Origin of the sequence: Streptomyces sp. NPDC050610, from assembly GCF_040654875.1 — a bacterium.
Taxonomy (GTDB): domain Bacteria; phylum Actinomycetota; class Actinomycetes; order Streptomycetales; family Streptomycetaceae; genus Streptomyces.
Window position 1 is genome coordinate 1 of the sequence record NZ_JBFAIV010000033.1, and the last position, 96820, is coordinate 96820.

Here is a 96820-nt window from a genome sequence, read left to right on the forward strand (position 1 = left end):
GGTACGGGAAGCCGGACGCGAGCGAGGAGGAGTTGTGGCGGGCGCTGGAGACGGCGCAGGCCCGCGACTTCGTGGAGCGGATGGAGGAGGGGCTGAACGCGCCGATCGCGCAGGGCGGCTCCAACGTCTCCGGCGGGCAGCGTCAGCGTTTGGCGATCGCGCGGGCGCTGGTGCGCCGTCCGGAGATCTATCTTTTCGACGATTCGTTCTCGGCGCTGGACTACGCGACGGACGCCCGGCTGCGGGCGGCTCTGGCGCGGGATACGGAGCGGGCGACGGTGGTGATCGTCGCGCAGCGGGTGTCCACGATCCGTGACGCCGACCGCATCGTCGTCCTCGACGAAGGCCGCGTCGTAGGGACCGGCACGCACACCGAACTGATGGCCGGCAACGACACCTACCGGGAGATCGTGCTCTCCCAGCTCACCGAGCAGGAGGCAGCGTGAGTACCCCGGAGAAGCGGGAGAAACCGGAGAGCCCGCAGGGACCGGAGAACCCGGAGAACCCGGAGAACCCGGAGAACCCGGAGAACCCGGAGAGCCCGCAGGAGCCGGAGACGACGGACCAGGAAGGCGAGCCCCGCCGGGGGCCGGGCCCCGCGGCGGGTCCGGCGCGCTTCATGGGCGGGCAGCCCACGGAGCGGTCCATGGACTTCCGCGGTTCCAGCCGCCGGCTGCTGGCCTCCCTGCGGCCCGAGCGCGCGATCATCTCGGTCGCCCTGCTGCTCGGCCTCGTGAGCGTCGCGCTGTCCGTACTGGGCCCGAAGATCCTCGGCAAGGCCACCGACCTGATCTTCGCGGGCGTGATCGGCCGGCAGATGCCGGACGGCACGACCAAGGCCGAGGCGGTCGAGCGGGTCCGGCAGCAGGGCAACGGCACCGTCGCCTCCATGCTGAACTCGATGGACTTCACGCCCGGCCGCGGCATCGACTTCGACGCCGTCGGGCAGGTGCTGCTGTGGGTGCTGCTGATCTACGTCGGCGCGGCCGTCTTCGGCTTCATCCAGGCCCGGATAGCCACCACCGTCGTCCAGCGGGCCGTCTTCCGGATGCGCGAGGACGTCGAGCGGAAGCTCTCCAAGCTGCCGCTGAGCTACTTCGACAAGCAGGCGCGCGGCGAGGTCCTCTCCCGCGCCACGAACGACATCGACAACATCCAGACGACCCTCCAACAGACGCTCAGCCAGATCGCCGCCTCGCTGCTGACCATCGTCGGCGTGCTCGCCATGATGTTCTGGATCTCGCCGCTGCTCGCCCTGGTCGCGCTGGTCACCGTGCCGGTCTCGATCGTCGTCGCGACGCGGATCGGCAAGCGCGCGCAGCCGCAGTTCGTCGCGCAGTGGAAGTCGACGGGCAAGCTCAACGCCCATATCGAGGAGATGTACACCGGCCACTCGCTGGTGAAGGTCTTCGGCCGGCAGAGGGAGTCCGCGCAGACGTTCCGCGAGGAGAACGAGGCGCTGTACGCGGCCAGCTTCAAGGCGCAGTTCATCTCGGGGATCATCCAGCCCGCGATGATGTTCATCGGCAACCTCAACTACGTGCTGGTGGCCGTCGTCGGCGGGCTGCGGGTGGCGAGCGGCTCGCTGTCGATCGGCGACGTCCAGGCGTTCGTGCAGTACTCGCGCCAGTTCAGCCAGCCGCTGACGCAGGTCGCCTCGATGGCCAACCTGGTGCAGTCCGGCGTCGCCTCCGCCGAGCGGGTCTTCGAACTGCTCGACGCCGAGGAGCAGACCCCGGACGCCGCCGAGCCGCTGCGCCCGGAGCACGTACGCGGGCAGGTCGCCTTCGAGGACGTCTCCTTCCGGTACGAGAAGGACCGGCCGCTCATCGACGGCCTGTCGCTGACGGTCCGGCCCGGCCAGACCGTGGCCATCGTCGGGCCGACGGGCGCCGGCAAGACGACCATGGTCAACCTGCTGATGCGGTTCTACGAGGTGAACGGCGGCCGCATCACGCTGGACGGCGTCGACATCGCCCGCATGTCCCGCGAGGAGCTGCGTTCCAACATCGGCATGGTGCTCCAGGACACCTGGCTGTTCGGCGGCACCATCGCGGAGAACATCGCGTACGGGGCCGAGTCCGCCTCGATGGACAAGATCGTGGAGGCGGCCAAGGCCACGCACGTCGACCGGTTCGTACGGACGCTGCCGGACGGCTACGACACGGTGATCGACGAGGAGGGCTCGAACGTCAGCGTCGGCGAGAAGCAGCTCATCACCATCGCGCGGGCGTTCCTGGCCGAACCGGCGATCCTCGTCCTCGACGAGGCCACCAGCTCGGTCGACACCCGCACCGAGGTGCTGATCCAGCACGCCATGGCGCAGCTGCGCTCGGGCCGTACGAGCTTCGTGATCGCGCACCGGCTCTCCACCATCCGCGACGCGGACCTCATCCTCGTCATGGAGTCCGGCAACATCGTGGAACAGGGCACCCACGACTCGCTGCTGGCGGCGGACGGCGCGTACGCCCGTCTTTACACCGCCCAGTTCGCGGAGCCGGTCGTCGAGGTCGAGGCGGGCTGAGGGCAGCTCTGCCGTAGGGCTGCTGTACAGCCGCTGTAGGGCTGTTGTACAGCCGCTGTACGGCTGTTGTGCGGCCCGAAGAAGTGGCGGCACGTCCGTGCGCGGAAGCATTGTGACGGTTTGCTTTCACGTATTGCGGATCTGGTCTGAACCTATTGACGCACGCTCGCCATGATCGGTAGATTCTCCAGCGTCACAACGCGACGGCGGACAGAAACCCGCAAAGCGTGGCTCGATCGCATCCAAAGAATTCAGCACACTCGGATCACGGGGGTTTCAGTGTCGCAGATTCCAAGCACGATCTTGAAAAGAGCCATTTCCGCCGTGCGCGTCTGTAGCGACTGACGCCGCACTGCCGCACTGCCGCAGAGCGCTCGCGCCTCCCCGCGCCGGCCTGCGTGAACTTCCCGCCGAACCGTCGGAGCCAGGCGTGCCAGGCTTCCGGTAGGCATCTCCGCCATCCCCGGGCGATTCGCCCGCGGGGCGTAAAACGGTGTGCTCGCACTTTCCCGTCAGCGTCGACGTCCGGAAAGTGCTTCTGTCACGGACAGCTGTCGAAGCGATGTCCGAACCGCTGTCCGAACCGCTGTCATCCATTTGTCGTCCGGTAATTCCCGGGCGTCTTCGCGTGGTGCATTCGGCCTGCCCCCGCGCTATTCGTCGCGCTCTTTTGCGTGCCATTTTCCGCATGTCATCGGTAAATCCCTGAACGTTACATCGGCTCCATCGGGTTCACGTTAAACGAAAGGGTCCTCATGACAGTGAACGCTGATCTCACGCTGGCCCAGAAGTTCGATATGGATGGGTTTGTCGGTACCGGCCGACTGCTCTCCGCATCGGAGGTAGACACCTACCGGGAGATCTACGACCGCTTCCTGGCCGGTGAGATCGAGAGCGGCGACAAGCGCTCCGACCTCGGGTCCCACGTGCCGCGCCGGGACGGGGTGGCGGAGAACATCACCCAGATCATGTGGCCGTGCGCCCTCTACAAGCCGCTGCTGGACATGCCCCTGCACGACCGGGCCCTGGCCGCCGCCAAGGCGCTGATCGGCGAAGACGCCGTCCTCGACTTCGACATGCTGATCCACAAGGCCCCGCGCACCCACGTGCCGACGCCCTGGCACCAGGACGCGGCCTACTGGATCGACCTGCCCGACAAGCGGGCCGTGTCCATCTGGGTGGCGCTGGACGACGCCGTCCTCGACAACGGCTGCATGTGGTACGTCCAGGGCTCCCACCAGCAGCCGCTGCGCCCGCACTACCCGACCGGCGACGGCAAGAACATCCAGTGCGACAGCTCCGAGGACGAGCCCGGCGCGACCGCCGTGCCGGTCGCGGCGGGCGAGGGCATCGCCCACTCGGGCACCACGCTGCACTACTCCCGCGGCAACGCCACGGACGCCGTCCGCCGCGCCTACATCCTCAACTTCCGCCCCGCCGAGATGCTCCGGCTCGAACGGGAGCGCGGCTACGACGTGGGCCTCACGGACAACGTGCGGCTGGTCCGCAATCCGAGCGCGGGCGAGCAAGACGGCGGTGGCCGGCGGTGAATCACCCCGATCCCCACCTGGCCGGCATCATCGTGGTGAACGAGAGATATTTCCCCGACGACGAGCAGGTTCCGGCTCACGTCGGCGCGACGTCCTTCGCCCGCTCCGTACTGCGCTGCCTGCAACGGGCCGGCCTCTCCGCCGGGGCCATCCTCTACAAGCGGGACGAGGAACTGGACGAGCCCTGGGTGCACTTGGAACGCCGGTCCGGCGTCCTGTGCGCGATCCTCCGGTTCAATTTCGACATGCGCGACAGCGCGGTGGGCGACGCCATCGCCGGGGCCGCCAACCGCCTGCTGGCCGAACAGGACATCGACGGCCCGTCGATGCTCTACTACCAGACGGACGCGCTACTGGGCTTCCACCCAGAGGAATTCGCGTGCTGCGTCACCCACCACGGGCCGTTCGTCTACGACTTCATCGGAACATTCCCCGCCGTCGCCACCGGCTGGGCGTTCGGCGACGCCGACAAGGCGCTGCATCTGCTGAAGTACCAGGAACTGGGCCTCGACAAGGTGCGGTCCAGCGACCGGATGTTCGTACTCCAGCACTCGCATCTGCAACGCCGCCACCTGGTCAGCCGGGGCGTCGACGAGCGGCGCATCCTCGCGGTGCGCCCGCCCATCCCGCTGCTGGACGCGACCGAGCACCTGGCGGACGAGGCGCTGCGGGACTTCGTCGACGACGCCGAGCTGCTCGTGTTCACCGCCGTCGCGCGACTGGACTACTTCAAGAACATCGAACTCCTCGTCGACGCCGGGGTACGGGCGCGCGACCGCGGCATCCCGGTGCGCATCCTCGTCATCGGCGACGACCGCGACGACGACACCGCGCGGGAGCTGCTGCGGGCCCGGGTGCCGGCCGGGCACCGCGCGGACTTCCTGGCCGCCGGAAGGCTCTCCAAGCCCCAACTCCACGCCCTGTTCCGCCGGGTGAAGGAGAACGGCGTGTTCGTCTGCCCCTCGCGGTACGAAACCCTGGGCATCACCCCGCTGGAGGCCGCGCTCTCCGGCGTCTGCACCCTCATGACCGATTCGGACACGGTCGAGGCGCGCAGGTTCTTCCCCGCGGCCCACCGGTTCGCGCCCAGCAGGGACGGCCTGGCCGATGCGATCGAGCGGATGCACACCAGCCACCTGGGGATCGAGCAGCTGGGCAAGGAGCTCCAGGTCGGCATCTCGGCCGAGGTGTCGGAGGAGAACTTCGAGCGGGACGCGCTCAGGGCGTGGGGCCACTTCTCGCGCGCGGCGCGGCGGCTCGCCGTCCGGCCCGTGGCGGACCAGGCGTCCTGAGAGCCGCCGCGGAACCGGAACGTCCGGTCCGGCGCGGCGGCCCCTGCGGGCGGCGGCCGGTCAGCTCGGCTCGAACCAGTCGGTCATGGCCCGGTACTCCGCGGCCGGCCCGTCGTCCGGCGCGGTCCAGATGGCCGTGGCGTGCCGCTCCTCCCAGTCCAGGTGCCGGGCGTTCACGGCGTCGACGAAGTCCGCGGCCAGCCGGGCCGCTTCGTAGAGGTCCTGGTCGGTGCTCTGCCCGCTGGCGCCGACGATCTGACCGCGCACCTCCGCCGAGTGCCCGTACCGGAAACCGCCGGCGCCGAGCAGATGGGGATTCACATGGACGGCCTCGCCGTTGTTGCGGCCCAGCCGCCGGTGGGCGCCGGCCTTGGCCGCCGCGTTCGGCAGGAAGGAGCGGCCCTGGTCGCCGATGGTGATCACCCCGAGGACCGCCTCCTCATTGGGCGTCCAGGGGCCCGCGGTGGCGTCCATCAGGACGAAGCCCATCGCGGCCCGGGGGTAGGCGCCGCGCGGCGCGTGCTCGTCGTCGGCGGTGTGCTGGCGGCCGATGCTCGCGGCCCGGAGCAGCCCCACTTCCAGCAGTACGGCGTCGAGCCCGGCCTCGTCGAGCGCGTAGCTGTACGGGTTCCGGCGGTGTGCCGCCTGGACCTTCAGCCCTTCGGACGAGACGGCTGAGGCACCGGTCATACCAACCTCCAAGACGGAATGCGGAGTTGAGGACGGACTGATGCGATCACGGGCGGCCGACGACCGCCTATGACCGAGATCACTTATCCCGCGCACCCGCCGCCCACGCGTCTCCGGGACGCGACGCCGCCGCGCACCGAACTCCAGCAACGAGAAGCAACGAGAAGCACCGAACTCCAGGAACAAGAAAGGGAATCGACATGACACGCATGACACAGGGCATTCCGGCGAAGGTCGCCGAGCGGCTCGCCGACCACGCCGCGCTCTCCGTCGACCAGGGCGCCCGTGACATCAGCGCCACGTCCTGGGAGCTGAGCGAGCCCTACGTAGCCGAGGCCGTCAAGCGCCTGGAGCGGCTCGCGGCGGACGACGCGCGGACGACCGCGGCGTACGCGCGGCTGTGCGGCGAGCCGATGAGCCCGGCCGTGCACGCCGAGCTGACCGCCGCGCTCACCGCGCTGCTCGCGCCCCGCCCCGAGGACACCGCCGAGCTCGGCGCCTGGCTGGACGAGACCGAGCAGCGGACCGACATGGGGTACCACGTCGGCGCCGCCTACACGCCGGACGCCGCGCCCGCGCCGCTGGCCAAGGTCCGCGAGTGGGGGGACGCCCGCACCGGCGGCCGGCCGGCCCCCGGCGGGCACGAGCTGCTGGTGGTGGTGCCGTTCCGGGACGGCGACGCGGGCCGCCGGACGCGCAACCTGCTCTCGTGCCTGCTGGCCCTCGGCGATCAGACGCTGGACGCCGACCGGTACGCGGTGACCGTGGTCGAGGCCGACGACCGGCCGCGCTGGCGGGACGTGATCGCCCCGCACGCCAACCACTACGTGCACGCCCCCAACGGCGGGCTCTTCAACAAGTCCTGGACGATGAACGTCGGCGTGACCAACACCCCCGGCGATCCCCGCTACGTCTGCATGCTCGACGCGGACGTCCTGCTCGACCGGGACTTCCTGGAGCGCAACCTGGAGCGCATCGCGACCGGCGAGCACGCCGCCCACCTGCCGTACCACCGGGGCGGTCTGCTCGCCCTCGACGACCACTCCAGCGACCGGGCGCTCCTGCGCCGCCTCGGCGAGGGCCACGCGTCGCCCGACCCGCGGGAGCTGCGCGGCCAGCTGCTGCTGGCGGCCCCGGGCGCCAGCGTCTGGGCGGACGCCGGGCTCTACCACCGCATCGGCGGCTTCGACGAGCGGTTCGCCGGGTGGGGCGGCGAGGACGACGACTTCGTGGAGCGGCTGAGCCGGCACGGCGACTTCGTCCGCTTCGACGACACGGTGATGCACCTGAACCACCCGCGGCCCGTGATGCGCGTCGAGGGCCGTGCCTTCAACGCCCATGTGGAGATGGGGACTTGGGACGGCTCGGAGGGCTACGGGCTGATCGACGCCTACGCCGCTGTCTGACGGCGCCCCGCCGGCCTGCACACCCCAGGGGTCTCTTCGGGCCTCGCCAGCTGATCTGTTTGGAGTGCGAACAATGCGCATCATGTCGACCGGACACGCGGGACTGTTGGTGGAGACGGAAGCGGGCAGCGTCCTGTGCGACCCCTGGTTCAACCCCGCCTACTACGGGTCCTGGTTCCCCTTCCCCGACAACTCGGGGCTGGACCCGTCCGTACTCGGCCGGGCCGATTACCTCTACGTGTCCCATCTGCACCGGGACCATTTCGACCCGGAGTGGCTGCGCCGCCATATGTCGAAGCGGGCGACGGTGCTGCTGCCCGACTACCCCGTGCCCGACCTGCGCGACGCGCTGGAGGACCTCGGCTTCAGATCCTTCGTCCAGACCCGGGACAACGAGGTCACGGAGGTGGACGGCGCGCTGCGCGTCCTGATCAGCACGGTCACCAGCCCGGCGGACGGGGAGATCGGGGACTCCTCCATCGCGCTGGACGACGGCACGGTGCGGATCTTCAACCAGAACGACGCGCGGCCCGTGGAGAACGGGCCGATCGAGGCGTTCGGCCCGCTCGCCGGGCACTTCCTCCAGTACTCCGGCGCGATCTGGTTCCCGATGGTCTACGAGTTCCCGGAACGGATGAAATCCACGCTGGGCAGGCGCAAACGCAGAAACGGAATGGAGCGCGCGCTCCGCTACATCAACCACTACGACGCCGCGCACGTCTTCCCGTTCGCCGGCCCGCCGTGCTTCCTGGACGACGACCTGTTCCACATGAACGACTTCGAGAACACCGACGACAACACCTTCCCCGACCAGATGGCGTTCCTGGAATTCCTGTCGGAGCAGGGACAGCGCAACGGACACCTCTTCTTGCCCGGGACCGTCGTCGAGCTGGGGCGCGACGGCGCGTGCGCCATCGAGCAGCTGCCGCAGGACGTCATCGACGACATCTACCTGGACCGCAAGGGCTATCTGGAGCGCTACCAGGAACGGTCGCGGCCCCAGCTCACCGCGGAGCGGGCCTCCTGGCCCGGGGACACCAGCGACCTGTTCGCCCAGCTCACCGACTGGGTGGAGCCGCTGCTGAGCCGCGCGGACCACATCTGCACCGGGGTCAACGGCCGGGTGCTCTTCGAGATCCTCCCCGACGGCGACGGCGACGGCGACGGCGACGGCGACGGCGGCCCGGAGGCGGATTCTGAGGAGCGTTCGGATTCGGAATCGGAGCACATCGTCTTCGACTTCCTGGACCGGCGGGTGAAGCGCTGGGCGGGGGAGGAGTGCCGCTATACGTTCCGCATTCCCCGCCCCCTCGCCGAGGACCTGGTGCGCCGCCGGGAACAGGACTGGGTGAACCACCTGTTCCTCTCCTGCCGCTTCGCCGCGAACCGCAAAGGCACGTACAACGAATACATCTTCAGCTTCCTCCAGGCGATGTCCCCGCAGCGGCTGGAATACATGGAGCGGTACTACGCGGAACGGGACGGCATGGGAAGTCTGGCCCGCGCCGGGGAGTACGTGGTCCAGCGGCAGTGCCCGCACCTCGGCGCAGACCTGGAGCGCTTCGGCGTCGTCAAGGACGGCGTCCTCACCTGCCAACTGCACGGCTGGGAATTCGACTTGGCCACCGGAACCTGCCTGACCAGCGATGACCGCAAGCTCTTCAGTGAGTACGATCCTGCTCGGGCCGGGGGCGACCTGCCCTCGATACCCGTACTCGACCAGCCCGCGGCCGACGACAGGAGCAACGTGTGATCTCCCGGGAACGGCTGGCGATATCCGGGCTGTTCGCCGTCCACGGTGCGGTGACGGGCAGTCTGGCGTCCCGCATACCGGCGCTCGCCAAGGAGCTGGACGTCTCGCCGGGCCCGCTGGGCCTGGCCCTGCTGATGCAGGCGGTGGGCGGACTGCTGACGATGCCCTTCGCGGGGCGGCTGGTGTACCGGCTCGGCGGCCGGCGCGGCGCGCGGCTGCTGGTCATGCTCTGGTGCGCCGCGCTGGCGCTGCCCGCGCTCGCCCCCGGGCTCGCCGCGCTGAGCGTGGCCTTCCTGCTCTTCGGGATGGCCGCGGGCGTCTCCGATGTGGCGATCAACGCGCAGGGTGCGCGGGTCGAGGGGCGGCTGCGCAAGTCGATCATGTCCAGTCTGCACGGGCTGTGGAGCCTGGGCAGCTTCCTCGGCGCGGGCATCGGCGCGCTGATGGCCGGCGTCCAGGTGGACTACCGGACGCACCTGCTGGTCATCGCCGCAGTCCTGGCGGTGCTCGCGCCGGTGCTGGGCGGCGGACTGCCGGCCGACACCACCGCGGAGGGCGCGGCCAAGGCGCCCGCGCCGCCGAGGTTCTCGCTGCCCACGGGCGTGGTGCTGCTGCTGGGGCTGCTGGCCTTCTGCTCCGCCTTCGCCGAGGGCTCGGCGGTCAACTGGTCGGCCATCTACCTGGACAAGGTCACCGGCGCGGGCGACGCGGTCGCCGCCGCCGCGTACACGATGTTCGCCTGCACCATGTCGGCGATGCGGCTGAGCGGGGACCTGATCGTGGGCAGGTTCGGCCCGGTCCGCACGGTCCGGGTCGGCGGCACCGTCTCCGCGTGCGGCGGAGCGCTGATCGTCTTCGCCGACAGCCCTCTGATGGCCTATCCGGGCTTCGCGATGCTGGGCCTGGGGATCGCCGTGGTCGTGCCGCTCGCGTTCTCGGCGGCCAGCAGGACCGGGCAGAACCCCGGGCAGGCCATCGCGGGCGTGGCCACGGTGTCGTACGGGTCGAGCCTGGCGGCGCCCGCGATCGTCGGCGGCATCGCCGACGCCGTGAACCTCCGGGCCGCCTTCGCGCTCATCACCGTGCTCGTCGCGTGCATCGCCGTGGGCGCGGGGCTGATGCGCACCGCGGCGGTGGACTGGTCGGCGGAGCCCGACCTGGGCCTGGACCTGGACGTACAGGCCGGGGAGAAGGCGTGAGCGGCGCCCCGGCGGCATTGGACGGGCCGTGGCGGTCCGCGGGCTGAGGCTGCGCCCGAGGGCCGTGGCGGTTCGCGGACTGATAGGTCTCCCGAGGGCCGTGGCCAGGGGCGTGACCTGCCCGCCCCTCACGCGTGCTCGGTGATCCACCCCGCGATGCGGCCCAGCAGCTCGGTGCTCGCCGCGTTCTCCGCGTGGCCGAAGCCCGGTTCGATCCACAGGTCCGTGCTGGCCGGGTCCGCCGCCGCGGCCAGCATGCGGGGGTGGTCCAGCGGGAAGTACGGGTCCAGGTCGCCGTGGACGATCAGCAGCGGCGTCGGCGCGATCATCGGGGCCGCGGCCACGGGGGAGAGCGGCACGGGGTTCCAGTCCTCGGAGTGGATACGGGTGCGCAGCCCGTACCGTGACACGAGCCGGCCCGCGGGCCGCGTCACCACCCAGTGCAGCCGCCGCATCGGCGCGGTGCCGCGGTAGAACCAGCGGGCCGGGGCGCTCACCGCGACCGCCATGTCGGTCCGCGCATCCGTGCGCCCCTCGCGCTCCGGTTCGTACAGGGCGGCGTGCCGCAGGACCACCGATCCGCCCATCGAGAAGCCGACGGTCGCCACGCGCCGGTACCCGAGCGCCCGCGCCCAGCGGACCGCTGCCGCCAGGTCCAGCACTTCCCGGTCGCCGACCGTGGACCGGCCGCCCGAACCGCCGTGGCCCCGGAACGAGAACGTGACCACGGACGCGACCTGTGTGAACGCGGACGCGGCGCGCCGCAGCGCGGGTCGTTCCAGCGCGCCCGTGAAGCCGTGCGCGATCACCACGGCCAGTTCCTTCGCCGGGCCCGCTCCGGGCTCGTACGCGGCCTCTAGCCGGACTCCGTCGGTTGTCAACAGCGCGACGTGCCGAACACTCGAAGTGATCGATGGAACACAAGACTGTGCAAAATCGCTCGGGGCCTCCGAAGTCATGTGGGCTATTCTGCTGGGCAGGAGGATCCGGGCAACGTAGCCCCCGGGTCCTTTTGTGCTTTCGACCATGCGAAGCGTGGATGAACGCACGGGACCGCACCACCGTAAAGAGCAGTGCCGCATACTCCCCCGGCCGAGGCCGGCAGGTACCCCCTCGCAGGGACCTAGGAGGAACCGACGTAATGGGCAAACGACGCGTGCAGGACCGTCCGGAGACCAGGGCAGGTGGCAGCCGGTGAGCTCGCTACTGCTCCTGACCAACGCACTTCAGCCGTCGACGGAGGTGCTTCCCGCGCTGGGCCTGCTGCTGCACAGCGTCCGGGTCGCCCCCGCCGAGGGACCGGCCCTCGTGGACACCCCCGGCGCCGACGCCATACTGATCGACGGCCGCCGCGACCTCCCGCATGTGCGCAGCCTCTGTCAGCTGCTGCGCTCCACCGGGCCGGGCTGTCCGCTGATCCTCGTGGTGACCGAGGGCGGGCTCGCCGCCGTCACCGCCGACTGGGGCGTCGACGACGTCCTCCTCGACACCGCGGGGCCGGCCGAGGTCGAGGCCCGGCTGCGGCTCGCGACGGGCCGCCGGCAGATCACCGGTGACGACAGCCCGATGGAGATCCGCAACGGCGACCTGTCGGTCGACGAGGCGACGTACAGCGCGAAGCTCAAGGGCCGGGTCCTGGACCTGACCTTCAAGGAGTTCGAGCTGATCAAGTACCTCGCACAGCACCCCGGCCGGGTCTTCACCCGCGCCCAGCTGCTCCAGGAGGTGTGGGGCTACGACTACTTCGGCGGCACCCGCACCGTCGACGTGCACGTACGGCGGCTGCGGGCCAAGCTCGGCCCCGAGCACGAGTCCCTGATCGGGACCGTGCGCAACGTCGGCTACCGCTTCGTCGTGCCGGAGAAGGTCGAGCGGGCCGCCGCCGAGGAGGCCGCGAAGGCCAAGGCCGACGCCCGGGCGCGCACGGACGCGGAGCAGCGGGCCGAGCGCCCCGAGCCGGTGAGCCAGGCCAAGCGGTGAGTCAGGCCGACCGGTGAACCGGGCCGACCGGTGAACCGGGCCAAGCGGTGAACCGCTCGGCGGCCGGGCGCCGACGGCCGTGCGGGGCACGGCCGGACGGGGCCGCGGGGGCGGGCCCGCACCCCGGCCGCCGGGCGGCGGGCCCGTCCGTTTAGCCGCGTAGACTGCCGCGCGTGGCCAAGGTGACGCGGGACGATGTGGCGCGGCTGGCGGGGACTTCGACCGCGGTCGTCAGCTATGTCATCAACAACGGACCAAGGCCGGTCGCCCCGGCCACTCGGGAGCGGGTACTCGCGGCGATCAAGGAGCTCGGCTACCGGCCGGACCGGGTCGCGCAGGCGATGGCCTCCCGGCGCACGGACCTCATAGGGCTGATCGTGCCGGACGCCCGCCAGCCGTTCTTCGCGGAGATGGCGCACGCCGTCGAGCAGGCCGCGGCCGAGCGCGGGAAGATGGTGCTCGTCGGCAACTCCGACTACCTCGACGAGCGCGAAGTGCACTACCTGCGCGCGTTCCTGGGGATGCGGGTGTCCGGTCTGATCCTCATCAGCCAGGGCCCGAGCGAGCACGCCGCGGCGGAGATCGACGCCTGGGAGGCGCGGGTGGTGCTGATGCACCGCCGCCCGGACGCCATCGACGACGTGGCCGTCGTCACCGACGACGTCGGCGGGGCGCAGCTCGCCACCCGGCACCTGCTGGAGCACGGCCACCCGTACGTGGCGTGCCTCGGCGGCACCGAGAAGACCCCGACGATCGGCGACCCGGTCACCGACCACGTCGAGGGGTGGCGGCGGGCCATGCGCGAGGCCGGCCTCCCGCTGGAGGGCCGGCTCTTCCAGGCCCCGTACAACCGCTACGACGCCTACATCGTGGCGCTGGAGCTGCTCGCCGGCCCGGACCGGCCGCCCGCCATCGTGTGCGCGACCGACGACCAGGCCATCGGCGTGCTGCGGGCCGCCCGCGAGCTGCGCATCGACGTGCCGGGGGAGCTGGCCGTGGCGGGGTTCGACGATGTGAAGGAGGCCGCGCTGACGGACCCGCCGCTGACGACGGTCTCCTCGGACCGTACGGCCATGGCGCGGGCCGCCGTGGACCTGGTGCTGGACGAGGGGCTGCGGGTGGCCGGGTCGCGGCGGGAGCGGCTCAAGCAGTTCCCGTCGGCGCTGGTGGTGCGCCGCTCCTGCGGGTGCGCGGCCTGAGCGGAGCCCGCGCCGCTGGTTCCCGATCCTTATTTCGGGCATACCTACTTCTGCCGGGCTTCTCAGCAAGCCCTCAGAGAGTTCTCATTATCCGAGAGCAAAGTCTTACTCATGACCGAAAGCCACCGCCCCAGCGGTTCCCAGGACCCCTATCAGCAGCAGCCTTCCGGTTACCCCGACCCGCCGGCGCACGCGCCGGACCAGCCTGAGCAGGCCCCACAGCCTCCGTACCCCGGGGCCTCCCCGCAGTACGGGCAGCACGGGCAGCCGATCACCACGGCGACCGGTGTGACCGTGTGGCCCGCCGGAGGCAGCGGCGGCAGCGGTGAAGGCGGCGGCCCTGGTGGTTCCGGCGGCGCCGGGTTCTACGGCGACGGCTCTCCGGTCGCGGGCGCCGCGCCGGCCCCCGTCCGGCACGGCGCCCGCAAGAAGACCGTCGGTCTGCTCACCGCCGTGGCCCTGGCCGCGGCGGTGATCGGCGGCGGCACGGCCGCGCTGGTCAGCGGGGCCACGAACAACTCCGCGAACTCCAGCGCCTCCATGCCCGTGTCGAACGCGGCCACCAAGAGCAGCGGCGTCTCCGCCGTCGCCAAGGCCGTCTCCCCGAGCATCGTGGAGGTCCAGGCCACCACCTCCTCCGGGCAGTCCACCGGCTCCGGCGTGGTGATCACGGCGAGCGGCGAGATCGTCACCAACAACCACGTCGTCTCCGGCGCGGACACCGTGAAGGTCAAGACCAGCGACGGCGTCACCCGGACGGCCGACGTCGTCGGCACCGATCCCGACAAGGACCTCGCGCTCCTCAAGACGCGGGACACCAAGAACCTCAAGCCCGCCTCGCTCGGCGACTCCAGCAAGGTGCAGGTCGGTGACGACGTCGTCGCCATCGGCTCGCCGGAGGGGCTGACCGGCACGGTGACCAGCGGCATCGTCTCCGCCCTCAACCGCGACGTGACCGTCGCCAAGGAACCGGGCAAGGGCCAGGAGCAGGGGCAGGGACCGGGGCAGCAGGGTCCCGGCGGTGGCGGTGGCGGCGGGGGCGGCGGTGGCGGTGGCGAGCGGCCGTGGCCGTTCGAGTTCGGCGGTGAGCAGTACAACGGCGACACCGGCTCCTCGAAGACGACCTACAAGGCCATACAGACCGACGCCTCGCTCAACCCCGGCAACTCCGGCGGCGCGCTCATCAACATGAACGGCCAGATCATCGGCATCAACTCGGCCATGTACCCCACCGGTTCGTCCGGCAGCGAATCCGGCTCCGCCGGCCTCGGCTTCTCGATCCCCATCAACACCGTCAAGGCGGACCTCGCCAAGCTGCGCAGCGGCGGCAGCAGCTGACACCGGCATCGCGGACCACGTGCGACGCTTGCGAACGTCCAGTGAGCCCGCCCTCGTCCCACCGTGAGGTAACCCGATGACCCCCGCCGAACACGGCGACCAGCCCGCCCGCATCCTGATCGTCGACGACGAGCCGGCCGTCCGCGAAGCGCTCCGGCGCAGCCTCGCCTTCGAGGGATACGGCACCGAGCTGGCCGTGGACGGCCTCGACGCCGTCGAGAAGGTCGCCGGCTACGACCCCGAGCTGATCGTCCTCGACGTCCTCATGCCCCGCATGGACGGGCTGACCGCCGCCCGGCGGCTGCGCGCCAACAAGGTCACCGTGCCGATCCTGATGCTGACCGCCCGCGACACCGTCGGCGACCGCGTCACCGGCCTCGACGCCGGCGCCGACGACTACCTGGTCAAACCCTTCGAACTGGACGAACTGCTGGCCCGCATCCGCGCCCTGCTGCGCCGCAGCTCGTACGCCGCCGCGGCCGACGCCGGACACGGCGAGGAGGACGTGCTCGCCTTCGGCGACCTGCGCATGAACCCGGCCACCCGCGAAGTGGTCCGCGGCTCCCGGCACGTGGAGCTGACCCGCACGGAGTTCACGCTGCTGGAGATGTTCCTCGCCCACCCCCGCCAGGTCCTCACCCGCGAGCAGATCCTCAAGGCCGTCTGGGGCTTCGACTTCGAACCGTCCTCCAACTCCCTCGACGTCTACGTGATGTACCTGCGCCGCAAGACGGAGGCCGGCGGCGAGCCGCGGCTCGTGCACACCGTGCGCGGCGTGGGGTACGTGCTCCGGTCCGACGGCGGCGCCGAATGAGCTCACCGGTGGCGCGCCGGTTCAACCGGCTGCCATTGCGCTCGCGGCTGGCCATCCTGACGGCGGCGGCGGTGGCGGTGGCGGTGGCGGCGTCGGCGTTCGCGTGCTGGTTTTTGACCCGCAGCCAGCTGCGCGATGAGCTGGACAGCTCGCTGCAGAACACCACCGTCGAGGGCGGCTATATCCAGGACACCGTGATCAACTGTCGCTCCGGACAGTCCACGAGCAATGACAAAGCGCCCCCGACGGTGGCCCCTATGCAGGTGGTCCAGCCCGACGGAACCCGCTGCGTCGGGCGGTGGTCCCAGCCCGTGAAGGTGGAGACGGCGGACACCGCGGTCGCGCAGGGGCTGGAGCGGAGCGCCCTGCACGACGGCACCACCGACAAGGGCGAGCCCGTCCGGGTGCTGACGCGGAACTTCGCCGTCGGCGACGCCCGGGTCACCGTCTCCATCGCCCGGCCGCTCAGCGAGATCGACGGGGCGCTCAGCCGACTGGTCCTGCTCCTCGTCGCCGTCGCCGGGGTCGGCGTCGTCGGCGCGGCGACCGCCGGGCTGTGGGTCGCGCGCTCCGGGCTGCGCCCCGTGGACCAGCTGACCGGCGCCGTCGAGCACATCGCCCGCACCGAGGACCTGGCCGTACGCATCCCCGTCGAGGGCGAGGACGAGATCGCCCGGCTCTCCCGCTCCTTCAACTCCATGACCGCCGCCCTCGCCTCCTCGCGCGACCGGCAGCAGCAGCTGATCGCCGACGCGGGGCACGAACTGCGCACCCCGCTCACCTCGCTGCGCACCAACATCGACCTGCTCGCCCGCAGCGAGGACACCGGCCGGGCGATCCCGCCCGAGGACCGCAAGGAGCTGCTGGCCAGCGTGAAGGCGCAGATGACGGAGTTGGCCGAGCTGATCGGCGACCTCCAGGAGCTGTCCCGCCCGGAGGCCGCGCCGGGCAGCGGGCCGATGCAGATCGTCGCGTTGCACGAGAGCGCGGAACGCGCGGTGCGGCGGGCCCGGCTGCGCGGCACCGGGCTGACGATCAACGCGGAGCTGGAGCCCTGGTTCGTACGGGCCGAACCGACCGCGCTGGAGCGGGCGCTGGTGAACCTGCTGGACAACGCGGTGAAGTTCAGCCCGGCGGGCGGCGTCGTGGACGTCGCGCTGCACAAGGGCGAGCTGACCGTACGGGACCGGGGACCGGGCATCCCGGCCGACGACCTGCCGCATGTCTTCGAGCGGTTCTGGCGCTCGCCGTCCGCCCGCAGCCTGCCCGGCAGCGGGCTGGGCCTGTCGATCGTGGCCCGTACCGTCCAGCAGGCGGGCGGCGAGGTGGCGCTGCGCGGGGCGGAGGGCGGCGGGACGGTGGCGGCGCTGCGCATTCCGGGGGCGCCCACGGAGCCGCCCGCCCTGTAGCGGGCGGGGTCTCGCGCGGCTACTTCTTCGTGTCGCCGAACGGCAGGTCCGAGCCCACCAGGTCGGCCCGGATGCCGTCCTGTTCGACCTTGACGTTCCGCAGGTGCAGGTCCTTCGCCTCCTTGGGGAGCTTGAAGGCGAGGGACAGCCGGTCCGAGAGCTCGGGCGGCTTGAGGCTCATCACCCCGGAGATCAGCTTCGGGTCGATGCCGACCTTCTCCAGCAGCCAGGGGTGGTCCACGACCACGTCCACCAGGTTGACCTTCATCAGCTTGTCGACGAAGCGCGGCGCCCCGGTCAGCTTGTGCAGCCGGTCCTGGTCGTGCAGCGCGGCCTTGACCGTGCCGCGCGGCACGCCGAGCCGGTCGACGACGGCGGGCACCGACAGCATCGCCTTCGCGCGCGCTGCGTCCCGGCTGATCCGGTCGGCCAGTTCCCGGTGCAGGCGGAGGCCCTCGTGCTTGCCGGGCCGGTACGTGGCCACGCCGGGCAGGTCGAGGAGCATGCCGTCGACGTCGGTGGAGACGCCGCGGTCGCCCTGGCGCCGGATGTGCGCCCGGGCCTCGACGCGCAGTTCCTGTCCGGCGACGTCCAGCTTGCCGTCGGCGCGGATGGAGTTGTCCCCGTGGTCGCTGAATTTCACCTGGGACGCGCCGAGTTCGCGGTTCATGTCCTCGAAGGTCAGGAGGACGTCGCCGTCCATGTTCCCGATGACCGCGCCGCGTATGGACGTCGGCAGGTCGCCGGTGATCCGTACGTCCTTGGCGGCCGCCCGTACCTTCGCGAGCGAGACGCGGTCGGCGGCGACGTCCGGGATCGTGACGTCCACTTCTTCGAGGCGCTTGTCGAAGACCTGGGTGAGGAACGGGAAGCCCTTGATGTCCACCTCGGGCGCGGTCGCCAGGTGCAGCTGCTGCTGGAGCTTGTGCTGGGCCTGCTTCTCCGCGTACATGGCCGCGCAGCGGTCGGCGAGCAGGGCGAAGGCGATGCAGAAGACGGCGGTGAACAGCAGCTTCACGGTGATCGGGATGGCGGCGAACCGCCTCCGGCCGCGGCCGCCGCGCCGGTGCACGGGCGGCGACCAGTCGTCGTCGGGGTCTTCGTCGTTCTCGTACCGCAGGCCGAGGCGGAGCGGGTCGTCCTCGGGCCCGGCGAGTGTGCCGAGTTCGTCGTACGGGTTGGGGTACGGGCGGGGGGACGGCTCGTCGTGCGGGTGGTGCGGGGAGTGCTCGACGGGGCCGTTGGGAGGGTTGGGTATGCGTGTGGGGGAGCGCATCGGGCCATCCCAACACGCCAAGTCCCCCCGAACGCAAGTCCTACCGGGGGTACGTGCCGAATGTGACGGGTCTGTCGGTCGCTATGACACGTCTTCGGCCGCGGGCTGCCGGCGGCTCGCCACGCAGTCCTGCCGCGGCGTTCAGGCCCCCAGGATCTCCGCTTCCTTCTCCGGGGACAGGCCGACTGGAGGGAGGTCCCGGCGCTGCGGGGCTGCGCCTGACAGGGACTGGAGCCAGGTCCAGGTATCCGTCACCGTCTCCGAAACCGGGCGGCACCGCAGCCCGGCCGCGACGGCCTTGGCGCAGCCTCCGGCGTGGATCGTCTCGTGGAGTTCGCCCGGCGGCAGCCAGACCGGGAGCTCGGTCCACGGTTCGACGCCCGCCGCGAGGATCGTCTCCGGGTCGGTCCAGCGGAGCTCGGCCCCGCCGCCGGTGACGCGCGCGCAAGCGTCGAGGAGAGCGCCCATCGTGGCGTGGCCCGGCGGGCTCACCAGGTTGTACGGGCCGCCGAGCCCCCGCTCCACGGCGTCCAGGGTCCAGGCGGCGAGGTCGCGGGGGTCGATGAACTGCACGCCGGAGTCGTGCGGGCCGGGGGCCAGGACGGGGCCGCCGCGCGCCATCCGGTTCAGCCACCACGGCAGCCGGCCGACGTTCTCCCAGGGGCCGAGGATCAGCCCGGCCCGTACCAGCAGGGCCCGGTCGCCGAAGGCCGCGAGGGCGGCCAGCTCGCCGCCGCGCTTGGCCTCCGGGTACTCGACGTCGCCGTCGTCGGGCGAGCCGCCCACCAGCGCGCCGCTCTCGTCGAGCCCCGGCGCGCAGGGGTGCCGGTAGACGGACCGGCTGGAGATGTAGGCGTAGTGCGCGGCCCGGCCGGCCAGCAGCCGGGCCGCGTCCCGTACGGCGGAGGGGGCGCCCGCCCAGGTGTCGACGACGGCGTCCCACTCGCCTTCGGCGAGCCCGGCCAGGCCGCCCTCGGCGGTGCGGTCGCCGAGCACGGCGGTGGCACCCGGCGGCGGGGCGTGGCGGCCGCGGTGGAACACGGTCACCTGCCACCCCCGCTTCAGCGCCTCCTCGGTGACGGCCCGGCCCACGAATTCCGTTCCACCCAGTATCAGCAGCCTCATGAGGGGGACTCTGCCCGACGGCGACCTGGTACGGAAGTGGCCCACGCTCTCAGCGGAATCGTGGTTGAAGCCGGGTCACTTGATGATTGTGATGCGGTCCGCGGGCGGCGGGGCCAGCGGCGTCGACGGGGTGGAGTGCGCCTTGAGGTAGGCCACGAAGAGGTCGAGGTCGGACGCGCCGACGAGCTTGTTCCTGCCCTCCTTGAAGGCGGGGAAGCCGTCGCCGCCGCCGGTGAGGAACTCGTTCATCGCCACCCGGTAGGTCTTCGCCGGATCGATCGCCGCGCCGTTCAGCTTGATGGAGCCGGCGACGACGCGGTCCGCGCCCGACTTGGTGAGGTCGAGGGTGTAGGCGAGCCCCTTGGACACCTGCAGAATGCGGGGCTGCGCCGCGTTGGCACCGCTGACCTGCTGCTGAAGGGCGGCGACGACCTGGGCGCCGGTGAGGTCCAGGGTGGTCATCATGTTGGTGAAGGGCTGGACCGTGAACGCCTCGCCGTAGGTGACGACGCCGTCGCCCTCGCCGCCCGACGCCTTGTGGGCGAGGTCGGAGCGGATGCCGCCGGGGTTCATGAAGGCGATCTGCGCGCCGCCCTTGCCGTCCGGGGCGAGCCCTTCGAGCTGGGCGTCGGCGATGACGTCGCCGAGCGGCTTCTCGTACGCGGCCGAGCCCCGCCCGTCGATGTCGGCGGAGATGTAGCCGACAGGCTTGTCCGCGACGGGCGCGGCCAGCTTGTTCCAGCGGTCCAGCAGCGCGGTCAGGTCCGGGGCCTTCGGCTGGGTGCGGTCCACGACGTGGTTGACGGCCTTCGGGCCGCGGACGCTCGTACGGACGATGTCGCCGCCGCGCCGGTCGTAGGTGAGCGTCGTGTCCGTGTACAGGCGGCCGAAGGAGGCGGCGGAGGTCACGGTGCGCGGGGTGCCGGAGGGGTCCGGGATGGTGCAGGCGTACGCCTGGTGGGTGTGGCCGGTGACGAGCGCGTCGACGCGCGGGGTGACGTGTTTGGCGATGTCGACGATGGGCCCGGAGATGCCGTCGCCGGGTCCTGGGCTGTCGCAGTCGTAGTTGTAGGAGGAGGAGGCCGGCAGGCCGCCCTCGTGGATGAGGGCGACGATCGACTTCACGCCCTGGCGGTTCAGCTCCTTGGCGTACTTGTTGATCGTCTCGACCTCGTCGTGGAACGTGAGGCCCTTGACGCCCTCCGCCGTGACGACGTCCGGCGTGCCCTCCAGCGTGACGCCGATGAAGCCGATCTTCACGCCCTTGTGCTTCCAGACGGTGTACGGCTTGAGGACGGGGCGGCCGGTCTTCTCGTCGGTGACATTGGCGGCGAGATAGGGGAAGTCGGCGCCCTTGAAGGTCTTGCCCTTCTCGAAGCAGCCGTCCTTGGGGTGGCAGCCGCCGCGCTGCATGCGCGTCAACTCGGCCCGGCCCTCGTCGAATTCGTGGTTGCCGACGGAGGTCACGTCGAGGCCGAGCCGGTTCATCGCCTCGACGGTCGGCTCGTCGTGGAAGAGCCCCGACAGCAGCGGGCTCGCCCCGATCATGTCGCCCGCGGCGGCGGTCACGGAGTAGGGGTGCCCCTTGCGGGCCGTGCGCAGGGAGTTCGCGAGGTACTCCACGCCGCCCGCGGGCACCGCCTTCGTGCTCCCGTCGGGCTGCCGCTCGGTGACCGTGCCGGAGCCGCCCTGCGGGGGTTCGAGGTTGCCGTGCAGGTCGTTGAAGGAGAGCAGCTGCACGTCGACGGTGTGCTGGGGGCGGTGGCGCGCGGCGGGCGCACTGTCGGCGCCGGCCGGGGCGGCGGCGGAGAGCACCCCGGCGGTGGCGGTGAGCGCGGCGGCGACGGCCGCCAGTCTTCGTATGGGGCGCTTGCGGTGCGGTGCGGCGGCCATGGGTCCCCTTCGTGGGCGGCGCGGCGAGTGCGTCGGGTGGGCGGCAGCTTACGGTCCGCGTGCGTAGCCCGACAGGAGGAACGGGTTACGGGGCGGTTGCCGCGCGTCGACGGGGGAGGGGGCGGGCGGCGGCGCCGCCGTAGGCTCGTTCCATGAGCGACATGGTGAACGAGACAGCCGGCGAGCGCCGGATCGAGGTGCTGGAGGAGCTCGCGCCGCAGACCGCGCAGGCCGTGCTCGACCTGGTGGAGGAGGCGGCCCGGTCGGACGGCCAGTCCGCCGTCTCCGAGCAGGGGCGGCTGCATCTGCGCGGCCGCCGGGCCGGGGTGCGGCACCTGCTGCTGTGGGCCGGGGGCGGGGAGCTCGTCGGGTACGGGCAGTTGGAGGACGCGGACCCGGTGGAGGCCCCGGCGGCCGAGCTGGTGGTGCGCCCCGGGCGGCGGGGGCGCGGCCACGGCCGGGCCCTGGGGACGGCCCTGCTGCGGGAGTCCGGCAAGCGGCTGCGGGTGTGGGCGCACGGCGGCCATCCGGCGGCCCGGCACCTCGCGCAGGTGCTGGGGCTCTCCCTCTTCCGCGAGCTGCGGCAGCTGCGGCGGCCGCTGAAGGACCTGGAGCTGGGCGAGCCGGTGCTGCCGGCCGGGGTGTCCGTACGGACCTTCCGGCCCGGCGAGGACGACGCGGCGTGGCTGGCGGTGAACGCGGCGGCCTTCGCGCACCACCCCGAGCAGGGCTCGCTGACGCAGCGGGACCTGGACGACCGCAAGGCGGCGGCCTGGTTCGATCCGAAGGGGTTCTTCCTCGCGGAGCGGGACGGGCAGATCGTCGGCTTCCACTGGACGAAGGTGCACGCGGCCGAGGGGCTCGGCGAGGTGTACGTGCTCGGGGTGCGGCCGGGCGCGCAGGGCGGCGGGCTCGGCAAGGCGCTGACCGCGGTCGGGCTGCGGCATCTGGCGGGCGAGGGGCTGCCGACGGCGATGCTCTACGTCGACGCGGACAACGGGCCCGCGGTCGCGGTCTATGAGGGGATCGGGTTCGTGACGCACGAGACGGACCTGATGTACCGGACGGAGACCTGAGCGGCCTTCATGCCTCCGGCCGGCCCCCGTCCGTTTGACACCGGACAGTGCCGCACATCACCCTTTCACTAGGCAAATAGTGGAAGGGTGATGTGCGTGGTCGAATTCCGCATCGACCGGCGAAGCGGCGTCTCCACCTATCTGCAGATCGTCCAGCAGACCAAACAGGCGCTCCGGCTGGGTCTGCTCGCCCCCGGCGACAAGCTGCCCACCGCCAAAGAGGTCGTCGCGGCCACCGCCATCAACCCCAACACCGTCCTCAAGGCGTACCGGGAGCTGGACCGCGAGGGACTGGTGGAGGCGCGCCCCGGGCTCGGGACCTTCGTGCGCCGCTCCCTCGCCCGGCCGGGCGCCGCCGCCGACTCGCCGCTCCGCGCCGAACTGGCCGACTGGATGGACCGGGCCCGCACCGCCGGGCTCGACCGGGAGGACGCGGCCGCGCTGGTCCTGTCCGTACTGGACGCGGAATTCGGCGACGGCGGCCCGTCGCCCGCACCGAACGCTGTGACCGAGGGAACCGGATGACCGACCTGACCTACCAGCCGGACCGGACCGCCGTGGAAGCGGTCGGACTGGGCTACAAGCACTGGCGCGGCCGGGCCCTGCGCGACTGCTCCTTCCGGCTCCCCTCCGGCCGCGTCTGCGGACTCGTCGGCCCCAACGGCGCGGGCAAGTCCACGCTGCTGGCGCTGGCCGCGGGGCTGCGCCGGCCGACCGAGGGCCGGATCGAACTCCTCGGCCACGAGCCCGCCGACCCCGCCCTGCGGCCCCGCATCGGCTACCTGGCCCAGGACAAGCCGCTGTACCCGTACCTCACCGTCCGCGAGACGCTGCGGCTGGGCCGCGAGCTGAACCCGGACCGCTGGGACCAGGCCACGGCCGAAAGCATCCTGGGCGAGGGGCACGTGCCGTTCGGCCGGCGGGTGGCCGCCCTCTCCGGCGGCCAGCGGACCCGCGTCGCCCTCGCTCTCGTCTTCGCCAAGCGCCCCGAGATCCTGCTGCTGGACGAGCCGCTGAGCGACCTCGACCCGCTCGTCCAGCACGAGATGACGGCCGCCCTGATGTCCGCGGCCGCGGAGCACGCCATCACCGTCGTGATGTCCTCGCACGTCCTCGCCTCCCTCGACGGGGTCTGCGACTACCTGCTGCTGATAGCCGGCGGCCGGGTGCGGCTCGCGGGCGAGGTGGAGGACCTGCTCGCCGCGCACTCGCTGGTCGTCGGCCGCAAGGAGGGGGGCGCCCGGCAGCCGGAGCTGGCGCCGCACACCGTCATCGAGTCGCGCACCACGGGCCGTCAGCTCACCGCGCTCGTCCGGTCCGAGGGCCCGGTGACCGGTCCCTGGGAGGCCGCCGAACCGTCCCTGGAGGAACTGCTCCTCGGCTACCTGCGCTCGCCCGACGCCCCCTGCCTGTTCACCCCCAGCGCCGAGCCGCGCACCCGGAAGGCGGCGGCATGACGACGACCGCGACGACCGACGGCGCGCCGCGCACCGCCCCGGACCCGCACCGTTCGCCGGTGCACGGGGTCACCTGGCTGGTCCTGCGCCAGCACCGGCTCACCCTGTGGATCTCGGCGGTCGTCTTCCTCGCGCTCGTCATCGAACTCGTGTGGCTGCGCACCGCCATGACGGATTACATCCGTACGACCATGCGGCACTGCGCCGACGCCGGCGCGCACACCGACTGCGCCACCGAGGCCATGGGGGTCGAGACGGACTACGGCGAACTGCTGAACGCGACCGGGCTGTTCATCGGGCTCCTGCCGCTGCTGTTCGGCCTGTTCGTGGCCGGGCCGGTGATCGCCCGCGAGCTGGAGAGCGGCACGTACCAGCTGGCCTGGACGCAGTCCGTCACCCCGATGCGCTGGTTCGCGGCCAAGCTCGCGCTGCCGGCCGTCGTCGCGGTGTCCGGTCTCACGGCGCTGAGCGCGCTGCACACCTGGGCCTGGTGGCCGGTCCAGGACCTGCTCCCCGGCCAGAGCTGGTACCAGGGCTTCGACAAGCTCGGCGCCGCGCCCGTCGCGTACGCCCTGCTCGGCGTCGCGGTCGGCGCGGCAGCCGGGCTGCTGATCAAGCGCACGCTCGTCTCGATGGCCGTGACGCTGGTCGTCTTCGAGGTGCTGACCTGGGCGTTCGCGGCGCTGCGGCCGTATCTGGCGGGGTCCCGCACGAAGGTCGGCAAGGACTTCCCGACCCTGAACAGCATGGACTGGGGGTGGCGGCAGGGGTACGTCACCGCGAGCGGCGGCCACCTGCCCGAGGAGACGTGCCCGAGCCGCTCGGCCGTACAGCAGCAGTGCCTCACCGATCACCACGTGGTCGGCGGGTTCGGCGATTACCACCCCGCCTCGCAGTTTTGGACACTCCAATGGACGCAGGCGGCGCTGGTCGTCGTGGTCGCCGCGGCGCTCGCGTGGTTCGCGGTGCGCTGGATGCGGCGCGGCCACCGCTGAGGGCCGCATCCCCGCGGCGTCTGTCGCGACGTCCCGCGCGGCGCCGTCGATGCCGCGGGGTAGCGTCCCGATTTCCTAAGCGCCATGTGCGCGTTACCGGCGATTCAATTGCGGTTGCGAGCATCGCTGAATGCAGCCCGCTGTGCCCGATCCCCCCGACCGCAGGCTCCGCGCCGCCCACGAGCCGCTTTCCGACGCGCCCGTGGTACCGCTCGCGCGGAACAATGGCCACATGCTGCATTCTCCTGAGGAGCGTCCGCCGGGCCCCCGGAAGACCGCACGGGCCCAGCCGCCGGCCGACCCGCCGCCGCAGCCCTCGGTCGGCTCCATAGCGGCACACCGCCCGCACGCCGTGGGCGCGCCCGCCGTCCGGGAGCTCGAACCCGACCTGGACGCGGACCCCGACGCGTACGAGGGATACGACGGGTACGAGGAGAGCACAGCCCGGCAGGCGGACGGGGGCGAGGACGGGGACGAGGAGGGCGGGAAACTGCCGCAGGGCCGGTTCCTGGACCGGGAGCGCAGTTGGCTCGCGTTCAACGAACGGGTGCTGGAACTCGCCGAGGACCCGGCGACGCCGCTCCTCGAACGGGCGAACTTCCTGGCCATCTTCGCCAGCAACCTCGACGAGTTCTTCATGGTGCGGGTCGCCGGCCTCAAGCGGCGCATCGCGACCGGCGTGGCGACCCGCTCGGCGTCCGGGCTCCAGCCCCGCGAGGTGCTGGACCTGATCTGGACCCGGTCCCGGGAGCTCATGGCCCGGCACGCGGCCTGCTACCAGCAGGACGTCGCGCCCGAACTGGCCGAGCGGGGCATCGATCTGATCCGCTGGCCCGAGCTGACGGAGAAGGAGCAGAGCCGCCTCTTCACGCTCTTCCGGCAGCAGATCTTCCCCGTGCTCACCCCGCTGGCCGTGGACCCCGCGCACCCCTTCCCGTACATCTCGGGGCTCTCGCTCAACCTCGCGGTCGTCGTGCGGAACCCGGTCAGCGGACATGACCACTTCGCACGTGTGAAGGTCCCGCCGCTGCTGCACCGCTTCCTGGAGGCGTCGCCGCAGCGGTACGTGCCCCTTGAGGACGTCATCGCGGCCCACCTCGAAGACCTCTTCCCCGGCATGGAGGTGCTCGCGCACCACATGTTCCGGGTCACCCGCAACGAGGACCTGGAGGTCGAGGAGGACGACGCCGAGAACCTCCTCCAGGCGCTGGAGAAGGAGCTGATGCGGCGCCGCTTCGGGCCGCCGGTGCGCCTGGAGGTCGAGGAGTCCATCGACCCGTACGTGCTCGACCTGCTGGTCCGCGAACTCAAGGTCTCCGACGCCGAGGTCTACCCGCTGCCCGGCCCGCTGGACCTGACCGGGCTGTTCGGGATCGCGACGCTGGACCGGCCGGAGCTCAAGTACCCGAAGTTCGTGGCGGGCACCCACCGGGACCTCGCCGAGGTGGAGTCCGCCTCCGCGCCCGACATCTTCGCCGCGCTGCGAGAGCGCGACGTGCTGCTGCACCACCCGTACGACTCGTTCTCCACCTCGGTCCAGGCGTTCCTGGAGCAGGCGGCGGCCGACCCGGCCGTACTGGCCATCAAGCAGACCCTGTACCGGACCTCCGGCGACTCGCCGATCGTGGACGCGCTGATCGACGCCGCCGAGTCGGGCAAGCAGGTCCTGGTCCTGGTGGAGATCAAGGCGCGCTTCGACGAGCAGGCCAACATCAAGTGGGCGCGGAAGCTGGAGGAGGCGGGCTGCCACGTCGTCTACGGGCTGGTGGGGCTCAAGACGCACTGCAAGCTCTCCCTCGTGGTCCGCCAGGAAGGCGACACGCTGCGCCGCTACTCCCATGTGGGGACCGGCAATTACCACCCGAAGACGGCGCGGCTCTACGAGGACCTCGGGCTGCTGACCGCCGACGCGCAGGTGGGCGCGGACCTCTCCGACCTCTTCAACCGGCTGTCCGGATACTCCCGGCGGGAGAGTTACCGGCGGCTGCTGGTCGCCCCCAGGTCGCTGCGCGACGGCCTGCTCACGCGGATCGCCAAGGAGGTCGCGGGCCACCGCGCCGGGCGGCCCGCGTACATCCGCATCAAGGTCAACTCGATGGTGGACGAGGCCGTCATCGACGCGCTGTACCGGGCCGCCCGGGCGGGCGTGCCGGTCGACGTGTGGGTGCGCGGCATCTGCGCGCTGCGGCCGGGCGTGGCCGGGCTGAGCGAGAACATCCGGGTGCGCAGCGTGCTCGGCCGCTTCCTCGAACACTCACGGGTGTTCGCCTTCGAGAACGGCGGCGAGCCCGAAGTCTGGCTCGGCAGCGCCGACATGATGCACCGCAACCTCGACCGGCGCATCGAGACGCTGGTACGGGTCACCGACCCCGCCCACCGCGCCGCGCTGCACCGGCTGCTGGAGTCGGGCCTGTCCGACTCCACCGCCTCCTGGCACCTCGGCGCGGACGGCGGCTGGACGCGGCACGCCACGGACGGGGACGGCCGGCCGCTGCGGAACGTGCAGGAGATGCTCATAGACGCCCGGAGGCGCCGGCGTGGCTCATCAGCGACCCCATGACCTGCGGACTTCGACAGCTCCGGCCGCTCCGGCCGCTCCGGCCGCTCCGGTCGTCCCGGCGGCTTCGGCCATGGGACCGGCGAGTCCGGCCGGCGCGCCCGTGCCGGGCCGTGCGGACCGCGGCGAAGACAGCCTCAGGGGGGAGGACACCATGATGAACCACGCGGTCGGGACGGCGGTCCCGGCTCCGGCCTCGGTTTCGGGCCCGGCTCCGGCCTCGGCCCCGGCCTCCGCCGGAAGAGCCGAGCCGACAGCCGCCGACGTGCTCTCCGGCTACCTCAACGCGCGGGCGGCGGACTTCCTGCGCAGCCTGCGGCTGCACTCGGAGAGCGGCGCCGACGCGGACGACACCGTCGAGGCCGCCCGGCTGCTGCGCCGCTCCGCGCGGCGGATCAGCGGGGCCCTGTACGTCTATCGTCCGCTGACGGACACCGGCTGGGCGGACCAACTCCGCGCGGAACTCGCCTGGTTGTCGGGCACGCTGGCGCGCGAGCACGCGTATGCGGCCCGGCTGGCGCGCCTGCGGGGCGCGCTGCACCGCCTCTCCGGCGCGGCCGGTCCGCCGCAGCCGGGGGGCGAACGGGACCGGGCCCGCACGGCGGAGCGGGACGGCGAACGGGACCGGATGCGGGCGGCGGAGCGGGACGGCGAGCGGCCGACGAGCGCGCTGACGGTGGGCGCGGCGCGCGCCGGGGCCCTGCTGGAGCGGCAGTTGACGCTCGCGCGGACCCGCGCCCACTCGGCGGCGCTCCAGTCGTTGGGGTCCTCCAGGTTCCACGCGGTGGCCGACGCGGTCGCCGTGCTCGCCTCCGAGGTGCCGCTCGACCCGGCCGCCGAGGACCTCCTGGCCCACCAGGCGCTGCCGAGGCTGGCCGACCACACCCACCAGCGGCTCGTCGAGGCCGTGCGGGCGCTGCCGCTCGGCCTGGCCGGACACCCGTACAACGCCGAGGCGCTCGTCCACGGCCTGGCCGCCACCGAGGCCGCCGACGCGCCGCCCGCCGCGGAGCGCCAGGACGCGCCCTGGCACCACGTACGGGAGCTCGTACGGCTGCGTCGGTACGCACAGGAGGTGCTGGACGCACCGGGCCCCGACGCGCCGGGTTGTGCGGCCGACGAGGGGGAACCCGGCTTCGCGGTCCGGCTCTTGGGCGCGAGCCAGGCACTGGACCGCCACCGCGACGCCGCCGAGGCCGCCGCCGCTGCCGCCTCCGCCGCCCGTACGCCCCGCATCGCCCCGGCCACCGCGTACGCTCTCGGCGTGCTCCACGCCGATCAACGGCACGAGGTGGAGGCGGCGAGGTTCTCCTTCGGGCGGATCTGGCAGCGGCTGGCGGCGGCGCCGGCGAAGACGGCGCCATGACGCGTACGGGCGCTCGGGCGCCCGTACGGCTGGAGGAGACGAGCGATGGGCGGAGCGACGGGATGACGATGGCGGACGGGACGATCCGCGCGGCGGGCTGCGTACTGTGGCGGCGCGGTCCGGTCGACGGACAGCTGGAGATCGCGCTCGTGCACAGGCCGAAATACGACGACTGGTCGCACCCCAAGGGCAAGCTGAAGCGCGGCGAGGACGCGCTGACCGGCGCGCAGCGCGAGGTGCTGGAGGAGACCGGCATGGAGTGCGAGCCGGGGGCGGTCCTGCCCACCGCGCACTACATGGCGGGCGTCCGCCCCAAGGAGGTCCGCTACTGGGCGGCGGAGGCGACGGAGGGCTCCTTCGAGCCCAACCGCGAAGTGGACCGCCTGCTATGGCTCCCCCCGACCGCGGCCCGCGCCCGCCTGACACAGGACCGCGACCGACCGCTGGTGGACGCGCTGCTTCGCGCCCTTCCTGCCGACGTAGGGGGCGATGCGACCTACGTGTGACCGGGTGGGGTTCAGTCGCGTCCAGGGTTGACCCCTGCCCGCCCGCCCCGCGAAGGCGGCGGACCGTAGAGCGGATGCGCGAAGCCGCCAGTCAGGCGCGCGAGGTGCGGTTTTGGCGGTACTGTGACCGAGTCATCACGCTCCGCGCATATGCACGGAGCGGCCCCCAGTGGTGCGACAACACCGGTCTGAGGGCCTTCACCGCGAGTGGAATCACAGGTCCCACCGAGATGCTCCGGCATGTTATCGCGCCCACCGGGCGCTACGTGAAGGCGGCGCACGACGTCGTCCGTCATTGTCGTCTGAACAGTGACGCCAAGATCCTCCTCATCTACGTACAGGGCCTCCCCGAGTCCGAGACCGGCAGGCCGCTCAGCGAGCACGCCGCACGGGTCGGGATCAAGGGGCGGTCGTTCCAGAAGGCCAAGCGACTGCTCGTCGAGGGCGGCTACTTCCACGACTGGCGGTGGCAGGCCGAGCGCGGGCGCTGGATTACGCAGCAGGTCTTCTCCAACACCGTCCTGAGCGGCGAGGAGGCGGCCCGGGTACGGGACGGGGCCCCGCCGAGTACGCAGTCTCCGACGGTCGGCGGACCGACCGGCCGGAGGGCCGGTGGTCATATCCAAAAGAAGAAGAACGAGGAGAAGAACTCCTCCCTCCCACCCACCGTCGCTCCGCTCGAAGAACCGCCCGCCCAGGACCGCCCGGACGGCCCGGCCGCCACCGAGGGGCCACCGCCCCTCGCCCCTTCAGCCGAACGAATCCGGCAGGCGATCCTCGCCCCTTACCTCGCCGAGGCCGAAAGAGTCCTGCTGTCGCTCCGTCACGTCGACCGCCGACTGCGCCTTGGTGTGTCGGAGGCCCGGGAACTCGCCGGTGCAGCCGCCGAGTGGTTTCTGCGCGGAGCGCGGGCCGGGGAGCTGCGGGAGGCACTTACGACCGGGCTGCCGCCCGAAGGGGTCTGGTACGCACCGGGGTTCGTACGTCGCAGGCTCACCGACAAGCTGCCGGAGGCGCGGAGCTTCGCCGAGCAGCAGCGGCGTGACCACGCCGCTCAGCCGCCGTCGCCGCCCGCCCGGTTCACGACCTGTCAGGGTCCCGGCAGCGAACACGTCTTCCGGCCCGTAGCCGACGAGACGCACTGCGGCCCATGTCGGCAGGCACGGGCCGAGGCGGCTTACTCCGCCGCCCGCGCCGAACCGATCTGACGGCCGCCCCGGAATTCCGTACCTCATGGTGGGGCGCGCGGAATTCCCGTACCTCATGGTGGGGCGCGAAACTCCGCACCCCACCCTCGACAGCCCCCAGCCGCAGACGACAGACCGGCACCGGCCTCGCCCGGCCCGCTCGGACGCTCCGGCTACTGCGCCGCGACGGTGGGCTCTTCGGGTGCCGTGGGCTCCGGCTCGGGCTCGGTGCGCTTCTGCGACGGAACGAAGAAGGCGAGGACAAGCGGGATGGCACCGAGGGCGACGATCCACCAGAACGTTCCGGTGAACGCCGAGAGTCCGTCCGCCGCCGAGGCGGCACCGGTGAGCCGGTTCTGCAGGATCACGGCGATGACCGCGACGCCGAAGGGCGCGCCGACGCGCTGTACGACGCTGAACGCCGCGCTGGCTCGGGGGGTTTCCTCGTAGCTCAGGTTCGAGAGGGCGAGTGCCATCACCGGGAACGTGGTGGCGGCGAAACCGAGTCCCTGGGCGAACTGTCCGGTCAGCAGCAGCGCTGTTCCGCCGTGTGCGTCCGCGAGGGCGAACGGCACGGTCCCGATCATGGTCAGCAGTACACCGGCGGCGACGATGAAGCGGCCGTCGAGCCGTGCCGCGAGGTTGCGCAGGGCCACGACGAAGAACATCGCGCCGAGCCCCTGCGTGATGAGCAGCACGCCCGTGTGCAGCACCGTCTCGCCGCGAACCTGCTGGTAGAAGAGGGGGAGCAGGAACGACAGGGCGTAGGTCGAGAACCCGCTCGCGAAGGTGATGACGCCGCTCAGGCCGAAGCTGCGCCGCGCGAACACGCGGACATCGATGAGAGCGGGGCGACGGGCGCGCAGCGAGTGGACGGTGAAGGCGGCGAGCAGTACGACACCGATGAGGAGCGGGAGCCAGGCGCGAGTGGCGGCGAAGCCGTCCTTTCCGGAGAGCTCACCGATGCCGTAGGCGATGGCGACGACGCCGGGCGTGAGCAGGAGGAAGCCGAGAACGTCGAGTCGGTGACCGCGCTGCCCGGAGGACTTGGGCAGCAGGGACCGGCCGAGTACGAGCGCGACGAGGCAGACCGGCACGTTCACGAGGAACATCCAGTGCCAGCTCAGCGACTGCACGATGGCGCCGCCGAGCACCGATCCGAGGATGGGGCCGAGCAGCCCGGGGAGCGCGACGGCGGCTGTGGCTTTCTGGATGCGTTCCGGGCCGGCTGCCCGCGTGACGATGGAGAGCGTTATCGGCATCACCATGCCGCCGCCGATCCCCTGGATCACCCGGAAGGCGATGAGTACGGGCAGGGAACCCGCGAGGCCGCAGAGGAGCGAGCCGATGAGGAAGGCGCTCACGGCGAACATCCAGGCGTTGCGCGCCCCGAACCGTTCGGAGAGCCACCCGCTCACTGGGATCACTGACACGAAGGCCAGCAGGTAGCCCGTCGCGACCCATTGCGTCTGGGCGACAGAGGCGTCGAACACCGTGCGCAGATGGGCGAGGGCGACGTTGACGATCGTCGTGTCCAGGAGCGTGATGAACACGGCGAGGGCCAGAACGAGGCTGATCAGGGTCAGCCGGCGATCGGTCACCGGCGGCGTTGAGGCCTGTGCGGCCGTAGCTTTTGGGGTCACGGCTTGCACACTACACCGTGCAGTGCAGTAGGTGTACTGCACGGTGTAGAGCGGATCTTGGGCATGGGAATGAACGGGGGCGGGGAAGAGCGCCGCCGGTACGGAGAAGGCGATGCGCGAGGGGCCCGGGAGAAGCGGACGTCGATCCTTGCCGCCGCACGGGAACTGTTCGTGCGCCAAGGCGTGGACCGCGTCGGCGCTCACAGCGGAGATACGGGCGCCGGCAGGGAGGTTCCGAGCCGGTCAGGTCACCCTGTGGGCGTGGCGGTGGCGGGGCTGTGAACCTCCAGGACGACTGCGGTGCCGGCCACGGTTCGGTCCTCGTGCATGGCGATCCGCCGGCCGGGCCGCAGGTGCGCCCAGTGGGAGGGAGTGAGGGGCACGAGGCGAACCGTGGCTCGTCCGCCGGGCTCCAGGACGGGCATGTTCTCAACCCAGAGCGAGGCGATGCTGACCGTGAATCCGCCGGTGGGCGAGAGGTGCCCGATGTCCCACATGGGTCGTAGCGCACCGGCGCCGGGGATCGGCGTCTTGCGTCGCGCCTCGGCGGCAGGACGGAGCGTCAGGTCCGCCCGGATCACGCCGTTGCGGATCTCGGAACACCGCCAATGGCACCAGGCCGCACTCCGCTCCAGCCGGAATTGCTCAGCCGCCTCGGCGAGCTTCTCCCAGAGCGCCAGAGGGAGTTGGCGCTCGTCGCCGAGTTCCTCCAGCAGGTTCAGGGCGAGCTCCCACTCGTCGTGGACGAGGTGGTCCCAGACGTCTCGCACCGTGATGTCGTTCTCGGTGGCGATAGCTTCGGGAACCAGCAGGGAGGCTGATTCGAGCAGTTCGACGACGTCCATGCGGCCATTGTGAATCGCGTCGCGAGGAACGCCCGCGGAGGCCCGTACGAGTTCGTCGAAGGCGGGCGGGCTCGGACGAAACCCCGGAGTCGGCCCGGCAGGATCAGGTGCCGGCGCTCAACGCGGGCTGCGTCGGCTCCGGTAGGCCGCGACGCTGGCCCGGTGTGCGCAGGGTCGGGTGCAGTACTGCTTCGAGCCGTTTCGCGAGAGGTCCACGAAGGTGGCCCGGCAGGTCGGTCCGGCGCATACGCCGAGACGGGCGGGGCCGAGCGTGGCGATCACGGAGGCCAGTGCGCTGAGCGTGGTCGCGGCGAGGTGCGCCGAGCGGCGGTCGGTGTCGGAGGTGACCTCGGTCCACCAGCGGTCGTCCTCGTGGCGCAGTACCGGGGTGGCGCGGCTGCGGCGCAGACCGTCGTTGATCAGGGCCGCGGCTTCGACCGCGTCCGCGTTCGCCCGTTCGAGCACCTCGCGCACCGTCCCGCGCAGCGCGCGGACTTCCGCCAGGTCGGCGCGGGTGAGATGCCGCGGACCGACCCCTTGTTTCGCGGCCGAACTCGGAGGCTCGGCCGCGGGGTGGTCGTCGAGGAAGGCCCGGAGCTGCTCCACGGTCTCCAGCCTGTCCTCTCCCTTGATCGGCATCAGGGTGTTGGCCAGGTCGACGGCCGTCTGGACCACCAATGGGTTGTGATACGCATCCTGCATTTGACGTGTCTCCTCACTGCCTCGTAACGTTACACCCAAAGGAGCTTTGGCATGTCACAACATACCCGGCAAGGAACGACGCCGCAGACGATCCCACCTGGACGGACGCCGGCGCCGGAGCGAACCGACGCCCCGCACGGGCGTCGGCTGGGGCTGACTTTGGGGATGCTGGTGCTGCCGATGTACGTGGCGCTGGGAGCGCCGTCGGTGGCCCTGCCGGCTATCGGCCGCGCACTCGACGTACCGTTCGGGGCCACCGCATGGATTCTCGCCGCGTGGTCGCTGACCTCCGCGCTCGCGATGCCGGTCGCGGGCCGGCTGCTGGTCCGCTGGAGCCCCTTCCAGGTCCTCGTCGCCGGGGTCGTGGTGCTCGCCGCGGGCTCCGCGCTCGCCGGAGCCGGGCCGACACTGCCCGTCGTGATCGTCGGCCGGCTGATCGGCGGCGCCGGGGCGGGCGCGACCGTGATCGCCGTCTACGCCGCGGCCACCGCCCTTCCCGGGCGGCAACGGATCGGCGCCCTCGGAATCATCGCGGCCGCCAGCGCGACGGCGTCGGGGTGCGGGACGCTGGTGGGCGGGGCGGTGACCGAATGGCTCGGATGGCGTGCCGTGCTCGCGATCCCGGTCCTCGCGCTGCCCCTCCTGCTGGTCGCGTGGCCGAGCCGGCGCGCGCTGACGCGTAGCAGTGGCGGCAGCGGCAGCGGTGAGCGAAACGGCTCGACCGGGCGGCTCGACATCGTCGGCGCGGCCGTGCTGTCCGTACTCGCAGGCTCCTTGATCACGTTGCTCCAGGCGCACTCGGTCGGCCTGCCCGCTCCTGTCACGCTCGTCGTGGCAGCCGCCGGGGCGCTCGCCGCCGCGGGGCTGTGGTGGCGCGTGCGAAGCACGCCCGACGCGTTCGTACCCCGGCGGGTGATCGCGTCCCGCGGCTTCCTGGCGGCCGGGCTCATCGGCGGCACCGTCTTCGCCGGCTACTACGGGGTGCTGTTCCGCGCCCCGTCCCTGATCGAACAGGCCACGGGCGGCGGCCCCCTGGAAGCCGGCCTGTTCCTGGTTCCGGCCGCCGTCTGCTCGGTGCTGGCCGGGCGGCTGGTCGGCACCTTGACCGACCGGTTCGCCGGCTGGCAGGTGACGGCCGGGCTCGCGGCACTCACCGTCGTCGGCGTGCTCGTGGTCGCGATCTCCACCGGGCCGGTCCCGATCGTCGTCGGCACGGCGTTGACCGTGTGCGGATTCGCCGGCGCCCAAGCCGTACTGGTGGGCCTCGCACCGGACCTGGTCGCCGCGGACGACCGCGACACCGCACAGAGCCTGCTCAACTTCATGAACGCCCTGGGCGGCGGGATCGGCCCGGCCGCGGTCGCGGGCCTGTCCGGCATCGTGCCGGCGCCGGTGGCCCTCGCCGCGCTCGCGGCACTCCCCCTGGCCGGACTCGTCCTCAGCCTGACCCGGCGCCCTGCCGCCGACCGCCGCCCCGAACCTGAAACCTTGCGTGGGAGCCTGCGATGACGGTCACCCGCATCTGATCCGACAACGCCTCGACCAATAAGGAGCCTTGCCATGTCCGCCGAGCCATTCGAGGTCAGCATCACCGAAGCCGAGATCGTGGACCTGCGTGAACGACTGCGACGGACACGGTGGCCCGAGCGCGAGCCGGTGGACGACTGGTCACAGGGTTTGCCGCTGGCGTACGCGCAGGAGCTCTGCCGCAGTTGGGCGGAGGACTACGACTTCGGGTTCGCCGAGCGGCTGAACGCCTTCCCGCAGTACCGCGACACGATCGACGGGCTGGGCATCCACTTCCTGCACGTCCGCTCGCCGGAGCCGGACGCGTTCCCGCTCGTGCTCACGCACGGGTGGCCGGGTTCGGTGCTCGAATTCCTGGAGATCCTCGGCCCGCTGACCGACCCGCGCGCGTACGGCGGTGACCCGGCGGACGCGTTCCACGTGGTCGCGCCGTCCTTGCCCGGCTACGGCTGGAGCGACAAGCCGTCGACGACCGGATGGGGCATCACCCGCACCGCGCGCGCCTGGGACACGCTGATGGTCTCGCTGGGCTACGAACGGTACGGCGCGCAGGGCGGTGACTGGGGTTCGGCGGTGTCCGGCGCGCTGGGCGAGGTGGCGCCCGAGCGCGTAGCCGGCGTGCACCTGAACCTGGGATCCGTGGCGACGGGCGCGTTCGACGACCCGACCCCCGCGGAACTGGCGAACCTTGAGGCCGAGAGGGAGATGCAGCGCACCGGTCGGGGGTACTCGGCGATCCAGGCGACCCGGCCGCAGACCCTCGGCTACGGCCTCACCGACTCCCCGGCGGGCCAGGCCGCCTGGATCGCCGAGAAGTTCTGGGCCTGGACCGACAACGACGGCCATCCCGAGGACGCGGTGTCGCGGCAGACGATCCTCGACGAGATCTCGGCCTACTGGTTCACCGCGTCGGCCGCGTCGTCGGCGCGCCTGTACTGGGAGGGCTTCGCCGACTTCCGGAACAAGGTGACCGCGCCGTCCGGGCTGTCGGTCTACCCGCGCGACATCACCCGCCCGTCGAGGCGAGAGGCCGAGCTGCGGTTCACCGACCTGCGCTGGTTCGAGGAACTGCCGCACGGCGGCCACTTCGCCGCACTGGAGCAGCCGGAGTCGCTGGTCGAGCAGGTGCGCGGGTTCTTCCGCCTGTTCCGCTGACTGCCCGGGCCATCCCCTGGGGGCTCGCGCCCAGGGGATGGCCCTGTCCTACTGGGATTCCTTGTCAGGCAGCCGGATATCCAGAGCCGCCAGTTCCCACACGGCGTAGTCGCTGATATTGCGTCGATAGCGCCGGTGGCCGGTGCCCTGGGTGTGCTGTCGCATCCACTCCTCGACGGCTTCCGGGTTGCCCTCGCCGCCGGATTCCACGCCGCATTCGACGTCCTCACCCGATACGCACATGGCACTGTATTCGGGCCAGGCGGAAGGGTCTTGGGCGATCGTGAACTGCTCGTACCGAAAGGTGCGGTTTACCATGGGTCGCCCCCCGGAGGGGTTCTCGATGCCGGGCGGCGACAACCGCACGGACGTGTCCGGGCGCCCCCGTCCGGCGCGATGCTCGGGGCACTGGCAAGGCGGATAGGCCATCGCGCCAAGGGGAATCTTCGGTCCTTTCGCTGGCTTTTCCGTGCGCTCCGTGCGCTCTGATTCCGGTTCTCCGTGCTCTTTGGGCACCAAGAGCACTCCGCGCTCCCCATTCGCCGCCATCAGTTGGGAGAGCCTTTCCCTTCCACTGCTCCGCGTCACCGCGCGGCCTCCTTCGAGCCCGAAGCGATGACGCCCGCCAGCGACTCCACCCGGGAGGGCGACACGGTTCCCAGCTCGACGAGCGGGCCCTTGGCGCACAGGCCGGGCAGGGCGAGGCCGGCGGTGAAGAGGGACCGCCGAAGCGATCGCGCCGCGTCGGCCGCCTGGCCTACGCGGTCATCGCTGGGGGCCGTTCGCAACGGCGGCGGCCCAAGGGTCTCCACCAGCCGAAAGGCCGTGTCGTGGCCGATCGGGTCAACGTCGACGAACGCGCGTCCAGCTATCGGGGCAGCCCCGCGCATCGGCAGGTAGAACCCGAGTGCCATGAAGGACAGGTGGAGCTCGTCGGCCAGTTGGCTGGCGATGGCTCGGGCGTCAAGGCAGGTGACTCGCGGTCTTGGGGCCATCAGGAAACCTCACCACGTCAAAGGTTGCAGCGGTCTCTTCTCGCTCTACGTAACCGTCCGACTCCGGTCAGGGGTAGCGTTTGGAACGCAGGGCAGAGTTGAAACCGTTGAATGTTCGCTCGTGCGCGGGGAGTTGGGAACGTGTCTGATCGAAGGCCCAACGACGGGTTGCGTCGCTTGTTGGCAGAGAGCCGCTGGACCTACAGCCAGCTGGCCATGGCGGTCAATCGCACCGGCACACAAGCCGGGGCGCCTCTCAAATACGACGCGACGTCTGTGCACCATTGGCTAGGGGGCACAGTCCCCAAGTCATCTGTCCGCCCGCTGGTGCGTGAAGCGCTGACCAGGAAGTTGGGTCGGCCAGTCACCTACATGGAGATGGGCTTTCCCTCTCCCAAGGATCAGGCCGCCAAGCCGGTGGATACGGTGGATGGGCTGATGGACCTCGGAAGGATCGATATAGATCCGTCACGGCGGGGCGTCCTAGGGGCTGCTCTGTTCTCAGTGGCCCTGACTATCCCCGGTTGGCAGGACGTCATAGGCCGCGCCGATGCCATTCAGAGTGGTCGAACCTCTCGGATCGGGTGGCCCGAGGTGGACATGGTCGTTGCGATGACCGAGAGAGTGTCCGAGCTCGACGACCTGTTCGGCGGGCGCCACGCACGGCCCATGGCGGCGACTTTCATGGTCAACACCGTGGGCCAATACCTAAAGGCAGACGCACCCGAAGACGTGAGGAAAGGGATGCTCTCCGCCGCTGCGGACCTGAGCTATCTCACCGGCTATATGGCAGTGGATGAGGGGTATCACGGGCTGGCGCAGGAGTACTACCTCAAAGCCTTGGAGCTGGCCGGCGCGGCTCAAGACCACCTGACGTATTGCACAACTCTTCGAGGCATGAGCCTTCAAGCCGTGGACCTCCAACACGCCGTACATGCCATGCGGCTGGCGGATGCTGCCGCTGCGGCGTCCCCGGCGGCCGGACCGCGCATGCGGGCCTTCCTCGCCGGTCAGCAAGCCCACTCGGCCGCCCAAGTCGGCGATCGGCAGCATGCTTTGACGTATATCAAAGAGGCTGAGGTGGCGATGGAGAAGGCCGAAGCCGAAGAGAAGGCATTCGGTTCATATGGGCCGTCGTCGCTCCTGTACCACATCAGCCAAGTGAAATACGGCCTCGGTGATGTGCACGGTTGCATCGCCTCCATGCAGGAGTCGCAGAGGTTGCGCCGCAGCGACCACCGCCGGACCCGAGTCCGCTACCAATCACTGCTCGCTGAGCGGCAGATAGAGGTTGGTCACCTTGAAGCCGCTTGTGCGACGTGGGACGGCGTCCTGGACGACTACCCGCTCGTGCACTCCGGAGCATGTGACGACCGGGTCAAGAAGATGCGAACCCTCATCCGCCCCCACCTTCGGAACGGCAACGCCCGACAACTCTACGAGCGGTCGGAAACGATGAAGCGCTCTACATGAGGGGGTGACGGGCCCGCCCCCGGCCCGCCCGTCACCCCCGCGGCGCAAGCGCCTCCCACCGCACGGTGAGCTTCCCCTGCCGCCAGCGGCGCGGCCCGTCCGTCAAGGGCCAGGCGGTCGCCCGACGTAGCGCCATCCACCGCCGTCAGGATGTTCCCGAATTTCTTTACGTCCACGTGCACCAGCGAGCCGGGGTACGGGTGCTCGTAAGCGCGGATGGGTTCTCCAGTGGCACGGTCGAGATAGGACAGCCTGTTCAGCCGCGCGGCGGTGAGGATGCGGTGGACTGTCGACGCGGCGATGCCGAGTCGTGTCGCGAGTTGAACTGGGCCCTCCCTCAATCGCCTCCGCAAGCTGACGCATCGCATCGATACTGCCTTGGGCGTCTTCTTCGGCGAGGTCTTCGGTCGGGACGAGCGGTCTCGCATTGACTCGCCGGCAAGGTGGCGGTTGACCCAGCGCTTCACGGTGGGCCAGGAGAGTGGGCCAGGAGACCTGGAAACGGGCCGCGACTTCGCTGATTGGCCAGCCGTCGTCAGCGACGAGTCGCGCGACTTTCAGACGGTGGCGCGGGGTGAGGGCAGCGCTCGGATGTGACGTGTCTGAGCTCCTGGACAAGCTGAAGGGCCGGCCATCGTGTGTGGCCGGCCCTTCGAGAACGAACTTAGTGGGTAAGGTTCGTGCAGCTCAGTCCACCGGGGAGACCCGGATGAGGTTGCCGTCGGGGTCCGTGATCACGAACGTGCGGCCGAAGACAGCGTCGTACGGCTCCTCCACGACATGGACTCCCTTCGAGACCCAACTCGTGAAGATCTCGTCAACTGCGGACGCTGCTCCCGGCACCATCAGCCCGACTTCGCTCGTGCGAGGGGTGCTCGGGACCGCGTGTTCGCTGCCACCCGTCCACAACGCGAACAGGACGCCGGGGGCTACCTCGAAAGCCACGTAGTGGGGACTGGTGAAGGTCGGTTCGATCTCGAACAGGTCGCTGTAGAAGGCCGTAGCGGCCTCGGCGTCGCGGACGTAGATCAGGAACAGGTTGGGTGCGGGCATAGAGCGCTCCATAGATCGTTGAACTCTCGGTACCGCTCCAGTTGATCGCCTAAGCGCGACAGAACCTGTCACCTTTTCTGTGAACATTGGTCAGCATGAAGGCTTCGAGGCTGTTGCACCTCTTGCTGCTCCTACAGACCCGTCAGCGCATCACCACCACCGAGCTCGCCGAGCGTCTGGAGGTGTCCCGGCGGACGGTGCTGCGGGATGTCGCGGCGCTCTCGACAGCAGGTGTGCCTGTTTATGCCGAACGCGGGCGGAATGGTGGGATTGTCCTGCTCCCCGGTGCACGGCTCAACGCATCCCATCTGGAACCACCAGAGCTGGAGGTCCTCTCCCTGGCTGGTTTGGACAGCGCGCAACTTGAGCGCATGGGCCTGTCTGCGGTGTGGGAGTCGGCCGCGCGCAAGATCGCCGCCCGTCAGGCCGCAGCACCTGAGTCGCCGAGCCTGCTGCGACTGGCGGACCTGGTGCTGGTGGACAGCAACGCGTGGCTTGCTGACTCAAAGGCAGCGGTGGACGTATCGGATCTGGCCTCGGCCCTGCGACACCGACGCCGGCTGCGAATCCAGTACCGGCGCAGCGCCGAGAAACAGGCCTCGGCGCGGGTGGTCGACCCGTACGGGATCGTGGCGAAATCAGGCCGCTGGTATCTCATTGCCGACGACCAGGGGACCGGTCGGCTGTTCGCTCTGGAGCGACTCTCGGCCTACGAACAACTCGACGCGCCAGCTGTTCTCCGACCAGATGAGACCCTCCGCACCAGGTGGGCTGCGTTGAAGGAACGCACCGAGAGGCCAGGCCGAGTGAGCGTGACCGTCCGTCTGCGAGAAAATGGCCTCGACCTGGCACGGCGCATCCTCGGCACCCGCATCCACGATGTCTCCGACACGGAAAACGGCTGGTGCACCATCGTCGTCCGCTACCCCGACATCGAGTCAGTGCGTCAGCTCCTCCAGTTCGGCAACCACATCGAGATACTCACCCCAGAGACAGCCCGCAAACGCATCAGCCAGCTTGCCAAGGACCTGGCTGAAAGACACTCGGCCCCAGCCTCGTGACTGCTAAGACGTCGTCTCAGTTGGTACAGCGGCGATAGCAGATGAGGGTGCTCGCGATGCCTACGAAGGCGAGGAAGTGCTCGGCCTTGCGTTCGTAGCGGCGGTGCAGACGGCGGCACCCATTGAGCCAGGACATGGTTCGTTCAATGACCCAGCGATGGCGACCCAGGCGGTTGGAAGGTTCGATGCCTCGACGGGCGATGCGAGGGGTGATCTGGCGGCGGCGAAGCCACGCCCGCAAATGGTCGAAATCGTATCCCTTGTCTGCGTGCAGCTTGGCCGGACGGCGACGCCTCGGTCCGTAACGAGAGTGGATCGGCGGAATGCCGCGCATCAGCGGGGATCAGGGTCTGGCTGTCGTGCAGGTTGGCACCGGAGACGCCCACTGAGATCGGTAGGCCGTTGCGGTCACAGATGACGTGAATCTTCGACCCGAGTTTGCCGCGGTCGGTCGGACTCGGTCCGGTCAAAGGGCCGCCCTTTACCGCCCGAACACTCGCCGAGTCGATCGCGCACCGGGTCCAGTCCAGTTCGCCGTCCGCACCGAGCCTATCCAGCACCACCCGGTGCAACTTCGCCCACACCCGAGCCTTGGACCCACCAAGGCACCGCTTACCCAGGTGCCTGCCCCCTCACGATCCTCCATCCCTTGCCTGTTTCCGGCCGGCTCACCGCATAGGTCCGTTCTCACCCGACCGAAGCCAGGGGGCCTATCCGTGGTGCCAGACCTCAGCCGGAGTGATGTCCCAAGAGGTGCCCGCGATTCCCGCTGTGTTGAAGAACGAAGCCCAACTCACGACCGCATCGCCCGCGCGCTGTGCGCCTCGATCGAACTCGAAGCCATGCAAGTTGAGGTCGCCCCCGAGGCAGAAGCAAATGCCCAAGTCCCGCTCCAGCGCATGAGCCTCCATCTCCGCGTCCAGCTCGGACGGCACACGGCCTATGAGGCGCAGCCCCTGAAAGATGACTTGGGGGCCACACAGCCCATCAACGAGCACACACGTCAAGCCCACGCCTTCGACGAAGTAGCACTTCACCGCAGGTCGAGCGTCCGATTCAGACCTGCGGAACTCGACCCGCCACTGGGCGCGCTGAGGGTTCCAGCGCTCTATCTCGCTCTCCGCAGCTGAAAATCCATGTTCCGCCATGGCCTTGACGACCTCGTGGCGATTGGTGCCGAAACTCAGCGGTCCGAGAGTTTGGCGAGGCACGTACCCCCACTGTTCCCGCTCCGTGTCCGCAAGCACCACCCAGTAGTCCGTGTTCACCGCCTGATGATCGTTCATGCGAAGCTCTCGAAACAACCCGGCCCAAGAAAGGTGCCTTGGGGCCTTGGCCGCTTCCAGCTCTGCTCCGTTCGTCTCCAACTGAGACGACCTCTAAGTGGCACGCCCTGCTCTCGATCAATGTCCCCGGTCGGTACAAGGGAACTACGCGAAGAGCTTGCCTTGACCGTAGAGATACGTGCCCTGTTGGTCGTGGACTGGGTGGAGCCGCATGGCCCGTGGGACGACCAACTGGCCTTCATTTTCGACGGCGGTGTAGTGGATGGCAGCAGAGCTGCCGATCTACGACCGCACGATGAGGAACTCTCCGAACTCGTTTTTGCCGCCTACGACGAGTCGAGAAGCCTGCTGCCCCCGAGGTTGGCCCGACGCTTCGAGGCAGCCGTAGAGGCGGTTTCGGACGGGAGAATGCGCTACCTGCGCAACGGGATGCCGATCTGGTAGTGCCCGCCTGTGCGCGGGGGCGGCGGTCCGTGCCGGGCCCGGCACGGAGGGCCCCAGCGCCCGACCGTCACCCCCGCGGCGCAAGCGCCTCCCACCGCACCGTGAGCTCTCCCTGCCGCCAGCGGCGCGGCCCGTCCGTCAACGGCCAGGCGGTCGCGAGGGCGGCGGCCGAGTGGATCCAGCGCTGGCGGGCGCCCAGGGCGGCGTAAGGGGCGGCGGAGGCCCAGGCGCGGTCGAAGTCGCGGAGGAAGGCGTGCACCGGCTCGCCCGGCACGTTGCGGTGGATGAGCGCCTTCGGGAGCCGTTCCGCCAGGTCGGAGGGGCGGTCTAGGGAGGCCAGGCGGGCCGCGAAGGTCACCGTGCGCGGGCCCTCGGGGCCCAGCGCGACCCACACGTGGCGGCGGCCGATCTCGTCGCAGGTGCCCTCCACCAGCAGCCCGTCCGGGGCGAGCCGGGCGCGCAGCCGCGCCCACACGGCGGCGACCTCTTCCTCGTTGTACTGCCGCAGCACGTTCGCCGCCCGGATCAGGACCGGCCGCCGGCCGCCCGGCAACGGCACCTCGAAGCCGCCGTGCGCGAAGGTCAGCCCGGCCCGTTCGTACGGCCGCGCCGCCGCGACCCGCGCCGGGTCGATCTCGACGCCGACGACCTCGGCGCCCGGCCGTACGGTCCGCAGCCGGGCCAGCAGCTCGACGGCGGTCCAGGGCGCGGCCCCGTACCCGAGGTCGACCGCGACGGGGTCGGAGCTGCGGAGCAGCGTGGCGGCGTGCGCGGCGGCGATCCAGCGGTCCATGCGGCGCAGCCGGTTCGGGTTGGTCGTGCCGCGGGTCGCCGAGCCGACGGGCCGGGTGGCCGGCGCGGAGCGGTGTGTGGGCGGGGCGGGCATGGTGACGAGCCTATGCGGTGCGCCGCCGGGCCCCGCCGGGCCGCCAGTCCGGGCCCTGGCCGGAGTGGGAGTCCGGGCCTCGCCGGGCCGCCAGTCCGAGCCCCGGCCGAAGTGAGAACCCGGCCCCCGCCTGACCGCGAGCCCGGGCCCCGCCGGACGCGAGTCCGAGCGCCGGCCGGACCGCGAGCCCGGCCCCGGCCGGACCGCGAGTCCCGGCCCCGCCAGACCGCGAACCCGGCCTCTCGCCGGAATAAGACCCCGGACCGCCAGTCCGGCCCCGACCGGAGTGCACCTCCGGCCCCCGACCGGAGCGCACCTCCGCCCCCTCCCCGCACCGCGGCGGCGGCCACCCGGGTGGTCAGCGTCACGTTTTGGCAAAACGGAAATTGGAGCTCACATCTCCGGTGTTGCAAGGCTGACAGCTGTAGCCCGCCTACGCAGGAGGAGCACGTACGGTGAGCCAGTACGTACCGCGGCTCGGCACGCGCCGAAGCCGCACCCACGGCCCGCTCGCCGGGCCGTCGCGACTGCGCCGCACCTCCCGGCGGCCCCGGCGCATCGCCATGCTGAGCGTCCACACCTCCCCGCTGCACCAGCCCGGCACGGGCGACGCGGGCGGCATGAACGTCTACATCGTCGAACTGGCCAAGCGCCTCGCCGCGATCAACATCGAGGTCGAGATCTTCACCCGCGCCACCACCGCGTCCCTCCCGCCCACGGTCGAGCTGGCCCCCGGCGTCCTGGTCCGGCATGTCGACGCGGGCCCGTACGAGGGCCTCGCCAAGGAGGAGCTGCCCGCGCAGCTCTGCGCCTTCACGCACGGCGTGATGCAGGCGTGGGCCGGGCACCGCCCCGGCTACTACGACCTCGTGCACTCCCACTACTGGCTCTCCGGCCACGTCGGCTGGCTCGCCGCCGAGCGCTGGGGCGCGCCGCTGGTGCACGCCATGCACACCATGGCCAAGGTCAAGAACGCCGCGCTCGCCGCCGGCGACACACCCGAGCCCGCCGCGCGCGTCATCGGCGAGACGCAGATCGTACGGGCCGCCGACCGGCTCATCGCCAACACCGCCGAGGAGGCCGAGGAGCTGGTACGGCACTACGAGGCCGACCCCGGCGAGGTCGCCGTCGTGCACCCGGGGGTGAACCTGGAGCGGTTCCGCCCGGCGGGCCCCGACGTGAGTGCGAGCCGCGCCGCCGCCCGCGCCCGCCTGGGGCTGCCGCAGGACGCGCTCGTACCGCTGTTCGCCGGCCGCATCCAGCCGCTGAAGGCGCCGGACATCCTGCTGCGCGCGGTCGGCGTGCTGCTGGACGAGGAACCCGGGCTGCGCTCGCGCATCGTCGTGCCGGTCGTCGGCGGGCCCAGCGGCAGCGGCCTCGCCAAGCCGGAGGGGCTGCACAAGCTGGCGGCCCGGCTCGGCATCGCGGACGTCGTGCAGTTCCGCCCGCCGGTCGGCCAGGACCAGCTCGCCGACTGGTACCGGGCCGCGTCCGTCCTGGTCATGCCGTCCTACAGCGAGTCCTTCGGCCTGGTCGCCGCCGAGGCGCAGGCCTGCGGCACGCCGGTCGTCGCGGCGGCGGTGGGCGGGCTCCCCGTGGCCGTACGGAACGGGGAGAGCGGCTTCCTCATCGACGGCCACGACCCCGCCGACTACGCACACGCCCTGCGGCGCTTCGCCGACGCCCCGGAACTGGCCGACAGCATGGGCGAGCGGGCCGCCCGGCACGCCCAGTCCTTCGGCTGGGACACCGCCGCCTCGGCGACCGCCGACGTCTACACCGCCGCGATGCAGGAACGGCGGCGTCGCCTACGCTCGACACATGGCTGATACAGCTGGCAAGACGGACACGGCTGACGCGCGGCAGGTCATCGAGGCGACGCTCAAGGACGCCGACGTGGAGTGGGAGTCCCCCTCCAGCGGCACATACGTGGTGAAACTGCCCGGTACCCGCAAGCTCTCCACCACCTGCTCCCTGGTCGTGGGCCGGCACTCCCTCTCCGTCAACGCCTTCGTCGTCCGCCACCCCGACGAGAACGACGCCGCCGTCCACCGCTGGCTCCTGGAGCGCAACACCCGCCTCTACGGCGTGAGTTACGCCATCGACCGCCTCGGCGACATCTACCTCGTCGGCCGCCTGCCCCTGGCCGCCGTCACCCCCGAGGAGATCGACCGCGTCCTCGGCACCGTCCTGGAGAACGCCGACGGTTCCTTCAACACCCTCCTGGAAATGGGCTTCGCGACGGCGATCCGCAAGGAGTACGCGTGGCGGACGTCGCGCGGCGAGTCGACCAGGAACCTGGAAGCGTTCACGAATCTGACCGGCGGCAGCGGCGAGGACAAGGGCTGACGCGGGCGCCGACCGGCAAGGGGGAGGTCACAGCGGCCGGCCCTCCTTGCGCGTCTTGCCGGCCGACGACTGGAGTACGTGCAGGGCGAGCAGCAGGACCCCGATGTCGTCCAGGTAGACGGGATCGGGGAGGAGGTCGACCGGGGAGATCGTGTAGAGCAGGGCGCCCCAATAGGCGGCCTTGTGCTCCAGGGGCACGCCCGCTTCCTTGAGGAGTCTGCGCGCGCGGATCAGCCGGATGGTCAGCACTATGGCCAGCGCGAACACCGCTATGGCCGCCAGTACGGCCAGTACGAGGAGAATCTTCAGCTCGGCGCTCAACTCGGCCCTCCTGGTGCGGAGACGTGATCAGGTCCGGCGAGCGGGGCCCGCGGCCGTCACTCGCAGCCGCCGGGTTCCCTTTCCCGCCCGGGGCAGTCGCCGGATGCCGATCCCGGCAGAGCCGGCTGTCCGGCGTACGGCCGCCTTTCGAGAGGTGCTGTTGTACCAAAACGCGGCGGCGGTGGCCGCAGAAGCCACGCGTGCCGCAGGCGCACACCCCCTTCCGCCCGCCGCAGGCGCGTGGCATTGTCACGGGTTATCGCTCACATGAACAGCGTTCACATCCGTGGAAGGGAAGGCGGCCTCATGGACCTCACCCGGAGAAACCTCCTCGCCTGCGCCATCGCCACGGCAGCCGGCGCCACAGCGCTCGCCGCGCCCGCCGTTCCGGCAGCGGCTGCCCCGGCCGCCACCCCCACACCCCAAGGCCGAAGGCTCTGGCGGGAGTTCACGCGGAACCCCTACGCCCACCCGAACATCCCCTACATCGGCCGCGCCGGCCACTACGGCGGCTCCCGCGACTTCCCCCGCCGCGGAGCCGCCGTCAACGTCCTCCACTACGGCGCGAAACGCGACGGCTCCGTCGACTCCGCCCCCGCCATCAACCGCGCCATCGAGGCCGCCGGACGGCGCGGCGGCGGCACCGTCACCGTGCCCCCGGGCACGTACCGCATCGACGACGTCATCCGCATCGGCTACGACAACGTCGTCCTGCGCGGCGCCGGCTCCTCCCGCACCACCCTGCACGCCACCCGCAGCCTCACCGAGATCGTCGGCCCGTACGGCAGCCGCTACGGCGGGAACAAGTCGGCCTGGTCCTGGGCCGGCGGCCTCATCTGGATCTGCCCGCGCGAGCGCTGGCACTCCCTCACCGACGCGATCAAGGCCGAGGACTGGCCGTTCGAGGGCTGGACGGGCAACAAACGCGACGAGTTCCGTACCCTCACCGCCGTCAACACCCCGGCCCGCCAAGGCGACTGGACCATCACCGTCGCCGACCCCTCGCGCCTGCACCGCGGCGACCGCGTCCTGCTGCGTCTCACCGACGACGACGGCCACACCCTCCTCCAGCACATGGCGGGCGACGTCGACGGCGCGCGCGGCTACCAGTGGTCCGACAAGACCAAGCTCACCTCGTACGTGCCGTACGAGTGGCCCTGCCGCGTCACCGCCGTGCGCGGCCGGCGCGTCACCCTCGACCGGCCGCTGCCCCTGGACGTACGCCCCGAGTGGCAGCCCGAACTCACCACCCTCATCCGGCCGGTGACCGGCTCCGGCGTCGAAGGGCTGACCCTGGACATCGTGGAGACGCCGCAGGCCAAGCACCTGCTGGACAAGGGGTACAACGGCGTCGCCCTCCAATGCGCGTGGGACTGCCGCGTGGACGACGTGCGCGTCAACAACGCCGACAACGGCTTCCTGCTCGTCGCCGCCAAGGCGTGCACCCTGCGCCGCACCCGCGTCTCCGGGCGCGGCAGTCACCACCCGTACTGCTGCCGCGAGGGCTCGCACGACAACCTCGTCGAGTCGTTCGCGATCGACGACCGTACGGTCCCGGCCCCGCCCGGCACGCAGCTGCACGGCATCAACGTCGAGGGGCTCTCCAGCTACAACGTCTGGTCGCGCGGCCGGATGGAGATGGGGACCTTCGACACGCACCGGGGCCTGCCGTTCGCCAATGTGCGGACCGACATCACCGTGAACAACACCGGCTCGCACGGCGGCGACGCGAGCGCCGGACCGCTGTACGGGGCGCGGTTCACGCACTGGAACGTACGCGTCGTCAACGGGCGCGCGGGGTGCGTGAAGATCGACGGCATCGCGCCGTACAGCGCGACGGTGGGCATCAGCGAGGTCAGGGAGTTCGGGCAGGTGGACGTGCCGGACTTCAAGGGGACGCTGCACGCGCGCGTGGAGGCATACGGGCACCCGGAGTCCGTACGGCCGCGGAATCTGTACGAGGCGCAGCGGGCCCTCTGAGGGGCGCTCAGCTCGCTCGGTCCGCCGGAACCTCGCGCTCCGGCGGACCGGACACCGCTTCGGGCCCCGCCTCCCGCTCTTCCTCCCCCTCCTCCTCCGGCAGCCCGCGCATCAGAAGCCAGTACCCGACGGCCGTCACCGTCCCCACCACGGCGCAGCCGCCCCACAGCCAGGCGGCCCCGTACGCGTCGATCACCCGGCCGCCGATGAGCGGCGCGGCCAGCGACCCGACGGACCAGGACAGGGAGTACACGCCCTGGTAGCGCCCGCGCCCGTGGGTGGGGGAGAGGCGTACCACCAGCCCCATCTGGACAGGTGCGTTGACGACCTCGGCCAGCGTCCAGACGGCGACCGTCAGCGCGTACAGCCAGAGCGAACCGGCGAAGGCCGTCAGCCCGAAGCCGTAACCCGCGAGGAGCGCCGAGACGACCAGCAGCTTTCCGGGGCCGCGGTGCTGGATGAAGCGGGAGACCGGGATCTGGAGCAGCACGATCAGCACGCCGTTGACGCCGATCGCGAGGCCGAAGTCACCGCTGGAGAAGCCGTCCGCGCCCATCGCGACCGGCAGGGCCACGGAGCCCTGCTGGAAGATCAGCCCGATCAGGATCGAGAGCCCGACGAGGCCCATGAAGCGGCCGTCGCGCAGCACCGTGCCGAGGTTCACCGAGGGCTCGGCGGCCTTGCCGGCCACGTCCGGGGCCCGGTCGGGGCGGGACTCCGGCAGCTTGACGAAGACGAGGATCGCGCAGGCCATCGTCATCACCGCCTCGATGAGGAACCCGGCCCGGTAGCTGTACTCGGCGATGAAGCCCGCGCCGATCGAGGAGAACGCGAACCCGATGTTGATCGCCCAGTAGTTGAGCGAGAAGGCCCGTACCCGGTCCTTGGGGGCGACGATGTCCGCCATCATCGCCTGCACCGCGGGCCGCGACCCGCTGGCGGCCATGCCGACCAGCAGCGCGACGCCCGCGATGGCGACCGGATGCTGCACGAAGGCGAGCACCGCCACCAGGACGGCGGTCGAGGCCTGGGCGACGAGCATCGTCGGCCGCCGCCCGAGCCGGTCGGTCAGCACGCCGGCGCCGATCGAGGAGACGGCGCCGCCGAGCCCGTACAGGGCCGCGACGAGCCCGGCGAACGACGCGCTGTAACCGCGCTCGATCGTCAGGTAGAGGGCCATGAACGTCGCGACGAACGCCCCGAGGCGGTTGACGAGAGTGGACGTCCACAGCCACCAGAAGGCCCGGGGCAGCCCGGACACACTCTCCTGCACGGCGTGTCGCCAGCCGTTCGCGGACGTGGACGTGGACAAGGCGGACCCCCGAGGTGTCGGTCAGTTGCGTGAGTGACGCATGTAAGTGGCGCATGCGATGGCCGCAACTTACAAAGGGTCGGGGTGCGGCGCCAATGAATTGACGGTGATCGTCAATCGATAGCGCGGGCGGTCGGGCAACCGGGCAACCGGGCGGGCGCGGGGCCGGGGCGCCCGGTCGATTACGCTCAGGGGCATGGCCGACGCACCGTACAAGCTGATCCTCCTCCGCCACGGCGAGAGCGAGTGGAACGCGAAGAACCTGTTCACCGGCTGGGTGGACGTCAACCTGAACGAGAAGGGCGAGAAGGAGGCGGTCCGCGGCGGTGAGCTGCTCAAGGACGCCGGTCTGCTCCCCGACGTGGTCCACACCTCGCTCCAGAAGCGCGCCATCCGCACCGCGCAGCTGGCGCTGGAGGCCGCCGACCGCCACTGGATCCCCGTCCACCGCTCCTGGCGGCTGAACGAGCGCCACTACGGCGCGCTCCAGGGCAAGGACAAGGCGCAGACCCTGGCCGAGTTCGGCGAGGAGCAGTTCATGCTCTGGCGCCGCTCGTACGACACGCCGCCGCCCGCCCTGGAGGACGGCACCGAGTTCTCGCAGAGCGACGACCCGCGCTACGCCTCGATCCCCAGCGAGCTGCGCCCGCGCACCGAGTGCCTCAAGGACGTCGTCGTCCGCATGCTGCCGTACTGGTACGACGGCATCCTCCCCGACCTCCTCGCCGGCCGCACGGTCCTCGTCGCCGCCCACGGCAACAGCCTCCGCGGCCTGGTCAAGCACCTCGACGGCATCTCCGACGAGGAGATCTCCGGCCTGAACATCCCCACCGGCATCCCGCTCGCCTACGAGCTCGACGCCGACTTCCGCCCCCTCAAGCGCGGCGGCACGTACCTCGACCCGGAGGCCGCCAAGGCCGCCATCGAGGCCGTGAAGAACCAGGGCAAGAAGAAGTAAGAGCCTACGAAGAAGCCCCCTACCTGCGGTTTTCCCGCTGGTAGGGGGCTCTTTTCTGCCCTGGGGTCGTCGCTGGGCCGTCAGGTGCTTGATCGGGCCGTGCCCGGTGCCTCGAAGACGGCGGTGTGCCGCGTACTCTTGCAGTCGTGACGGGGAGTCAACTGCGCAGTCGCTTCTTGGATCGCGCCGCGGAGCGCCTGTGGGCCGTCGAAGGCCGACTCGATCTCCCAGACGTGATCAATTTTCGCGACTTGAGGCCGTTCTGGAAAGACTATCGCTCTGAAGTACTGGAACACCTTCGCAACATCCAGTACACGCCTAATCACATTGAGCTCGTCGAGCACCCGAAGGACTACATAAGTACGCGCCCACTCGCAAGGCTCTCAGTACAAGATCGCCTCATATATGAGGCTCTGGCGTTTGAAGTCGCAGAATCTATTGACCCGCTCCTTTCGGACTCGGTATTCAATCATCGATCTAGACGTCGATCGGTGCATTCAGTCGCGGACTGGAAGCTGATGCGCAAAAAGGCGCGCGAGTTCCTTTCGGCAGACAAAGATCTACTGATGGCGAAAACCGACATCGCCTCATTTTATGAACACGTTGAAATTAATGTGCTCTCGATGGACCTAGCAGCTTTCGGCGTCGACGAAGACGTCGGTACACAGCTGTGGAGCTTTCTCAATGGTTTCGAGCGCCAGTGCCACACCTGGGGCCTCCCGCAGGGATCGGCTGCTTCTGGCATTTTGGCCAACGCCTACCTACTCCCGGTCGATAACCTGATCCAGCAGTTCGGCATCAGATTCATCCGCTATTCAGATGACATATATCTGTTCGATTCCGATGAAGAGAAATTGCGCTCGACCCTACAACGCATAAATCGAGCCTTCAGGGCTCGACACCTAAACATGTCGGCACCCAAGACCAGAATACTTGCACGCAAAGACGCCGAGGAACACCTAGACGACATGCAAAAGGATTTGATTCTCTATTTCCTCGGACTAGGAAAGCCGTGGGCAGTAAAGGACCTACAGGATCTATTCATTTCTGCCGTTAATTCAACGCCCCCAAACGAAAGGGACATCAAGTTCTCACTACCCACCCTGGGCTACAGAAAAGACGATTTCGCCTTTCCCTGGGCTCTAGACAGTATAAAAAGTTGGCACCATCTATCCGCCCGCATACTCCGATACCTGGAAAAGCTTCCCCATAAACGTAAAGATTTGCAAGTCACCCTAGAAAAAATACTCGACCAAGTCCCAACCGTCGATTATCCATTTTTGGAGCGCAATATATTCGAGACAGCAATTCGCTGCGGCATTCGCTCGGATATCCTTCGCGCCAAAGCCTGGCTCGCAGTCCGCGACCGCAACAGAAGCAACTATCCACGCGAATTCGCAGCTAGGTACATAGGACGGCTCGGCAATTCGATCGATGGCCAGCTTCTGAAGATGGAGTACGAAGGTGAGCCCCATATCGACGTTCGTCGCGCCCTGCTGGTAGCCATGTACGAGGCCGATTACATGCCTGTCGAGTTGCTTAGAAATCTTGAGAACGGATCTACTATACTTAAATGGACAGCTAAATATCTACTTCGGGTGCCTGACGAGGTACCCATCCCTAAATTTTAGGCATTCGACACTCAGGGGGTTCTCGGTGGCCAGATTTACGCTATATCTTACTCTTTTCTTTATTTCTTTGGCATTTTCTTTTTCGGCCAACGGTTCGGCCGTAGGTAACCTAGCTAGTGGCGCTGTAATCAGCCTTGCAATTCCTGTAACTGATGGACTGATTGCAAATCGCATCAACCTGCGCCACCTTTGGTACTCCGTTCGCTATGCCACCAAAGATGTGAGAATTTCTGCGGCTTACCTCTTCAAGATCAAAGTGGACGGTAAGTACCTGCTGATTCAAGGGCGAAGATTTCAGCAACTTCAACCGGTCGGTGGTGTTTACAAGGCATCTTCCTCAGGAAGCGCATTCCTAGCACTTATCGGCGCGCAAGGCGACTCGTTGATACCCTTCGATGACCAAAGCAGCGGCGATCTGAGAATCCGAATCAAAGGACGCCAGATCTCCAAATTTTATGCCTGGTTCGACTCGCGCGAAGGTCGCGAGGATTCTCCGTGGCGTGAATTCTATGAAGAGCTTATCAGTACAGGAATATTGCCTGCCGGGGAATTTCCTTTCACCTTTCAGGACTACGTCAAGCGGGAAGTGGATCCGATCAGGTATAGCGAGCATGCTCAATCTTTGGAAATTTTGATTGCAGATGTCTATGAGCTGCTACCCACTCCTGCCCAGGAGGCAGCGCTAAGAATGCTCGTGAACACAGAAGCTTCAGAAGTAGTCTGGGTGACTGAAGAGACAGTACGGCGTCGTGGAGTGCTGCCCAACGGGACGACGCTGAACGTCGCCCAGCATGCGCGTCGACTTATATGAGCGCTGCACCATCCTTGAATCCCCGCCTCCCTTGGCCGCCGTGCCCGTCAACGGGGACACCGAACCGGCCCATCGGGCCAGAAGCTGACATCTACCGCTGACAACGTCTTGACGTCGGTCAGCGCCGCCCGCCCAGTCATGCCAGATGATTCGTTGAACCACGGGGAATGGCGGGGACAAGGCAACCAAACCGGTAAGGCTCCGTAGCCGCTCTGGCACTGGTCATCTCAGCAGCCGCCCATAGGTAACCCAAGCTTCCCAAGCTGGGGGCTCAGGCATCGTCGTTACGGGGCATCCGTCCCGGCTTGCTCCGGTCGACGGCACCGGCAGCGTGGCGGAGGCCGGTGGGGGTGTAGCGAGGCATACGCGCGCGTGATCGGTCGGCGCCCTCTCCGCTGTGGCCGACTGTCGTCGGCTGAGGCACAGACGAACTCGTACTCAGCTTGAGCAGACGTCACCGTCACTCGCCTGCGACCGACACAACAGGGCTGTGCATCCGGAGCACAATGACGAACCCCGAGGGCCCGTACGTGAAGGTGCACTGCCGACTCGAGATCAAGGACGACTGGCCCCGGCATCGGTGAAGAGTCTGTGGGCGGTCGACCAAGGCGACGGTACTGCGCGGCTCGACAACATCCCCCGGTTCGTCCCAGGCATTGCCTGCGGGGACATCGTGGCCACCGAGCCCGACGAGGAGGGCGAGCGATGGGCCGGCCAAGTGGTTCGACGTTCCGAGAACTGCATCATCCGCCTCATCGTGCTCCGTGACGGCGGATCGGGAGCCGCACGGCAGAGCGTGCTCAACGCCTTTCACGAACTCGGCGTCTGCGGCGAGGGCATAGAACGGTTCCGCATAGTCGCCTTGGACGTGCCTCCCACCGCCGATCTCGCTAAGGTGCAACGGTTGCTCAACCACGGTGTGGCCAAGGAGTGGTGGGATATGGAAGAGGGGTGCATCACCGCGCAATAGCGAGCCATCTCCGGCGGCTGACGCGCCGTCCACGCGCCCCATGGCTGGGCCGTCCCTGGCCGTCCGACGCCGCTCGACAGTGGCCAATGACGACCGACGACGACCACCAGGCGCACGAGCCCACCGCCCCTGAGCAGCGGAAATCCAGCTCACCAAGATCCCCGGCAAGACCCAGGGCAAGAAGAAGTAGCCAGCACGAGTTAAGCCTCCTACCTGCGGTTTTCTCGCGGGTAGGGGGTTTGATGCTGTCTGGGGGGGCGTCTTTGGGCCGTCGGGGGCGACGACGGCAGCGGCAGAACGCGAATATCGAGCGTGATCAGTGGCACCATAGGGGCAACGACTTCTGCTGGCGTGTGGCCGCGTCCCTGCCACTTCGGGCTCAAGGCGGCAGAATGCTGATTCTAGTCGTACTACTTGCTGCTTTCGACGACTTCCACACTTCATGCTGTTGAGGTGGACATCGCCTTCCGTCGTAGTCGAACGGCCCCTCGGGGCCGCCACACCCCTAGCCTCCGGCCCGTGTGGTTAGTCGCGCCCGTGGCACTCTTAGTCGTCGGTGTGCTCGGCTGGGGGATCTATCACCAGGCCTATGCCTACTTCGACCATGCTGCCGCTCGCCGGACACCGGCTGAGCCGGTCAACGTCAATGACGTCCTCAAGGCCACTGTCACCGTTCTGACAATGATCGGTGCAGCCCTGGCGGGCCTGTACGCCTACCGCAAGCAACTGCTCGCCGAGAGTGACGCCCACCGCGCGGACGCATCGCAGCTCGCCGAACGCTATGTCTCTGCCGCCGAACAGCTCGGGCACGAACAGGCAGCCGTGCGTCTCGCCGGTGTCTATGCTCTGGCGCGCCTCGCTGACGACTGGGAAGAGCAACGCCAGGTCTGCATCAACGTCCTCTGCGCGTATCTGCGTATGCCTTACGACCCTGACTCCACAGCTCCTGGCCACCGAGTCGGTGACCGAGAGGTCCGGCTCACCATTATCAGCGTCATCCGTGATCATCTGCGGGATCCGAGTTCAGGGGACACATGGTGTGCCTATGACTTGGATTTCACCGGTGCCACCTTCGATGGTGGTGATCTGTCGGCGAGTTACTTCCAGGGCAAAGCCCGATTCAACAGGGCAATATTTTCCGAGGGTGCGGTGATCTTCGACAAGGCGGTTTTTTCGGGTGGGGATGTCGATTTCTCTGGCGCGCACTTCTCGGGTGGCACAGTCAGTTTCGCCCATGTGCGTTTCTGTGAAAATGTTAGACTTGATTTCACGAATGCGATTTTCCTTGCCGGGCGTGTCACCTTCGTCGGGGCGGGGTTTTCTGATTCCTTTGTTTCTTTTATTGGAGTCCGGGTTATCGGTGGTCAATTGGATTTCTATGCGGCTAGCTTCTCGGGGCGCCTGATTGATTTCGCCGGTGCGGAGTTTCAGGATGGATCGACATGTTTCAGTGAGGCGAAATTTCTTGGAGGTTCTGTCAGCTTCACCCAAGTTGAGTTCGGTGGCGGTAGAGCCGATTTCTCCTTTGCGGAGTTTGTGGGTGGTGAGGTCTCGTTCCGTAATGCTGCACTCAATGGGCGGTCGCCCGGCTTCGGTCGTGCCCTCTTCGAGGGAACCGTGTTTCAGTGGGGCCCAATTTCCGCGCCTCCGAACGCTTCCTGACTAAAGATTGTTTCTTTTGGGGAATTGGGTGAGGTTCAGACGGATTACATCGAAAGTATCAACCGCCGGCTGAGCGCATGCGTATGGGGCCTGGGTCGTCGTAGCTCATTCGAGGTCGCTCAAGACTGACCAGAGGCGGCCGGTGACGACCGTACGGACAGGTCCATGAACCCACCGTTGCTGAACACCGAATACGCTGGCCCCCCGGTGGTACGAACGTTGAGGCAGTCAGCCGTGGCGCGTCTGGAGGACTCGTGGAAGCCGCTGTTCTCGTCAGCCCCGACCGGCTGTGGTCGGCGCACGAGGTTCTGACGCGCCCGAGTCCCGTACCGGCCGTGCCGGGGGTCTACGGCTGGCACTTCGAGCAGCCGCCGCACGCGGACCTCGACGCCGGGCGCCTGCTCTATGTCGGGATCGCCCCGCGGCACATGGCGAACCGCACCAGCACCCAGAACCTGCGCAAGCGGGTGCGCTACCACTACCGCGGCAACGCGGCCGGCTCGACCCTGCGGCTCACTCTCGGGTGCCTGCTCGGCATCGAACTGCGCCGCGTGGGCAGCGGCAAGCGGCTGACCTTCGGCAAGGCGGGCGAGGCCGAACTGAGCCGGTGGATGGCGGACAACGCCCGGGTGTGCTGGATCGAGCAGGGCGAACCGTGGACCTTGGAGTCACAGCTCATCTCCCGGCTCGACGTCCCGCTGAACCTCGACCAGAACCGCCACAACGCGTTCCACGGCCGCTTGAAGGAACTGCGAACCGCGGCACGCGAGCGTGCACGGGCACTGCCGATCAGCGCGTAGCTCACCCGATCCGTCCGCCGGGCGTTCCGATATGGCGGAACGCGCATGTGGGGCCCCGGCCGACCGGCCGGGGCCCCACACGGTGGTACGGGCTGTACGTGACTCAGCCGCAGCCGCCGCCGCACTGGCATGCGCCGCCCGACTGGCAGCCGCATGAGCAGCCTGGGCCGCACTGGCAGCCGCTGAGCATGGGTGGTGACGTCGGATCGCTGGCTACGTTGACTATCGGACAAGGAGTGCCGGCCATGTAGTACCTCCTCGGAGGTGGTCCGCTGCCTGTCTTCAGTCAATGCCCGCATCGGCGGGCGCGTGAACGGCGCGCGGAAGCACTTTCCCGCACAGGCGCCGACAGGGATCGACAGGGACCGACAGGGACGACCGTCGCGGCAGGCGGCGGCCGGGCCGAGGGGGCTCAGTGCCCTTCTATGGGCCCGGCACCTCCCACCGGGTTGGTCTGCGCCGCCAGTTCGTCCGCGTGCTCGCCCGTGACCAGGTAGACCACGCGCTTGGCCACCGACACCGCGTGGTCCGCGAACCGCTCGTAATAGCGGCCCAGCAGCGTCACGTCCACGGCCGTCTCGATGCCGTGCTGCCAGCGGTCGTCCATCAGGTGCTGGAAGAGCGCGCGGTGCAGCAGGTCCATGGCGTCGTCGTCCTGCTCCAGCTGGAGCGCCAGGTCGACGTCCTTGGTGATGATGACCTCGGCGGCCTTGGCCATGAGCCGCTGCGCGAGCTGGCCCATCTCCAGGATGGTGGCGTGCAGATCGTGCGGCACGGCCCGTTCCGGGAAGCGGAGCCGGGCGAGCTTGGCGACGTGCTGCGCCAGGTCGCCGGAGCGCTCCAGGTCGGCGCTCATGCGCAGTGAGGTGACGACGATCCGCAGGTCGGTGGCGACCGGCTGCTGGCGGGCCAGGAGCGCGATGGCCCGTGCCTCCAGGTCCCGCTGGAGGTCGTCGACCTTCTCGTCCGCCGCGATGACGGACTCGGCGAGCTTGAGGTCCGCGTCCAGGATCGCCGTGGTGGCGCGCCCGATCGCGGAGCCGACGAGCCGGGCCATTTCGACGAGGCCCTCGCCTATCGAATCCAGCTCCTCGTGGTACGCGTCCCGCATTCCGTGACCTTCTTCCTCTTTCGCCGGCTTCAGCGGCTTTCCATCGGCCGTCCGTACCGGACGGAGCCCGGCGGAGCGACGGTGGCGGTTCCCGGGGTGCTGTGGCCCCACGCTCCCACGTTCGATCCGCAACGCGTCCGGATCCGGCCCCCGGAGTGAACCGGCACTGTCGTGAAGGTGAACTCTGGGAGACGAGTGTTCGAGGCGGCACCCATTTGGCTGTGGACCTGTCGCACCCCCCGCATAACCTGGAGCCATGAACGTGGACGCGGCCGTCGCCGCAGCGGCAGCGATCGCCGGGCTGTGCACCGGTGTGATCGCCATGCTGGCGTTCCGCTGGAGCGAGCGCGACCAGGCCCGCCCGACCCGCAGCTCCCTGCACACGGACGCCGTCCTGCCGCCCGGCGTGGACACCGTGCTCTCCGTGCTGCGCTCCTCGGCGGTGGTGCTCGACGAGGGCGACGCCGTGGTCAAGGCCAGCTCCGCGGCGTACGCCCTCGGGCTGGTGCGCGGCGGGAAGCTGGCCGTGGAGCCCATGCTCCAGATGGCCCGTGACACCCGCCGCGACGGCGAGATACGCCAGGTCGAGCTGGACCTCCCCCGGCGCGGTACGGGCCGGGGCGACGCCCTCGCGGTGTCGGCCAGAGTGGCTCCGCTGGGCTCCCGGCTGGTGCTGCTGCTCGTCGAGGACCTCACCGAGGCCCGCCGCATAGAAGCCGTGCGCCGGGACTTCGTCGCCAACGTCAGCCATGAGCTCAAGACCCCTGTGGGCGCGCTCTCCCTGCTCTCGGAGGCCGTCATGGACGCCTCCGACGACCCGGAGGCCGTCACCCGCTTCGCCGGGCGCATGCAGATCGAGGCGACCCGGCTCACCAACCTGGTCCAGGAGCTGATCGACCTCTCCCGCGTGCAGAACGACGACCCGCTGGAGGACGCCGAGCCGGTCCGGGTCGACGAGCTGGTCGCGGAGGCCATCGACCGGTGCCGCCACCAGGCCGGCACCAAGCAGATCACCATGGCCGCCGGCGGCACCGCCGACCTGCACGTCTGGGGCAACCGCGGCCAGCTCGCCGCCGCCCTCGGCAACCTCGTCGAGAACGCGGTCAACTACAGTCCGGCCCGTACCCGCGTGGGCATCGCCGCCCGCCGCATCGCCGCCCCCGGCGGCGCGCTCATCGAGATAGCCGTCACCGACCAGGGCATCGGCATCTCCGAGAAGGACCGTGAGCGCGTCTTCGAGCGTTTCTACCGAGTGGACCCGGCGCGTTCGCGCGCCACCGGCGGGACCGGCCTCGGCCTCGCCATCGTCAAGCATGTGGCCGCCTCGCACGGCGGGGAGGTCACGGTGTGGAGCTCCGAAGGCCAGGGCTCCACCTTCACCCTGCGGCTCCCGGAGGCGGGCACCGCCCGCGGCCGGGACCGCTCATCGAACGCACGGACCGAGCCGCCCGGCCGGTCCGGGGGCGACCTCGACGACGAGGACCGCCCGTACGAGACCTTCACCACCGAACATCTGCCTGCCCCGGAGGTCCTTCCGTGACCCGAGTGCTCGTTGTCGAGGACGAGGAATCGTTCAGCGACGCGTTGTCGTACATGCTACGAAAGGAGGGTTTCGAGGTCGCGATCGCGGCCACCGGACCCGATGGGCTGGACGAGTTCGAACGTAACGGCGCCGATCTGGTGCTGCTCGATCTGATGCTGCCGGGGCTGCCCGGTACGGAGGTGTGCCGCCAGCTGCGCGGCCGGTCCAACGTCCCGGTCATCATGGTGACCGCCAAGGACAGCGAGATCGACAAGGTCGTCGGGCTGGAAATAGGAGCCGACGACTATGTGACCAAGCCCTTCTCCTCCCGCGAGCTGGTCGCCCGCATCCGGGCCGTCCTGCGGCGGCGCGGCGAACCGGAGGAGGTCACCCCGGCAGCCCTGGAGGCCGGTCCCGTACGGATGGACGTGGACCGCCACGTCGTCACCGTCTCCGGCGGCAAGGTGGACCTGCCGCTCAAGGAGTTCGACCTGCTGGAGATGCTGCTCCGCAACGCGGGCCGGGTGCTGACCCGTATGCAGCTCATCGACCGCGTGTGGGGCGCCGACTACGTGGGCGACACCAAGACCCTGGACGTGCACGTGAAGCGGCTGCGCGCCAAGATCGAGCCCGACCCGGGCGCGCCCCGCTATCTGGTGACCGTCCGCGGCCTGGGCTACAAGTTCGAGCCGTAGACCGGCCCGTACGGACCGCAGAGGCACCGACACGCCGCCGCCCGCCGGCCCCGAGAGGGGCGGCGGGCGGCGGCGTCGCGGGCCCCTTCACGGGGCGCTCGTTCAGTGTCCGGCGTTCTGCTCCCCGGAGTTCTGCTGACCGGTGTCGCCGCCCTGCTTGTCGTTCTCCGCGCCGTGGCCGCCCGACGTCGCACCGTTCGTCGGGGTGACCGTGTTCTTCCCGCCGGGCTTGCCCGTGGGGTTGCCGGTCGGGGTGGAGCCCGGCTTCCCCGCGCCCGTCTGGGACGGCGAGGGCATCTCGCTGGGCCCCCACTTTTGGAAGTAGCTCGTCGCCGGGACGATGAACGCGCCCACGCGCACGTCGCCCGTCGAGCTGAAGTCGAAGACGAGCTGCTGCTGGTCCCCGTCCCGCAGCCCCTCGCGGCCGCTCGACAGCACCGCGGAGGCGTTGCCCTCGCCGCCGAGCTGTACGGAGCCGTGCGCGGGCACGACGAGCGGGCCGCCGCCCTTGGCGGGGGAGAGCTTCACGGGCACGCTCTTGCCGGCCAGCGTGATGCCGCGCAGCGTCTGCTTGTCGCGGCTGTTGTTGAAGACGTGACCGGTGATGACGGCCGGGCCCTTGGTGTCCTGGTCCGGCTGGGTGATCACGTTCACGTTCTGGACCTTGATGTCGCCGACCGTGACGGCGGCGTTGTCCGGCTTGACCTCAAGGGTCTGGGGACTCGTACCCGCCGCGCACGCGGAGAGCGGTGCGATCGAGAGCACGAGGGCGGTGGCGGCGAGGGCGCCGCGTCGAAGGCTGCTGCTCACGGCGGCGGCATCTCCTAGACGAGCTACGGCGGCCGAACGGTCTGCCCGGTCGCGGATGGACGGCGTGGACGGCGGTACACGGGTGTAAAGCCGCCCTAAGGGTGTGTCAGCGGCCTCAGGTTACCGAGCCGCCGGACGGCCGCCGCACCCGACCCGCCCCTTGGTCGACAGGCCGTCAGCGAAGCGGCCCCGAGTCCGGTGAACGGGCCGCCCTTCGCGAGCCGATCTTGGGCGCCCGAGGAAATGGCGCGCGCGGCCGGCCGGGCAAATTATCGGTAAGGAATGCGTGGAGCTTCCGCGAAGCATCCGGGAAGGCCCCGGAATTGATCAACGGAGTGATCGCGTTCTTGTGATCAATTAGCGAATCGGGTCGCGCCGAACCCGGAGAGGGCCCGAACGGAGTAGCGGAACTCCACCACACGGACTCCGGCAAACCGGGACGTAGACCCTCTCCGGCACTGCCCCAAGAGTGTGTAACGTGCCTGTTTCTCCCTGCCCGGACAGCCGCTCCCACCTGCGAATACCTGCTTCCGCACCCCTGTCGCAGCACGTTCCGGGCGTTGTTGTCAAGCCCTGAGATATGCCCTGACCTGCGAAAACGCCATTCAGAACCGCTTGTTCCCGTGTTAGACTGGATAGCCACGGAAGGGGTACCTGTCACATGACGTTCAAGGTTGGCGACACCGTGGTCTATCCCCATCACGGGGCCGCGCTGATCGAGGCCATCGAAACTCGCCAGATCAAAGGCGTGGACAAGACCTACTTGGTGCTGAAGGTTGCCCAGGGTGACCTTACGGTTCGCGTGCCAGCGGACAATGCGGAGTTCGTCGGCGTGCGCGATGTAGTCGGCCAGGACGGGCTCGACCGGGTCTTCGAGGTGCTCCGCGCACCGTATGCGGAAGAGCCGACGAACTGGTCCCGTCGCTACAAGGCAAACCTGGAGAAGCTCGCGTCAGGCGACGTGATCAAGGTCGCCGAGGTCGTCCGCGACCTGTGGCGCCGTGAGCGCGAGCGCGGACTCTCCGCAGGTGAGAAGCGAATGCTCGCCAAGGCCCGCCAGATCCTGGTGAGCGAGCTCGCCCTCGCGGAGAACACCAACGAAGACAAGGCCGAGGCCCTGCTCGACGAGGTCCTCGCGTCCTGACGCCACGCTCGTCGCATGACAGCTGGACGTAAGGCAAGTGCTCTCAGAGGCAGTGGTGCCGCGGTGCCCGTGTGAATGACGGAAGTCAATCGCCGGGCGCTGCGGCATCTCTGCGCTTGGTGCACCGCCCGCCGTACTTGGCGTGCCGGGCCCGGGCGGCTGGCTCGACCAGCTGTCACGGAAGGGGCTGATCGGGGCTTCGCGCCCGGCACGCTGTGGCCATACCCAACTCGGCCGAGGAAGCAAACCTGAACGCCAACGCGAACTCCGACAGCGCTCCCGAGAGCGTTCCCGGCACCACGCCCGACCGCACGGCCGTCCGAGCGGCGACCGCTCGTACGCCCGTACGCACCGCCGCGGTCATCCCGGCGGCCGGCCGCGGCGTCCGCCTCGGGCCGGGCGCCCCCAAGGCGCTCCGCGCGCTGAACGGCACTCCCATGCTGATCCACGCCGTACGGGCGATGGCCGCCTCCCGCGCCGTCTCCCTCGTCGTCGTGGTCGCCCCCGCCGACGGGGCCGCCGAGGTGCGCAACCTCCTCGACGAGTACCCGCTCGCGGACCGCACCGACGTGCTCGTCGTCCCGGGCGGCGACACCCGCCAGGAGTCCGTGCGGCTCGGCCTCGCGGCGCTCCCCGCCGACATCACCGTCGTCCTCGTCCACGACGCGGCCCGCCCGCTCGTCCCCGTCGACACGGTGGACGCCGTGGCCGCCGCCGTACGGGCCGGGGCCCCCGCGGTCGTGCCCGCCCTGCCGGTCACGGACACCGTCAAGGAGGTCGAGTCGCGCCCGGCCGGCGAGCCCGAGCCGGTCGTCGGCACGCCCGAGCGGGCCCGGCTGCGCGCCGTGCAGACCCCGCAGGGCTTCGACCGCGCCACGCTCGCGGAGGCGCACGAGAGCGTCGCCCTGGAGGGCGACGGCGCCACGGACGACGCCGGAATGGTCGAGCGGCGCGGCGTCCCGGTCGTGCTCGTAACCGGCCACGAGGAGGCGTTCAAGGTGACCCGGCCGCTGGACCTGGTCCTGGCCGAGGCCGTACTCGCCCGCAGGAGGGCCAACGATGGCTTCTGACCCCGGCCCGTCCGCACGCCCGCCGCTGCCGCTCGTCGGCATCGGCACCGATGTGCACGCCTTCGAGGAGGGCCGCGAGCTGTGGTGCGCGGGCCTGCTCTGGGCGGACGAGACGCACGGCCTCGCGGGCCACTCCGACGGCGACGTCGCCGCGCACGCCGCGTGCGACGCGCTGTTCTCCGCCGCCGGCGTCGGCGACCTCGGCGCCCACTTCGGCACGGACCGGCCCGAGTGGTCCGGGGCCGCCGGCGTCGTCCTGCTGGCCGAGGCCGCCCGGATCGTACGGGCCGCCGGGTTCGAGATCGGCAACGTCGCGATCCAGGTGATCGGCGTACGCCCGAAGATCGGCAAGCGGCGTGACGAGGCCCAGAAGGCGCTCTCCGAGGCGGCCGGCGCGCCCGTCTCGGTCTCCGGCACGACGTCGGACGGGCTGGGCCTGACCGGCCGGGCGGAGGGCCTCGCGGCCGTCGCGACCGCCCTGCTCGTCAGGGTCTGAGAGCTGCGCCCCGGCCCCCGTATGGGGGACGGCGGGTGCGGGAATGCGGGTGGCTGACGGGGCGTTGGGTACGGATCGAACGCCCCGGTCATATCCGGCAGCCCGAGTCCGACAGCGCAGCGAAGGGTCACCGTCATGGCAGCCGCACTCTCCGACACGCTCAAGAACCTCGTGGACGGCCCGGTCTTCGCGACCGTCGCGACCGTCCAGCCCGATGGCAGCCCGCAGCTGTCGGTCGTATGGATCAAGCGGGACGGCGACGACCTGCTGTTCTCCACCACGGTCGGCCGCCGCAAGGAGAAGAACCTGCGCCGCGACCCCCGGGTGACCGTGCTGGTCAACCCGGCCGACGCCCCGTACACCTACGCCGAGGTCCGCGGCACCGCCACGGTCTCCACGGACACCGGCGGGCTGATCGACGAGCTGTCGCGGAAGTACACCGGCCGCGCCTACGCCGACTTCAACCCCGGCTCGGTCCAGGACGCGGAGCGCGTGGTCGTACGGATCACCCCGGAGAAGACGGTCGAGCACCTGTGAGCGGCCGCTCCTCGGAGCGGCGCGCCCGCCCGGCCGCGGGCTAGCCGGCCCTGATCTCCGTGACCGCCCGCTGCATCCCGCGCTTGAGCAGGCGGGCCAGCGGGCGCTCCACGAAGCGGTGCACCAGCCACGCGAAGCCGAGCATCCCCACGACCAGCCCGGGCAGCAGCACGTAGTGCGGCACATGGCCCGCCAAGTGCTCGATGACCACCCAGCCGATGCGCTCGTGGACGAGGTAGAGCGGATAGGTCAGCACGCCCGCTGTGGACAGCCACCGCCAGTTGATCCGCCGGGTCCAGCCCAGCGCCACGGCCGCGACCAGCAGGAAGAACAGCGCGAGGATCGCCACGGTCGGCCAGCTCGGGACCTGGTGCCCCACGTGCTCCTCGGCCCGCGCCTGCGCCTGGAGCAGGTAGTGCTGGCCGATCAGGAAGCAGCCGCCGACGATGGTCCACAGCACCAGATTCGGCCGGAAACGGTGCATCAGATAGAAGGCGATGCCCGCGATGAAGTACCAGCAGTCCTCCGGCAGCAGCAGCTGGTTGAGCACGCTGTTGTCGACGGCCTTGGCGACGATCGCCGCGATGGCCCACAGCAGGCAGAACGCCACGGCCCGCTTGTACGTGAGCCCGCGCCAGGCGACGATCGCGAAGAGCAGGTAGAACCGCATCTCCACCCAGAGCGTCCAGTACACGCCGTCGACCGGTGTCACCCCGAGGGGGTCCTGGAACATCGTCAGGTTGACGGCCGCGTTACCCCATGAGGGAGCTTCGTTGACCACCGGCCAGATGAAGACGACGAGCGAGACGAGCGCCACCGCGAACCAGTACGCGGGGTAGAGCCGGGTGATCCGCGAGAGGGCGAACTGCCCGAGGCTCTTTCCCCAGCAGCTCATGCAGATGACGAAACCGCTGATGACGAAGAAGAGCTCGACGCCCAGCCAGCCGTAGGAGGCCGGCAGATAGGCGGTGGGAAAGAGCGTCTTCGAGGATTTGGGCCAGGCGCCGCTGTCGAATGCGATGTAGTGGTACGCGACCACCATCAGCGCCGCGAACAGCCGCAGGCCGTCGAGGGCGGCCAGCCGTCTGCCGCGCTGCCCACCAGGTGCCGCGGGTGCGACCGGTGCGGTGGTCGGCGCCTCCTGCTGTACGGGCAGTGTGGAGTGCAACGCTCCTCCTGGTTCCTGCTCCTGGTTTCCCCGGAGCCCCACCGGGAAGGCGAGGCGTGCCGGGGAAGCTACCATGGATGCTTCTCATATAGATGCAAAACGCAAATAGAGGGCAAAGCGGATGGCGGGTGAGGCACTGCCCCCGGCGCACTACCCTTATTGCGTGAGCATTCGCCTGTACGACACCAGCGCCCGGCAGATCCGTGATTTCATCCCGCTGTCGCCGGGCTGTGTCTCGATCTACCTCTGTGGCGCGACCGTGCAGGCCGCACCGCATATCGGGCACATTCGATCCGGACTCAACTTCGACATCATGCGCCGCTGGTTCGTTTACCGCGGTTACGACGTGACATTCGTGCGCAACGTCACCGACATCGACGACAAGATCATCAAGAAGGCGGCCGAGTACGGCGAGCCGTGGTGGGCCATCGGGTACCGCAACGAGTGCGCCTTCAACGCCGCGTACGACGTGCTCGGCTGCCTGCGGCCGACCTACGAGCCGCGCGCGACCGGGCACATCCCCGAGATGATCGAGATGATGCGCGGCCTCATCGAGCGCGGCCACGCCTACGCCGCCGACGGCAACGTCTACTTCGACGTGCGCTCGTACCCCGACTACCTCGCCCTGTCCAACCAGGACCTCGACGACCTGCGCCAGCCCGCGGGCGAGGGCGAGACCGGCAAGCGCGACCCGCGCGACTTCGCCATGTGGAAGGCCGTCAAGCCCGGCGAGCCCAGCTGGGACACGCCCTGGGGGCGCGGCCGGCCCGGCTGGCACCTGGAGTGCTCCGCCATGGCCCACAAGTACCTGGGCGAGGCGTTCGACATCCACGGCGGCGGCATCGACCTGATCTTCCCGCACCACGAGAACGAGATCGCCCAGGCCAAGGGGTACGGCGACGCCTTCGCCAGTTACTGGGCCCACAACGGCTGGGTCACCATGAGCGGCGAGAAGATGTCCAAATCGCTCGGCAATTCGGTGCTCGTCGCCGACATGGTCAAGCGCTGGCGCCCCATCGTGCTCCGCTACTACCTGGGCACCCCGCACTACCGGTCGATGATCGAGTACAGCGAGGAGGCGCTGCGCGAGGCCGAGTCCGCGTTCGCGCGGATCGAGGGATTCGTGCAGCGGGTCTGCGAGAAGGCGGGCAAGACCGTCGAGCCCGCCGACGAGGTCCCGCTCGCCTTCGCCGAGGCGATGGACGACGACCTCGGCGTCCCGCAGGCGCTCGCGATCGTGCACACCACCGTCCGCCAGGGCAACTCCGCGCTGACCGCCGACGACAAGGAGACCGCCGTCGCCCGCCTCGCCGAGGTACGGGCCATGCTCCGCGTGCTGGGCCTCGACCCGCTCGACGAGCACTGGTCCGGCGGTGCGACCGGGCGCGGCGAGGACCTGCACGGCGTGGTGGACTCGCTGGTCAGGCTCGTACTGGAGCAGCGGCAGGCGGCCCGCGCCCGCAAGGACTACGGCACGGCCGACGCGATCCGCGACCAGCTCCAGCAGTCCGGCCTCGCGATCGAGGACACACCCTCCGGCCCGCGCTGGTCGCTCTCCTGAGCGACACTTTTCGTACGTACGTTTTCCGAGCCGTCCCGGGCGGCTCACAGCAGTGAAGAGACAGGTGACCCATGGCCGGGAACAGCCAACGCAGAAACCGCCGCACGTCCAACAAGAAGGGCATGCAGGTCGGCAGTGGCGGCAACCGGCGCAAGGCCCTCGAAGGCAAGGGCCCCACTCCGCCCGCCTCCGCCCGTAAGGGACACAAGAAGAACCGCGTCGCCACCGCCAAGGCGCGGCACGAGGCCAAGCGCCCCGCACCGCGCCGCGGCGGCCCCAAGGGGACCAACGAGCTCGTCGTCGGCCGCAACCCGGTCGCCGAGGCGCTGCGCGAGGGCGTGCCCGCCAACACGCTCTACGTCCAGCAGTACATCGACAGCGACGAGCGCGTGCGCGAGGCCATCCAGCTCGCCACCGAGCGCGGCATGAACCTCATGGAGGCGCCCCGCCCCGAGCTCGACCGGATGACGAACGGCCTCAACCACCAGGGCGTCGTCCTCCAGGTCCCGCCGTACGACTACGCGCACCCGGACGACCTCACCGCCGCCGCCTTCGACGCCGGCGAGGACCCGCTCATCGTCGTGCTCGACGGGATCACCGACCCCCGCAACCTCGGCGCGATCGTCCGCTCCGTCTCCGCCTTCGGCGGCCACGGCGTCGTCGTCCCCGAGCGCCGCGCGGCCGGCATGTCCGCCGGCGCCTGGAAGACCTCGGCGGGCACCGCCGCCCGTACGCCCGTGGCGCGCGCCGCCAACATGACGCGCGTACTGGAGGCGTACCAGAAGGCCGGGCTCACGGTCGTGGGCCTCGCGGGCGAGGGCGACACCGAGCTCGGCGACGTCCAGGCGTTCGACGGCCCCGTCGTGATCGTCATCGGCAGCGAGGGCAAGGGCCTGTCCCGCCTCGTCGGCGAGACCTGCGACCTGCGCGTCCGCATCCCCATGCCCGGCGGCGCGGAGTCCCTCAACGCGGGGGTCGCCGCGGGCGTCGTGCTCTACGAGGCGGCCAGGCAGCGCGCCTGATCCGCCGCGCGCCGCTCCGTCCCGCCCCGTGCCGGGGGCGGGCGGGGCCGGGGCGCCTCCCGGACACGGGGCCGCGGCCCCGTGCCGGGCCCGGCCGCCTTGACGGGTCTCGGACAGTTCGGCGCGGTCAAGCAGTGTCCTAAACACCCATCACTCGGTTAGATGAGTGTGGACACCAGAACACCCCGCCCCACGGGGGGAAGCTCGCCGGGATACGACGATCAGCCCGCGCTGAGCACGGTGAAGGTCCCGAGCGACCCGGCGCAAGTCATCGTCAACCACCTGAGCTTCCGCGTACAGCTCGCCCGACCCCCGCGCGCCGCCCGGCAGTTCGCCGGCCTGGCCGACACGGCGAAGATCCCCGTCGCCGCCGGCCCGGCCCGCCGCCGCGCCCCCGTCGTGTGGAGCGGACGGACCGCGCCCGGCGACCCCGCCGCCACCGAACTCCTGCAAGCCGTACGCCACTCCGGCCTCGCGACCGCCGTCGACGCCCCGCGCGGCGAGGCCCCCGCCGACGCCGGCTCGACCCAGGTGCTGCCCCGCGTCCGCATCGACGACGGGCCGCCCACCCGGAACACCGTCGTCGGACCGCGCGGCCCCGTCGAACACCCGCCCGCCTCCGACCCTCCGCGCGAACTCCTGCACGGCGTACGGCCCGCCCGGGGCGCGTACGACGAAGAGCCCTACGGGCCGGACGAGTTCGACGACGAGGCGACCGCGCGCCCGCAGCGCGCCGACGACGTACGGCACGCCTACTACCCCGGGCGCCGCATGAACCTCGGCGTCGTCCTGCTCCCCCTGCGCGTCTTCCTCGGCCTCATCTCCGTCTACGCCGGCATGGGCAAGCTCTGCGACCCCGTCTACTTCGACGGCGGCCGCCGCGGCTCCATGGTCACCTGGCTCGACTCCCTGCACCCCTGGGCCGTCGCCTCGCCCCTGCGCGACTTCGCCCTCGCCCACCCCGTCGGCGCCGGACTCACCGTCGCGTTCCTCCAGGTGACCGTCGGCGTCCTCACCGTCCTCGGCCTCTGGCAGCGGCTCGCGGCCTCCGTCGGCGCCCTGCTCTCCGCGGCCCTGCTGCTCACCGTCAGCTGGCGGACCGTACCCGCCTACGACGCGCCCGACATCATCTACCTCGCCGCATGGAGCCCCCTGATCATCGCGGGCGCCCCCGTCTACTCCCTCGACGGCCGGCTGGCGGGCGAGGCGTGGCGCAGGCTCGGCCCGCGCTCCGAACTGTGGGACCTCCGCAAGCGCGTCCTGCGCCGCGGCGGGACCATGGCCGCCTTCGTCACGGGCGTCACCCTGCTGGTCGGCTCGCTGCTCGGAGGCGCCGTACGCTCCTCCGACACCGCGAACGTGCCCGGCCCCAGCGACCCGCCCGCCAACCACCTCCCGGGCTCGCCGCTCCCGCAGCACCCCGGCAAGCGCACCCACCCCGGTACGCACGGGCCCAGCGCGGGCGCCGGCAGCGGCAAGCCGGCCGCGCCCGGCGCCAAGCGGCACACCAAGCCGTCCCCGGCCGCCTCGAAGGCGCCCGGCACGGCCCACCAGCCCGGGCACACCGGCGGCCCCGGACAGCAGCCCAGCCAGACGCAGGGCGGCGTGCAGCAGCCGGCCCCGCACACCCCGAACCGGCCCGCGGCGCCCGCCGCGCCCCCGCACACCTCCTCCGGCTCGCCGGCGGGCGGCAGCAGCGGCGGCGGCAGCGGAAGCGGCTCGGGCGGCTCCACGGGCGGCGGCACGGCCCCCAAGTCCCCCGGGTCCACCTCCGGAAGCCACACGGGCTCGCTGGGCGGCCTGCTGGGCTGACGGCGGACCTCCGGCTACGAGCGCGGCGCCCCACTCGCTGAGGGGGGCGCCGCGGCGCGTCCGGGGGCCGGCCTTCAACGGGACTGCGTGCCCAGCTCCTTGGCGGCCTCGGTGAGGTCCTTCGCCGTGTCGATGGCCCGCCAGTACGCGCCGTTGGGCAGCGGGTACCCCGCCAGCCGGCGCTGCCGCGCCAGCCTCGGGAACGTCGTGCGCTCGTGGTCGCCGCGCTCGGGCAGCAGCGACGCGAAGTCCGCCGCGAAGACGTAGACGCCCGCGTTGATCAGGTACGGGGACGGCGGCGACTCGATGAAGTCCAGTACGTGACCGAACTCGTCGGTCTCCACGGCCCCCCAGGGAATCCGGGGCCGGGCCAGGGCCAGGGTGGCCGTCGCGTCACGCTCGGCGTGGAAGGCGGCCATCTCGCGCAGCGAGAAGCGGGTCCAGATGTCGCCGTTGGTGGCGTACCAGGGGCGGTCGGGGTGCGGCAGGGAGGCGGCCGCGTACTTCAGGCCGCCGCCGCGCCCCAGCGGCTCCGTCTCGACGACGGTCCGCACCCGCAGCGGCAGATCGGCGGAGGCGAGCCACTCCTGGAGCACCTCGGCGAGGTGGCCGCAGGAGACCACGGCGTCCGTGACGCCCTCGGCGGCCAGCCAGGCGAGCTGATGGCCGATGATCGGAGTCCCGGTGCCGGGAATCTCGACCATCGGCTTGGGGCGGTCGTCGGTGTACGGGCGCAGCCGCGAGCCCTGGCCTCCGGCCAGGACGACGGCTTGTACGGGGTACGCGTGCGTGCCTGTCATGCTCCGCACCATATGGGGCGGTGCGGCCGCGCCGTGCGGTGCGGTCGGGTGCGGCTCTCAGGTGGCGTGGATGACGCCGGTGGCGAAGGACGTGTCGCACACGGGCCGGGAGTAGGCGTGCGCCTGCCGCACCGAGCCGTACTTCGCGACGGCGGCCTTGCCGAGCGCCCGGGCGATCTCCATGCAGTGCCCGGCCAGCGAGGGGCGCTTCTCGGTCGCCTCCTGGAGGTGGGTGAGCGCGACGCCCGGGTCCTTCTCCTGGAGCTCGGTCAGCAGCCGGTCGCGCAGCACCTCGTGCGGGGCGCGGGCCTTGGGCTGGGAGGAGGAGGCGGTCCCGGAGGAGGCGGCGAGAACCTGGGAGTCGGAGGGCGCCGCCCACGGCACGCGGGTGACCGCGAGGGTCCCGGAGAGGACGAGGACGACCGGGAGGACGAAGGCGAGAGTTCTGCCGATGTGGCGCGCTGCGTGGTTCATGGGGGACTTCCTCGCGTGGTGAGCTGGACGCTGCATGCGGCAGATCGTAGCGAGGAGTGATGATTTGGCGACATTTAGTCACTCGGTCGAGCGATGGAGTGGCGCGCGAGTGCGGTTCTCAAGTTGACGCAAGGGGGCGAAAAGGGGCGTTGTGTACGGGTATTTACCGGCCGTGCGGCAAACATGCGCCGACGCCGTGCCTCCGGGGTGCGGAGACACGGCGTCGGCCGGATGAGCGCGGTGGTGGGCCGGCGGCCCGGTGGGCTCGGCGGGCCTGTGGGACCCGTGGGCCCAGGGGGCGATGGGCCCGGCGGATCAGTCGGTGAGGCGCTCGCCGGTGGAGGTCGAGAAGACGTGCAGCTCGCCCGGGCGCGGCACGACGCGCAGCACCGCGCCCTTCTCGGGCACCCGCCGCCCGTTGACGCGGACCACGAGGTCCTTCTTCTCCTCGCTGCCGACCTCGGCGGTGCCGTAGACGTACCCGTCGGCGCCGAGCTCCTCGACGACGTTCACGGTGACGGGGAGACCGGCCGGGGCGTCCTTGGCCTCCTTCGACAGGGACTTGGCCGCGCCCTCGCCGCCGCTCTCGCCGTCGACGAGGTCGAAGTGCTCGGGTCGCACGCCGACGGTGACCGTGCGGTCGCCCTTGTCGGCGGCTGCGGAGAGCGCCTCGCGGGAGACCGGGACCACGCTGTTGCCGAACTTCACGCCGCCGTCGGTGATCGGCACCTCGACGAGGTTCATGGCGGGGGAGCCGATGAAGCCCGCGACGAAGAGGTTGTTCGGACGGTCGTACATATTGCGCGGCGAGTCGACCTGCTGGAGGAGGCCGTCCTTGAGCACCGCGACCCGGTCGCCCATGGTCATGGCCTCGACCTGGTCGTGCGTGACGTACACGGTGGTGATGCCCAGGCGGCGCTGGAGGCCGGCGATCTGGGTGCGGGTCTGCACGCGGAGCTTGGCGTCGAGGTTCGACAGCGGCTCGTCCATGAGGAAGACCTGCGGCTCGCGCACGATCGCGCGGCCCATCGCGACGCGCTGCCGCTGACCGCCGGAGAGCGCCTTGGGCTTGCGGCCCAGGTACTCGGTGAGGTCGAGGATCTTCGCGGCGTCCTCGACCTTCTGCCGGATCTCGCTCTTGTTGACGCCCGCGATCTTGAGCGCGAAGCCCATGTTGTCGGCGACCGTCATGTGCGGGTAGAGCGCGTAGTTCTGGAACACCATGGCGATGTCCCGGTCCTTCGGCGGCAGATGCGTGACGTCCCGGTCGCCGATCCGGATGGACCCGCCGTTGACGTCCTCCAGCCCCGCGAGCATCCGCAGCGACGTGGACTTCCCGCAGCCGGACGGCCCGACGAGGACGAGGAACTCGCCGTCCTCGATGGAGATCTCCAGCTGGTCGACGGCGGGCTTCTCGGTACCCGGGTAGACCCGGGTGGCCTTGTCGTACGTGACCGTAGCCATGGTGGTGTGGTCCCTTCACCGGCAGGAACGTGCCGGACGATCCGAGTAAAAGGAGTGGTCCAGTCCAATTGACGGGACTGGGCGTGACGCTACCCGCAGGCCACCCGCTTGTCAGTAGATGAACGGTCACGAAATTCTTGCGGTGGGCCCCTGACCTTGGCGTGGCTGGGCGAACCGGGCTCTGTGTAGAGTGGTGCCGCTTTCGCGTACGGGCATACGTGCGCGATGCCGCCTTAGCTCAGTTGGCAGAGCTCCTGTCTTGTAAACAGGTGGTCGTCGGTTCGATTCCGACAGGCGGCCCACCGAACGCGCGCAGCCGCGCGGACGACGGCCCTCCGGTGCGACCGGGGGGCCGTCGCCGTGTCGCCCCTCTGGTGAAACCGTGACCGGCCCGGGCTGCCGGTTTACGCTCGCCCCATGACCTCATCCTCCGTGCCGCCGTCACACCCCGCCCCCATCACCTCCGAGGACTACGCGGCCCGCATGGAACGGGCCTCCCGGGCCGCGGCCGACGCCGGGCTCGCCGGGCTGGTGGTGACGCCGGGGCCCGATCTCAGCTGGCTCTGCGGTTACCGGCCGACCGCCGAGACCGAGCGGCTCACCGCGCTGCTGCTGGCGCCCGGGCGCGAGCCTCGGATGCTGGTGCCGACGCTGGAGCGGCCCGACGCGGAACTCGCGACCGGGGCCGGTGCGGTGCGGATCAGCGGCTGGACGGACGGCGAGGACCCGTACCGTGCCGTGGGCGCGCTGCTCGGGGAGGTCAAGGGGCGCTACGGCGTCTCGGACAACGCCTGGGCGCTGCATCTGCTGGGGCTCCAGCGGACGTTCCCGGACTCGGGGTACTCGGCCTTCACCGAGGTGCTGCCGATGCTCCGGGCGGTCAAGGACGCGCACGAGGTGGAGCGGCTCGCGGCGGCGGGCGCGGCGGCGGACGCCACGTTCGAGGAGATCGCGCAGGTGCGGTTCGCGGGCCGGCGGGAGAGCGAGATCGCCGCGGACCTCGCCGCGTCGCTGCTGCGCAACGGGCACAGCCAGGTGGACTTCACCGTCGTCGGCTCGGGCCCGAACGGCGCCAACCCGCACCACGAGGCGGGCGAACGGGTCATCGAGGACGGCGACATGGTCGTACTCGACTTCGGCGGCCTGAAGGACGGCTACGGCTCGGACACGACCCGTACGGTCCATGTCGGCGAGCCGACCCCGGAGGAGCGCAAGGTGCACGACATCGTGCGGGAGGCGCAGCAGGCGGGGTTCGAGGCGGTACGGCCCGGAGTGGCCTGCCAGGAGATCGACCGGGTCGCGCGGCAGGTGATCAAGGAGGCGGGGTACGGGGAGTACTTCATCCACCGCACCGGGCACGGCATCGGCGTGACCACGCACGAGCCGCCGTACATGGTCGAGGGCGAGCACCTGCCGCTGGTGCCGGGGATGTGCTTCTCGATCGAGCCGGGGATCTATCTGCCGGGCCGGTTCGGGGTGCGGGTCGAGGACATCGTGGTGTGCACGGAGTCGGGCGGCCGGCGGCTGAACAACACGGCGCGGGAGATGCGGGTGGTGGCCTGACGGCCGTACCGCTCGCGCCCGTACATCTGAGGGCGGTCGTATCGCTCGCGCCCGTACCGGCCGAGGCCGGGCCCCCGCTTACGGAGCGGGGGCGTCCGCCGGGGCGGGCTCGTCCTCGGGGGCGGCGTTCTTTGGCGCCCGTGCCGTCACCATGGTCCCGGCGACCACGGCGGCGAGGAGCATGATCCCGGCGCCCCAGCCGATGGCGATGGTGAAGCCGTGGACGACGCCGTCCTTGATCACGGCCCCCTTGACGGCCGGGGTCGGCGCCCCGCCCGTACGCGCCGCCGCCTCCTTGAGGTGGGAGGCGATGTACGTGGAGGAGGCGGAGGTGGCGATGGTGTTGAGGAGGGCGGTGCCGATGGAACCGCCCACCTGCTGGGCGGTGTTGACGGTCGCCGAGGTCACGCCGGAGTCCTGCGGGGCGACGCCGCTGGTGGCGGTGGCCATGACGGGCATGAAGATCAGGCCCATGCCGAGGCCGACGAGGAGTTCGGCGGGCAGGACGTGGGTGACGTAGGCCGGTTCGGCGGTCAGGAAGGTCAGCAGGAAGAGGCCGACCGCGGCCAGTACGGCGCCGGGGGTCATCAGGACGCGCGGCGGCAGGTGGTGCAGCAGCCGCGCGGAGATCTGGGTGGAGCCGATGATGATGGCGACGGTCATCGGCAGGAACGCCATGCCGGTCTTGACGGGCGAGTAGCCGAGCACGACCTGCAAGTAGTAGGTCATGAACAGGAACATGCCGAACATGGCGATGACGGCGAGCCCCATGGTCAGGAAGGCCCCGGCGCGGTTGCGGTCGCGGACGATGTGCAGCGGCAGCAGGGGGCTCGGCGCGCGCGACTGCCACCAGGCGAAGACGGCGAGCAGTACGAGGCCGCCGATCAGCAGGCCGAGCACGAGCGCGTCGTTCCAGCCGCGTGGTTCGGCCTCGCTGCACCCGTAGACGATGGCGACGAGGCCGCCGCAGCCGAGGATCGCGCCGGGGACGTCGAGGCGTACGTTGCCGTGGCCGGGGCGGTCGTGGAGCAGCACGACGGCGCCGAGGAAGGCGACGAGGGCGATGGGGATGTTGACGTACAGGCACCAGCGCCAGTCGAGGTACTCGGTGAGCAGGCCGCCCGCGATCAGCCCGATCGCGGCGCCGCCGCCCGCGATGGCTCCGTAGATGCCGAACGCCTTGCTGCGCTCCTTGACGTCCGTGAAGGTCGTGGTGAGCAGGGAGAGGGCGGAGGGGGCCAGGAGGGCTCCGAAGGCGCCCTGAAGGGCGCGGGCGAGGAACAGCATGCCCTGGCTGGACGCCGCGCCGCCGAGCGCCGAGGCGGCGGCGAACCCGATGAGGCCGATCAGGAACGTGCGCTTGCGGCCGACGAGGTCCGCTACGCGCCCGCCGAGGAGCAGCAGGCCGCCGAAGGCGAGGGTGTAGGCGGTGATCACCCACTGCCGGTTGCCGTCGGACATGTTCAGGTCGCGCTGTGCGGAGGGGAGCGCGATGTTCACGATGGTGGCGTCGAGCACCACCATGAGCTGCGCCAATGCGATGATCACCAGCCCCCACCAGCGGCGGGGGTCGGGTTGCGGGCTGCTGTCCGGGGTGGCGGATATGTGGCTCTGGGTCATCGGGAGACCTGCTTTCGCGGCCGCTCGCGTTCATGGGCCCTGCCGCGCGCCGCGGGGCCGGGCGGATCGGTCGTCGCCCGGGCGCGTACCCGCCGCCGCGTGCCGGCGTCGCGTACGTATGGCTTCCGTACTCGCCGTCCGCGGGCGTCGTGTACGCACGTACGACGCGCTCAAACAGCGTAGGCGCTCCGGGGGCGCGGCGCGCTCCGGAGGGGTGGGGTCCGGGCGGCGGGCGGGGGATCGGGCGGTTGCGGGTGGTGCGCCGGGTGGTGGAACGGGCTGGGCCGGGCCCTGGGCCGGGCCCTGGACCGGGCAGTTCCGGGCGGTGGGCCCGGCTGTTCCGGTCGGTGGGCCGGGGCGTTGTCAGTGCCCTGTGCCACGGTATGGGCGGGAGGCGGTGCGATGACGACGCGAGGCAAGAAGAGCACGGCGGCGGCGCGGACGGTACGGGTGCCGGAGGTGCGGCTGCCGCCGCTGCGGCCGTTCGAGGACGCGGAGCTGGAGTCCGAGGGGGACTACGACGGGATCGGCTTCACGGACCTGGATTTCGTGGGCCAGGAGGGCCGCGGGGCGCGGTTCATGGACTGCGGGCTGACGCGCTGCGCGCTGGACGAGACGCGGCTGGGCCGGGCGCGGTTCGTGGACTGCGTGCTGGACGGCGTACGGGGGGTGGGCACGGACCTGGCGCAGGCGTCGCTGCGGGATGTGGAGATCGTGGACGCGCGGCTGGGCGGCTCGCAGCTGCACGGCGCGGTGCTGGAGCGGGTGCTGGTGCGCGGCGGGAAGATCGACTACCTGAATCTGCGCAAGGCGGTGCTCAAGGACGTGACGTTCGAGGGGTGCGTCCTCTCGGAGGCGGACTTCGGGGGCGCGCGGCTGGAGCGGGTGGTGTTCAAGGACTGCGCGGTGCGGCGGGTCGATCTCACGGCGGTGCGGATGACGGACGTCGATCTGCGGGAGGCGACCGAGCTGGACATCGCGCGGGGCGTGGACCAGCTGGCGGGCGCGGTCATCAGCCCGGCCCAGCTCTTCGACCTGGCGCCGGCGTTCGCGGCGCAGATCGGGGTGCGGGTGGAGTAGCGGGCTGTCCGTACAGGCTGTCCGCGCGGACTGTTGGTACGGGACGTTGGTACGGACTGTTGCTACGGGCTGTGGCTACGGGCTGTGGCTACGGCCGGGGTGGTCAGCTCCGGGGGAAGCGGGCCTGGAGGTCCCATACGGCCGGGTTGTCGCCGAGCCCTTCGTGCATGTCGGTGAGGTCGGCGATCAGGTCGTGCAGGAAGTCGCGGGCCTCGCGGCGCAGCGCGCGGTGGTTGAAGGTGAGCGGCGCCTCGTCCGCCGGCATCCAGTCGGCGGTGACCTCCACCCAGCCGAAGCGCCGCTCGAAGAGCATGCGGTCCGCGGACTCGGTGAAGTCCAGCTCGGCGTAGTGCGGGGTCGCGGAGCGGTTGCCGCGCGGGTCGCGGTCGAGCTGTTCCAGGATGTCGCACAGCGCCCAGGCGAAGTCGAGCACGGGGACCCAGCCCCAGGCCGTGGACAGCTCCCGGTCGGTCTTGGCGTCGGCGAGGTACACGTCTCCGCAGAACAGGTCGTGGCGCAGCGCCCGTACGTCCGCCGTCCGGTAGTCCAGCTGGGGCGGGTCGGGGAAGCGCGAGGAGAGCGAGTAGCCGAGGTCGATCACGCCTCGATGGTGTCACGGCCGGGGGCCGGTCGCGGGCCGCGCCCCCGCCCGTCGGGGCGGGCGGGGACGCGGCTGCGTACGGGCGGTGCGGGTGGTGCGGGGGGAGTGCTGGATGTGCTGGGTGGTGCTGGACCGTTGGACCGCTACGCGACTACTTGACGTTGATGCCGGTCCAGGCGGCGCCGACGGCCTTGTACTCGGCGCTCGTCGTGCCGTACAGGTCGCCCGCCGCCTTCAAGGTGCCCGCGCGGGCCGCCTTGTAGTTGGTGGTGGAGGTGAAGTACGTGGTCAGCGCCTTGTACCAGATCTTCTCGGCCTTGGCCCGGCCGATGCCGGTGACCTTGGAGCCGTCGGAGGTCGGGCTGTCGTAGTGCACGCCGTTGATGTCCTTCGGGCCACTGCCCTCGGAGATCAGGTAGAACCAGTGGTTGGCCGGGCCGGAGGAGTAGTGGACGTCCACGTTGCCGAGGCCGGAGTACCAGTAGTCCTTGGACGGCCCGTCCTTGCTGGGCTTGTCCATGTAGCGCAGCGGCGTGCCGTTGCCGTTGATGTTGATCTTCTCGCCGATGAGGTAGTCACCGGGGTCCGCGGCGTTGTTGGCGTAGAACTCCGCCGCCGTGCCGAAGATGTCCGAGGTGGCCTCGTTGAGGCCGCCGGACTCGCCGCTGTAGTTGAGGCGGGCCGTGGCGGCGGTGACGCCGTGGCTCATCTCGTGGGCGGCCACGTCGAGCGCGGTGAGCGGGTGGGTGTTGCCGGACCCGTCGCCGTACGTCATGCAGAAGCAGCTGTCCTGCCAGAAGGCGTTGACGTAGTTGTTGCCGTAGTGGGCGCGGGAGTAGGCGCCCCGGCCGTCGTTGCGGATGCCGTTGCGGCCGTGCACGTTCTTGTAGTAGTCCCAGGTGACGGCCGCGCCGTAGTGGGCGTCGACGCCGGCGGTCTGGCGGCCGCCGCCCCAGACGTCGTCGGCGTCGGTGAACAGGGTCCCGGTGCCGGAGGTGCCCTGCTTCAGGTCGTACGTCTTGTGGCCGCCGCGCGCGCCGTCGGTGAGCTGGTAGGTCGAGCCGCTCTTCGTCGTGGTGAGGTTGACCTTGCCGCTGTACGTGCTGGTGCCGGTGCCGGTCTCGATGGCCTCGTTCTGGAAGAGCTTCGCGCCGGTCGCCGCGTCGGTGATGACGTGCAGCTCACTGGGGGTGCCGTCCGGCTGGACGCCGCTGACGACGGTCTCGTACGCGAGGACCGGCTTGCCGCTCGCGGCCCAGATGACCTTGCGCGGGGCGGCGTTGGCGGCCGTCTTGGCGTTCTTCTTGGCGCTCGACGCCGCGAGCGCGCTCTTCTTGGCGGCGGCCGGGGCGAGCTTCGCGTCGGTGCCGGGCACGGCGATCGTGGCTTCGGTCGCCTTGGTGACGCTGCGCGCGCCGTTCTTCGCCACGTGTACGACCAGGTCCCCGCCGAGCACGGGAAGTCCGGCGTACGTGCGCTCGTACCGGGTGTGCACCGTGCCGTCCGCGTCCTTGACGACGTCCCGGGCGACGAGCTTCTCCTTCGCCCCGAGGCCGATCTTCCCGGCCGTCGCGGCTGCCCCGTCCTGGGTGACGCGCAGCGCGGACGTCCGCTGGGCGGCGGAGAGTTGAACAGCTGTCGCGCCCGACTCACGGTCGGGCTGCGCGGTGGCCGAACCGGCCTGGACGCCGACGGCGACCATGGCGGCGGAGGCGATCAGCGCGGCGGCGCGCAGCGTGTTCTTGCGGGGGGTGGACGTGATCCGTCTCAACTCGGTCTCCTTGCGCGGACCGCTGGTTCGCGGCCCATCGATGGGCCGGGCAGCCAAGGGTGGGGTGCCCGGTAGTGCAGGAGTGAACCGAGGAGAGAGTGCCAGGCGTTGGGGCTCTTTGACAGGGGCGCAACAAGGATTTGATCCTGCGTTCTTGGACAGGCGGGGGATTTCATTCCGGTTTGCGGCGAGACGTGCCGGGGTTGGGGGCGGGGCGCGTTGGGCGCGCGCCGGGCGCGCGGGCGGGGCGTGCCGGCCTTCGGGGGCGGGACGGGGTGACCGAGGCCGGGCAGGTCGGGTGCGGGCGACGGATGCCCGTAGGCCCTGTCGTACGAGCCGCAGCGCCGCTACGGCTGAGGCTCAGGTTCCGCGACGAGGGGGGTGGGGAGGGCTGAGCGGAGGGCTGCGGTGATCGCGGATACCGCCGGATGGTGGGCGGCGCCGCTGCGGTAGGCGATCTTGGTGCGGCGGCGCAGCGGCGTCCGGGTCAGCACGATTCCGGGCGGTGGGCCGGTCAAGGCCAGCTCCGGGACCAGGGCCACGCCCTGACCGGCCGCCACCAGGGCGAGCACCGTCGGGAAGTCGTCGATCTCGTGGCGGACATGAGGGGTGAAACCGGCGGCTTCACAGTGCCGCACGGTCATCCGGCGACAGAGCGTGCCACGTGTCGCGGTGATCCACGGCAGGTCGCGGCAGGCTGCGATCGCCGCGGTGTCGGGGTTCTCGACGCGCTCGGCCGCGGTGTGGCCGGAGTCCGCCGCCGAGGCCAGGTACATCGCCTCGGCGCACAGGGGTTCCGTGGACAGCACCCGGTGGACGGGGCCGTCCGCGAAGTCGTATCCGTGGATCAGCGCCACGTCGAGTTCGCCCGCCCGCAGGGCGTCGGCCACGTCTGCCGGGTCGATCTCCAGCACCATCGGCTCCAGGCCGGGGTGGTGCCGGGCGAGCGTGCGCAGGGCCGCCGGGATCACCGTCCGGCCGGCGGTGGCGAAGGTGCCGATGCGCAGGGCCCCGGCCAGGCCCTCGCGCGACTGGGCCAGTTCGGCCGCGGCCTGCTCCAGGCGGTCGAGGACCGCTTCGGCGTGGCGGACCAGGGACAGGCCCGCCGGGGTGAGCACCACGCGCCGCCCCGTGCGCTCCAGAAGCGGCACGCCGGCCTCCCGTTCCAGCGCGCTGAGCTGCTGCGAGACGGCCGAGGGGGTGAAGGCCAGGGCCCGGGCGACAGCCGCGATCGTCCCGCGATGGGCCAGCTCCCGGAGCAGCCGTAGGCGGCGAACATCGAGCATCAGAACAGCTTAAGCTCAGCCCCGAAAACGTGAACTAGACCTATATGGCGGGCCGGACGAGGGTGGAGCCCATGGCTCTCCACGGAATTCTGGTCCCTCTCGTCACGCCCTTCTCGGCCACCGGCGGCATCGCGGCCGACGCACTCCAGACCCTGGCCCGCGACGTGCTGGATCAAGGCGCGGCGGGGATCGTCGCGCTCGGCACGACGGCCGAGGCAGCCGCACTCGACGCGACGGAGCGCAGGCTGGTGATCGAGCTGTGCGCCGAGGTCTGCCAGGAGCGCGGTGCGGCCCTCGTCGTCGGGGCCGGGGCCAACGACACAGCGGCAGGCGCGGCCGCGCTCGCCGGGCTCGGAAAGTGGCCGCGGATCACGGCCGCTCTGGTGCCGGTGCCCTCCTTCACCAGACCGGGCGAGGCGGGTGTGATCGCGCACTTCACGCGGCTCGCCGCCCACAGCCCCGTACCGCTGCTCGTCTACCACGTCCCCTACCGCACCGCCCAGCCGCTCCGCACCGCGGCGCTGCGCGAACTCGCCGCACTCCCCAACGTGGCGGGAACCAAGTTCGCGACGGGAGCCTTGGACGGGGCGGCCGTGGAACTCCTGGCCGACTGCCCGCCCGGCTTCGCCGTGCTGGCCGGTGACGACCTCCTGCTCTCCCCGATGCTGGCGCTGGGCGCGGCGGGCGGCATCGCCGCCTCGGCGCACCTGGCCACCCGGCGCTTCGCCGACCTGGCCGACGCGTGGGCGCGCGGGGACGCGGCTGCGGCCCGGCCGCTGGGGCACCGACTCGTGCGCATCTCAGCGGCCGTCTTCGCCGAACCCAACCCGGTCGTACTGAAAGGCGCCCTGCACGCGCTGGGCCGCATTCCCACCCCGGACGTGCGCCTGCCGCTCCTGCCCGCAGCTCCCGACACGGTGGGAGCCCTGCTCCAGCGGCTCGCAGAGCTCGACCAGGCCGAGCCCGGCGATGCCCGGTCCGCCCCGGATCACCTCGCTGAACAGCCGGTTCCGGCCGATGACCTCGACCGGCCGAGGGGCCGACGCGAAGGCCGAGGGGAGCCTTCGGACGGGATGGCGGTGGACGTGTCTTCCGCGAGGTAGCGGTCGAGCGAGGCTTTCAGGAGCAATGCGCCTGCCTCGGGCCGGTGTTCGGCCGCTTCAGGTCACCACCCCGGTGGGCGGTCGGCGGAGCTCCCGATGCAGGAGACCGGGCACGTGCCGCTGCCCTGCTTGCCACTGCCGACGAGATACACGCTCACCTTGTCGACCGGCTCAACCGCCCGCTCCGGCGGCCCGGGATGTCCGGGGGCGAGCCGGCTCTACGGACGCTGCTCGAACACCTGCTGCTCGTTGAACGTCAGCCCGGCGCGTGAATTCAGTGGCCGTGGCCGCCCCAACACGGGCAACCGCTTCTTCTCGCGGTGCGATGCGGCGAGGGCCCGTTCGGCCGGTCCTTCACGTTAACGCCGGAACGGAGGGGAAGCGGAGGAAGCCGACGTCCGCTGAGCCTCGCCCGCCGCGACAGTCAGTCCGAACTCGACCGGACGACGCGTCTCGTCAGGTGCCGCTGGGCGGGGAGAACCACCGGGGCGCGGACCCAGCAGCCGGGGCCGCGCCGTGTCGCGTCCGGCGCGGGGCTCCGTACGGGGAACCGGGCCCGTAGCCCCGCCTGGCAGCGCCGGCGTTCCCCGCGCGCTTCCGGTTCCAGTCCTCAGGACGTGCCCCGGCCTCACAGCGCGCGGTGGTACTGCCGCGGCCAGGCCGTCTGGTCGTCGGGGCGGGTGCGGAGGGCGAAGTAGGGGTCGCGGAGCAGGGGGCGGCCCATCAGGACGGCGTCGGCTCGGCCGGTGGCCACGAGTTCGGCGGCTCGGGCGAGGTCGCCGATCTGGCCGACGGGGGCGACCGCGAGGCCGGATGCCTTTTTGAGGGTGTCCGCGAACTCGACGTGGACCTCGTCGCGTACGGGCGTGCGGGCCTCGCGGGTCCGTACCGCTCCGCCGGAGGAGATGTCCAGGAGGTCGATGCCCGCGGCCGCCAGTTCCTTGGCGAATATCGCGGCGTCGTCGATGGTGAGGCCGCCGGCGGCCCAGTCGGTGGCGGTGACGCGGGCGAAGACGGGCTTCTCCGGGGGGAAGGCCGCGCGGACGGCGCGGGCCACGCGCAGCGGGAAGCGCATCCGGTTCTGGAGGCTGCCGCCGTACTCGTCCGTGCGGTGGTTGGACAGGGGGGAGAGGAACTGGTGGACGAGGTAGCCGTGGGCGGCGTGGATCTCGACGGCCTCGTACCCCGCCAGGTGGGCCATCCGGGTCGCCTGGGCGAAGGCCTCGACGGCCTCGTCGAGGTCGGCGTCGTCGGCTTCCTTGGGGGCGTTCAGGTCACCGATGGGGGTCGCGGTCGGGCCGATCGTCTCCCAGCCGCCGTCGGCCACGCTCACCGGGCCGTTCTGGCCCGCGCCTTCCCAGGGGACCTGGTGCGATGCCTTCCGGCCCGCGGCCAGCAGCTGGATCGCGGGGACGACGCCGCGGCCGGCGATGAAGGAGGTCAGGCGGCGGTGCGCGGCGGCCTGCTCCTCGTTCCAGATGCCGAGGTCCGCCGACGTGGTGCGGTGCCGGGGCCCTACGGCCGTGGCCTCGACCATGAGCAGGCCCACGCCGCCGACCGCGCGCGCTCCGTAGTGCACGAGGTGCCAGTCGGTCGGCATTCCGTCCGGTCCCGCGGAGTACTGGGCCATCGGGGACATCCACACGCGGTTGGGGACCGTCACGTCCCGCAGTCGCAGCGGGCGCGTCTCGGGTGCTGTGAACTCTCGGCTGGGCACGGTCGAACTCACTTCCTGAGGCCCGCAAGCCTCGCAGTGATCGTTGCGTTTACGGCTCCAAGCTAACACAATCGCAGTGAACGCTGCATTAAAAAAGCAGTGAACGATGCAATAATTGGCCCCATGCCCGTTACGCCCCCTCCTTCGCCGCACACCGGCGGTCAACCCGCCGGTCAATCCGGCGGTCAACCCGGCAGTCGGCCCGGTGGCCGGAGCGCCCGAGTCCGGGCGGCCGTCCACCGGGCCGTCAAGGAACTGCTCGCCGACGAGGCCAATGAGCCGCTGACGATTCCGGCCGTGGCCGCCCGCGCGGGCGTGCACGCCACCACGGTCTACCGCCGCTGGGGCTCCGTCGGCGATCTGCTCGCCGACGTCGCCACGAGCCGCTTCTCCGGCGACCTCGTGGTCCCGGACACCGGCGGCCTCCGCGGGGATCTGGAGCGCTACGCGTTCGACCTCGCCAAGGACCTCGGCGACCCGGACACCCTCGCCCTGGTACGCGCCACCATCGGCACGGCCGGCGGGCTGGGCGCCGAGGCGTGCAGCGGGGAGCGCGGGCAGGCGCTCGAAGCCGTCCTCGAACGGGACCGCGTCCGGGGCAATCAGCCTCCGACCCTCGAACGCGCCACGGACGCCCTGCTCGCCCCCCTCTACTACCGGGGGGTCTTCTCCGGCCTGCCCCTCACCGACGAATGGGTGCGCTCCCTCGTGTCGCGGCTGCTACCGGACTGACCGCCCTGCCGCGCACATGGAAAGGCCCCCAACTGACGGACAGTTGGGGGCCTTCGGTCTCCGTGCCGACCAGGCCGGCTCCGCGCCGGTTCCGGGCCGGCTATGCGTCGGTCCCGAGGCGGCTACGCGCCGGTTCCGGGTCGGTCGGAGTCTGGGGTCAGACGTTGACGCCGAAGTCCTTCGCGATGCCGGTCAGGCCCGAGGCGTAGCCCTGGCCCACGGCGCGGAACTTCCACTCGGCGCCGTTGCGGTACAGCTCGCCGAAGACCATGGCGGTCTCGGTGGCCGCGTCCTCGCTGAGGTCGTAGCGCGCGATCTCGGCCTCGCCCGCCTGGTTGACGATGCGGATGTAGGCGTTCCGGACCTGGCCGAAGTTCTGGCTGCGGCTCTCGGCGTCGTAGATCGATACCGGGAAGACGATCTTGTCGACGTCGGCGGGCAGACCGGCCAGGTTGACCTTGATCTGCTCGTCGTCGCCCTCGCCCTGACCGGTGGTGTTGTCACCGGTGTGCTCGATGGACTGGTCCGGGGTGACCTTGTTGTTGAAGAAGACGAAGTGCTGGTCCGAGTAGACCTTGCCGCTCGTGTTCACGGCGATGGCGCTCGCGTCCAGGTCGAAGTCCGTGCCGGTGGTGGTGCGGACGTCCCAGCCGAGACCGACCGTGACGGCCGTCAGGCCCGGGGCCTCCTTGGTGAGGGAGACGTTGCCGCCCTTGGACAGGCTTACAGCCATGGGAGATGTCCCTTTCTGGTCGAGACGCGGGGCTCCGTACTGCGGACGAAGCTACCGTCATCCTCGATAACGCGAAGGAGGGACCGTAGGGTTCCAGCTCCCTTTACTTTCTTTACTCATCTCTGACGGCCAGTTGCCGATCGCTCCGCGCAAAACGAGGTGACGGCGGTCTCCGAGCGCGGGATCATGGGTGCCATGTCCGGTCCTCACGTCATCCGCGGTTCCGTCTCCCTGCCGGAGGCGGAGCTCATGTGGCGTTTCTCCCGGTCCTCCGGGCCCGGCGGGCAGCACGTCAACACCAGCGACAGCCAGGTCGAGCTGCGCTTCGACCTCGCCAGGACGGAGGCGCTGCCGGAGGTGTGGAAGGAGCGCGCCCTGGAGCGGCTCGCCGGCCGCCTCGTGGGCGGCGTCGTGTCCGTACGGGCCTCCGAGCACCGTTCGCAGTGGCGCAACCGCGAGACCGCGCTGGTGCGGATGGCCGCGCTGCTCGCGGAGGCGACCGCTCCGCCGCCCCGGCCCCGTAAGGCCCGGAAGATCCCGCGCGGCGTCAACGAGCGCCGCCTGCGCAATAAGAAGGCGCGAAGCGATACCAAGAAGGGGCGCTCCGGGCGGGATTGGGGCTGAGGCGCGACGCCGGCCGGGCTGTTCGGGGCCCGGCCGGGCCGCCCCGTACGTCGGTCGGCAGGGTCACGCCCCCCCCGTACGCCGGTAGGGCCGCCCCCCCCGTACGTCGCCCGGGCCGCACCCCCGTACGTCAGCCGGGCCACCCTCCGTACGCCTTCGACAGCGTCCGGGCCCCTCCGTACGCCTTCGGCAGCGCCCGGCCCCCTCCGTGCGCCCTCGACGGCGTCCGGACCGCCCCATTACGCCAACTTCCCGTACTTCCCCCGGAAGTACAGCAGCGGCCCGCCCTCCGCGCTCGGGTTGCCGGCCGTCAGCACCCGCCCGATCACCAGCGTGTGGTCCCCGGCGGTGACGCGCTGCTCGGTGCGGCACTCCAGTACGGACAGCGCCCCGCCCACCAGCGGCGCGCCGCTCTCCTTGCCGCGCTCGTAAGGGATGTCCTCGAAGAGCAGCCGGTCGCTGACGCGCCCCTTCATCGCGAACCGCCCCGCGATGTGCCGCTGGCTCTGGGAGAGCACGGACACGGCCCATAGGGGGTGGCGCTCCAGGAGATCGTCCATCCGGGAGTCGTTGCGAACGCTCACCATCACGAGAGGCGGGTCCAGGGACACGGACATGAAGGCGGTCGCCGTCATGCCGACGTCCTCGCCGCGCGGACCGTCCTCCGGGTCGTGGGCCGTCACCAGCACCACGCCCGCGGCCAGCCGCGCCAGCGCGGCCCGGAACTCGTCATCACTCACCCCGCCAGCATGGGGGATGTCGGCGTCGGCGCGTGGGAAAGAAGTCGTCTGCAACACGTTCCGCACGCTAGCCGCCCCTCGCTCTGCGTCACATCGGGCTGCGGGACCAGGCGGGTCCTAGGGCCGACGGCCGATCGGCCGTCCATGCGGGGTGGCCTCGGATTTGCGTTTAGGAAGCATAGTGGGGCCGCCCGTCGCCACCCCCGCAAGCCGAACACTCCCTGTGACATGAGTCACAGCAGTCAGTAATTGTTGACCCTGTGTACCGAGTGGGCAGCTCGCTGTGATTCAGTGGCCGTGGTAATCGGACGACAAGAATTCTGGAGTTGCTGTCGAGGTCTCGGGGGAGTGCACGGTATGGAGACCGAGTCGGAGCCGTATGTCCGCCTTGCGACCCTGAGGCAGCTGCACCAGGCGGTGGCGGACCTGAACACCGCGCGCAGCCTCGCGGACACGCTGCAGGCAGTCGCGGAAGGCATCACCAAGGGCCTCGGGTACGAGCTGGCGGCCGTCAATCTGGTGCGGCCCGACGGCGACCTCGTGGTGGCCGCGGTGGCGGGCAGCGCGAGCGCCGAGGCGCTCATGGCGGGCCGGGTGGGCTCCCGGGCGTCCTGGGAGCGCCGGCTGGGCATGGGCGAGGGCTGGGGAGACCTGCGCTTCGTGCCCTACGCCGAGGGCTGGGTGCTCGACGACGACGACGTCCCGCAGTGGCACACCGGCGGACCCGAGCCGCGCTTCCCCGGCGAGTGGCATCCCATGGACCGGCTCTTCGCCCCGATGTACGCGACGGGCGCGGCCGGCGGGGATCTGCTGGGCGTCATCTCGGTGGACAAACCCCGCAATGGACGCCGACCCGGCGCATGGGGGCGCGAAGCGCTGCAGATGTACACCTTCCAGGCCGGGATTGCGATCAGCAACGCTCGGCTGAGAGCAAACATGCAACGTGCACTCGTCCGGCTGGAGCGCGAGGGCCAGGCGCTGCGGGCCAGTGAGGAGAGCTTCCGGCAGGCGTTCGAGTTCGCGCCCAGCGGCATGGCCATCGCGGAGCTCGGCGGCGACCAGCACGGCCGCATCGTGCGCGCCAACGACGCGCTCTGCCGCCTCCTCGGCCGGCCCGCCGCCGCGATGCTCCGCTGCTCCTTCTCCGACCTCGTCCACCGCGAGGACATCGGCACCCTGCTGCGCACCGCCGCCGAGGGCGGCCGCGCCGAGCTGCGGCTCTCCCGCCGCGACGGCACGTACCTGTGGGTCTCGCTGCGCAACTCCGTGGTCGCCGACGCCGCCGACGGCCCCCGGTTCCTGCTCACCCACGTCGAGGACATCGAGGAGCGCAAGCGCCACGAGCTGCAGCTCGCCCACCGCGCCAGCCACGACTCGCTCACCGGCCTGCCCAACAGCGCCGAGCTGCGCGCCCGCCTCTCCAGCCGGCTCTGTGCCCGGCCCCCCGGCAGCGACGGGCACGCGGCCGCGGCCCTGGCCGCCGACGGGGTGCTCGCGGCCTTCGCGGAGGTGGAGGGCGCCGCGTACGGGCAGTACGGGCACGACTTCGGCGCCGACGCCTACGCCGCGGGCAGCGGCCTGGAGACCGTGCTGGCCGCCGGGTTCGACCACCATGTGCACACGGTGGCCCCCGACGAGGAGGGGGACGACGACGGCTGCAAGGGCCTGGCCGTGCTCTTCTGCGACCTCGACGGCTTCAAGTCGATCAACGACAGGTTCGGCCACCACACCGGCGACGCGGTTCTCATCGAGGTCGCCCACCGGCTGACCAACGGGGTGCGCGACGGCGACACGGTGGCCCGGCTCGGCGGCGACGAGTTCGTCGTCCTCGCCGACGGCCTCGGCCGCGCGGACGCCCAGGACCTGGCCGTACGGCTGCGCAACGCGATCGTTCCGCCCATCAGGGTCGACGGCCGGGCGGTCCGGGTCGGCGCCAGCTTCGGCATCGGCTGGGCGGGCTGCGGGATGTCCGCCGAGGAGGTTCTGCACTCCGCGGACCAGCGGATGTACGTGGAGAAGCGCTCCCGCGCCAAGGCCGGCCGACGGGCCGGATGACGTCCGCGGCACCACGCCGGTTACTCCGTACGGGGTAGGCTGCGCCGGGGCGGCGCCTGTCGCCGACCGCGAATCGATCAAGAATTCCGGCCATCCGGATCGCGTAAGCCCGCTCCCGGCCGCCCCGGCCCGGAAGAGCGGCCCGGGCGCGTACGTGGTGGGCGCCGGTGGGTACAGCACGTAGGGAGTGACAGGGGATGACGGCCGGTAACAACGGCGCGGACGACAAGCCGGAGAACGACGACCCGTTCGCCTATCTGTACCGCTCGGAGGGCGGCGAGGCCGGCGACGGCGGGACCGCGCAGCAGCCCGGCGTCCCCCGCACGTCGTACAACCAGGTCCGCCCCGTCGGCTCCCGGCAGTACGGGCAGCAGCAGGGCGGCACGTACGGCCAGGGCGTGCCGAACCAGCAGGGCTACGGTCAGCAGCAGGGCTACGGCCAGCAGGGTTACGGCCAACAGCAGCAGGGGTACGGGCAGCAGCAGCCCGGTTACGGGCAGCAGCCCAACGCCTCGTACGCGGCCCCCGAGACGCTGCCCGGCGGCCCGCCCTCCCGGCCCGGCGGCCCCGGATACGGCCAGGACGGCGGTCAGGGCGGCGGCCGTCCCAACCGGCGCGGCCTGCTCATCGGCGCCATCGCGGTGGTCGTGGTGGTCATCGCCGGCATCAGCATCGCCATGATCAACAACGGCGGGGACGAGAAGAAGAAGGACACCGCGTCCTCCGAGTCGACGCCGTCCGCCGAGCCCAGCGACAAGCCCAGCGACAAGCCCACCCCCACCAAGCCCCCGGGCAAGCTGCCCAAGGAGGACGCGGGGAGCCTGCGCGTCGATGGCGGCGCCACCACGTCCAAGGACGTGAAGGGGGCGCGGTCCGCCGACGGCACGTACGTGGGGGGCATGGACAAGCCCGGCGCGGGCGTCACCTGGGACTTCGAGGTCCCGAAGGGCGGCGGCTACACGCTCTCCGTGAACTTCGGCGTGCCCGGCAGGGACGCCAACTCCACGCTCACGGTCAATGGCGAGGTCAGCGGCCAGAAGCTGAGCATGGGGAACTTCACCGGCGCCAAGGAGGGCGACTGGGAGAAGGGCTGGACGAACACGTGGGCCTGGGTCGACCTGAAAAAGGGCAAGAACACCATCAAGGTCTCGTGCGAGCAGGGCAACAAGTGCGGGTTCAACATCGACCAGGTCTGGCTGTCGGCCGGTCACGTCAAGCCCGGTCGCGACGCGCCGTAGGCCCATGTCGCGTCACCCGGCGGCTGTGAACGGACCCGTAGGAAGTACGTCGGCGGTGGCTGTGCGGGGAACCGCCCTCGGCGCCGGTCAGCCGCTCAGCCGGGCGCGGTGGCGCTGGCCACCTCGACCAGGGGGAGCAGCCGCTCGTACGTCTGGCGGTCGAAGTCGCCCGCCGTGGGGGCCTGCACGGTCGCGGCCGACAGCGCCACCGCCCGCGCCAGCCGGTCCGGCCAGGGGAGGGCCTCGGCCCCGGCGGAGAGGAGCCCCGCGACGGCCGAGTCGCCCGCGCCCGTCGGGTTGCCCGCGATCCGCTGCGGCGGGGTGGCGCGCCAGGCGCCCTCGGGGGTGACGGCGAGCATGCCCTCCGCGCCGAGGGAGGCGACGACGGCGCCCGCGCCGCGGCGCCTGGCGTCCTCGGCGGCGCGCAGCGGCTCGGTGGAGCCGGTGAGCTCGGCGAGTTCGGCGGCGTTGGGCTTGACCAGGTCGGGGCGGGCGGCGATGCCGCGGTGGAGGGGCTCGCCGCTGGTGTCGAGGAGCACGGGGACGCCCGCGGCCCGCGCCTGCCGTATGAGGTCCGCGTACGCGCCGACGGGCACACCCGGCGGGAGGCTGCCGCACAGGGCGACGGCGGAGGCGTCGGCCAGGAGTGTCGCGTATGTGCCGGTGAAGGCGGCCCACTCGGCGGGCGTGACGGCGGGGCCGGCCTCGTTGAGCTGGGTGGTGTCGCCGGTCGCGGCGTCGACGACGCCGACGGTGCGGCGGGTGGTCCCGGCGATGGGGACGAGGGCGTCGGTGAGGGCGCCGGGGGCGGCGGCAGGTCTTCCCGTGCCGGTCGTACCGTTCGCGCCGTTCACGGCGTCGGTCGCGGGCCCGTCCGGCCCGGCGCCAGGAGTTCCTATGCCGCCGTTGCCGCCGTCCCGCAGCCGGGCGCGGAGCGCCTCGCCCGTGATGCCGCCCGCGAACCCCGTGACGACCGTGTCGTGCCCCAGGGCGGCCAGTACGCGCGCGACATTGAGGCCCTTGCCGCCGGGGCGTTCGGTGACGTCGGTGACGCGGTGGGAGGCGTGCCGCCGCAGCCGCGGTACCCGGTAGGTGATGTCGAGGGCGGCATTGAGAGTGACGGTGAGGATCACGTGGACCACCCCTGGAGACGCGTGTGCTGTGCCATCGCGATCATGCCAAACAGCGGGCGGTCGGCCCAGGTCCAGAGGGCCGACCGCCGTCGTTCGCAGCTGATTCGCAATCATTCGCGACCGCCGCACAGCCATGCGGAACCACCTCTTCGGGTGGTTTAAGGCATTAACCGCCGGTAATGGCCGCGGGCTTGACGATCCATTCGCCGTGCCGCATGACGCCCACCAGGTCGTACGCGGCGTCGAGCACGACCAGGTCCGCGTCCTTGCCGGGCTCCAGCGAACCGACGCGGTCGGCCACGCCCAGCAGTCGCGCGGGGTTGAGGGAGATGGCCCGTACGGCGTCCTCGACGGGCAGCTTGTCGACGGTCACCGCCCGCTTGAAGGCCGTGTCGAGGGTGAGCGTCGAGCCCGCGATGGCGCCGGCCGTGGGGCCGTCCGCGATCCGTGCGACGCCGTCCGTGACGTCGACGCGCATGGGGCCGAGGTGGTACTGCCCGTCGGACATGCCGGCCGCGCCCATCGCGTCCGTGATGAACGCGACGCGGGCCGCGCCGGCGCGGTCGAACGCCAACTCCAGGATCGAGGGGTGCAGATGCGTGCCGTCGTTGATCAGCTCGACGGTGATCCGCTCGTCCTCCAGGAGGGCCGGGATGGGGCCGGGCGCGCGGTGCAGGAGCGAGGGCATCGCGTTGAAGAGGTGGGTGGCCACGGTCGCGCCCGCCTCGATGGCCTCCCGCGTGGCGTCGTAGTCGGAGTCGGTGTGGCCGACGGCCGCGATGACGCCCGCCTCGGCGAGCAGCCGCACGGAGTCGAGGCCGCCGGGCAGTTCGGGGGCCAAAGTCATCATCTTCGCCGCGCCGCGCGCCGCTTCGACGAGCTTGCGGACGTCCGCGGGGTCCGGGTCGCGCAGCAGCTCCGGCTGGTGCGCGCCGCAGCGGTTCGAGGAGATGAACGGGCCCTCGAAGTGGATGCCCGCCAGGTCGCCCTGCTCGGTCAGCTCGGACAGGACGGCCGCCTGCCGGGCGAGGTCGTCGAGGTCGCCGGTGACGGTGGAGGCCACTGTCGTCGTGGTGCCGTGAGCGCGGTGCGTACGGATGGCCGTGAGGGCCTCCTCGGCGGTGCCGCCGGAGAACGAGGCGCCGCCGCCGCCGTGCACGTGTATGTCGACGAAGCCGGGAACGATCCAGTGCCCGGTCAGGTCCAGAGCCGCCGCCGTGTCCGGGCGGCCGTCCGGAGAAGCCGTACCGGCGTCGACGACGCGCCGGCCCTCGACGGTGACGCGGCCGTCCTCGACCACGCCGCTCGGCAGCACCACCCTTGCGCCCGAGAGAACCGTTCGTTCGACCATCAGGCGGTAACCTCCGTGGATTTCGTGGCGAGCAGATCCCAGGCGAGCAGCCCCGCGCCGAGGCAGCCGGCGGTGTCCCCGAGGGCCGCCGGAACGATGCGGGGGACCTTGTGGAACGTGACGCGGTCGGCGACGGCCGCCCGCAGCGGTGTGAACAACGTTTCCCCCGCTTCGGCGAGCCCGCCACCGATGATGAGCATGCGGGGGTCGAGCAGGGTGAGGCCGATGAGGAGGCCGTCGGCGAGGGCGCCGACCGCCTCGTCCCAGACGGCCCGCGCGCGCGGGTCGCCGGACTCGACGGCCTTCGCGCAGTCCGCGGCGTCGGCCTCCGGGGCGCCGCTGGCGGCGGCCCAGGCGCGGCTGACGGCGGCGGCGGAGGCCATGGTCTCCAGGCAGCCGCGCTGTCCGCAGCTGCACTCCGGGCCGCCGGGGCGCACCACGATGTGGCCGATCTCGCCGGCGTACCCGTGGGCGCCGGCCTCGATGCGGCCGTCGATGCCGATGGCGCCCGCGATGCCGGTGCCGAGCGGGATGAACAGGAACCGGTCCGCGCCGTTGCCCGCGCCGATCCGGCCCTCGGCGAGGCCGCCGGTCCGTACGTCGTGGCCGAGCGCGACCGGCAGCCCGCCGAGCCGGTCGCTGAGCAGCCGCCGCATGGGGAGGTCGCGCCAGCCGAGGTTCGCGGCGTACACGGCGACGCCGCCCGCCTCGTCCACGATGCCGGGGACGGCCACGCCGGCGGCTTCGGCCGGTTCGCCGAACAGCGCGCGGCCCTTGTCGCTCAGCTCGGCGGCGAAGTCGAGGATCTCGTCGACGATGGCCTCGGGCCCGCGTTCGCGGCCGGTGGGGCGTCTGGCCTCGTACAGAAGCGTGTTGTCCGCCCCGACGAGGGCGGCTTTCATCCCGGTGCCGCCCACATCGAGCGCGATGACGTGTCTCACGGGGTACAGTCTCGCGCGTTGTACCGCGAAAGGTCTAGTCCACTCGGGGGGCGCGGCGGCGCTCGCGGGGACCGAACGGGCCGTCGCGGACGGCGGATCGCATGCCGGGCGCGCTCCGGCGCCGCCCCGCGCCCATCCCTCCGGCGTGGCGGATCTCACGCCGGAGGGGCGCCGGGACGGGACTTCCGCGGTTCGGCGCGGGCGGATGTGGCAGGGTGCGGGCGCTCCCGTACGTCGAAGGCCCCCGTCCCCGCGCCCGGCCCGTACGCGCCTCACTCCGGCAGGATCACGCTCCGCGTCAAGTTGCGCGGCCGGTCCGGGTCGTAGCCCTTCGACTCCGCGACGGCCACGGCCAGCCGCTGCACGCGGATCAGGTCCGCCATCGGGTCCAGCGAGCCCGCCGCGCAGGAGTCCGCGAGCAGCGAGCCCCCGACCCGGTCGACGTCGCCGGCCAGCCCCGGCGGCAGCCCGCCGAAGACCCACGCGACCCGCCCCGGCCCGGTGACGGCGATCGGGCCGTGCCGGTACTCCATCGCCGGGTACGCCTCCGTCCACGCGCCCGCCGCCTCACGCATCTTCAGGCCCGCCTCCAGCGCCAGCCCGTACGTCCAGCCCCGCCCCAGGAACGTCCACTGCTCGGCGGCGAGCGCCGCCTCCGGCAGCGGCTGCACGACCGCCAGTTCGGCGTCCACCGCCGCCTCCGCCACCGTCTTCACCCCGGCGGGCAGCGCGCCGTGCGCCTCCAGACCGGCCCGCAGGAAGGCCAGGGCCGTCGTCGCGAAGCGCGTCTGCACGACGGACTCCTCATCGGCGAAGCCGAGCACCGCCACCGCGTCCGCCGCGTCCATGACGGGCGTCTTCGCGTCGGCGGTCAGCGCCAGCGTGGCCGCGCCCCGGCCCCGTACGGCCCGCAGCAGCTCCAGCACCTCCGTCGTCGTCCCGGACCGGGTGATCGCCACGATCCGGTCGTACGGGCGGGAGACCGGGAACTCCGACGCGGCGAACGCGTCCGTCTCGCCCTGCCCGGCGGCCTCGCGCAGGGCCGCGTACGACTGGGCCATGAACCACGACGTGCCGCAGCCGGTTATCGCCACCCGCTCGCCGGGCCGCGGCAGTCCGCTCGCCGCGGCCGCGGCCTCGGCGGCGCGCCGCCAGCAACTGGGCTGGGTGGCTGTCTCGGCTGCGGTACGGGAGGACGACTCCATGCGTTGCTGCTCCTCGCGAGGTGAGGGGGGTGAGAGGGATGAGAGGGGTGACGGGGCGACAGGGGGCGACGGGGCTACCGGGAACGGGGTGACGTGGCCGGGCGGAGGACGGGCGGAGGACGTGAGCGGCGGTGCGTGCGCGCACGCGCCGGTTCCGTGGATAGCAGCCCCGAGCTGCGCGAGGGAAGGGTGAGACCGAAGCGAGACCAGGGGCGGAGTAGACCTTAGACTGGCGCGCGGGGCAGACTCGCAGCCGTGACCGGCCCGGAGAGCCCGGCGCATCCGCGGCGAGGGCCGCGGGGCGCGCAGGCCCCCCGGGGACATGAGCGATCAGTACCGGTCCTTCGACGCCGGTCCGACAGGGCCGGTCAACCAATACCGATCAATCCGCAAGGTGGGGAAGCAGCTGTGCAGCGGCGGCGGTTCTTGAGTCTGACGGCGGCCGGGGCCGCGACGACGGCGATGGCGTCCACGCTGGCCGCGTGCGGCGGCGACAAATCCGGTTCGGGCAATGTGACGCTGAAACTGGTCGCGGCCGACTACGGCGACAAACCCGCCAACACCTCGAAGAAATACTGGATGAAGGCGATCCGCGCCTTCGAGGCGAAGAACTCGGACATCAAGGTCGATGTGACCGTGCTGCCCTGGACCGGCGACATCGACAAGCAGCTCGCCCAGATGGTGAAGGACGGTCAGACGCCGGACATCGCGCAGATCGGCGCGTACGCCGACTTCGCCGCGGCCGGCAAGCTCTACAGCGCCGACCAGCTGCTGTCGATCCCCACCCAGTCCGACTTCATATCGTCGGTATCCGCGGCGGGCGACCTGCACCGGGTCCAGTACGGACTGCCGTTCGTCTCCAGCACCCGGCTGCTCTTCTACAACGAGGAGCTCTTCTCCAAGGCCGGCGTCACCAAGGCGCCCGAGAGCTGGGACGACATCCAGGCCGCCGCGATCAAGCTCAAGGCCATCGGCGTGAAGATCCCCTTCGGGCTGCCGTTCGGCCGCGAGGAGCCGCAGGCCGAGACCATGCTGTGGATGCTCAGCGCGGGCGGCGGCTACACCGACCGCACCGGCGCGTACACGATCGACTCGCCCCAGAACGTCAAGGCGTTCGAGTGGCTGCGCGACGAACTCGTCGGCAAGGGGCTGACCGGGACCGGCGACCCCAGCCGCACCAACCGGCAGCAGATCTTCGACGCGTTCAGCCGCGGCGAGGTCGGCATGCTCAACGGCCACCCCACGCTGATGCAGCAGGCCGCCGCGCACGGCATCAAGTACAAGATGGCGCCGCTGCCCGGCATCGACGGCAAGGCCGAGACGACGATGGGCGTCGCCGACTGGATGATGGGCTTCAAGGCGAACGGCCGCCGCGAACAGATCGGCCGCTTCCTCAACTTCATCTACCACAAGGACAACGTCCTGGACTTCACCCGCCGGTACGACATGCTGCCGGTGACCACGTCGGCGTCCGAGGCGATGCGCAACGATGACGAGGAAAAGAAGCTGTGGCCGTTCCTTGAGCAGCTTCAGTACGCCCAGTTCTACCCGGCGGACAAGACCTCGTGGGCGCGGGTCACCAGCGCGCTGAAGGACAAGATCGGCTCGACGGTGAAGAAGGGCGGCGACCCGGCGTCGGTGCTTGAGTCGATCCAGCGCGAGGCCGAGGCCACGGACAACGCGGACGGCTAAGGTGGGCGAAATGAGCCCGCGTGAGGAGTTCTCGGAGGCGCCGGGGGAGTCGGGGAAGCCGGAGGAACCGGAAGAGGCCCTTCCGGAGCCTCCGGAGCGTCCAGGCACTGCGGAGCCGTCGCAGCGTCCGGAGCCCGCCGACCCGCCGTCGCCGCGTCCGGAGCTTTCGGATCGCGAGCTGGCCGTTCTCGCCATGGAGCGGCGCTCCTGGGCCGGCCCCGGCGCCAAGGAGCGCGCGATCCGGGAGCGGCTCGGCATCACGCCGACCCGCTACTACCAGCTCCTGAACGCCCTGCTCGACGACGAACGGGCACTCATCCACGACCCGGGCACGGTCAACCGCCTGCGCCGCGTACGGACGGCACGACGCGAACGGCGGTAGACACCCCCTTCGCGTACGGCCCGCCGCGAACGCCGGTAGACGCCCCCCTCCACGTACGGCCCGTACGGCCCTCCCCGCGGTCCTCCGTACGACGGCCCCTCGGATGGCCTTCGAGCACCCCTTGTACGGGTCGCGGCCGGCCGGACGGGCGCCGCTCCCCGGTAGGGTCGCCGCATGGGCAGCAACCCCCTCCTCGTCCCCGTGACGCCCGCCGGACGCGACGGCCTCGCCGCGCTCCTCGAAGCTCCGGAACGTGCCGCCGTCGCCCTTGACTTCGACGGCACCCTCGCCGAGATCGTCCCCGACCCGGAGCGCGCGCGAGCGCACCCCGCGGCCGTCGCCGCCCTCGCCCGGATCGCCCCGCGCCTGGGCGCCGTGACCGTGCTCACCGGACGGCCGGCTGGCGTCGCCGTCCGCTACGGCGGCTTCGCGGGCGTACCCGGCCTGGAGCGGCTGACCGTCCTCGGCCACTACGGCGCGGAGCGCTGGGACGCGGCCACCGGGACCGTACAGGCCCCCGCGCCGCACCCCGGAGTCGCCGCCGCGCAGGCCGAACTCCCCGGCGTCCTGGAAGCGGCCGGCGCCTGGCGGGGCACGTGGACCGAGAGCAAGGGCCGCGCCGTCGCCGTCCACACCCGCCGGGCCGCCGACCCGCAGGCCGCCTTCGAGCTGCTGCGCGGCCCGCTCGACGGGCTCGCCGAGCGCCACGGCCTGATCGTCGAACCCGGCCGCTACGTCCTGGAGCTGCGCCCGCCCGGCATGGACAAGGGCGTCGCGCTCGCCGAGTACGTACGCGAAGCGCGCGCCCGCTCCGTGCTGTACGCGGGCGACGACCTCGGCGACCTCGCCGCGTTCGCCGCCGTCGACAAACTGCGGTCCGAGGGCCTCCCCGGCCTCCTCGTGTGCAGCGGCAGCACAGAGGTCACCGAACTGGCCGACCGCGCCGACCTGGTCGTCGACGGGCCACTGGGCGTCGTCGGTCTGCTGGAGGGCCTGGCGGACCGCCTCATGGCGAACTAGGGCCTGTATTGAGTTGTGGTCACTGAGTGGTTTGGGTGAGGTCTTTGATCCAGATCATGGAGGCGCGGAGGTGGAGTCCGGCGAGGTAGCT

The 96820-nt window shown here is 70.8% G+C and carries 84 protein-coding genes, 1 tRNA gene and 4 pseudogenes; 54 read left to right on the forward strand and 35 right to left on the reverse strand.

The window, feature by feature from the left end; translation table 11 throughout:
• From AB0I22_RS31185 to AB0I22_RS31200, 4 genes are all read left to right on the forward strand, one after another.
• The coding region (locus AB0I22_RS31185; protein ID WP_363134324.1) for an ABC transporter ATP-binding protein at positions 1 to 446 on the forward strand (446 nt) is incomplete at its 5' end.
• A 173-nt stretch (positions 447 to 619) separates the two neighbouring features.
• On the forward strand, positions 620 to 2524 hold the full coding sequence (locus tag AB0I22_RS31190; protein WP_363134402.1) for an ABC transporter ATP-binding protein: 1905 nt from the start codon (positions 620 to 622) through the stop codon (positions 2522 to 2524).
• A 755-nt stretch (positions 2525 to 3279) separates the two neighbouring features.
• Positions 3280 to 4074: a phytanoyl-CoA dioxygenase family protein gene (locus AB0I22_RS31195; RefSeq protein WP_363134325.1), complete on the forward strand. Its 795-nt coding sequence runs from the start codon at positions 3280 to 3282 to the stop codon at positions 4072 to 4074.
• Positions 4071 to 5366: a glycosyltransferase gene (locus AB0I22_RS31200; protein WP_363134326.1), complete on the forward strand. Its 1296-nt coding sequence runs from the start codon at positions 4071 to 4073 to the stop codon at positions 5364 to 5366. Before AB0I22_RS31195 ends, AB0I22_RS31200 begins: the two co-directional genes overlap by 4 nt.
• Positions 5367 to 5426: 60 nt before the next feature.
• Here the strand turns inward: AB0I22_RS31200 and AB0I22_RS31205 are convergent, their stop codons facing one another.
• Positions 5427 to 6056, reverse strand: a complete 630-nt coding sequence (locus AB0I22_RS31205; protein ID WP_363134327.1) for a hypothetical protein — start codon at positions 6054 to 6056, stop codon at positions 5427 to 5429.
• A gap of 200 nt (positions 6057 to 6256) precedes the next feature.
• On the opposite strand from AB0I22_RS31205, the gene AB0I22_RS31210 reads away from it, so the two are divergent.
• The 3 genes from AB0I22_RS31210 to AB0I22_RS31220 all read left to right on the forward strand — a co-directional run bounded on the left by AB0I22_RS31210 (position 6257) and on the right by AB0I22_RS31220 (position 10414).
• Entirely contained in the window at positions 6257 to 7462 is a 1206-nt protein-coding gene (locus AB0I22_RS31210) for a galactosyltransferase-related protein (RefSeq protein ID WP_363134328.1), read from the forward strand.
• Between the two features lie 82 nt (positions 7463 to 7544).
• Positions 7545 to 9215 (forward strand): Rieske 2Fe-2S domain-containing protein, encoded by a 1671-nt coding sequence (locus AB0I22_RS31215; protein WP_363134329.1) that lies wholly within the window; start codon positions 7545 to 7547, stop codon positions 9213 to 9215.
• Positions 9212 to 10414, forward strand: a complete 1203-nt coding sequence (locus AB0I22_RS31220; RefSeq protein WP_363134330.1) for an MFS transporter — start codon at positions 9212 to 9214, stop codon at positions 10412 to 10414. The genes AB0I22_RS31215 and AB0I22_RS31220 overlap by 4 nt, the downstream gene beginning before the upstream one ends.
• A gap of 128 nt (positions 10415 to 10542) precedes the next feature.
• Here the strand turns inward: AB0I22_RS31220 and AB0I22_RS31225 are convergent, their stop codons facing one another.
• Positions 10543 to 11373, reverse strand: coding sequence for an alpha/beta fold hydrolase (locus AB0I22_RS31225; protein ID WP_363134331.1), 831 nt, complete (start codon positions 11371 to 11373; stop codon positions 10543 to 10545).
• A gap of 235 nt (positions 11374 to 11608) precedes the next feature.
• On the opposite strand from AB0I22_RS31225, the gene AB0I22_RS31230 reads away from it, so the two are divergent.
• From AB0I22_RS31230 to AB0I22_RS31250, 5 genes are all read left to right on the forward strand, one after another.
• Positions 11609 to 12394, forward strand: a complete 786-nt coding sequence (locus AB0I22_RS31230; RefSeq protein WP_363134332.1) for a response regulator transcription factor — start codon at positions 11609 to 11611, stop codon at positions 12392 to 12394.
• A 173-nt stretch (positions 12395 to 12567) separates the two neighbouring features.
• Positions 12568 to 13593 carry a LacI family DNA-binding transcriptional regulator gene (locus tag AB0I22_RS31235; protein ID WP_363134333.1) on the forward strand — a complete coding sequence of 342 codons (1026 nt, stop codon included), beginning with the start codon at positions 12568 to 12570 and terminating at the stop codon, positions 13591 to 13593.
• 111 nt (positions 13594 to 13704) lie between these two features.
• Complete coding sequence (locus AB0I22_RS31240) at positions 13705 to 14931, forward strand: trypsin-like peptidase domain-containing protein (RefSeq protein WP_363134334.1); 1227 nt, start codon at positions 13705 to 13707, stop codon at positions 14929 to 14931.
• 76 nt (positions 14932 to 15007) lie between these two features.
• On the forward strand, positions 15008 to 15745 hold the full coding sequence (locus AB0I22_RS31245) for a response regulator transcription factor (RefSeq protein ID WP_363134335.1): 738 nt from the start codon (positions 15008 to 15010) through the stop codon (positions 15743 to 15745).
• Positions 15742 to 17154 (forward strand): HAMP domain-containing sensor histidine kinase, encoded by a 1413-nt coding sequence (locus tag AB0I22_RS31250; protein WP_363134337.1) that lies wholly within the window; start codon positions 15742 to 15744, stop codon positions 17152 to 17154. The genes AB0I22_RS31245 and AB0I22_RS31250 overlap by 4 nt, the downstream gene beginning before the upstream one ends.
• Before the next feature lie 19 nt (positions 17155 to 17173).
• Here AB0I22_RS31250 and AB0I22_RS31255 read toward each other — a convergent pair whose 3' ends face one another.
• From AB0I22_RS31255 to AB0I22_RS31265, 3 genes are all read right to left on the reverse strand, one after another.
• On the reverse strand, positions 17174 to 18430 hold the full coding sequence (locus AB0I22_RS31255; protein ID WP_363134338.1) for a DUF2993 domain-containing protein: 1257 nt from the start codon (positions 18428 to 18430) through the stop codon (positions 17174 to 17176).
• A 141-nt stretch (positions 18431 to 18571) separates the two neighbouring features.
• Positions 18572 to 19555 (reverse strand): NAD-dependent epimerase/dehydratase family protein, encoded by a 984-nt coding sequence (locus tag AB0I22_RS31260; protein WP_363134339.1) that lies wholly within the window; start codon positions 19553 to 19555, stop codon positions 18572 to 18574.
• A 75-nt stretch (positions 19556 to 19630) separates the two neighbouring features.
• Positions 19631 to 21448 (reverse strand): bifunctional metallophosphatase/5'-nucleotidase, encoded by a 1818-nt coding sequence (locus tag AB0I22_RS31265; RefSeq protein WP_363134340.1) that lies wholly within the window; start codon positions 21446 to 21448, stop codon positions 19631 to 19633.
• 152 nt (positions 21449 to 21600) lie between these two features.
• Here AB0I22_RS31265 and mshD point away from each other — a divergent pair, with 152 nt between their 5' ends.
• From mshD to AB0I22_RS31305, 8 genes are all read left to right on the forward strand, one after another.
• Positions 21601 to 22524: a mycothiol synthase gene (gene mshD, locus AB0I22_RS31270; RefSeq protein WP_363134341.1), complete on the forward strand. Its 924-nt coding sequence runs from the start codon at positions 21601 to 21603 to the stop codon at positions 22522 to 22524.
• A gap of 96 nt (positions 22525 to 22620) precedes the next feature.
• On the forward strand, positions 22621 to 23049 hold the full coding sequence (locus AB0I22_RS31275; protein ID WP_363134403.1) for a GntR family transcriptional regulator: 429 nt from the start codon (positions 22621 to 22623) through the stop codon (positions 23047 to 23049).
• Positions 23046 to 23981 (forward strand): ABC transporter ATP-binding protein, encoded by a 936-nt coding sequence (locus tag AB0I22_RS31280; protein WP_363134342.1) that lies wholly within the window; start codon positions 23046 to 23048, stop codon positions 23979 to 23981. Before AB0I22_RS31275 ends, AB0I22_RS31280 begins: the two co-directional genes overlap by 4 nt.
• The gene (locus AB0I22_RS31285) at positions 23978 to 24976 is read left to right on the forward strand and encodes an ABC transporter permease (RefSeq protein WP_363134343.1); all 999 of its coding nucleotides are present in this window, start codon (positions 23978 to 23980) and stop codon (positions 24974 to 24976) included. The genes AB0I22_RS31280 and AB0I22_RS31285 overlap by 4 nt, the downstream gene beginning before the upstream one ends.
• 232 nt (positions 24977 to 25208) lie before the next feature.
• Entirely contained in the window at positions 25209 to 27536 is a 2328-nt protein-coding gene (locus tag AB0I22_RS31290) for an RNA degradosome polyphosphate kinase (RefSeq protein ID WP_363134344.1), read from the forward strand.
• A gap of 151 nt (positions 27537 to 27687) precedes the next feature.
• Positions 27688 to 28899, forward strand: coding sequence for a CHAD domain-containing protein (locus AB0I22_RS31295; RefSeq protein WP_363134345.1), 1212 nt, complete (start codon positions 27688 to 27690; stop codon positions 28897 to 28899).
• Positions 28900 to 28961: 62 nt separating this feature from the next.
• The gene (locus AB0I22_RS31300) at positions 28962 to 29405 is read left to right on the forward strand and encodes an NUDIX hydrolase (protein ID WP_363134404.1); all 444 of its coding nucleotides are present in this window, start codon (positions 28962 to 28964) and stop codon (positions 29403 to 29405) included.
• Positions 29406 to 29635: 230 nt separating this feature from the next.
• Entirely contained in the window at positions 29636 to 30613 is a 978-nt protein-coding gene (locus tag AB0I22_RS31305; protein WP_363134346.1) for a hypothetical protein, read from the forward strand.
• 152 nt (positions 30614 to 30765) lie between these two features.
• Here the strand turns inward: AB0I22_RS31305 and AB0I22_RS31310 are convergent, their stop codons facing one another.
• From AB0I22_RS31310 to AB0I22_RS31320, 3 genes are all read right to left on the reverse strand, one after another.
• Positions 30766 to 32193: a DHA2 family efflux MFS transporter permease subunit gene (locus AB0I22_RS31310; RefSeq protein WP_363134347.1), complete on the reverse strand. Its 1428-nt coding sequence runs from the start codon at positions 32191 to 32193 to the stop codon at positions 30766 to 30768.
• A gap of 290 nt (positions 32194 to 32483) precedes the next feature.
• Entirely contained in the window at positions 32484 to 33080 is a 597-nt protein-coding gene (locus AB0I22_RS31315; protein WP_363134348.1) for a hypothetical protein, read from the reverse strand.
• A 117-nt stretch (positions 33081 to 33197) separates the two neighbouring features.
• Positions 33198 to 33782, reverse strand: a complete 585-nt coding sequence (locus AB0I22_RS31320) for a CGNR zinc finger domain-containing protein (protein ID WP_363134349.1) — start codon at positions 33780 to 33782, stop codon at positions 33198 to 33200.
• A gap of 51 nt (positions 33783 to 33833) precedes the next feature.
• Here AB0I22_RS31320 and AB0I22_RS31325 point away from each other — a divergent pair, with 51 nt between their 5' ends.
• A complete protein-coding gene (locus tag AB0I22_RS31325) occupies positions 33834 to 35291 on the forward strand; it encodes an MFS transporter (protein WP_363134350.1) in 1458 nt (485 codons plus the stop codon).
• Positions 35292 to 35342: 51 nt separating this feature from the next.
• The gene (locus AB0I22_RS31330) at positions 35343 to 36464 is read left to right on the forward strand and encodes an epoxide hydrolase family protein (RefSeq protein ID WP_363134351.1); all 1122 of its coding nucleotides are present in this window, start codon (positions 35343 to 35345) and stop codon (positions 36462 to 36464) included.
• Positions 36465 to 36512: 48 nt separating this feature from the next.
• Here the strand turns inward: AB0I22_RS31330 and AB0I22_RS31335 are convergent, their stop codons facing one another.
• Positions 36513 to 36782 carry a hypothetical protein gene (locus tag AB0I22_RS31335; protein ID WP_363134352.1) on the reverse strand — a complete coding sequence of 90 codons (270 nt, stop codon included), beginning with the start codon at positions 36780 to 36782 and terminating at the stop codon, positions 36513 to 36515.
• Positions 36783 to 37048: 266 nt separating this feature from the next.
• Positions 37049 to 37459: a hypothetical protein gene (locus AB0I22_RS31340; RefSeq protein WP_363134353.1), complete on the reverse strand. Its 411-nt coding sequence runs from the start codon at positions 37457 to 37459 to the stop codon at positions 37049 to 37051.
• Positions 37460 to 37570: 111 nt separating this feature from the next.
• On the opposite strand from AB0I22_RS31340, the gene AB0I22_RS31345 reads away from it, so the two are divergent.
• Positions 37571 to 38932 (forward strand): tetratricopeptide repeat protein, encoded by a 1362-nt coding sequence (locus AB0I22_RS31345; RefSeq protein ID WP_363134354.1) that lies wholly within the window; start codon positions 37571 to 37573, stop codon positions 38930 to 38932.
• A 31-nt stretch (positions 38933 to 38963) separates the two neighbouring features.
• Here AB0I22_RS31345 and AB0I22_RS31350 read toward each other — a convergent pair.
• The 3 genes and pseudogenes from AB0I22_RS31350 to AB0I22_RS31360 form a co-directional block, all read right to left on the reverse strand.
• Positions 38964 to 39056: pseudogene (locus tag AB0I22_RS31350) on the reverse strand (class I SAM-dependent methyltransferase); the annotation flags it as partial.
• Positions 39050 to 39550: pseudogene (locus tag AB0I22_RS31355) on the reverse strand (helix-turn-helix domain-containing protein); the annotation flags it as partial. The pseudogenes AB0I22_RS31355 and AB0I22_RS31350, both read right to left, overlap by 7 nt.
• 69 nt (positions 39551 to 39619) lie before the next feature.
• Positions 39620 to 39985: a VOC family protein gene (locus AB0I22_RS31360; RefSeq protein WP_262036924.1), complete on the reverse strand. Its 366-nt coding sequence runs from the start codon at positions 39983 to 39985 to the stop codon at positions 39620 to 39622.
• Positions 39986 to 40080: 95 nt separating this feature from the next.
• Between AB0I22_RS31360 and AB0I22_RS31365 the strand changes: the two genes are divergently transcribed.
• The gene (locus tag AB0I22_RS31365; protein WP_363134355.1) at positions 40081 to 41046 is read left to right on the forward strand and encodes a WYL domain-containing protein; all 966 of its coding nucleotides are present in this window, start codon (positions 40081 to 40083) and stop codon (positions 41044 to 41046) included.
• A gap of 16 nt (positions 41047 to 41062) precedes the next feature.
• On the opposite strand, the pseudogene AB0I22_RS31370 reads toward AB0I22_RS31365, so the two are convergent.
• Positions 41063 to 41642, reverse strand: a pseudogene (locus tag AB0I22_RS31370) (IS5 family transposase); the annotation flags it as partial.
• A gap of 114 nt (positions 41643 to 41756) precedes the next feature.
• Positions 41757 to 42332, reverse strand: coding sequence for a hypothetical protein (locus tag AB0I22_RS31375; RefSeq protein ID WP_363134356.1), 576 nt, complete (start codon positions 42330 to 42332; stop codon positions 41757 to 41759).
• 162 nt (positions 42333 to 42494) lie between these two features.
• On the opposite strand from AB0I22_RS31375, the gene AB0I22_RS31380 reads away from it, so the two are divergent.
• Positions 42495 to 42776, forward strand: coding sequence for a hypothetical protein (locus AB0I22_RS31380; protein ID WP_363134357.1), 282 nt, complete (start codon positions 42495 to 42497; stop codon positions 42774 to 42776).
• A 67-nt stretch (positions 42777 to 42843) separates the two neighbouring features.
• Here the strand turns inward: AB0I22_RS31380 and AB0I22_RS31385 are convergent, their stop codons facing one another.
• Positions 42844 to 43662 (reverse strand): class I SAM-dependent methyltransferase, encoded by an 819-nt coding sequence (locus AB0I22_RS31385; protein WP_363134358.1) that lies wholly within the window; start codon positions 43660 to 43662, stop codon positions 42844 to 42846.
• A gap of 455 nt (positions 43663 to 44117) precedes the next feature.
• Between AB0I22_RS31385 and mshA the strand changes: the two genes are divergently transcribed.
• Entirely contained in the window at positions 44118 to 45491 is a 1374-nt protein-coding gene (gene mshA, locus AB0I22_RS31390; protein ID WP_363134359.1) for a D-inositol-3-phosphate glycosyltransferase, read from the forward strand.
• Entirely contained in the window at positions 45484 to 46011 is a 528-nt protein-coding gene (locus tag AB0I22_RS31395) for a YbjN domain-containing protein (RefSeq protein WP_363134360.1), read from the forward strand. Before mshA ends, AB0I22_RS31395 begins: the two co-directional genes overlap by 8 nt.
• Before the next feature lie 27 nt (positions 46012 to 46038).
• Here the strand turns inward: AB0I22_RS31395 and AB0I22_RS31400 are convergent, their stop codons facing one another.
• Entirely contained in the window at positions 46039 to 46332 is a 294-nt protein-coding gene (locus AB0I22_RS31400) for a YkvA family protein (protein WP_363134361.1), read from the reverse strand.
• A gap of 306 nt (positions 46333 to 46638) precedes the next feature.
• Between AB0I22_RS31400 and AB0I22_RS31405 the strand changes: the two genes are divergently transcribed.
• Positions 46639 to 48312, forward strand: a complete 1674-nt coding sequence (locus AB0I22_RS31405) for a glycoside hydrolase family 55 protein (RefSeq protein ID WP_363134362.1) — start codon at positions 46639 to 46641, stop codon at positions 48310 to 48312.
• A gap of 7 nt (positions 48313 to 48319) precedes the next feature.
• On the opposite strand, the gene AB0I22_RS31410 is transcribed toward AB0I22_RS31405, so the two are convergent.
• Positions 48320 to 49624 (reverse strand): MFS transporter, encoded by a 1305-nt coding sequence (locus tag AB0I22_RS31410; RefSeq protein WP_363134363.1) that lies wholly within the window; start codon positions 49622 to 49624, stop codon positions 48320 to 48322.
• A gap of 196 nt (positions 49625 to 49820) precedes the next feature.
• Between AB0I22_RS31410 and AB0I22_RS31415 the strand changes: the two genes are divergently transcribed.
• The 6 genes and pseudogenes from AB0I22_RS31415 (at position 49821) to AB0I22_RS31440 (ending at position 56456) form a co-directional block, all read left to right on the forward strand.
• Complete coding sequence (locus tag AB0I22_RS31415) at positions 49821 to 50582, forward strand: phosphoglyceromutase (RefSeq protein WP_363134364.1); 762 nt, start codon at positions 49821 to 49823, stop codon at positions 50580 to 50582.
• A gap of 146 nt (positions 50583 to 50728) precedes the next feature.
• Positions 50729 to 52213, forward strand: a complete 1485-nt coding sequence (locus tag AB0I22_RS31420; protein ID WP_363134365.1) for an RNA-directed DNA polymerase — start codon at positions 50729 to 50731, stop codon at positions 52211 to 52213.
• 25 nt (positions 52214 to 52238) lie between these two features.
• Positions 52239 to 53024, forward strand: coding sequence for a hypothetical protein (locus tag AB0I22_RS31425; protein ID WP_363134366.1), 786 nt, complete (start codon positions 52239 to 52241; stop codon positions 53022 to 53024).
• Between the two features lie 506 nt (positions 53025 to 53530).
• Positions 53531 to 53994, forward strand: a pseudogene (locus AB0I22_RS31430) (DUF4265 domain-containing protein).
• 519 nt (positions 53995 to 54513) lie between these two features.
• Positions 54514 to 55656, forward strand: a complete 1143-nt coding sequence (locus AB0I22_RS31435) for a pentapeptide repeat-containing protein (protein ID WP_363134367.1) — start codon at positions 54514 to 54516, stop codon at positions 55654 to 55656.
• A gap of 254 nt (positions 55657 to 55910) precedes the next feature.
• A complete protein-coding gene (locus tag AB0I22_RS31440) occupies positions 55911 to 56456 on the forward strand; it encodes a GIY-YIG nuclease family protein (protein ID WP_363134368.1) in 546 nt (181 codons plus the stop codon).
• A 412-nt stretch (positions 56457 to 56868) separates the two neighbouring features.
• Here AB0I22_RS31440 and phoU read toward each other — a convergent pair whose 3' ends face one another.
• A complete protein-coding gene (phoU, locus tag AB0I22_RS31445; RefSeq protein WP_363134369.1) occupies positions 56869 to 57567 on the reverse strand; it encodes a phosphate signaling complex protein PhoU in 699 nt (232 codons plus the stop codon).
• Positions 57568 to 57823: 256 nt separating this feature from the next.
• Between phoU and AB0I22_RS31450 the strand changes: the two genes are divergently transcribed.
• Positions 57824 to 59107 carry an ATP-binding protein gene (locus tag AB0I22_RS31450; RefSeq protein ID WP_363134370.1) on the forward strand — a complete coding sequence of 428 codons (1284 nt, stop codon included), beginning with the start codon at positions 57824 to 57826 and terminating at the stop codon, positions 59105 to 59107.
• Positions 59104 to 59784, forward strand: a complete 681-nt coding sequence (locus AB0I22_RS31455; RefSeq protein WP_030009598.1) for a response regulator transcription factor — start codon at positions 59104 to 59106, stop codon at positions 59782 to 59784. Before AB0I22_RS31450 ends, AB0I22_RS31455 begins: the two co-directional genes overlap by 4 nt.
• Before the next feature lie 102 nt (positions 59785 to 59886).
• Here the strand turns inward: AB0I22_RS31455 and AB0I22_RS31460 are convergent, their stop codons facing one another.
• The gene (locus AB0I22_RS31460) at positions 59887 to 60594 is read right to left on the reverse strand and encodes a DUF461 domain-containing protein (protein WP_363134371.1); all 708 of its coding nucleotides are present in this window, start codon (positions 60592 to 60594) and stop codon (positions 59887 to 59889) included.
• A 661-nt stretch (positions 60595 to 61255) separates the two neighbouring features.
• Here AB0I22_RS31460 and AB0I22_RS31465 point away from each other — a divergent pair.
• The 4 genes from AB0I22_RS31465 (at position 61256) to AB0I22_RS31480 (ending at position 63841) form a co-directional block, all read left to right on the forward strand.
• A complete protein-coding gene (locus AB0I22_RS31465; RefSeq protein ID WP_003953493.1) occupies positions 61256 to 61738 on the forward strand; it encodes a CarD family transcriptional regulator in 483 nt (160 codons plus the stop codon).
• Positions 61739 to 62100: 362 nt separating this feature from the next.
• Positions 62101 to 62808: a 2-C-methyl-D-erythritol 4-phosphate cytidylyltransferase gene (ispD, locus tag AB0I22_RS31470; protein WP_363134405.1), complete on the forward strand. Its 708-nt coding sequence runs from the start codon at positions 62101 to 62103 to the stop codon at positions 62806 to 62808.
• A complete protein-coding gene (ispF, locus tag AB0I22_RS31475; RefSeq protein ID WP_363134372.1) occupies positions 62798 to 63304 on the forward strand; it encodes a 2-C-methyl-D-erythritol 2,4-cyclodiphosphate synthase in 507 nt (168 codons plus the stop codon). Before ispD ends, ispF begins: the two co-directional genes overlap by 11 nt.
• A gap of 135 nt (positions 63305 to 63439) precedes the next feature.
• Positions 63440 to 63841: a PPOX class F420-dependent oxidoreductase gene (locus AB0I22_RS31480; RefSeq protein ID WP_363134373.1), complete on the forward strand. Its 402-nt coding sequence runs from the start codon at positions 63440 to 63442 to the stop codon at positions 63839 to 63841.
• Positions 63842 to 63881: 40 nt separating this feature from the next.
• Here the strand turns inward: AB0I22_RS31480 and AB0I22_RS31485 are convergent, their stop codons facing one another.
• The gene (locus tag AB0I22_RS31485) at positions 63882 to 65009 is read right to left on the reverse strand and encodes an acyltransferase (RefSeq protein ID WP_363134374.1); all 1128 of its coding nucleotides are present in this window, start codon (positions 65007 to 65009) and stop codon (positions 63882 to 63884) included.
• A 163-nt stretch (positions 65010 to 65172) separates the two neighbouring features.
• On the opposite strand from AB0I22_RS31485, the gene cysS reads away from it, so the two are divergent.
• The 3 genes from cysS (at position 65173) to AB0I22_RS31500 (ending at position 69404) form a co-directional block, all read left to right on the forward strand.
• Complete coding sequence (cysS, locus tag AB0I22_RS31490; protein ID WP_363134375.1) at positions 65173 to 66570, forward strand: cysteine--tRNA ligase; 1398 nt, start codon at positions 65173 to 65175, stop codon at positions 66568 to 66570.
• A 71-nt stretch (positions 66571 to 66641) separates the two neighbouring features.
• A complete protein-coding gene (gene rlmB, locus AB0I22_RS31495) occupies positions 66642 to 67592 on the forward strand; it encodes a 23S rRNA (guanosine(2251)-2'-O)-methyltransferase RlmB (RefSeq protein WP_363134376.1) in 951 nt (316 codons plus the stop codon).
• A 162-nt stretch (positions 67593 to 67754) separates the two neighbouring features.
• Positions 67755 to 69404, forward strand: a complete 1650-nt coding sequence (locus AB0I22_RS31500; protein WP_363134377.1) for a DoxX family membrane protein — start codon at positions 67755 to 67757, stop codon at positions 69402 to 69404.
• Between the two features lie 74 nt (positions 69405 to 69478).
• Here AB0I22_RS31500 and AB0I22_RS31505 read toward each other — a convergent pair whose 3' ends face one another.
• The 3 genes from AB0I22_RS31505 to ugpC all read right to left on the reverse strand — a co-directional run bounded on the left by AB0I22_RS31505 (position 69479) and on the right by ugpC (position 72142).
• Positions 69479 to 70204, reverse strand: coding sequence for a nucleotidyltransferase family protein (locus AB0I22_RS31505; protein WP_363134378.1), 726 nt, complete (start codon positions 70202 to 70204; stop codon positions 69479 to 69481).
• A gap of 57 nt (positions 70205 to 70261) precedes the next feature.
• A complete protein-coding gene (locus AB0I22_RS31510; protein ID WP_363134379.1) occupies positions 70262 to 70678 on the reverse strand; it encodes a hypothetical protein in 417 nt (138 codons plus the stop codon).
• A gap of 315 nt (positions 70679 to 70993) precedes the next feature.
• The gene (ugpC, locus tag AB0I22_RS31515) at positions 70994 to 72142 is read right to left on the reverse strand and encodes a sn-glycerol-3-phosphate ABC transporter ATP-binding protein UgpC (protein WP_363134380.1); all 1149 of its coding nucleotides are present in this window, start codon (positions 72140 to 72142) and stop codon (positions 70994 to 70996) included.
• A gap of 227 nt (positions 72143 to 72369) precedes the next feature.
• Between ugpC and AB0I22_RS31520 the strand changes: the two genes are divergently transcribed.
• Together AB0I22_RS31520 and AB0I22_RS31525 are read left to right on the forward strand one after the other, a co-directional pair.
• Positions 72370 to 72442: transfer RNA gene (locus AB0I22_RS31520), tRNA-Thr, on the forward strand.
• A gap of 117 nt (positions 72443 to 72559) precedes the next feature.
• The gene (locus AB0I22_RS31525; protein ID WP_363134381.1) at positions 72560 to 73705 is read left to right on the forward strand and encodes an aminopeptidase P family protein; all 1146 of its coding nucleotides are present in this window, start codon (positions 72560 to 72562) and stop codon (positions 73703 to 73705) included.
• Positions 73706 to 73783: 78 nt separating this feature from the next.
• Here the strand turns inward: AB0I22_RS31525 and AB0I22_RS31530 are convergent, their stop codons facing one another.
• Positions 73784 to 75325: an MFS transporter gene (locus tag AB0I22_RS31530; RefSeq protein ID WP_363134382.1), complete on the reverse strand. Its 1542-nt coding sequence runs from the start codon at positions 75323 to 75325 to the stop codon at positions 73784 to 73786.
• Positions 75326 to 75727: 402 nt separating this feature from the next.
• On the opposite strand from AB0I22_RS31530, the gene AB0I22_RS31535 reads away from it, so the two are divergent.
• Positions 75728 to 76405: a pentapeptide repeat-containing protein gene (locus AB0I22_RS31535; protein ID WP_363134383.1), complete on the forward strand. Its 678-nt coding sequence runs from the start codon at positions 75728 to 75730 to the stop codon at positions 76403 to 76405.
• Positions 76406 to 76508: 103 nt separating this feature from the next.
• Here the strand turns inward: AB0I22_RS31535 and AB0I22_RS31540 are convergent, their stop codons facing one another.
• The 3 genes from AB0I22_RS31540 to AB0I22_RS31550 form a co-directional block, all read right to left on the reverse strand.
• Positions 76509 to 77006 carry a hypothetical protein gene (locus AB0I22_RS31540; protein ID WP_363134384.1) on the reverse strand — a complete coding sequence of 166 codons (498 nt, stop codon included), beginning with the start codon at positions 77004 to 77006 and terminating at the stop codon, positions 76509 to 76511.
• Between the two features lie 151 nt (positions 77007 to 77157).
• Positions 77158 to 78777 (reverse strand): M4 family metallopeptidase, encoded by a 1620-nt coding sequence (locus AB0I22_RS31545; RefSeq protein ID WP_363134385.1) that lies wholly within the window; start codon positions 78775 to 78777, stop codon positions 77158 to 77160.
• 347 nt (positions 78778 to 79124) lie between these two features.
• Positions 79125 to 80063: a LysR family transcriptional regulator gene (locus AB0I22_RS31550; protein ID WP_363134386.1), complete on the reverse strand. Its 939-nt coding sequence runs from the start codon at positions 80061 to 80063 to the stop codon at positions 79125 to 79127.
• Between the two features lie 71 nt (positions 80064 to 80134).
• Here AB0I22_RS31550 and AB0I22_RS31555 point away from each other — a divergent pair, with 71 nt between their 5' ends.
• Complete coding sequence (locus AB0I22_RS31555; RefSeq protein WP_363134387.1) at positions 80135 to 81166, forward strand: dihydrodipicolinate synthase family protein; 1032 nt, start codon at positions 80135 to 80137, stop codon at positions 81164 to 81166.
• Positions 81167 to 81794: 628 nt separating this feature from the next.
• Here the strand turns inward: AB0I22_RS31555 and AB0I22_RS31560 are convergent.
• Positions 81795 to 82883, reverse strand: coding sequence for an NADH:flavin oxidoreductase/NADH oxidase (locus tag AB0I22_RS31560; protein ID WP_363134388.1), 1089 nt, complete (start codon positions 82881 to 82883; stop codon positions 81795 to 81797).
• A gap of 123 nt (positions 82884 to 83006) precedes the next feature.
• On the opposite strand from AB0I22_RS31560, the gene AB0I22_RS31565 reads away from it, so the two are divergent.
• Positions 83007 to 83615, forward strand: a complete 609-nt coding sequence (locus tag AB0I22_RS31565; protein ID WP_363134389.1) for a TetR/AcrR family transcriptional regulator C-terminal ligand-binding domain-containing protein — start codon at positions 83007 to 83009, stop codon at positions 83613 to 83615.
• Between the two features lie 157 nt (positions 83616 to 83772).
• On the opposite strand, the gene AB0I22_RS31570 is transcribed toward AB0I22_RS31565, so the two are convergent.
• Positions 83773 to 84348, reverse strand: a complete 576-nt coding sequence (locus AB0I22_RS31570; protein ID WP_363134390.1) for a TerD family protein — start codon at positions 84346 to 84348, stop codon at positions 83773 to 83775.
• A gap of 186 nt (positions 84349 to 84534) precedes the next feature.
• Here AB0I22_RS31570 and arfB point away from each other — a divergent pair, with 186 nt between their 5' ends.
• A complete protein-coding gene (gene arfB, locus AB0I22_RS31575; RefSeq protein ID WP_363134391.1) occupies positions 84535 to 84972 on the forward strand; it encodes an alternative ribosome rescue aminoacyl-tRNA hydrolase ArfB in 438 nt (145 codons plus the stop codon).
• Positions 84973 to 85211: 239 nt separating this feature from the next.
• On the opposite strand, the gene AB0I22_RS31580 is transcribed toward arfB, so the two are convergent.
• Positions 85212 to 85769 (reverse strand): flavin reductase family protein, encoded by a 558-nt coding sequence (locus AB0I22_RS31580; RefSeq protein ID WP_363134392.1) that lies wholly within the window; start codon positions 85767 to 85769, stop codon positions 85212 to 85214.
• A 300-nt stretch (positions 85770 to 86069) separates the two neighbouring features.
• Here AB0I22_RS31580 and cdgB point away from each other — a divergent pair, with 300 nt between their 5' ends.
• Positions 86070 to 87767 (forward strand): diguanylate cyclase CdgB, encoded by a 1698-nt coding sequence (cdgB, locus tag AB0I22_RS31585; RefSeq protein ID WP_363134393.1) that lies wholly within the window; start codon positions 86070 to 86072, stop codon positions 87765 to 87767.
• Between the two features lie 197 nt (positions 87768 to 87964).
• The gene (locus AB0I22_RS31590; RefSeq protein WP_363134394.1) at positions 87965 to 89005 is read left to right on the forward strand and encodes a carbohydrate-binding protein; all 1041 of its coding nucleotides are present in this window, start codon (positions 87965 to 87967) and stop codon (positions 89003 to 89005) included.
• Between the two features lie 95 nt (positions 89006 to 89100).
• Here the strand turns inward: AB0I22_RS31590 and AB0I22_RS31595 are convergent, their stop codons facing one another.
• From AB0I22_RS31595 to AB0I22_RS31610, 4 genes are all read right to left on the reverse strand, one after another.
• Positions 89101 to 90138, reverse strand: coding sequence for a 1-phosphofructokinase family hexose kinase (locus AB0I22_RS31595; protein ID WP_363134395.1), 1038 nt, complete (start codon positions 90136 to 90138; stop codon positions 89101 to 89103).
• A gap of 166 nt (positions 90139 to 90304) precedes the next feature.
• Positions 90305 to 91489, reverse strand: coding sequence for an N-acetylglucosamine-6-phosphate deacetylase (nagA, locus tag AB0I22_RS31600; protein WP_363134396.1), 1185 nt, complete (start codon positions 91487 to 91489; stop codon positions 90305 to 90307).
• Positions 91489 to 92430 carry an ROK family protein gene (locus AB0I22_RS31605; protein ID WP_363134397.1) on the reverse strand — a complete coding sequence of 314 codons (942 nt, stop codon included), beginning with the start codon at positions 92428 to 92430 and terminating at the stop codon, positions 91489 to 91491. Before AB0I22_RS31605 ends, nagA begins: the two co-directional genes overlap by 1 nt.
• A 272-nt stretch (positions 92431 to 92702) precedes the next feature.
• A complete protein-coding gene (locus tag AB0I22_RS31610; RefSeq protein ID WP_363134398.1) occupies positions 92703 to 93635 on the reverse strand; it encodes an SIS domain-containing protein in 933 nt (310 codons plus the stop codon).
• A 408-nt stretch (positions 93636 to 94043) separates the two neighbouring features.
• Here AB0I22_RS31610 and AB0I22_RS31615 point away from each other — a divergent pair, with 408 nt between their 5' ends.
• The 3 genes from AB0I22_RS31615 (at position 94044) to otsB (ending at position 96729) form a co-directional block, all read left to right on the forward strand.
• Entirely contained in the window at positions 94044 to 95327 is a 1284-nt protein-coding gene (locus AB0I22_RS31615; RefSeq protein WP_363134399.1) for an extracellular solute-binding protein, read from the forward strand.
• 10 nt (positions 95328 to 95337) lie between these two features.
• On the forward strand, positions 95338 to 95709 hold the full coding sequence (locus tag AB0I22_RS31620) for a DUF3263 domain-containing protein (protein WP_363134400.1): 372 nt from the start codon (positions 95338 to 95340) through the stop codon (positions 95707 to 95709).
• Positions 95710 to 95883: 174 nt separating this feature from the next.
• Entirely contained in the window at positions 95884 to 96729 is an 846-nt protein-coding gene (gene otsB, locus AB0I22_RS31625; RefSeq protein ID WP_363134401.1) for a trehalose-phosphatase, read from the forward strand.
• Positions 96730 to 96820 lie beyond the last annotated feature (91 nt).

What these genes read in the sequence shown, in the direction of transcription:
- AB0I22_RS31565 (WP_363134389.1), top strand. Translation starts at nt 83,007, where the DNA reads ATGCCCGTTACGCCCCCTCCTTCGCCGCACACCGGCGGTCAACCCGCC.
- AB0I22_RS31320 (WP_363134349.1), bottom strand. Translation starts at nt 33,782, where the DNA reads ATGCAGGATGCGTATCACAACCCATTGGTGGTCCAGACGGCCGTCGAC.
- phoU (WP_363134369.1), bottom strand. Translation starts at nt 57,567, where the DNA reads ATGCGGGACGCGTACCACGAGGAGCTGGATTCGATAGGCGAGGGCCTC.
- rlmB (WP_363134376.1), top strand. Translation starts at nt 66,642, where the DNA reads ATGGCCGGGAACAGCCAACGCAGAAACCGCCGCACGTCCAACAAGAAG.
- AB0I22_RS31360 (WP_262036924.1), bottom strand. Translation starts at nt 39,985, where the DNA reads ATGCCCGCACCCAACCTGTTCCTGATCTACGTCCGCGACGCCGAGGCC.
- AB0I22_RS31570 (WP_363134390.1), bottom strand. Translation starts at nt 84,348, where the DNA reads ATGGCTGTAAGCCTGTCCAAGGGCGGCAACGTCTCCCTCACCAAGGAG.
- AB0I22_RS31510 (WP_363134379.1), bottom strand. Translation starts at nt 70,678, where the DNA reads ATGAACCACGCAGCGCGCCACATCGGCAGAACTCTCGCCTTCGTCCTC.
- AB0I22_RS31260 (WP_363134339.1), bottom strand. Translation starts at nt 19,555, where the DNA reads ATGAGGCTGCTGATACTGGGTGGAACGGAATTCGTGGGCCGGGCCGTC.
- arfB (WP_363134391.1), top strand. Translation starts at nt 84,535, where the DNA reads ATGGGTGCCATGTCCGGTCCTCACGTCATCCGCGGTTCCGTCTCCCTG.
- AB0I22_RS31365 (WP_363134355.1), top strand. Translation starts at nt 40,081, where the DNA reads ATGAAGGCTTCGAGGCTGTTGCACCTCTTGCTGCTCCTACAGACCCGT.
- AB0I22_RS31245 (WP_363134335.1), top strand. Translation starts at nt 15,008, where the DNA reads ATGACCCCCGCCGAACACGGCGACCAGCCCGCCCGCATCCTGATCGTC.
- AB0I22_RS31240 (WP_363134334.1), top strand. Translation starts at nt 13,705, where the DNA reads ATGACCGAAAGCCACCGCCCCAGCGGTTCCCAGGACCCCTATCAGCAG.
- AB0I22_RS31500 (WP_363134377.1), top strand. Translation starts at nt 67,755, where the DNA reads ATGAGTGTGGACACCAGAACACCCCGCCCCACGGGGGGAAGCTCGCCG.
- AB0I22_RS31525 (WP_363134381.1), top strand. Translation starts at nt 72,560, where the DNA reads ATGACCTCATCCTCCGTGCCGCCGTCACACCCCGCCCCCATCACCTCC.
- AB0I22_RS31550 (WP_363134386.1), bottom strand. Translation starts at nt 80,063, where the DNA reads ATGCTCGATGTTCGCCGCCTACGGCTGCTCCGGGAGCTGGCCCATCGC.
- AB0I22_RS31450 (WP_363134370.1), top strand. Translation starts at nt 57,824, where the DNA reads ATGAACGTGGACGCGGCCGTCGCCGCAGCGGCAGCGATCGCCGGGCTG.
- AB0I22_RS31330 (WP_363134351.1), top strand. Translation starts at nt 35,343, where the DNA reads ATGTCCGCCGAGCCATTCGAGGTCAGCATCACCGAAGCCGAGATCGTG.
- AB0I22_RS31340 (WP_363134353.1), bottom strand. Translation starts at nt 37,459, where the DNA reads ATGGCCCCAAGACCGCGAGTCACCTGCCTTGACGCCCGAGCCATCGCC.
- AB0I22_RS31325 (WP_363134350.1), top strand. Translation starts at nt 33,834, where the DNA reads ATGTCACAACATACCCGGCAAGGAACGACGCCGCAGACGATCCCACCT.
- AB0I22_RS31265 (WP_363134340.1), bottom strand. Translation starts at nt 21,448, where the DNA reads ATGGCCGCCGCACCGCACCGCAAGCGCCCCATACGAAGACTGGCGGCC.
- nagA (WP_363134396.1), bottom strand. Translation starts at nt 91,489, where the DNA reads ATGGTCGAACGAACGGTTCTCTCGGGCGCAAGGGTGGTGCTGCCGAGC.
- otsB (WP_363134401.1), top strand. Translation starts at nt 95,884, where the DNA reads ATGGGCAGCAACCCCCTCCTCGTCCCCGTGACGCCCGCCGGACGCGAC.
- AB0I22_RS31215 (WP_363134329.1), top strand. Translation starts at nt 7,545, where the DNA reads ATGTCGACCGGACACGCGGGACTGTTGGTGGAGACGGAAGCGGGCAGC.
- AB0I22_RS31505 (WP_363134378.1), bottom strand. Translation starts at nt 70,204, where the DNA reads ATGACAGGCACGCACGCGTACCCCGTACAAGCCGTCGTCCTGGCCGGA.
- AB0I22_RS31480 (WP_363134373.1), top strand. Translation starts at nt 63,440, where the DNA reads ATGGCAGCCGCACTCTCCGACACGCTCAAGAACCTCGTGGACGGCCCG.
- AB0I22_RS31195 (WP_363134325.1), top strand. Translation starts at nt 3,280, where the DNA reads ATGACAGTGAACGCTGATCTCACGCTGGCCCAGAAGTTCGATATGGAT.
- AB0I22_RS31250 (WP_363134337.1), top strand. Translation starts at nt 15,742, where the DNA reads ATGAGCTCACCGGTGGCGCGCCGGTTCAACCGGCTGCCATTGCGCTCG.
- AB0I22_RS31255 (WP_363134338.1), bottom strand. Translation starts at nt 18,430, where the DNA reads ATGCGCTCCCCCACACGCATACCCAACCCTCCCAACGGCCCCGTCGAG.
- AB0I22_RS31295 (WP_363134345.1), top strand. Translation starts at nt 27,688, where the DNA reads ATGATGAACCACGCGGTCGGGACGGCGGTCCCGGCTCCGGCCTCGGTT.
- AB0I22_RS31345 (WP_363134354.1), top strand. Translation starts at nt 37,571, where the DNA reads ATGTTCGCTCGTGCGCGGGGAGTTGGGAACGTGTCTGATCGAAGGCCC.
- AB0I22_RS31300 (WP_363134404.1), top strand. Translation starts at nt 28,962, where the DNA reads ATGACGATGGCGGACGGGACGATCCGCGCGGCGGGCTGCGTACTGTGG.
- AB0I22_RS31305 (WP_363134346.1), top strand. Translation starts at nt 29,636, where the DNA reads ATGCTCCGGCATGTTATCGCGCCCACCGGGCGCTACGTGAAGGCGGCG.
- AB0I22_RS31225 (WP_363134331.1), bottom strand. Translation starts at nt 11,373, where the DNA reads ATGACTTCGGAGGCCCCGAGCGATTTTGCACAGTCTTGTGTTCCATCG.
- AB0I22_RS31620 (WP_363134400.1), top strand. Translation starts at nt 95,338, where the DNA reads ATGAGCCCGCGTGAGGAGTTCTCGGAGGCGCCGGGGGAGTCGGGGAAG.
- AB0I22_RS31405 (WP_363134362.1), top strand. Translation starts at nt 46,639, where the DNA reads ATGGACCTCACCCGGAGAAACCTCCTCGCCTGCGCCATCGCCACGGCA.
- AB0I22_RS31555 (WP_363134387.1), top strand. Translation starts at nt 80,135, where the DNA reads ATGGCTCTCCACGGAATTCTGGTCCCTCTCGTCACGCCCTTCTCGGCC.
- AB0I22_RS31375 (WP_363134356.1), bottom strand. Translation starts at nt 42,332, where the DNA reads ATGAACGATCATCAGGCGGTGAACACGGACTACTGGGTGGTGCTTGCG.
- ispF (WP_363134372.1), top strand. Translation starts at nt 62,798, where the DNA reads ATGGCTTCTGACCCCGGCCCGTCCGCACGCCCGCCGCTGCCGCTCGTC.
- mshD (WP_363134341.1), top strand. Translation starts at nt 21,601, where the DNA reads ATGAGCGACATGGTGAACGAGACAGCCGGCGAGCGCCGGATCGAGGTG.
- AB0I22_RS31280 (WP_363134342.1), top strand. Translation starts at nt 23,046, where the DNA reads ATGACCGACCTGACCTACCAGCCGGACCGGACCGCCGTGGAAGCGGTC.
- AB0I22_RS31385 (WP_363134358.1), bottom strand. Translation starts at nt 43,662, where the DNA reads ATGCCCGCCCCGCCCACACACCGCTCCGCGCCGGCCACCCGGCCCGTC.
- AB0I22_RS31205 (WP_363134327.1), bottom strand. Translation starts at nt 6,056, where the DNA reads ATGACCGGTGCCTCAGCCGTCTCGTCCGAAGGGCTGAAGGTCCAGGCG.
- AB0I22_RS31290 (WP_363134344.1), top strand. Translation starts at nt 25,209, where the DNA reads ATGCTGCATTCTCCTGAGGAGCGTCCGCCGGGCCCCCGGAAGACCGCA.
- AB0I22_RS31535 (WP_363134383.1), top strand. Translation starts at nt 75,728, where the DNA reads ATGACGACGCGAGGCAAGAAGAGCACGGCGGCGGCGCGGACGGTACGG.
- AB0I22_RS31530 (WP_363134382.1), bottom strand. Translation starts at nt 75,325, where the DNA reads ATGACCCAGAGCCACATATCCGCCACCCCGGACAGCAGCCCGCAACCC.
- AB0I22_RS31395 (WP_363134360.1), top strand. Translation starts at nt 45,484, where the DNA reads ATGGCTGATACAGCTGGCAAGACGGACACGGCTGACGCGCGGCAGGTC.
- AB0I22_RS31465 (WP_003953493.1), top strand. Translation starts at nt 61,256, where the DNA reads ATGACGTTCAAGGTTGGCGACACCGTGGTCTATCCCCATCACGGGGCC.
- AB0I22_RS31190 (WP_363134402.1), top strand. Translation starts at nt 620, where the DNA reads ATGGGCGGGCAGCCCACGGAGCGGTCCATGGACTTCCGCGGTTCCAGC.
- AB0I22_RS31285 (WP_363134343.1), top strand. Translation starts at nt 23,978, where the DNA reads ATGACGACGACCGCGACGACCGACGGCGCGCCGCGCACCGCCCCGGAC.
- AB0I22_RS31315 (WP_363134348.1), bottom strand. Translation starts at nt 33,080, where the DNA reads ATGGACGTCGTCGAACTGCTCGAATCAGCCTCCCTGCTGGTTCCCGAA.
- AB0I22_RS31590 (WP_363134394.1), top strand. Translation starts at nt 87,965, where the DNA reads ATGACGGCCGGTAACAACGGCGCGGACGACAAGCCGGAGAACGACGAC.
- AB0I22_RS31415 (WP_363134364.1), top strand. Translation starts at nt 49,821, where the DNA reads ATGGCCGACGCACCGTACAAGCTGATCCTCCTCCGCCACGGCGAGAGC.
- AB0I22_RS31210 (WP_363134328.1), top strand. Translation starts at nt 6,257, where the DNA reads ATGACACGCATGACACAGGGCATTCCGGCGAAGGTCGCCGAGCGGCTC.
- cdgB (WP_363134393.1), top strand. Translation starts at nt 86,070, where the DNA reads ATGGAGACCGAGTCGGAGCCGTATGTCCGCCTTGCGACCCTGAGGCAG.
- AB0I22_RS31335 (WP_363134352.1), bottom strand. Translation starts at nt 36,782, where the DNA reads ATGGTAAACCGCACCTTTCGGTACGAGCAGTTCACGATCGCCCAAGAC.
- AB0I22_RS31610 (WP_363134398.1), bottom strand. Translation starts at nt 93,635, where the DNA reads ATGGAGTCGTCCTCCCGTACCGCAGCCGAGACAGCCACCCAGCCCAGT.
- ugpC (WP_363134380.1), bottom strand. Translation starts at nt 72,142, where the DNA reads ATGGCTACGGTCACGTACGACAAGGCCACCCGGGTCTACCCGGGTACC.